General features: G+C 42.7%; 126 protein-coding genes, 1 tRNA gene, 1 other RNA gene, 4 pseudogenes, 1 riboswitch and 1 other annotated feature (1 of these 134 running past the window's edge). Of the genes and pseudogenes, 18 read left to right on the plus strand and 114 right to left on the minus strand.

Annotated elements, in window-relative coordinates:
- The 6 genes from G4407_RS04370 to G4407_RS04395 form a co-directional block, all read right to left on the minus strand.
- Positions 1-295, minus strand: a 295-nt coding sequence (locus G4407_RS04370) for a DNA cytosine methyltransferase (protein WP_243868764.1), incomplete at its 3' end; no start/stop codon positions are given.
- A 46-nt stretch (positions 296-341) separates the two neighbouring features.
- Entirely contained in the window at positions 342-893 is a 552-nt protein-coding gene (locus G4407_RS04375) for a hypothetical protein (protein WP_007884604.1), read from the minus strand.
- A gap of 154 nt (positions 894-1,047) precedes the next feature.
- Positions 1,048-1,338, minus strand: a complete 291-nt coding sequence (locus tag G4407_RS04380) for a hypothetical protein (RefSeq protein ID WP_007884594.1) — start codon at positions 1,336-1,338, stop codon at positions 1,048-1,050.
- Entirely contained in the window at positions 1,335-2,243 is a 909-nt protein-coding gene (locus tag G4407_RS04385) for a ParM/StbA family protein (RefSeq protein ID WP_044912250.1), read from the minus strand. The genes G4407_RS04380 and G4407_RS04385 overlap by 4 nt, the downstream gene beginning before the upstream one ends.
- 186 nt (positions 2,244-2,429) lie before the next feature.
- The gene (locus tag G4407_RS04390; RefSeq protein ID WP_118305907.1) at positions 2,430-2,762 is read right to left on the minus strand and encodes a DUF5720 family protein; all 333 of its coding nucleotides are present in this window, start codon (positions 2,760-2,762) and stop codon (positions 2,430-2,432) included.
- Positions 2,763-2,802: 40 nt separating this feature from the next.
- Positions 2,803-3,114, minus strand: coding sequence for a hypothetical protein (locus G4407_RS04395; RefSeq protein WP_215727210.1), 312 nt, complete (start codon positions 3,112-3,114; stop codon positions 2,803-2,805).
- A 210-nt stretch (positions 3,115-3,324) separates the two neighbouring features.
- On the opposite strand from G4407_RS04395, the gene G4407_RS04400 reads away from it, so the two are divergent.
- Positions 3,325-3,561 (plus strand): helix-turn-helix domain-containing protein, encoded by a 237-nt coding sequence (locus G4407_RS04400; RefSeq protein WP_005341369.1) that lies wholly within the window; start codon positions 3,325-3,327, stop codon positions 3,559-3,561.
- 328 nt (positions 3,562-3,889) lie between these two features.
- Here G4407_RS04400 and G4407_RS04405 read toward each other — a convergent pair.
- From G4407_RS04405 to G4407_RS04420, 5 genes and pseudogenes are all read right to left on the minus strand, one after another.
- Positions 3,890-4,141: pseudogene (locus G4407_RS04405) on the minus strand (flavodoxin); the annotation flags it as partial.
- 126 nt (positions 4,142-4,267) lie between these two features.
- A pseudogene (locus tag G4407_RS04410) lies at positions 4,268-4,471 on the minus strand (hypothetical protein); the annotation flags it as partial.
- 17 nt (positions 4,472-4,488) lie between these two features.
- Positions 4,489-5,031 (minus strand): flavodoxin family protein, encoded by a 543-nt coding sequence (locus G4407_RS04415; protein ID WP_173687904.1) that lies wholly within the window; start codon positions 5,029-5,031, stop codon positions 4,489-4,491.
- A 2-nt stretch (positions 5,032-5,033) separates the two neighbouring features.
- Positions 5,034-5,168, minus strand: coding sequence for a hypothetical protein (locus tag G4407_RS16700; protein ID WP_274597642.1), 135 nt, complete (start codon positions 5,166-5,168; stop codon positions 5,034-5,036).
- 20 nt (positions 5,169-5,188) lie between these two features.
- The gene (locus G4407_RS04420; protein ID WP_173687905.1) at positions 5,189-6,187 is read right to left on the minus strand and encodes an alpha/beta hydrolase; all 999 of its coding nucleotides are present in this window, start codon (positions 6,185-6,187) and stop codon (positions 5,189-5,191) included.
- A gap of 119 nt (positions 6,188-6,306) precedes the next feature.
- Between G4407_RS04420 and G4407_RS04425 the strand changes: the two genes are divergently transcribed.
- On the plus strand, positions 6,307-6,744 hold the full coding sequence (locus G4407_RS04425) for a MerR family transcriptional regulator (protein ID WP_173687906.1): 438 nt from the start codon (positions 6,307-6,309) through the stop codon (positions 6,742-6,744).
- A gap of 30 nt (positions 6,745-6,774) precedes the next feature.
- Here G4407_RS04425 and G4407_RS04430 read toward each other — a convergent pair whose 3' ends face one another.
- Together G4407_RS04430 and G4407_RS04435 are read right to left on the minus strand one after the other, a co-directional pair.
- Complete coding sequence (locus G4407_RS04430; RefSeq protein WP_173687907.1) at positions 6,775-7,305, minus strand: GNAT family N-acetyltransferase; 531 nt, start codon at positions 7,303-7,305, stop codon at positions 6,775-6,777.
- 27 nt (positions 7,306-7,332) lie between these two features.
- A complete protein-coding gene (locus tag G4407_RS04435) occupies positions 7,333-7,818 on the minus strand; it encodes a GNAT family N-acetyltransferase (protein WP_173687908.1) in 486 nt (161 codons plus the stop codon).
- A 349-nt stretch (positions 7,819-8,167) separates the two neighbouring features.
- On the opposite strand from G4407_RS04435, the gene G4407_RS04440 reads away from it, so the two are divergent.
- Positions 8,168-8,362 (plus strand): DUF6061 family protein, encoded by a 195-nt coding sequence (locus tag G4407_RS04440; RefSeq protein ID WP_330585980.1) that lies wholly within the window; start codon positions 8,168-8,170, stop codon positions 8,360-8,362.
- Positions 8,363-8,432: 70 nt separating this feature from the next.
- On the opposite strand, the gene G4407_RS04445 is transcribed toward G4407_RS04440, so the two are convergent.
- From G4407_RS04445 to G4407_RS04455, 3 genes are all read right to left on the minus strand, one after another.
- Positions 8,433-8,600: a hypothetical protein gene (locus G4407_RS04445; protein ID WP_019162966.1), complete on the minus strand. Its 168-nt coding sequence runs from the start codon at positions 8,598-8,600 to the stop codon at positions 8,433-8,435.
- The gene (locus G4407_RS04450; protein ID WP_330585969.1) at positions 8,600-9,313 is read right to left on the minus strand and encodes an HAD-IC family P-type ATPase; all 714 of its coding nucleotides are present in this window, start codon (positions 9,311-9,313) and stop codon (positions 8,600-8,602) included. Before G4407_RS04450 ends, G4407_RS04445 begins: the two co-directional genes overlap by 1 nt.
- Positions 9,314-9,376: 63 nt before the next feature.
- Positions 9,377-9,652: a metal-sensing transcriptional repressor gene (locus tag G4407_RS04455; RefSeq protein WP_173687909.1), complete on the minus strand. Its 276-nt coding sequence runs from the start codon at positions 9,650-9,652 to the stop codon at positions 9,377-9,379.
- Between the two features lie 213 nt (positions 9,653-9,865).
- Here G4407_RS04455 and G4407_RS04460 point away from each other — a divergent pair, with 213 nt between their 5' ends.
- Positions 9,866-10,969, plus strand: coding sequence for a uroporphyrinogen decarboxylase/cobalamine-independent methonine synthase family protein (locus G4407_RS04460; protein WP_173687910.1), 1,104 nt, complete (start codon positions 9,866-9,868; stop codon positions 10,967-10,969).
- 136 nt (positions 10,970-11,105) lie between these two features.
- Here the strand turns inward: G4407_RS04460 and G4407_RS16520 are convergent, their stop codons facing one another.
- The 13 genes from G4407_RS16520 to acgA form a co-directional block, all read right to left on the minus strand.
- Entirely contained in the window at positions 11,106-11,522 is a 417-nt protein-coding gene (locus tag G4407_RS16520; protein WP_243868758.1) for a hypothetical protein, read from the minus strand.
- 517 nt (positions 11,523-12,039) lie between these two features.
- Positions 12,040-12,110: transfer RNA gene (locus G4407_RS04470), tRNA-Ser, on the minus strand.
- A 100-nt stretch (positions 12,111-12,210) separates the two neighbouring features.
- Positions 12,211-12,873 carry a hypothetical protein gene (locus tag G4407_RS04475; RefSeq protein ID WP_173687911.1) on the minus strand — a complete coding sequence of 221 codons (663 nt, stop codon included), beginning with the start codon at positions 12,871-12,873 and terminating at the stop codon, positions 12,211-12,213.
- Between the two features lie 100 nt (positions 12,874-12,973).
- Entirely contained in the window at positions 12,974-13,282 is a 309-nt protein-coding gene (locus tag G4407_RS04480) for a helix-turn-helix domain-containing protein (protein WP_173687912.1), read from the minus strand.
- A 39-nt stretch (positions 13,283-13,321) separates the two neighbouring features.
- Positions 13,322-14,188 (minus strand): TrmH family RNA methyltransferase, encoded by an 867-nt coding sequence (locus G4407_RS04485; protein WP_173687913.1) that lies wholly within the window; start codon positions 14,186-14,188, stop codon positions 13,322-13,324.
- 44 nt (positions 14,189-14,232) lie between these two features.
- Complete coding sequence (locus G4407_RS04490; protein ID WP_173687914.1) at positions 14,233-14,505, minus strand: hypothetical protein; 273 nt, start codon at positions 14,503-14,505, stop codon at positions 14,233-14,235.
- A 153-nt stretch (positions 14,506-14,658) separates the two neighbouring features.
- A complete protein-coding gene (locus G4407_RS04495; protein ID WP_173687915.1) occupies positions 14,659-15,171 on the minus strand; it encodes an HD domain-containing protein in 513 nt (170 codons plus the stop codon).
- A gap of 238 nt (positions 15,172-15,409) precedes the next feature.
- Positions 15,410-16,345, minus strand: coding sequence for a DUF1848 domain-containing protein (locus G4407_RS04500; RefSeq protein WP_173687916.1), 936 nt, complete (start codon positions 16,343-16,345; stop codon positions 15,410-15,412).
- 58 nt (positions 16,346-16,403) lie between these two features.
- Entirely contained in the window at positions 16,404-17,318 is a 915-nt protein-coding gene (locus G4407_RS04505) for an SIR2 family NAD-dependent protein deacylase (protein WP_173687917.1), read from the minus strand.
- On the minus strand, positions 17,269-18,042 hold the full coding sequence (locus G4407_RS04510; protein WP_173687918.1) for a protein-ADP-ribose hydrolase: 774 nt from the start codon (positions 18,040-18,042) through the stop codon (positions 17,269-17,271). The genes G4407_RS04505 and G4407_RS04510 overlap by 50 nt, the downstream gene beginning before the upstream one ends.
- Complete coding sequence (locus G4407_RS04515) at positions 18,039-18,650, minus strand: 4Fe-4S binding protein (RefSeq protein WP_173687919.1); 612 nt, start codon at positions 18,648-18,650, stop codon at positions 18,039-18,041. The genes G4407_RS04510 and G4407_RS04515 overlap by 4 nt, the downstream gene beginning before the upstream one ends.
- A 1-nt stretch (position 18,651) precedes the next feature.
- Positions 18,652-19,716 (minus strand): radical SAM/SPASM domain protein, ACGX system, encoded by a 1,065-nt coding sequence (gene acgM, locus G4407_RS04520; protein ID WP_173687920.1) that lies wholly within the window; start codon positions 19,714-19,716, stop codon positions 18,652-18,654.
- A gap of 27 nt (positions 19,717-19,743) precedes the next feature.
- The gene (gene acgA / locus G4407_RS04525; RefSeq protein WP_173687921.1) at positions 19,744-19,989 is read right to left on the minus strand and encodes an ACGX-repeat peptide; all 246 of its coding nucleotides are present in this window, start codon (positions 19,987-19,989) and stop codon (positions 19,744-19,746) included.
- Positions 19,990-20,201: 212 nt separating this feature from the next.
- On the opposite strand from acgA, the gene G4407_RS04530 reads away from it, so the two are divergent.
- Positions 20,202-20,522: a winged helix-turn-helix transcriptional regulator gene (locus G4407_RS04530; protein ID WP_173687922.1), complete on the plus strand. Its 321-nt coding sequence runs from the start codon at positions 20,202-20,204 to the stop codon at positions 20,520-20,522.
- A gap of 243 nt (positions 20,523-20,765) precedes the next feature.
- Here G4407_RS04530 and G4407_RS17145 read toward each other — a convergent pair whose 3' ends face one another.
- From G4407_RS17145 to G4407_RS04610, 16 genes are all read right to left on the minus strand, one after another.
- Positions 20,766-21,002 carry a winged helix-turn-helix transcriptional regulator gene (locus tag G4407_RS17145; protein ID WP_173687923.1) on the minus strand — a complete coding sequence of 79 codons (237 nt, stop codon included), beginning with the start codon at positions 21,000-21,002 and terminating at the stop codon, positions 20,766-20,768.
- Between the two features lie 48 nt (positions 21,003-21,050).
- A complete protein-coding gene (locus G4407_RS04540) occupies positions 21,051-22,013 on the minus strand; it encodes a translation initiation factor 2 (protein WP_173687924.1) in 963 nt (320 codons plus the stop codon).
- 10 nt (positions 22,014-22,023) lie between these two features.
- The gene (locus G4407_RS04545) at positions 22,024-22,464 is read right to left on the minus strand and encodes a DUF4869 domain-containing protein (protein ID WP_173687925.1); all 441 of its coding nucleotides are present in this window, start codon (positions 22,462-22,464) and stop codon (positions 22,024-22,026) included.
- Between the two features lie 106 nt (positions 22,465-22,570).
- Entirely contained in the window at positions 22,571-24,502 is a 1,932-nt protein-coding gene (gene lysS / locus G4407_RS04550) for a lysine--tRNA ligase (protein ID WP_173687926.1), read from the minus strand.
- A gap of 33 nt (positions 24,503-24,535) precedes the next feature.
- Positions 24,536-25,018 (minus strand): transcription elongation factor GreA, encoded by a 483-nt coding sequence (gene greA, locus G4407_RS04555; RefSeq protein ID WP_173687927.1) that lies wholly within the window; start codon positions 25,016-25,018, stop codon positions 24,536-24,538.
- A 186-nt stretch (positions 25,019-25,204) separates the two neighbouring features.
- Positions 25,205-26,173, minus strand: a complete 969-nt coding sequence (dusB, locus tag G4407_RS04560; protein WP_173687928.1) for a tRNA dihydrouridine synthase DusB — start codon at positions 26,171-26,173, stop codon at positions 25,205-25,207.
- Positions 26,170-26,508: a DUF6145 family protein gene (locus G4407_RS04565; protein WP_173687929.1), complete on the minus strand. Its 339-nt coding sequence runs from the start codon at positions 26,506-26,508 to the stop codon at positions 26,170-26,172. The genes dusB and G4407_RS04565 overlap by 4 nt, the downstream gene beginning before the upstream one ends.
- Before the next feature lie 11 nt (positions 26,509-26,519).
- Entirely contained in the window at positions 26,520-27,500 is a 981-nt protein-coding gene (locus tag G4407_RS04570) for a biotin--[acetyl-CoA-carboxylase] ligase (protein WP_173687930.1), read from the minus strand.
- A 5-nt stretch (positions 27,501-27,505) separates the two neighbouring features.
- A complete protein-coding gene (gene argF / locus G4407_RS17005) occupies positions 27,506-29,554 on the minus strand; it encodes an ornithine carbamoyltransferase (RefSeq protein WP_173687931.1) in 2,049 nt (682 codons plus the stop codon).
- Positions 29,555-29,593: 39 nt separating this feature from the next.
- On the minus strand, positions 29,594-30,385 hold the full coding sequence (locus tag G4407_RS04580; RefSeq protein ID WP_173687932.1) for a TrmH family RNA methyltransferase: 792 nt from the start codon (positions 30,383-30,385) through the stop codon (positions 29,594-29,596).
- Positions 30,386-30,485: 100 nt separating this feature from the next.
- Positions 30,486-31,175 carry a response regulator transcription factor gene (locus G4407_RS04585; RefSeq protein WP_173687933.1) on the minus strand — a complete coding sequence of 230 codons (690 nt, stop codon included), beginning with the start codon at positions 31,173-31,175 and terminating at the stop codon, positions 30,486-30,488.
- Positions 31,168-32,325: a sensor histidine kinase gene (locus G4407_RS04590; protein WP_173687934.1), complete on the minus strand. Its 1,158-nt coding sequence runs from the start codon at positions 32,323-32,325 to the stop codon at positions 31,168-31,170. The genes G4407_RS04585 and G4407_RS04590 overlap by 8 nt, the downstream gene beginning before the upstream one ends.
- 170 nt (positions 32,326-32,495) lie before the next feature.
- Positions 32,496-33,683 carry a methionine adenosyltransferase gene (gene metK / locus G4407_RS04595; RefSeq protein WP_173687935.1) on the minus strand — a complete coding sequence of 396 codons (1,188 nt, stop codon included), beginning with the start codon at positions 33,681-33,683 and terminating at the stop codon, positions 32,496-32,498.
- Positions 33,684-33,822: 139 nt separating this feature from the next.
- Positions 33,823-33,922, minus strand: a riboswitch (SAM riboswitch).
- Positions 33,923-34,024: 102 nt separating this feature from the next.
- On the minus strand, positions 34,025-35,317 hold the full coding sequence (locus G4407_RS04600; RefSeq protein WP_008370094.1) for a UDP-N-acetylglucosamine 1-carboxyvinyltransferase: 1,293 nt from the start codon (positions 35,315-35,317) through the stop codon (positions 34,025-34,027).
- 268 nt (positions 35,318-35,585) lie between these two features.
- The gene (locus G4407_RS04605) at positions 35,586-36,086 is read right to left on the minus strand and encodes a shikimate kinase (protein ID WP_173687936.1); all 501 of its coding nucleotides are present in this window, start codon (positions 36,084-36,086) and stop codon (positions 35,586-35,588) included.
- Between the two features lie 66 nt (positions 36,087-36,152).
- The gene (locus G4407_RS04610) at positions 36,153-36,548 is read right to left on the minus strand and encodes a hypothetical protein (RefSeq protein WP_173687937.1); all 396 of its coding nucleotides are present in this window, start codon (positions 36,546-36,548) and stop codon (positions 36,153-36,155) included.
- A gap of 577 nt (positions 36,549-37,125) precedes the next feature.
- On the opposite strand from G4407_RS04610, the gene G4407_RS04615 reads away from it, so the two are divergent.
- The gene (locus G4407_RS04615; RefSeq protein ID WP_173687938.1) at positions 37,126-37,785 is read left to right on the plus strand and encodes a DUF2185 domain-containing protein; all 660 of its coding nucleotides are present in this window, start codon (positions 37,126-37,128) and stop codon (positions 37,783-37,785) included.
- Between the two features lie 312 nt (positions 37,786-38,097).
- Here G4407_RS04615 and G4407_RS04620 read toward each other — a convergent pair whose 3' ends face one another.
- From G4407_RS04620 to G4407_RS04695, 16 genes are all read right to left on the minus strand, one after another.
- A complete protein-coding gene (locus tag G4407_RS04620) occupies positions 38,098-40,299 on the minus strand; it encodes a DNA topoisomerase III (RefSeq protein WP_173687939.1) in 2,202 nt (733 codons plus the stop codon).
- Positions 40,296-42,275, minus strand: coding sequence for a diguanylate cyclase (locus G4407_RS04625; RefSeq protein WP_173687940.1), 1,980 nt, complete (start codon positions 42,273-42,275; stop codon positions 40,296-40,298). Before G4407_RS04625 ends, G4407_RS04620 begins: the two co-directional genes overlap by 4 nt.
- Before the next feature lie 273 nt (positions 42,276-42,548).
- On the minus strand, positions 42,549-42,950 hold the full coding sequence (gene atpC / locus G4407_RS04630; RefSeq protein ID WP_173687941.1) for an ATP synthase F1 subunit epsilon: 402 nt from the start codon (positions 42,948-42,950) through the stop codon (positions 42,549-42,551).
- Between the two features lie 12 nt (positions 42,951-42,962).
- Positions 42,963-44,354 carry a F0F1 ATP synthase subunit beta gene (gene atpD, locus G4407_RS04635; protein WP_173687942.1) on the minus strand — a complete coding sequence of 464 codons (1,392 nt, stop codon included), beginning with the start codon at positions 44,352-44,354 and terminating at the stop codon, positions 42,963-42,965.
- A gap of 30 nt (positions 44,355-44,384) precedes the next feature.
- Positions 44,385-45,251, minus strand: a complete 867-nt coding sequence (gene atpG, locus G4407_RS04640; RefSeq protein ID WP_173687943.1) for an ATP synthase F1 subunit gamma — start codon at positions 45,249-45,251, stop codon at positions 44,385-44,387.
- Between the two features lie 10 nt (positions 45,252-45,261).
- Entirely contained in the window at positions 45,262-46,773 is a 1,512-nt protein-coding gene (gene atpA / locus G4407_RS04645) for a F0F1 ATP synthase subunit alpha (RefSeq protein WP_173687944.1), read from the minus strand.
- Between the two features lie 36 nt (positions 46,774-46,809).
- Positions 46,810-47,355: an ATP synthase F1 subunit delta gene (gene atpH / locus G4407_RS04650; protein WP_008370066.1), complete on the minus strand. Its 546-nt coding sequence runs from the start codon at positions 47,353-47,355 to the stop codon at positions 46,810-46,812.
- Positions 47,343-47,858 (minus strand): F0F1 ATP synthase subunit B, encoded by a 516-nt coding sequence (atpF, locus tag G4407_RS04655; RefSeq protein ID WP_173687945.1) that lies wholly within the window; start codon positions 47,856-47,858, stop codon positions 47,343-47,345. The genes atpH and atpF overlap by 13 nt, the downstream gene beginning before the upstream one ends.
- A gap of 41 nt (positions 47,859-47,899) precedes the next feature.
- A complete protein-coding gene (gene atpE, locus G4407_RS04660) occupies positions 47,900-48,166 on the minus strand; it encodes an ATP synthase F0 subunit C (protein WP_117557506.1) in 267 nt (88 codons plus the stop codon).
- Between the two features lie 64 nt (positions 48,167-48,230).
- Complete coding sequence (gene atpB, locus G4407_RS04665) at positions 48,231-48,950, minus strand: F0F1 ATP synthase subunit A (RefSeq protein ID WP_022220233.1); 720 nt, start codon at positions 48,948-48,950, stop codon at positions 48,231-48,233.
- 14 nt (positions 48,951-48,964) lie between these two features.
- Positions 48,965-49,360 carry an ATP synthase subunit I gene (locus G4407_RS04670; RefSeq protein ID WP_173687946.1) on the minus strand — a complete coding sequence of 132 codons (396 nt, stop codon included), beginning with the start codon at positions 49,358-49,360 and terminating at the stop codon, positions 48,965-48,967.
- 20 nt (positions 49,361-49,380) lie between these two features.
- A complete protein-coding gene (locus tag G4407_RS04675) occupies positions 49,381-49,611 on the minus strand; it encodes an AtpZ/AtpI family protein (RefSeq protein WP_173687947.1) in 231 nt (76 codons plus the stop codon).
- Positions 49,612-49,841: 230 nt separating this feature from the next.
- On the minus strand, positions 49,842-50,339 hold the full coding sequence (locus tag G4407_RS04680) for a tRNA (cytidine(34)-2'-O)-methyltransferase (protein WP_117557510.1): 498 nt from the start codon (positions 50,337-50,339) through the stop codon (positions 49,842-49,844).
- Positions 50,332-51,342: an AIR synthase-related protein gene (locus tag G4407_RS04685; protein ID WP_173687948.1), complete on the minus strand. Its 1,011-nt coding sequence runs from the start codon at positions 51,340-51,342 to the stop codon at positions 50,332-50,334. Before G4407_RS04685 ends, G4407_RS04680 begins: the two co-directional genes overlap by 8 nt.
- A 53-nt stretch (positions 51,343-51,395) precedes the next feature.
- Complete coding sequence (locus G4407_RS04690) at positions 51,396-52,904, minus strand: VanW family protein (RefSeq protein ID WP_173687949.1); 1,509 nt, start codon at positions 52,902-52,904, stop codon at positions 51,396-51,398.
- A gap of 226 nt (positions 52,905-53,130) precedes the next feature.
- A complete protein-coding gene (locus G4407_RS04695; RefSeq protein WP_173687950.1) occupies positions 53,131-54,903 on the minus strand; it encodes a B12-binding domain-containing radical SAM protein in 1,773 nt (590 codons plus the stop codon).
- A gap of 136 nt (positions 54,904-55,039) precedes the next feature.
- Between G4407_RS04695 and ffs the strand changes: the two genes are divergently transcribed.
- Positions 55,040-55,303, plus strand: an RNA gene (ffs, locus tag G4407_RS04700) — signal recognition particle sRNA large type.
- Between the two features lie 84 nt (positions 55,304-55,387).
- On the opposite strand, the gene tadA is transcribed toward ffs, so the two are convergent.
- The 3 genes from tadA to G4407_RS04715 form a co-directional block, all read right to left on the minus strand.
- Positions 55,388-55,909, minus strand: coding sequence for a tRNA adenosine(34) deaminase TadA (tadA, locus tag G4407_RS04705; protein WP_173687951.1), 522 nt, complete (start codon positions 55,907-55,909; stop codon positions 55,388-55,390).
- Positions 55,833-56,735 (minus strand): hypothetical protein, encoded by a 903-nt coding sequence (locus G4407_RS04710; protein ID WP_173687952.1) that lies wholly within the window; start codon positions 56,733-56,735, stop codon positions 55,833-55,835. The genes tadA and G4407_RS04710 overlap by 77 nt, the downstream gene beginning before the upstream one ends.
- A gap of 120 nt (positions 56,736-56,855) precedes the next feature.
- Positions 56,856-58,010, minus strand: a complete 1,155-nt coding sequence (locus G4407_RS04715; protein WP_173687953.1) for a hypothetical protein — start codon at positions 58,008-58,010, stop codon at positions 56,856-56,858.
- A 303-nt stretch (positions 58,011-58,313) separates the two neighbouring features.
- On the opposite strand from G4407_RS04715, the gene G4407_RS04720 reads away from it, so the two are divergent.
- On the plus strand, positions 58,314-58,652 hold the full coding sequence (locus G4407_RS04720; protein ID WP_173687954.1) for a P-II family nitrogen regulator: 339 nt from the start codon (positions 58,314-58,316) through the stop codon (positions 58,650-58,652).
- 124 nt (positions 58,653-58,776) lie between these two features.
- Complete coding sequence (locus tag G4407_RS04725; RefSeq protein ID WP_173687955.1) at positions 58,777-60,027, plus strand: ammonium transporter; 1,251 nt, start codon at positions 58,777-58,779, stop codon at positions 60,025-60,027.
- Between the two features lie 284 nt (positions 60,028-60,311).
- Here the strand turns inward: G4407_RS04725 and G4407_RS04730 are convergent, their stop codons facing one another.
- The 13 genes from G4407_RS04730 to proS form a co-directional block, all read right to left on the minus strand.
- Positions 60,312-62,354 carry a glycoside hydrolase family 13 protein gene (locus G4407_RS04730; protein WP_173687956.1) on the minus strand — a complete coding sequence of 681 codons (2,043 nt, stop codon included), beginning with the start codon at positions 62,352-62,354 and terminating at the stop codon, positions 60,312-60,314.
- Between the two features lie 10 nt (positions 62,355-62,364).
- Positions 62,365-64,182 carry an ATP-dependent zinc metalloprotease FtsH gene (gene ftsH / locus G4407_RS04735; protein ID WP_173687957.1) on the minus strand — a complete coding sequence of 606 codons (1,818 nt, stop codon included), beginning with the start codon at positions 64,180-64,182 and terminating at the stop codon, positions 62,365-62,367.
- A gap of 19 nt (positions 64,183-64,201) precedes the next feature.
- Positions 64,202-64,723: a hypoxanthine phosphoribosyltransferase gene (gene hpt, locus G4407_RS04740; RefSeq protein ID WP_117557526.1), complete on the minus strand. Its 522-nt coding sequence runs from the start codon at positions 64,721-64,723 to the stop codon at positions 64,202-64,204.
- Complete coding sequence (gene tilS / locus G4407_RS04745) at positions 64,668-66,116, minus strand: tRNA lysidine(34) synthetase TilS (RefSeq protein ID WP_173687958.1); 1,449 nt, start codon at positions 66,114-66,116, stop codon at positions 64,668-64,670. The genes hpt and tilS overlap by 56 nt, the downstream gene beginning before the upstream one ends.
- Before the next feature lie 19 nt (positions 66,117-66,135).
- Complete coding sequence (locus G4407_RS04750; protein WP_173687959.1) at positions 66,136-67,554, minus strand: SpoIIE family protein phosphatase; 1,419 nt, start codon at positions 67,552-67,554, stop codon at positions 66,136-66,138.
- Positions 67,555-67,626: 72 nt separating this feature from the next.
- Positions 67,627-67,950, minus strand: a complete 324-nt coding sequence (locus G4407_RS04755; protein WP_008370019.1) for an FtsB family cell division protein — start codon at positions 67,948-67,950, stop codon at positions 67,627-67,629.
- Positions 67,951-68,034: 84 nt separating this feature from the next.
- Positions 68,035-68,379: a spore cortex biosynthesis protein YabQ gene (gene yabQ, locus G4407_RS04760; RefSeq protein WP_173687960.1), complete on the minus strand. Its 345-nt coding sequence runs from the start codon at positions 68,377-68,379 to the stop codon at positions 68,035-68,037.
- Positions 68,380-68,389: 10 nt separating this feature from the next.
- Positions 68,390-68,680: a sporulation protein YabP gene (gene yabP, locus G4407_RS04765; RefSeq protein ID WP_008370015.1), complete on the minus strand. Its 291-nt coding sequence runs from the start codon at positions 68,678-68,680 to the stop codon at positions 68,390-68,392.
- A gap of 121 nt (positions 68,681-68,801) precedes the next feature.
- On the minus strand, positions 68,802-69,041 hold the full coding sequence (locus tag G4407_RS04770; protein ID WP_022220222.1) for an RNA-binding S4 domain-containing protein: 240 nt from the start codon (positions 69,039-69,041) through the stop codon (positions 68,802-68,804).
- 78 nt (positions 69,042-69,119) lie between these two features.
- Complete coding sequence (locus G4407_RS04775) at positions 69,120-69,395, minus strand: HU family DNA-binding protein (RefSeq protein WP_117557536.1); 276 nt, start codon at positions 69,393-69,395, stop codon at positions 69,120-69,122.
- Positions 69,396-69,567: 172 nt separating this feature from the next.
- Positions 69,568-70,563, minus strand: coding sequence for a CotS family spore coat protein (locus G4407_RS04780; protein WP_173687961.1), 996 nt, complete (start codon positions 70,561-70,563; stop codon positions 69,568-69,570).
- A 77-nt stretch (positions 70,564-70,640) separates the two neighbouring features.
- Positions 70,641-71,969 carry a CCA tRNA nucleotidyltransferase gene (locus G4407_RS04785; RefSeq protein ID WP_173687962.1) on the minus strand — a complete coding sequence of 443 codons (1,329 nt, stop codon included), beginning with the start codon at positions 71,967-71,969 and terminating at the stop codon, positions 70,641-70,643.
- Positions 71,970-71,981: 12 nt separating this feature from the next.
- Complete coding sequence (proS, locus tag G4407_RS04790) at positions 71,982-73,427, minus strand: proline--tRNA ligase (protein ID WP_173687963.1); 1,446 nt, start codon at positions 73,425-73,427, stop codon at positions 71,982-71,984.
- Positions 73,428-73,517: 90 nt separating this feature from the next.
- Positions 73,518-73,719 (minus strand) — a binding site (T-box leader).
- Positions 73,720-73,837: 118 nt separating this feature from the next.
- On the opposite strand from proS, the gene G4407_RS04795 reads away from it, so the two are divergent.
- Complete coding sequence (locus tag G4407_RS04795) at positions 73,838-74,530, plus strand: RluA family pseudouridine synthase (RefSeq protein ID WP_179963100.1); 693 nt, start codon at positions 73,838-73,840, stop codon at positions 74,528-74,530.
- 18 nt (positions 74,531-74,548) lie between these two features.
- Positions 74,549-74,884, plus strand: coding sequence for a hypothetical protein (locus G4407_RS04800; protein ID WP_173687964.1), 336 nt, complete (start codon positions 74,549-74,551; stop codon positions 74,882-74,884).
- Here the strand turns inward: G4407_RS04800 and G4407_RS04805 are convergent.
- The gene (locus G4407_RS04805; RefSeq protein ID WP_173687965.1) at positions 74,844-75,515 is read right to left on the minus strand and encodes an HAD family hydrolase; all 672 of its coding nucleotides are present in this window, start codon (positions 75,513-75,515) and stop codon (positions 74,844-74,846) included. The two genes, G4407_RS04800 and G4407_RS04805, sit on opposite strands and share 41 nt — an antisense overlap.
- Positions 75,515-75,676, minus strand: coding sequence for a hypothetical protein (locus G4407_RS04810; protein ID WP_173687966.1), 162 nt, complete (start codon positions 75,674-75,676; stop codon positions 75,515-75,517). Before G4407_RS04810 ends, G4407_RS04805 begins: the two co-directional genes overlap by 1 nt.
- 224 nt (positions 75,677-75,900) lie before the next feature.
- Here G4407_RS04810 and G4407_RS04815 point away from each other — a divergent pair, with 224 nt between their 5' ends.
- Positions 75,901-76,461: a hypothetical protein gene (locus tag G4407_RS04815; RefSeq protein WP_022220216.1), complete on the plus strand. Its 561-nt coding sequence runs from the start codon at positions 75,901-75,903 to the stop codon at positions 76,459-76,461.
- A gap of 200 nt (positions 76,462-76,661) precedes the next feature.
- Here G4407_RS04815 and G4407_RS04820 read toward each other — a convergent pair whose 3' ends face one another.
- From G4407_RS04820 to G4407_RS04835, 4 genes are all read right to left on the minus strand, one after another.
- Positions 76,662-77,522, minus strand: a complete 861-nt coding sequence (locus G4407_RS04820; RefSeq protein ID WP_173687967.1) for a deoxyribonuclease IV — start codon at positions 77,520-77,522, stop codon at positions 76,662-76,664.
- Positions 77,492-79,282, minus strand: coding sequence for an aminopeptidase P family N-terminal domain-containing protein (locus G4407_RS04825; RefSeq protein WP_173687968.1), 1,791 nt, complete (start codon positions 79,280-79,282; stop codon positions 77,492-77,494). The genes G4407_RS04820 and G4407_RS04825 overlap by 31 nt, the downstream gene beginning before the upstream one ends.
- 238 nt (positions 79,283-79,520) lie before the next feature.
- Positions 79,521-79,898 (minus strand): DUF3783 domain-containing protein, encoded by a 378-nt coding sequence (locus G4407_RS04830; RefSeq protein WP_173687969.1) that lies wholly within the window; start codon positions 79,896-79,898, stop codon positions 79,521-79,523.
- Positions 79,899-79,910: 12 nt separating this feature from the next.
- The gene (locus tag G4407_RS04835; RefSeq protein WP_173687970.1) at positions 79,911-80,795 is read right to left on the minus strand and encodes a YitT family protein; all 885 of its coding nucleotides are present in this window, start codon (positions 80,793-80,795) and stop codon (positions 79,911-79,913) included.
- A gap of 218 nt (positions 80,796-81,013) precedes the next feature.
- Between G4407_RS04835 and G4407_RS04840 the strand changes: the two genes are divergently transcribed.
- Positions 81,014-82,462: a 4Fe-4S dicluster domain-containing protein gene (locus G4407_RS04840; RefSeq protein ID WP_118217412.1), complete on the plus strand. Its 1,449-nt coding sequence runs from the start codon at positions 81,014-81,016 to the stop codon at positions 82,460-82,462.
- A gap of 248 nt (positions 82,463-82,710) precedes the next feature.
- Here G4407_RS04840 and fliB read toward each other — a convergent pair whose 3' ends face one another.
- From fliB to G4407_RS04855, 3 genes are read right to left on the minus strand one after another with little or no spacing between them, the layout of a single operon-like run.
- Positions 82,711-83,847, minus strand: a complete 1,137-nt coding sequence (gene fliB / locus G4407_RS04845; RefSeq protein WP_173687971.1) for a flagellin lysine-N-methylase — start codon at positions 83,845-83,847, stop codon at positions 82,711-82,713.
- Positions 83,848-84,489 (minus strand): endonuclease III domain-containing protein, encoded by a 642-nt coding sequence (locus tag G4407_RS04850; RefSeq protein ID WP_117557555.1) that lies wholly within the window; start codon positions 84,487-84,489, stop codon positions 83,848-83,850.
- Between the two features lie 15 nt (positions 84,490-84,504).
- A complete protein-coding gene (locus tag G4407_RS04855; RefSeq protein ID WP_055297659.1) occupies positions 84,505-85,206 on the minus strand; it encodes a helix-turn-helix domain-containing protein in 702 nt (233 codons plus the stop codon).
- An 833-nt stretch (positions 85,207-86,039) separates the two neighbouring features.
- Here G4407_RS04855 and G4407_RS04860 point away from each other — a divergent pair.
- Positions 86,040-87,524, plus strand: a complete 1,485-nt coding sequence (locus tag G4407_RS04860) for a sensor domain-containing diguanylate cyclase (protein ID WP_173687972.1) — start codon at positions 86,040-86,042, stop codon at positions 87,522-87,524.
- 140 nt (positions 87,525-87,664) lie between these two features.
- Here the strand turns inward: G4407_RS04860 and G4407_RS04865 are convergent, their stop codons facing one another.
- The 12 genes from G4407_RS04865 to G4407_RS04920 all read right to left on the minus strand — a co-directional run bounded on the left by G4407_RS04865 (position 87,665) and on the right by G4407_RS04920 (position 99,326).
- Complete coding sequence (locus G4407_RS04865; RefSeq protein ID WP_173685319.1) at positions 87,665-88,798, minus strand: ATP-binding protein; 1,134 nt, start codon at positions 88,796-88,798, stop codon at positions 87,665-87,667.
- Between the two features lie 212 nt (positions 88,799-89,010).
- Positions 89,011-89,334: a branched-chain amino acid transporter permease gene (locus G4407_RS04870; RefSeq protein WP_173685318.1), complete on the minus strand. Its 324-nt coding sequence runs from the start codon at positions 89,332-89,334 to the stop codon at positions 89,011-89,013.
- Complete coding sequence (locus tag G4407_RS04875; protein WP_173685317.1) at positions 89,331-90,014, minus strand: AzlC family ABC transporter permease; 684 nt, start codon at positions 90,012-90,014, stop codon at positions 89,331-89,333. The genes G4407_RS04870 and G4407_RS04875 overlap by 4 nt, the downstream gene beginning before the upstream one ends.
- Before the next feature lie 87 nt (positions 90,015-90,101).
- Positions 90,102-91,391 carry an O-acetylhomoserine aminocarboxypropyltransferase/cysteine synthase family protein gene (locus G4407_RS04880; protein ID WP_008369949.1) on the minus strand — a complete coding sequence of 430 codons (1,290 nt, stop codon included), beginning with the start codon at positions 91,389-91,391 and terminating at the stop codon, positions 90,102-90,104.
- A 401-nt stretch (positions 91,392-91,792) separates the two neighbouring features.
- The gene (locus G4407_RS04885; RefSeq protein WP_330583874.1) at positions 91,793-93,001 is read right to left on the minus strand and encodes a M20/M25/M40 family metallo-hydrolase; all 1,209 of its coding nucleotides are present in this window, start codon (positions 92,999-93,001) and stop codon (positions 91,793-91,795) included.
- Between the two features lie 4 nt (positions 93,002-93,005).
- A complete protein-coding gene (locus tag G4407_RS04890; RefSeq protein WP_173687973.1) occupies positions 93,006-94,145 on the minus strand; it encodes a trans-sulfuration enzyme family protein in 1,140 nt (379 codons plus the stop codon).
- Between the two features lie 177 nt (positions 94,146-94,322).
- Positions 94,323-94,757, minus strand: coding sequence for a GNAT family N-acetyltransferase (locus G4407_RS04895; protein ID WP_173685315.1), 435 nt, complete (start codon positions 94,755-94,757; stop codon positions 94,323-94,325).
- Between the two features lie 89 nt (positions 94,758-94,846).
- Entirely contained in the window at positions 94,847-95,605 is a 759-nt protein-coding gene (locus tag G4407_RS04900) for an amino acid ABC transporter ATP-binding protein (RefSeq protein WP_173687974.1), read from the minus strand.
- Between the two features lie 3 nt (positions 95,606-95,608).
- Positions 95,609-96,352 (minus strand): amino acid ABC transporter permease, encoded by a 744-nt coding sequence (locus G4407_RS04905; protein WP_173685313.1) that lies wholly within the window; start codon positions 96,350-96,352, stop codon positions 95,609-95,611.
- Complete coding sequence (locus G4407_RS04910; RefSeq protein WP_173685312.1) at positions 96,352-97,215, minus strand: transporter substrate-binding domain-containing protein; 864 nt, start codon at positions 97,213-97,215, stop codon at positions 96,352-96,354. Before G4407_RS04910 ends, G4407_RS04905 begins: the two co-directional genes overlap by 1 nt.
- A 26-nt stretch (positions 97,216-97,241) precedes the next feature.
- The gene (locus G4407_RS04915) at positions 97,242-98,279 is read right to left on the minus strand and encodes a glutathione S-transferase C-terminal domain-containing protein (RefSeq protein WP_008369934.1); all 1,038 of its coding nucleotides are present in this window, start codon (positions 98,277-98,279) and stop codon (positions 97,242-97,244) included.
- 12 nt (positions 98,280-98,291) lie between these two features.
- Entirely contained in the window at positions 98,292-99,326 is a 1,035-nt protein-coding gene (locus G4407_RS04920; protein ID WP_173687975.1) for a glutathione S-transferase C-terminal domain-containing protein, read from the minus strand.
- Between the two features lie 373 nt (positions 99,327-99,699).
- Here G4407_RS04920 and G4407_RS04925 point away from each other — a divergent pair, with 373 nt between their 5' ends.
- Entirely contained in the window at positions 99,700-100,107 is a 408-nt protein-coding gene (locus G4407_RS04925; RefSeq protein ID WP_173687976.1) for an RrF2 family transcriptional regulator, read from the plus strand.
- 10 nt (positions 100,108-100,117) lie between these two features.
- Positions 100,118-100,606 carry a GAF domain-containing protein gene (locus tag G4407_RS04930; RefSeq protein ID WP_173685309.1) on the plus strand — a complete coding sequence of 163 codons (489 nt, stop codon included), beginning with the start codon at positions 100,118-100,120 and terminating at the stop codon, positions 100,604-100,606.
- Here the strand turns inward: G4407_RS04930 and G4407_RS04935 are convergent.
- Positions 100,596-101,720 carry an SGNH/GDSL hydrolase family protein gene (locus tag G4407_RS04935; RefSeq protein ID WP_173685308.1) on the minus strand — a complete coding sequence of 375 codons (1,125 nt, stop codon included), beginning with the start codon at positions 101,718-101,720 and terminating at the stop codon, positions 100,596-100,598. The genes G4407_RS04930 and G4407_RS04935 overlap by 11 nt on opposite strands.
- 197 nt (positions 101,721-101,917) lie before the next feature.
- Between G4407_RS04935 and G4407_RS04940 the strand changes: the two genes are divergently transcribed.
- On the plus strand, positions 101,918-103,126 hold the full coding sequence (locus G4407_RS04940) for an MYG1 family protein (protein ID WP_173687977.1): 1,209 nt from the start codon (positions 101,918-101,920) through the stop codon (positions 103,124-103,126).
- Between the two features lie 87 nt (positions 103,127-103,213).
- Here the strand turns inward: G4407_RS04940 and G4407_RS04945 are convergent, their stop codons facing one another.
- From G4407_RS04945 to G4407_RS05000, 12 genes and pseudogenes are all read right to left on the minus strand, one after another.
- Complete coding sequence (locus tag G4407_RS04945; protein ID WP_173685306.1) at positions 103,214-103,489, minus strand: metal-sensing transcriptional repressor; 276 nt, start codon at positions 103,487-103,489, stop codon at positions 103,214-103,216.
- A 60-nt stretch (positions 103,490-103,549) separates the two neighbouring features.
- A complete protein-coding gene (locus G4407_RS04950; protein ID WP_243259061.1) occupies positions 103,550-104,548 on the minus strand; it encodes an aromatic acid exporter family protein in 999 nt (332 codons plus the stop codon).
- 176 nt (positions 104,549-104,724) lie between these two features.
- Positions 104,725-105,126: pseudogene (locus G4407_RS04955) on the minus strand (HAD-IC family P-type ATPase); the annotation flags it as partial.
- A 27-nt stretch (positions 105,127-105,153) separates the two neighbouring features.
- Positions 105,154-105,600, minus strand: coding sequence for a GNAT family N-acetyltransferase (locus G4407_RS04960; protein WP_173685304.1), 447 nt, complete (start codon positions 105,598-105,600; stop codon positions 105,154-105,156).
- On the minus strand, positions 105,597-106,031 hold the full coding sequence (locus G4407_RS04965) for an SseB family protein (protein WP_173685303.1): 435 nt from the start codon (positions 106,029-106,031) through the stop codon (positions 105,597-105,599). The genes G4407_RS04960 and G4407_RS04965 overlap by 4 nt, the downstream gene beginning before the upstream one ends.
- 76 nt (positions 106,032-106,107) lie before the next feature.
- Entirely contained in the window at positions 106,108-106,581 is a 474-nt protein-coding gene (locus G4407_RS04970) for a YbaK/EbsC family protein (RefSeq protein WP_173685302.1), read from the minus strand.
- Positions 106,582-106,656: 75 nt separating this feature from the next.
- A complete protein-coding gene (locus G4407_RS04975; protein WP_173685301.1) occupies positions 106,657-107,244 on the minus strand; it encodes a nitroreductase family protein in 588 nt (195 codons plus the stop codon).
- Between the two features lie 152 nt (positions 107,245-107,396).
- Positions 107,397-107,855: a ferritin-like domain-containing protein gene (locus tag G4407_RS04980; RefSeq protein WP_173685300.1), complete on the minus strand. Its 459-nt coding sequence runs from the start codon at positions 107,853-107,855 to the stop codon at positions 107,397-107,399.
- Positions 107,856-108,002: 147 nt separating this feature from the next.
- Positions 108,003-108,386, minus strand: a complete 384-nt coding sequence (locus G4407_RS04985; protein WP_173685299.1) for a DUF6483 family protein — start codon at positions 108,384-108,386, stop codon at positions 108,003-108,005.
- A gap of 17 nt (positions 108,387-108,403) precedes the next feature.
- Positions 108,404-109,192: a DUF3169 family protein gene (locus G4407_RS04990; RefSeq protein ID WP_173687979.1), complete on the minus strand. Its 789-nt coding sequence runs from the start codon at positions 109,190-109,192 to the stop codon at positions 108,404-108,406.
- Positions 109,182-109,400 (minus strand): helix-turn-helix transcriptional regulator, encoded by a 219-nt coding sequence (locus tag G4407_RS04995; RefSeq protein WP_173688002.1) that lies wholly within the window; start codon positions 109,398-109,400, stop codon positions 109,182-109,184. The genes G4407_RS04990 and G4407_RS04995 overlap by 11 nt, the downstream gene beginning before the upstream one ends.
- 277 nt (positions 109,401-109,677) lie before the next feature.
- Positions 109,678-110,480 (minus strand): annotated as a pseudogene (locus G4407_RS05000) (alanine:cation symporter family protein); the annotation flags it as partial.
- Positions 110,481-110,486: 6 nt separating this feature from the next.
- Here G4407_RS05000 and G4407_RS16525 point away from each other — a divergent pair.
- Positions 110,487-111,134 (plus strand): hypothetical protein, encoded by a 648-nt coding sequence (locus G4407_RS16525; RefSeq protein WP_243868768.1) that lies wholly within the window; start codon positions 110,487-110,489, stop codon positions 111,132-111,134.
- Positions 111,135-111,259: 125 nt separating this feature from the next.
- On the opposite strand, the gene G4407_RS05010 is transcribed toward G4407_RS16525, so the two are convergent.
- The 3 genes from G4407_RS05010 to G4407_RS05020 form a co-directional block, all read right to left on the minus strand.
- Entirely contained in the window at positions 111,260-112,258 is a 999-nt protein-coding gene (locus G4407_RS05010) for an aromatic acid exporter family protein (RefSeq protein ID WP_173687980.1), read from the minus strand.
- A gap of 213 nt (positions 112,259-112,471) precedes the next feature.
- Complete coding sequence (locus G4407_RS05015; RefSeq protein WP_173687981.1) at positions 112,472-113,950, minus strand: NHL repeat-containing protein; 1,479 nt, start codon at positions 113,948-113,950, stop codon at positions 112,472-112,474.
- Between the two features lie 40 nt (positions 113,951-113,990).
- Positions 113,991-114,530, minus strand: the 3' portion of a protein-coding gene (locus G4407_RS05020; protein WP_173687982.1) for a hypothetical protein. 201 nt of this gene lie beyond the right edge of the window; only the last 540 of its 741 coding nucleotides appear in the window; the start codon falls outside the window, past its right edge; the stop codon is at positions 113,991-113,993.

Below are 114,530 nucleotides of genomic sequence, written 5' to 3' on the forward strand. Positions count from 1 at the left end.
ATCCTTCTCGCTTTCCGGCGATAGAGAATGCCTGGCAAGGAAATCCTGCACAGAGTAAATCAAAATCTGGCATTCGTTCTGGTTCGATTGTTCTTGCGTCATTACAATACCACTCCCCTTCCGTATCAAACAGCAATCGGTAGTTCTTATCCGCATAAGTATCCACCTCGCAATGTCCGACACAGACAAAGTTTCCTGCCCGTCTTAAGCCTTCACGAAATCCCCCGATTCCGCTAAAGAGATCAAAAAATTGAATGGTTGCGGCTATCAACCTCCTTTTTGCTGATAAAAACAGGCGGCATGATCTCTCATACCGCCCTTCGTTATTCTGTATCAATTGGTTACCATTCTGTTGGTTCTTCTGCTTTAGATTCTTCCGGATCAGTCTCTCCTTCTGGTTCAGTTTCCTCTTCCGGTTCACTTTCCCCTTCTGGTTTGTTTTCCTCTTTCGGTTCACTTTCTCCATCCGGTTCGGCTTCCTCTTCTGGTTCACTTTCCCTTTCCGGCTCAGTTCTTTCTTCCGGTTGAGTTTCTTCTGTTCCCAATTCTCCAGTTGTCTGTTCGGATTCTTCAGGCTGCTCTTTGCTTTGCCATTCGACCTCTACCTTTTCCAGTGCTTCTTCTATAATCTGAATTAAGAAGTCTTTCTGTTTCATGTGTTTCTTTCCGATGACTACTTTTAATCTCTGGAATAATTCCTCTGATACCTGTACTGCTACTGTTCTTACTGCTCCCATGCTTATTTCTCCTTTTCCTTCCACTCTGTTGAAATGTTCTTCAATGACCTGTTGTAAAAATTTTTGTGTGCTGCTTTCTGTGAGTTCAATCTCTTCTCTTACTTTCTCATGTAAGTCCATCGGGATCTTTCCGCAGATATTTTTCATCTCTGCCATAACCTTTCTCCTTTCACTTTTGCTACACACAACATACTCCAAAGCCGCATGGAAAGCTATTCACAATACCCACCAAAGATATCGATGCATTTCTTGCCTTACCCCTAGCAGATCCAACAATGTATGTATCGTGCAATCATAGGCCTCACCCCCTTTACAAATTTTCCATTTGAGATAGAAAATCCATCATCTGATCTGGTATTTCTTCCGATGATAGTTTCGTTGTCGATTGTTCCGTAGTGCCACATATTCCTAATTCCCGAACACTTTCTTTTATCGTCTTTTGAATGACTTCTTCCATCCATTTCCGATCCTCTTTTTCCAGAATTGCCTGAACCAGATACTGGCTTTTCTGCCCTTCTGGAACACTTTGAAATTTCTCCCATGCCCTCTGGTGTTCTGGATTTTTCAGGTTCGGGCGGAACGAATATACCGGGCGTGTCATCTCGTCCACATCTGCTCTACAATCCGTTCATACCCTGTTGCGTTGGCATGGACGTCCTCTATAAAAACGGGGCGGCAAATCGCGTCCTGTGCGGTCACGTGGCGTTTTAAAATTGCGGAGCCTCCCCCCATAAATACGGTGGGTACTGCCCGGAGATCAAACCCGGATTCTGTCACCGCAGACAGTATTCTTTCTATATATTTCCGTCCGTTTTCCTGTATGATCCGTCTGGCCTCCTCTGCCATACTGCAAGATTCCCTCCGAAGCACACGCTCAATTTGAGTTTCTGTCACAGACAGTCCGGTATTTCTACGCACTTGTTCTGCTGTCTCATCAATACATCGGATTACTCCAAGTTCCAGACTTCTGCACGTTGCTGCATTCGGAACAGCATTGTCCAGCCTCATAAGGTCAACGGTCCAGCCACCAATATCAACAAGCAGAACAGACGGTTCATTCTTCAGATACTCTGGATGCAGAGCAAGCGCAGAGTATCCCTGTGGGAACAGTTTCACATCTTTTATTGTTATCTCATATAACTCACTTTCATATAAAAATCGCACTGGCTGCTCTTTCCGCAACAGATACTCCCTGAATCCCTGTTTCTCTCTTCCAAAACTTGAAAGCGGAAGTCCGACAGCCAGAATTACCTCTGTCTTTCGTTCCGCTTTCCGATGCTTGATTTCTTCTGCAATGGCTGCCAACGTCAGCAGATAATAATTATCATTTGACGTTTTATTTTTTACCAGCGTCTGTCTTCCCGTACCGCAGACATAATACTTTCCTTGATATTGCAGAACATTCTGCATGGTATACGGCTCGTAATCATACCCAATAATTCCACTTGGGAAAGACACTTGTCTTGTTTTAATGGCATAATAGCCATGATCAATTCCTATGATTATCACAATCACACCCTTTCATTTTTCTGTTTAACGTAAGGTCAAAAATGCTTTCACTGCTGCAACGGATTGTTGCAAAAGTGCCATTCGTGAACACTTTTCCATGTTCCAGCGTCCCAAAACCTGCGGAAAATCTGGCTTTTTTATACCACTATCGCCAGAGGAACACTACTGTTCCTTCGCAGCCGGTTATAAAATATCCCTCTCCCGTCGGCGGTCCAGCCTGTCCGGGGGAGGGATATATCGCAAGTTTCCTTTTTGAACAATCGCCTGTCTTTTTATTTTTATGAGGTGTTTTTCCTGCTTTTGTAAAATGGGAAGATACTCCGGTTCTGTCAGAAACTTTCGTATGTAATTCCCCTTTTCTCCCAGCTTGTTATCATTTCCTAACAGCTCCATTTCTACCATGTAATGGGTATCTGGATGAAATCTCTTCTCACACAAAATGCTGTCCCCTTTTATATAATCAGATTTAGCCGATTCTCTTGCTGCCGCCAAGAGTTCATAAATACTTACTTCCACCTCTTATCACCTCCCAAAAGACCAGAAAAAAGCAGACCTCTTAATCGAAGTCTGCTCCTGTCGGATATGGTAATCCTCTTTCTTCATATTTTTTATCGATATAATTTCGAATCCATTCCCTGTATTCTTCCGTTAATGCCAGTTCCTGAAATTCTAACAACCACTTTTCCCCTTTTGCTTCGTCATCAAGCCATCGATCTTCTATGCACTCCGGCTCATCTAACATTTTCATCATCGCTTCAAATGGCTCTTTTACATCATCACCAAATTCTTTCCATAAGGCGATTCCATAGTTCTCCAGTTCAAAAAATTCTGTCAGATATGTCAATCGTTCCATATCCCCCAATGTCATTCTTTTTTCACCTGACAATAATGCTCGATCTCTTTTGCCACATAGATTTAAAAATTTTCTCTTTTCCATCTCCACATCCATTATACTTTTACCTCTTCCTGTTAAAAATAATTCCTTATTACGAAACATTATAAAATTTAAATTCTTTAGAATCAATATATATGTTTCTGTATTACGAATCTTTTTATTTTATAAGGGGAGTTCATCATTATGCAAAAGATTAGACCAGATATGGATATTGGTAAAAATATCCAAGCAATTCGATATAAAAACAATATGACTCAAGACCAAGTAGTTGCAAAATTAAATCTTATGGGTATCTCCATCACCAAAAGTACCTATGCCAAACTGGAAACAAATCGCATGAACATTAAGGCATCTGAATTAGTTGCACTTGCAAAACTCTTTCATACCGATATCAATGCTTTCTTTTCCGGCTTGCTATAGTTCGACATTCCCCGACTCCCTGTGTATATAATAGCATATTAAAAATAAGAACCAGTCTATATTCTTATCGGATATAAACCAGTTCTTTTTTCTTATCAAATAATATAAAAGTGACAGGGAATTCAGATTCTTATCTTCTGTCACTCATGTAATTATTATTCTATTTTAAATTTAATGAATTTACCCATTCTTGAATTTCTTTTTCAATGTTATTTTCTATATAAACGTCATACACATTTTTCCACATTATCTGTGTATACTGTTATTTTCAACCCCATAATTATAACTTGGTACACGCTATACACTACTATAAACTGTACTCCATTTTAGGGAATCCTAAAAGAATCTCGTCATAAGAACTCATATCCATCTCTTTTTTCATAATCTCCGGTCTGTATTTCTTATCACTCATTTCCACACTGCTGCGGGATTTTTTATCCATCCAATTCAGATCAGTTTTTGTATATGGAACTTTCGGTTCAATCTCAAATAAATCAGCTTTTACTTCCTCTGCAATCATCTCTGCTACTTTTTTTGTTGTTCCGCTTGCGCTGAAAAATGCAACTAATTTTTTACTCATAATAAAAAGCCCCTTTCTTTGCGAATTTCTCGCATAAAAATAGATGTATAAGATTTGATTTTCTCTTATACATCTATTTTATACCCAATTATTTTATTATGTCTAATGCTTATATTGAATTCTCTTCTATGCCTGAAAAGCATTTATTTCTTCTATCATTTTACTGACTGCCAGAGAATATGGAATATTTCGTCTCCAGGCAATCACAGTACTTGTCGTGATTTCAGGAGAAATTCTTCGCTGTACAAGAATATCCTCTCGCCAATATTTTGCAGCACCTTCGATGGATACCGGATACCCCAGTCCATTTGCTGCCATAACTCCGGCATTGGGTACTCTTTTCAAACTTATAATTTTTTTCCAAGTTCATATGCTTTCTTCATTACATCTACATGGCTTGCAGCTGTATTTGCATCATTAATCCCACCGCCACCGATCATGCCTTTCAAGGAAGCCTTTTCAAAACAGTCTACCCAGCCTTGCAGACCATTATAGGCTTTTTCAAATGCACTTTCATCATTTTCAGCGGCAGTTGCAATCATATAAATATCTCTGAATGAATAATCTGTCGAATATAAAGGATTCAATCTATCAAGAAGTGTTTTCATCTGACCGCACATCTCATAGTAATAAATTGGTGTTGCATAGACAATGACCTCCGCATCCTTTACCTTTGCCATAATATCAGCAACATCATCCTTCAGTACACACATCCCAGTCTTCTGGCAGGAAAGACAACCGATACAATATTTTATATCTTTTCCTTTCAAAGAAAGAAGTTCCACATCATGCCCGGCTTCTTTTGCTCCCTTTGCACACTCTTTTGCGAGTATATCAGAATTGCTTCCTCCTCGAAGACTTGTCGATATGATCAATACTTTTTTTGCCATGATTAAATTTCTCCTTTTGTATGATATTTGTTATTCAGCTCCATTGTTATTTTTAATGCTCTTTGAGACAACTCGTGCATAACCAGATGCTCTTCACTTCCACCATCTACAGTATATCCGGGCTTTATATTACTCAAATATTCCTCACATGTCATGACTAACCAACCCCATTTTCTTCAAAAAATTTCTGGATTTTATCAAATGGAATTACATCCAGATTATCGTAAAGATCTGTATGAACAGCCCCTGGAATTGTTAGCAGTTCTTTATTGGATGTGTACTTGCTGTCCTTGATCATATTCTCATAAGCATCTTTTCCAAAATAATAGCTGTGCGCTTTTTCTCCGTGAACGATAAGAACTGCATTTCTGATTTCATTACTGTACTTTAATATTGGCTGATTCATAAATGACATACATCCAATACTGTTCCAGCCATCATTGGAATTCAGGCTCCTTTTATGATAACATCTGCCTTTATAATACTCACTGTAATCTTTAACGAAGAAAGGCGCATCTTCCGGAACCGGAAGAGGAACACAACCACCGCCTCTGGAATATTCGCCTTTACGGTATTCTTGTGTTCTAAGGGTATTCAGCGACTGTTTCTTCGCATAACGTGCTTCTTCACTGTCCTCAGAATCAAAGTACCCATTCGCATTTACCCTTGTCATATCATACATAGTAGATGCAACAGTTACCTTTATTCTTGTATCCAATGCAGCTGCGTTAAGTGCCATTCCACCCCATCCACAGATTCCAATGATTCCTATTTTATCCCGATCCACATCTTCTCGAACAGAAAGGAAATCTACAGCAGCCATAAAATCTTCTGTATTAATATCCGGTGAAGCCATGTATCTTGGATTGCCTCCACTTTCCCCCGTAAAAGAAGGATCAAATGCAATGGTAAGATATCCTTTTTCAGTCATCGTCTGCGCATATAATCCGGAACACTGTTCTTTGACTGCGCCAAATGGTCCACTTACGGCAATCGCAGGATATTTCCCAGATGTATTTTTCGGCTTATACAGATCTGCAGCAAGTGTGATTCCATAACGATTTACAAATGTTACTTTCTGATGATCTACTTTTTCACTCTGTGGAAAAGTTTTATCCCATTCAGATACCAGCTTTAATTCTTCTGTTTTTAACATATTTATCATCCTTCCATATGCAAAATTTCTTGTAAATACACTAACAATAGTATATGATATAAATATCATATAACCTGAAGTTAACTTTAGGTCAAGCACTTTTTGAAAGAAGGTTTATTATGTATACAATCGGTCAGGTCTCTGCAATGTTTGGTATTCCTGTTTCTACCTTAAGATATTATGACAAGGAAGGCTTTTTCCCTAATCTGGAACGTAAGGGAAACATCCGTTATTTCAGCGATAATGAACTGGAAGCTCTTCGTATTATTGAATGTCTGAAGAAATCCGGTCTTGAGATCAAAGATATAAAGCAATTTTTCATCTGGGTATCTGAAGGCAGCTCCAGCTATGAAAAAAGGAAAGAATTATTTGAATCCAGAAAATCAGCTGTTGAAACTGAAATCCGGGAACTTCAAAAAACTCTTTCCCTCTTAAAATTTAAGTGCTGGTATTATGAAACAGCAATGAAAGATGGTAACGAAGATACTATAAATGCCATGTTGCCTGACAAACTTCCAGAAAATATACAGAAACTGTATGACAAAGGACATGAGTGATTTTTGTTTTCTTCAGCAAACTTGAATTTGTCAAAAACAAAGTTCGCAATACTTGCAGATGTGTTTTCTCCCGTGATATTCTTCTTCCTCGGTTTCGTCCGTCTGCCGCATCCCGTACTTTTCCATCACGCGAAGGCTCGCAGTATTCTCCGCAAAATAGCCTGCGGTAATCTTTCGGAATCCCATTTCACGTAACTCTGTAATCACTGCATGCACCGCTTCTGTTGCATACCCACACCCCTGGTAGCGTGGGTGGACAACATATCCGATTTCTATCTCATCATCTTCAATTCCACAGTCATTGATAAAGCCAATGATTTTTCCATTCAAATAAATGCCATATTCCAGATGTTTATCATCTTCCACCTGGCTGAAAGAGATCAACTTCTGTACCAATTCTTCCAGACAACGCCGAGATTCCATTTTCGGTACCATAAAGGTGTCTGTAACTTCCGGCATTGTAAGAATGTCCAGCAGTTCATCGGCATCCTGCGCAGAATACGGCTTTAACGTGAGCCGTTCCGTTTGAATCATTGCTTTTTTCTTGATGGGTCTTGCCATGTGCATATCCTCCACAACTTTTGATTGTTATCCATTCGTATATCTTAAATAATAGTAGTCGTTTCCTTCCATAACAGCTGTTTTTCGAAACCCATGCCGTAAATAAAAACGTTCTGCCTGAATATTATCCTTATGGCATCCTAACGCAATGGGACGTTTGCCAAAGTCACGATAAACAAGCTGTATCGTCTGTTCCAATATTTCTCCGCCAATCCCACAACCACGAAATTCTTTATCAACTACAAATCCCATCAAACGGTAAAAAGGCTCGTTACTCATTTCCGGCGGATCTGTTTTCCAGGGAATTGCCTCTCCCAGAAGAATGAGCCCTATCGGCTTTTCATGATACTTTACAACGAAGGTATGCCCAATACAATGATGATTAACACCGTAATCCGTAAGATTCATTATAGTTGAAGCCGTATCAACAAAACCCTCGGGTATATCGTCTCTATCAATATTACAAGCATCCGAAAAATTCTGGTGTGTTAATTCCTCAAATTCTATATTCATAATTACCCCCACACAAATCCCGATTGAGATTTCACCTGTTTTAAGAAATTTAAATAACTGTTATATTTTGTTATTAAATTCTCCGCAAGTCCTTGAAAACACTGGATTTATCGCAGGTGAGCTTTCCCTTATTGTTTCCCTTGTGTTATATCGTCCCACCATTGTTTACGAACTCTGATAAGGACAAATACAAGGGCAAGAAAAATCTATAAAACAGTATAACACAAAATAAAGGTGACAAGGTGAACTGATTGAAATGCTTCTGATTTTTGTAACTGATGATTGAATGATAAGGAGATTCGATACGATGAGAACGATATTTGCAGAATACAATCCATAACTCAATAGTATTGATGTTTATACCAGCGCAGGTTACATGCTTCGCATTGACTGCTGGAAAGCTGAAAAGAATTTAAAAACCACACCCGGATCAGATTATGCATTGACCTCACTTGCAGTCGATGAACCACTTGAATGTGCGAGATTATATCTTGCTGGAAATTTGCAGATGTGGGTAGATGCAGAAGATTCACTTGAATTGTAAGCAGAATAACAGCGTGGATATTCAGTTTTATGAATTCCCACGCTGTTACTATTCCTAAAAATTATCTTTTTTACAAAATCAAAAGAACCAAACATATAGTGAAAATTATTATTCCAAGTGCACTAGCAATTGAATATATCTTTTTTGATTCTGAATCATTTTTTTCTTTTACTAAATAATAAATACCAAAACATGAAATAAGAATTCCAATAATCAAACCAATAACCTTAACTGTCATTATTTTTTACTCCCCCATTTTAATAAGAATGCTGAATTTATAATCACAAATATTGAACCCGCATTATGCACGAGTGCGCCAACAACAGGATTTAAGATTCCCAAAATTGCCAATGTAATTGCTATGAAATTCAGAGTCATTGAAAAAGTCATATTCAGTTTGATCGTAACCATCATATGCTTGGACAATGCTACCAGATGTGGCAGTTCTTTCACCTCATCATCCACTAATGCTATGTCAGCAGCATCTACTGCTATATCGCTTCCAACACCACCCATAGCAATTCCAACATCAGCTTTTTTTAATGCCGGAGCATCATTGACACCATCGCCAATCATGCATACTGGCATTCCGTTTTTTTGATATTGTTCAATGTATGCAAGCTTATTCTCTGGCATACAGTTTGCTTTTACATCTTCAATATGTAGTAAAGACGCTATCGTATTTGCAGCATTTTCATGATCTCCGGTCAAAAGGACTGGACATATACCAAGTTTTAAAAGTTCATCTATCATGTTTTCACTTTCCTTGCGTACAGTGTCTGATAATGCAAGAAAACCGGCAAAAGTATTATTTACAGATACATAAATGATGGTACATCCCTGTCTGATATAGTCTTTCGTATCTTCCAGAGCCGGTATCTCCACATGATACGCTGTTAATAACTCCGTATTACCCGCAAGCACCCTTTTTCCCTCTATCTCTGCACACACGCCTCTTCCCGGGATCATCTGAAAATTTTCTGGCTCATCCACTTTTTTACTTGTATCTGACAATTATTTCATATTTGAAAATCGTTCTACCGCTTTTGTAAATTGTTCAATTGTTTTATCCGCATCACCATGCTCAATACCATCTCTGACACAATGTTTGATATGTCCCTCTAAAACAACCTTTCCACACCCATGAAGAGCTGATTTAGCAGCATTAATCTGAGAAAGAATATCTTCACATGGAACATCCTCGTCAACCATGCGATCAATTGCCTGTACCTGACCAATTATTTTTTTTAAACGACGATGTAAATTATCTGCATCCATACATTGCTTCATATTAAGTTCCTCCATACTATAAGGGGTATATGTTTATTGTACTATACTGGTTAAATAAAGTCAATTTGGCATTTGATTTTAATAGCAACCAGGTATCCATAGTTTAAAGCTATATCAAACACTACTTTTTTCGTATTATACAAACACACTATTTTTTGACATAATACAGATAAATCAAACACAACTTGTACAATATCAGGGAGGAATTTTATTATGATAAATCTCACATATGACATCGTAGGTTCATTTCTCAGACCTGCCGAAATTAAAGAAGCACGTAAAGCCTACAAAGAAGGTACTCTTTCCAGAGAAGACCTGACAAAGATCGAAGATCAGACAATTGCTGATCTGGTAGAGAAAGAAGTTTCTCACGGCTTGAAATATGTTACAGATGGAGAATTCCGCCGCAGATGGTGGCATTTGGACTGGTTAAAAGAATTTGACGGATTTGATACCATTCATTTTACAAAAGAGATCAACGGAACCCTCAATGAAATTGAACTCGGAACAGTAACCGGTAAATTCTTCTACGACAAAAACAAAGCACACCCTGAACTTCGCGCCTGGGACTATCTCCACTCACTTGCACAGAAGTATGATGGCATTACCGCAAAAAAATGTATTTCCGGACCAAATATGATCCTGATCGATCATTTTCTTCAGCTTGGTAACAAAGAAACTCCTTACTACGGAACCGATATCAATGCTTTGATCGATGATATTGCCAAAGCTTATCAGGATGCCATTCAGGATTTTTATGTCCACGGCTGTCGTTATCTGCAGATTGACGATACGTCCTGGACTTATCTCATTGATGAGAACTTCTTAAAGAAAGTAACAGCTCTCGGGTATACACAGGAACAGATTTTAAGCTGGTTCCAGCTGGTATCAACCAAAGCTCTGGAAAACAAACCAGAAGATTTCTTTATTGCAACTCATTTCTGCAAGGGTAACTTTAAAGGAAATCCTCTTTTCCACGGTTTTTATGATTCCGTTGCACCGGTGATTACTGAAATTCCGTATAATGCATTTTTTGTAGAATATGATGATGCCCGCTCCGGTTCTTTTGATCCATGGAGTGTTTTAAAAGACAAGGATGCGATCTTTGTTGCCGGTCTGATTTCTACCAAGAATCCAGTTCTGGAAGATCATGATCTTCTGAAAAAACGCTACACCGAAGCACGTCTGGTTGTCGGTGATCAGATTGCACTTTCGCCACAGTGCGGATTTGCTTCTGTCGAAGAAGGAAACTGTATTGATGAAGAAACACAGTGGAAGAAGATTGATTTGCTGGTATCTTGTCAGGATTTTTTATAAGTTTGAAACGCCGTACTACTTAGTTAGTGCGGCGGACAAACAACTCTTTTCTGCTTTAAATTCTACATTTTTTCTATAGCAATTTTTTCCCTTACTTAACCTAAAACTATCTATAACTTCCTCGATAATTCATTTTTTAGTCCCAAAGTGCAAAAAAGTGTTCCTTCAGCAAATCCATCGCTTCATTTTTGCACTGTTCTCTATACTTTTCCAATTCTTTATCTTCAGCAAAATATTTTTCCGATATTTCTTTAAATTCCGATATCTCATCCATAAAATGCATTGTTCTGCTTCCATGTTTCTGACTTTCTTTCAATTCTTCTTCTGTCTGCAATTTTTCTCCAAATAAACCGTATCTCTTCACAAATTCTTTATACGCTTTACCATACTCTTCATCATATGGGTTCTTTCTCTTGCATGTTTCTTCATTAGACTCTCGCCAAAGAAAAATCATATGATCCAGAATTTTATTCCATTCTGCATGGCAAGTATCATTTACCAGAATTCCTTCTTTGTTTGTATAATTTTCTCCAAGATATCCTGGTGATCCCATCCGGTTATCTCGCAAATCCTGTAACATTTCTGGAATAAGATTTTGCAAATGTACATACATATTCCATTTATCACATTCCGCATATCCTCTTATGACACGCTGCCAACTCCAATACATACACCTTTTAAAATGTTTTATTTTAGCTGCAAACTTACTTTTTTTACCAAGCCCACATATTTGAAAATCTTCTTTTTTCCAAATATTATTCACTGATTTTCCTTTTCTCCCATTCATAAATCTACTCTCTCTATTCATTTTCTAATAAAGCCGCAGCTTTTACGCTGCGACTTCTATCTCTACATGCCTGCATTGCAGCCATGCGGATTATCCCTGGTCAATTGGTTTAACACCTTAACCTGCTTCATGGATTTCAGCACATTGTTATGCCTAAATGAAAGTTTTCTATTTACACAAAACCATTTAAGAACAAAATAGTTAACACTTCATGATTAAACATTCAAACAAAACCTAAAATGATTAACGTTTGTAGATGTATATACCATCCAATATCAGCTCTTTAAAGGCAGGATTTGAACCCGCGACATCATGATTAGCAATCATGTACGCTACCAACTGCGCCACTTTTTACTGAGCATCCAGTTAATCAAAACCGGTATTACCTTCTTGTAACCTAACCCTGTTACAGGGAAACCAAGTTCGGGATTTTCGCAATACAGGCAATGATACATCAGGCAATTTCTATAAATGTAGTTGCATTTGACACTTTAATCTGTGTATCCAGTTCTTTCAAAAGAATATTCCGTTTTTCATCCAATGCTTCCAGCTTTTTCTTTACATCCAAAGGATCTATAAGTTCTGTTGTATTTTCCTTGACATAAGCATCAACTACACCAAGCGGCTTGTCATCTTTTACTTTCGTGTCACGCCCAAGAATACTTAAACGCATATTCTCCGCCGTTGCCTGAAGCTGACTGTTCTTCATATCACAAAACCGTACTCGCTCATTATATTCATCACTCAGCTTTTCTCGAAGTTTCCCTTCAAAATCTGCTTCTCCTTCATAGGAATCTATACCTCTAAGTCTGCTTCTGAGAGAAATAGCTCCTGCAACGGTAAATGTTCCATAAGATGTCTTGATTTTTGTCTTAGCATTCGACTCTACGATTGCTGCATCAATCTTCTGAAAACGTTCTATCAGATCTCCAATCTGCTGATATGCGGCCTCTGCTTCCTTTACATATTCTGTCTTCTCGATCCTTTTTGCAAACACTTTATCTTCATTCAGCTTAATCGTATCTACAAAGCTTGCCTTTGCAATTTTATCCGTAATTTTCTTTACTAACAGATCTCTTTCATCCAGTGCCTGTGTAACTAACATCTTCTCACTCATAAAAAAATCCTCCTGTAAAATCATTTCCAACTTCTGATAGAAATAATTTTACCGAAGGATTCCTCATTTGTCATTGAACTTGTAGTATAATAGCACTCTGTTATGCTACTTTTCTTTCACTAAGTCTGTCATAATATGCATGCAAATGTCTGCGCTGTAAGAATTTCTTATCCGATTCAATAAATTTTCTATTACCACACAGCAGCTCATCTACCGGCAGCTGAAATAATTCGCTGAGTGCATATAAATTGTCAATCGTAGGAAGACTGCTTCCATTCAACCAGTGGTAAACGCTCTGAACACTTCCGAGTCCCAAATACTGCTGCACATCTTTCACAGAAAAACCATGCATCTTCATAATTCTTTTCAATCTGATTCCTGTTGCCTTCATATCAATTGTTGGGATCATCGTTCTTCTCCTTCATTTCATCTTAAATGTACTGAATAATTACACCTTTATTTTCCCAAGCTGCCAGAATGCCACCGCACTCGCCGCTGCCACATTCAGCGAATCAACGCCATGTGTCATCGGAATTTTAACCGTATAATCACATAGCGCTATTGTCTCGTTTTCCAGTCCTTCACCTTCATTTCCAAGAATAACTGCCAACTTTTCTTCCTTCATCAGTTCCGGATCATCGATGCTGACCGAATCATCAGTCAGCGCAAGTGCTGCCGTCTTATAGCCAAGCTTTTTCAATTCTGCAATCACCTGTTTTGGCCAGATTACTTCCCGCTTGCACCGCATTTCATTGCTATCCCGGATAAATGTCCACGGAATCTGAAATACGGTTCCCATACTCACCCTGGAAGCCCGTCTGTAAAGCGGGTCACTGCATCCCGGACTCAGAAGTACCGCCTCCATATTAAGAGCCGCTGCAGACCGGAAAATTGCTCCTACATTTGTCGGATTCTGCACATTTTCAAGAATCGCGATTCTGTTTATCCCATCACACAGATCCTGAAATTTTCGAAGCGGTTTCCGTCTCATTGCACAAAGCATTCCTCTGGTCAGTTTGAAGCCTGTCAATTTAGTCAGCACCTCAAAATCCGCTGTAAAAATCGATACTTTCGTATCATCAAATCTGTTCATAATCTGGCTTGTTTCTTCATTCTCTTCCATCTGCTTCTTTTCAACAAGAACAGACAATGGCTCATAACCTGCATCCAACGCTCTGCCGATCACCTTCGGACTTTCTGCAATGAACATTCCCTCTTCTGGGTGATCTTTATTCAGAAGCCGTGCTTCTGTGCACCTGGCATAAATATCCAATTCCGGCGCATTAAAGTCTTTGATTTCTATTACGTTCATCATTCCTTTTCCCCTGTTTTCATCCGTATATTTAATCTGATCACCTTTTACAGACCTTCGCGATACACCTTATTGATCGTTGTCTGCGCATGTTCCAATTCTTTTTTCTGGATAATTGCGTTCCGGTCGCTTAGAATTGCCAGCATCTCATCCACCACGTCTTCCGGTCTCGGATCCGATATCCGGTACAGATATCCAAGCATTCTTGTTGCTGTGTAATCTGTATTCATCTGTTTATATGCGATTTCCCGGCAGAGGCTGTCCGGGTAACCTTTCTGCTGCAGTGCTTTGTAAAGTTCATCTTGTTTTGATTGTGTCATAAATACTACTCCAAATTTATTTTCTTTCCATTGTTCTTTCTACATTATACTGAGAACAACTTTTGAAATCAATCCGTTTTCTATGACTACAAACCAAAAAGCAGCCAATCCTGTTTCGATCAGCCGCTTCTCCTGTTATCCGTTATTTTTTTATTATTCTTCTCTTAAAAATATGGATTCCAACAACCTACATCCCACTGCCGTCTTAAAAATACAGGATTTCGCATTTTCAATCGACACTTTTGAAAAATTACTCTCACTTGCATTTACAAGAAAATCTGCCTCTATTAAAATCTGATAATCCATCCCATCTATATTAGTGTATGTATGATGATGTGTGACCAGCCAGATAATACGCTCCACTTTCTGTTCTGATACAGACATTCCTTCAAAAAACTCCTTTACCAGCGGTTCACTTTCAAGTTCCTGATTTTTACCATTTGTGTTCCCATATTTTTCACGGCAAAGTGGACAGGATATGTCATGCACAACCGCTGCAAGTTCCAGAACTTCCTGTGTGTTTTCATCCACACTTTCCTGCTCCCCTATCGTCTTTGCATATGCCCATACTTTCAGGAAATGCTCGATATCTCTCAAATTCCCCTGATAAAAACCAATCATTTTTTCAATGGCAACTGCTATAATTTTAGATTTTTCGTCTTTCATTGCGTGGTTCCTCCTGCCTTTTCTGATTTATCTTTTATAACTATAGCATATTCTATAATTTTCTACCAAACTTATTTACATGCCACACTTCCAGAGCAGAAATTCGAATATTTTTTATGTATAACTTTTATTCCGTTTGAAAACATAATATCAATATCATTTGCCGAACCATATCTGACTATTTGTGCACTCATCCCATTTCTCATTATATTTTTCTTCCCAAAACGTCCTCTAATTACTAAAACTCCAATCGAATCTGTCCGTCAATCCAGCTTTTCTGTATTGCCTCACGAATAATATCACCTGGCATATATCCACCAATTAAAAACGGGGAATCAGGATTATGCTTTCTCATATTTTCTTTGACCAAAACCGGATTTACATTCGCATAACAGTATTTACACAAATGTCCGCAAGTATCATAGGCACCTATATCTGTCCCCAATAGACATGCACATTCCCCATTTCTCTGATTTTTCTTTCTCTTTGGAACTTCCAGCCTGCTATGAAGAGCTGTCTCAAATGTATGAACAGTCATACATCCGGAGCAATCTGCACCATATTTGGCAAGCTCTTCTCCTTCCGCACAAGGCTTCAAAACCATTCCGTACTTTGACGCTATGTTGACAAATGCTTTTCCTATCATAGCCCTGTCTTCTGCCCGCACTGATTTTGCTTCTGGAAAATTGCGTTCCACCTTTTTATAAATATCTATAAAGCTGATTACACATGTCTTTGTGTATCCGCTTAATGTAGCTGCTATTTTTTCAAATTCAGAGATATGCCATTCCACCGAATGTTCCACGTCTACGAAAATCGGATCATATCTCCATCCCACACTGTCTATACCTACAACATCCGACAATGCTTTAAAACCTTCCATCACAGTTTCTTTATCCGGAACGTTTGGCTCAATATCTCTTCCGTAAGGTGTAATTGTTACAAACCAGTATTGACCATACGGTTTTAACTCATCAAGAAACGGCAGCATTGGAAGAGGGTTTTTCGTGCAGAATGCGATCAGATCCACAACTTCCGGTGAAAGGCTGTATTTCGTCACCTGTTTTGGATTATAGGGATTCCTCACGCATACATATCCTTCTTTTATCCGATTCAAAAACCATTTTGAATAAAATGCAGGTATATCTGTTCTCATTCCTGTTTGTATTATCATTTTATCACACCCTCTTTGTCACTATTCGCTCCATTCACAGCCGTTCTTTATCACAAGTCTACAGTTCTTTCAGGACTTCTCCGATATCTTCATTCACGCAGACAGATTTTTTCCTTATTTCTTCCGGTGCATAGGCTTCACCTTGATTCAGACACACATAAAATGCTTGTGGAAATGTGTTTGTCATCTGCCAGAACGGATATTTTATAATCCCGGGAGTATTATATCCTACACCAAGTTCAAGGAACACTATTTTCTGCTTTTTATGATCCTGTATAAATTGCTCGTACCGTTCTGCTGCCTGGTGCCATCCCTCATCTTCAACAAATGTCTGATCCGATCTTAAGTTCATACTCATTGGCTTACCACAGTGCGGACAATATGGAATCAGACTCGTCGGAATCGTAAGCTTTATTTCTCCGTCTTCCGGTTTTTGCATTTCCCCGTCTTTTATCTGAAATCCCTGACTCAGCACCATTTTCTTTATGATTTCTTCATTGTCATAGGTTTCCTTATGGCAAGGCTCACTACATTGAAACAGACCATAATCTCCCTGTGTATAAAAGATTCTGTTTTTATCAAAGCCGGCTTTTTGGAAGCAATGATCCACATTTGTCGTCAGTACAAAATAATCCTTCTCTTTCACCAGATCATACAAGTTCTGATATACCGGTTTTGGCGCATACATATATCGATTAATATAGATATATCTGCACCAGTATCCCCAGTGTTTTTCCAATGTTTTGTATGGATAGAAGCCTCCTGCATACATATCGGAAAATCCATATTTCTTTCTGAAATCCGAAAAATATTTTTCAAATCTTTCACCGTTATACACAAAACCGGCTGATGTGGAAAATCCCGCACCAGCTCCGATTATAATAGCATCTGCTTCTTGAATCTTTTCTTTTATCTGTAACATCTTATCCGAGTAACTGTTTGTAGAGTCGTTCATCTTCCTCTTTAAAAACATTAAATATCACCTTTATCTTTGATTTTGTCTTTTCTTTATATTGCTTTACTGTCTGTACTGCAAGTTCAGCAGCTCTTTTATTTGGAAACATGAATACACCAGTTGAAATACAACAAAAAGCAATACTCTTTACCTCATTCTCATCTGCTATCCTAAGACACGATTCATAGCAGGATATCAGTAAACGTTCATGTCCCTTTGTCAGCCTTCCCTGTACGATCGGACCAACTGTATGAATCACATGATCACAGGGCAAATTAAACGCCGGGGTGATCTTTGCATGCCCTGTCGGTTCTTCATGTCTCTGTTTTATCATCATATCATTGCAATAATTTCGCAGCTGAATTCCTGCATAGGTATGAATGCAATTATCAATACAGTTATGACAAGGCTGATAGCAGCCTGTCATACCACTGTTGGCTGCATTTACGATTGCTCCCACCTTAAGTCTTGTAATATCGCCCTTCCAGATAGAAAGATCAGGTTGTACCTCCCTGATATCTTCCAATGTGACAATCCCTTTCTTCTCATTTTCTTCTGAAAGGTACGCATCCTGAATCTGCAAAAATGCGTGGTCCATTTTTCTCGGCATTCTTATATTCATAAGTGACCGAAGCAGCATTTTCTGCTCGCCTGCATCTGAAGGGATCTGCATATTCTCATATTCTGGTCGCTCTTTCAACAATCCTTCAATTAAATATTTTCTTCTGTCATCCTGATTCATTTCCTGATCACCGCTTTCACCGGACAGTGTTCATAACAGTTTCCACAGTGCAGACAGTGATTCTGTCGGATGACAAAAGATGTTCCCTTCTCAATACATTTCTGTGGACAATGTTTCATACATGTCCCGCAGCCGATACAGGATTCTGTTATGTAATATCCCTTTTCTTTTACACTTACATTTCCAAGAATATATGTCTCCCGGAAAATCGGATTCACTCCAAGGTTAAAATATTCCACTTCCGCCTTATCAATGCAGAAAATAATACCGATTTCTCTTGTATACCCCGGATATACATTTGCAAGATATGGCTGTTCTTCAAAAATGATATCCATCCATTTTTTCTGTTCATTCTCTGCCACTGCGTAAGCCTTTCCTGACAAACGAATCATTTCTTTGTATTTTGTATAAGCAAGAACCTGAACCCTGCCATCTTCCATTAATTCTTTACAAAAATTTTTACCTCTGGCGGTGAAAAAATAGAGTGCATCCGGCTCATAATGAATCGCACTGATATTCCGTATCTGTGGTGCTCCTTCACTGTCCACCGTTGCGAATGCAAGCACTCCCACCAGCTGCATCTTCTTTAAACATGTTTGTAAATCCATTCTATTGCTCCTCCAATAATTCCCCGGTAATCTCATTTCTTGACTTCCAGCACTGCGGATCTGCCCCATAAAAGTTACCGCTTGTTCCATTGGCAACTGCCGGACATCCACGGCACCATGCCTTAAGTTCACACTTACTGCATTTTACAAATTTATCGTAATCTCTGTATTTTTCCATCTGACAGATCCAGACGTCTGCCAGTCGGTCTTCAAAAATATTGGCCACTTTACTGTCTGTCACCCTTCTGCATGCCATAATATCTCCGTTGGAAGATATGGTAATATGACAATTTCCACAGTTACAGCCGCCATAGATCATTCCTGCCTCTGTACTCTCAGGAAGCTTAAACTCTCCTGTTTCATATTCATACAGCGTCCACAAATGATCCTTTTTATTAAAATAGGTCTCACATCCTGTCTTTTCATATGCCTTATACTTTGCATCACAAACTTCCAGAAGTTTTCTGTATTCTTCCGGTGTCATGCTTGTATCAACTTCACCACCTGTAGGCACATAGCGCGAAAATGCAAAAACCTTTACTTTCGCTTTTACAACTTCATCAATAATATCCGGTATCTCTTCCATATTTGTTTTGGATACCGTGCTCATAATTACACTTTTTATTCCTGCTCTGTTCAGACATCCGATCTTCTCAATCGTCAGATCAAAGCTTCCCGGCTTTCTGAACCAGTCATGTGTTTCTCGCATTCCATCAAGGGACATCTGATACTTCTCACAACCACAAACCTTTAACATTCTGCAAATTTCGTCGTTCAAATGAAATGGATTCCCCATTAAGGTAAAAGGTATCTTTTTCGATTTCAGTAATATCATTAATTTCCAAAAATCCGGATGAAGGATAGGATCTCCGCCAGTAATATAGAAATATGGTACTCTGCCATATACTTTGCAGAAATCCTCACAGTTTTCCACTACCTCTGTCATCTGCTTCCAGGTCATGGACTTTAATTCCTTACAGCCTTCGCCTGAGAAAATATAACAATGCTTACACCGCTGATCACATTCATCTGTAATATGCCACTGAAAAGAAAAATACTGACTCATCCTATCCAACTCCTTCCTTAAATCATTCTACTTGTCAGATGCTCCACATGCTGTTCCGCATGCTGTCGGTTTCTCTGCTGGTTTGTCTGCTGCTCCACACGCTGTTCCGCATGCTGCCGGTTTCTCTTCCGGTTTGTCTGCTGCTCCACATGCTGTTCCGCATGCTGCCGGTTTCTCCTCTGGTTTACCTGCTGCTCCACACGCTGTTCCGCATGCTGCACTGGTTTCTGTTTCTGCTTTCTTTTTCCATCCGAAAAGATTTGATAATGCCATTTTGTTACCTCCTGATATTTTTGTTTGTTGTTATCTTTGTTGCAAGATTATAATATCAAGAGTTCTTAACTGACAAAAGTACGCACTTTTTTATTACATAGGCATAAAAAGGTGACCCTGGTTACTTTTTTATAACCTATTGCTTCTTTTGGTCTGTTACATTAAAATTAAATATAACAATAAAAAAGGATGTTATACAAGGAGGCGATCATATGTTAACAAAAGAAGAATTGCCGGAATGTCCGGTTGCAACCACAGTTTCGCTCATCGGCAGTAAATGGAAACTACTGATTATCCGAAATCTGTTAGACCGCCCTTGGCGATTCAATGAATTAAAGAAAAATCTTGAGGGAATCAGTCAGAAAGTTCTCACCGATAGTTTGCGCTCCATGGAAAATGATGGTCTCATAGTTCGCACAGTTTACCCGGAGGTTCCACCAAGAGTTGAGTACAGCCTCAGCGAACTTGGACTTACTCTGAAACCTATTCTCGACTCAATGGTCGAATGGGGTAACGCCTATAAAAAAATGTAGGGGAATTTTTAATGGGTCGAATTAAAAAGAGCTGAAGAGGTCATCTGACCTTTTCGGCTCTTTTTTGAATTCATTTATAAAGTCTACTGATTGACGAATCCTCTATTGGCTTTATGTAATCCCATGCACCGTCCTTACTCACAAGAGCCGAAATTGCAAATCTGGATTGCCGATCCATTCTCCATAACCGAAAACCCATATTTTGTGTAAAATGGCACATTATTTTTATCTTCAGGCATTCCTTCAATATGCATAAAATTTTCTGTCAATAATTCCATCTTCTATCAAGTCTTTCAATGTCGCAGCCAATACAGCATCCGTGATATTGTACATTTCTTTGCGAAGTTCGCTATATCGCAATTTTTCATTAGCAGATAGCACACATATAATGCGCGACTTCCATTTGCCGCCAAATATTGCCAGTCCATATTCAAGAGGACACCGTATATCATCCTCTAATTTTTTCTTGTATCTCACCATATAAAAATTATTCCCTTCTGAGCCTGCACACTTACTTTATTAGTAAACTTATTTCCCCAATTTCACCCCTTCCATCCCATCTACTATCTGCTTTTTATTTTTCTCATGCAAATACACTGGATTCAGTCTGCTTTTCTGATATTTAAAGTATGTTCCTTCCGTCAACTGAATTAACAAATGCGTAAAATATCTTTCCCAGCTAAAATATTCTCTGCTATCTATATAATTTTCCGGTTCCTCTAAAATCTTTTCAATCTCTTTTGACGCAATCAAACCTGATTTTAGAATAATCCATTCAAATGATTCTGGTAAATATAATTTCACATTTACATTCTCCTGTGCCAGTCCATAAAGTTTCTCCATTTCAGCCCCTATTGCAGCTCCGTCCGCAATCACACAGACTTCACCCTGCTTCTCCTTTAAAACAGAATACAACTTTGTTTTTCCACCGGCACTTTCACATTCCATATCATTTTCATCTGCTACAAACTTGAAAAATTCATATCCCGAATTGGAATCCTCAACAACTATTTTCTCCGGTTGTACCGAGAGCCTGTCCATTCCGGAATAAATTCTGTACATCTGCTGATAAACACGGCGTGTATTCTGATATTTCCCAGATGAGTAAAGACCGTAAATTTCTTCAACACTGTATGGAAGATTATATAAATTTTCTCTTGTAATAATCACGAAATAATTATCCGATTTCTGAATCGCTGATGCAAATTCTTCCGAACGTATAAATGCATTTTCTTCATCTATAAAAACAATATTTCCCGAAATATTCTGCAAAATCAGTTTCCAGTCTATTCCCTCAAGCACCCTGCATGGAACATCACAGATCACATCGATCCCACTCGAATTACCCATGTTCGCAAATTGCCGGATCATATTAATCAGAGTTGTCTTTCCCGTCGCACTATCTCCTTTTATGATCGTGATATTCCTTTTAATTTCAAATTCATAATGCAGTTTATTATTTTTTACAATTACCCGGTGTCTACCCTTCATTCATTATCACCTATACATACTCTCCGGCAATCTCCACAAATTCTTTCATATTATGGACGGTCTGCCCTGTATTCAAAATTTTCGCTTCAAATGCATCTTTCCCAAAATTCATGATATGACGCAGATTGATCGTCAGTTCTTTTGCTTCTCCAATTTGTAAAATCCATTTTGAACAATTATCACCACATGCAGAAGCATTAAACACTCTCTCATTTTCATCAAACGCCATCAGCATCAGCGTCTTTACTCCCCCAGATAATTCCTTTGGTGAAATAGGACCAAGTATCGGACTCTCAATTAAATGTGTACCAATTACATCTGATTTGTCTACATCTTTTATCATTTTCACTGATAAGGAATTTGTAATCCATTCATCCTCATATGTGTTATCGAAATATGTCGGAGGATGATAAATTGCTTCCGGCATATCACCTAAATATATATTCAGCATTTTACTCCTCCCAGACTGGGCTTCTTATTTGATACTATTTGCAAAAAAGAGCCACTGCAAATCGTATGCTATGACTCTTTTTTCTATCTCATCTTCTATTTATCTCTTAGTACAGCTTTGCACCAGCCGGGATTCTGTCATTTACCATCAGAAGGTTCAGTCCTTCGTGACCGTCTTCCTCATGTACTGCTGAGATCAGCATACCTTCGGAATCAATTCCCATCATCTTTCTCGGTGGCAGGTTCACGATAGCGATTGCTGTCTTACCAACCAGTTCTTCCGGCTCGTAATACTCGTGGATACCGCTTAAAATCACGCGATCCTTGCGTTCTCCGTCATCTAATGTAAACTTCAGAAGCTTCTTTGACTTCGGTACTGCTTCACAAGCTAAAATCTTAACTGCACGGAAATCAGATTTTGCAAATGTCTCAAAATCAACCATTTCTTCAAAGATTGGCTCGATCTTTACGTTAGAGAAATCAACCTTCTCTGCAACTTTTTCTGCAGCTGCAGGAGCTGCTTCGGAAGTCTTATTCACCTTCTTGTCAGCGTCCAGGGACTTCATTGTTGGGAACAGCAACACATCTCTGATTGCCTCAGCCCCTGTCAGAAGCATACACATACGGTCGATACCAAATCCGATACCACCTGTAGGCGGCATACCGATTTCCAGTGCGTTCATAAAGTCTTCATCTGTTGTGTTGGCTTCATCATCACCCTGTGCAAGCAGTTCTTCCTGTGCTTTGAAACGTTCTCTCTGATCGATCGGGTCATTCAGCTCTGAGTAAGCATTTGCCATTTCCCAGCCGTTCATGAAGAACTCGAAACGTTCTACATAGTCCGGATTTTCCGGTTTCTTCTTTGTAAGTGGTGAGATCTCAACCGGATGATCCATAACAAATGTCGGCTGAAGAAGGTGCTCTTCTACATATTCTTCGAAGAACAGATTCAGAATATCACCCTTTTTATGTCTTTCTTCAAATTCAAGATTGTGTGCTTTCGCAAGCTCTCTTGCCTGTTCCAGTGTCTCTACTTCATTCCAGTCAACACCTGCATATTTCTTAACTGCATCAACCATTGTGATACGCTCGAACGGCTTTCCGAGATCCATCTCGATTCCTTTATATACAATCTGAGTAGTTCCAAGAACTTCCTGTGCAACGAAACGATACAGGTTTTCTGTCAGATCCATCATGCCATGATAGTCTGTGTATGCCTGGTAAAGTTCCATCAGAGTGAATTCTGGGTTATGTCTTGTATCAAGACCTTCGTTACGGAATACTCGTCCGATCTCATATACTCTTTCCAGACCACCAACGATCAGTCTCTTCAGGTAAAGTTCCAGAGAGATACGGAGCTTCAGATCTTCGTTCAGGGCGTTGAAATGTGTCTCGAACGGTCTTGCAGCTGCTCCTCCGGCATTCTGTACAAGCATCGGAGTCTCTACTTCCATAAAGCCTTCATTTCCAAGATATTTACGGATTGCAGTAAGGATCTTGGAACGTTTAATAAAGGTATCCTTTACTTCCGGGTTCATGATCAGATCCACATATCTCTGACGATAACGAGTATCTGTGTTTGTCAGTCCATGGAACTTCTCCGGAAGGATCTGCAGACTCTTTGAGAGGAGCTTTACAGCAGATGCATGAATGGAGATCTCTCCTGTCTTTGTCTTGAATACTTCCCCTTCAAGTCCTACGATATCACCGATATCCATCTTCTTGAATGCTTTGTATTCTTCTTCCCCGATACTGTCTCTTGCTACATAAGACTGGATATTTCCCTGTAAATCCTGCACATTACAGAAAGATGCTTTTCCCATCACACGTTTGGACATCATACGTCCTGCGAGTACAACATGCTTTCCTTCCAGTTCATCAAAGTTGTCTTTGACTTCCTGGCTGTGATGTGTTACGTCATATTTTGTGATCTCAAAAGGATTCTGTCCGTTTGCCTGCAGTTCTGCAAGTTTCTCACGGCGCACCTTTCTTAAATGATTCAAATCCTGTTCCTGTCCATTGTTCTGCTGTGTTGCCACTTTTTTCACTCCTTCTCTCTGCTGTATATCGTCTTATACTGAACGGTTGATTTTCAGTACTTCGTACTCAATAACTCCTGCCTGTGTCTCAACTGATACTACGTCTCCGACTTTCTTACCGATCAGGGCTTTTCCTACCGGAGATTCATTGGAAATCTTACCTTCTAGGCTGTTTGCTTCTGTAGAACCTACCAGCTGGAATACGATTTCCTCTTCAAATTCTTTATCATATACATCTACTGTACATCCGATGTTGATGGTATCAAGATCCACGTCATCTTCTACTACAACTTCTGCATTCTTGAGGATTTTCTCAAGTTCTTCGATACGTGCTTCGATATCACGCTGCTCGTCCTTTGCTGCATCGTACTCAGCGTTCTCTGAAAGGTCTCCCTGTTCTCTGGCTTCTTTGATCTTTCCTGCCACTTCTTTTCTTTTCACAACTTTTAAATTTTCAAGCTCATCTTCCAGTTTCTTAAGTCCTGTATAGGTGAGTAATGTTTTCTTTGCTTCCATTATAATTCTCCTTACTTACTGACAAATCATTTTCTATTCAAGCCGCAGATACTGATTTTATCCGCATTTAAAGCTACTTTCACAATTTCATTATTATACATATTTCCGGCGGCTGTGTCAACAATTCTTTGCTGGTTTAATATATGCAAAAACGCATTCTCTCATGCGAAAGAACACGTTTTATGTCTATCCGATTTTTTCCATTAAAAGGTTCTCCAGTTCTTCATAACTTTCCACCTGATTGATCTCATCTCTGAGCTTCGCAGAACCCTGCATTCCCTTGGTATACCATGCCACATGCTTGCGCATTTCACGGATTCCGATATAATCTCCCTTGAACTCGATCTGCAGTCTTGCATGACGCAGCATTGTTTCCCGGATCTGCTCTGCACTCGGTCTTTCCGGCAAGAAACCGGTCTCTTCATACGCCAGCAGTTCCCGGAAAATCCATGGATTTCCCTGGCAGCCTCTTCCGATCATCACACCATCACAGCCGGTCTGCTCAAACATATCCAGTGCCTTCTGTCCGTTTGTCACATCTCCATTCCCGATTACAGGAATCTTCACTGCTTCTTTCACCTTACGGATAATCTCCCAGTCTGCATTTCCGGAGTAATACTGTTCTCTGGTCCTTCCGTGTACTGCAATCGCCGCTGCACCTGCTTCTTCTGCGATCTTCGCAACCTCCGGTGCATTGATACAGGTATCGTCAAATCCTTTGCGGATCTTTATCGTCACCGGTTTCCTGATCGCTCTCGCTGTCTTATATACAATATCATAGATCCGCTTCGGATCCTTCAGTAGCGCCGAACCTTCTCCATTGCGCACGACCTTTGGAACCGGACAGCCCATATTGATATCCAGGATCTGAAATGGAAGTTCTTCGATCCGCTTTGCCTGCTCGGAAATGATGTCCGGATCTTCCCCGAAAAGCTGAAGTGATACCGGGTATTCTCTTGGATCAATCGCAAGCAGCGCCTTGGTATTCTTATTCTTATACTGGAGTGCCTTTGCACTGATCATTTCCATACACAGCAGTCCTGCTCCCTGTTCCTTGCATAACAGACGAAATGGCAGGTCTGTTACCCCTGCCATCGGTGCCAGCACATAACGGTTCGGAAGCTCTACATTTCCTATCGTCAGTGTCTTTATCATTCGATCTCTTCCCCCAGGAAAAATACTTTGTAGTAAAGCTGAAGCTGTGTCAGAAGCTCCTGCTTTTTCTCGTCCGTCTGGATCTCTTTGATCTTCAGTCGGCTTCCGATCTCGTCAAACATCGGATCGCCTTCTGCTGCTGTGACTTCAAATTCCAGCTCTCCATTCTCTTCAAATACAAGCGTCAGGATTCCTCCCACGTCATGTACATACAGCACACACATGATCTTCAGTTCATCCTTGATGTGCTGCGGCAGATTATCAAAATCCGGATTCATATAAAATTTTTCTTCGTAAGAGTTTGCTCCGCATAATACGATCTTATCCTGATACATAAATACTCCTTCTATACATACCCATAAATTCCACGTACCGAAACTTCTCCGGCAAAAACAGACTTTCTGCTTCCGTCTTCACATTCTACCTGTAATTCCCCGGTCTTGTCAATTCCAAGTGCCAGTGCATCGTATTCGTGTTCCGGTTCCAGCACCCGTACCCGACGTCCACAGTTCACCAGCAGACGGTTATAGTCTTCCATGATCGGCTTCAGACTTCCCGCCTCGCAGACCGCTTCGTAAGCTTTTTCAAAATGCTCCATGATCGCAGCGATCAGCTCAAACCGGCGGAATTCTTTTCCGGCTTCGATCCGCAGCGAAGTCGCCGTCTTTGCGATATCTTCCGGAAAGGACTCCATATTGACATTGATTCCGATTCCGATCACCACATGATTGATGTAATCGATCTCTGCACTCATCTCTGTCAGGATTCCGCTGATCTTCTTTCCATTCACGACCAGGTCATTCGGCCATTTGATCCCGATATCCAGCCCGGTCTTTTCACGCAGGGCTATCGTCGATGCATATGCCATGACAAGCGTCAGCATCGGTGCATCTGATGGATTCATCTTTGGTCGTAACAGAATCGACATGGAAATACTACTGCCTGCCGGTGACTGCCAGCATCTGCCGCGCCTTCCTTTTCCCGCCGTCTGCGTCTCCGCAACAAAAAGAGTTCCATCCGCACCTCCGGCCTCGCCAAGTGCTTTGGCCCGGTTATTGGTCGAATCGATCTCGTCATAATACTCCAGATTTTTCGCCATCCATTTTGTCTCCAGACAACTTTTTATCGCATCTGCGGTAATCCGATCCGGAATATCCACAATGCGATAACCTTTGTTTCTCACGGCTTCGATCTCATAGCCTTCTTCTTTTAACTGATTGATTGCTTTCCACACAGCAGTCCTGGACACCTGGAAGTGGTCACAGAGCTGCTGCCCCGACAGATACCCATCGCTCTGCCGGAGCATCTTTAATATCTCTGCTTTCATGCTTATTATTCGTTCTCTCCTAAAGTTGCAACCATAACTGCCTTGATTGTATGCAGACGGTTCTCAGCTTCATCAAATACTCTTGACTGTGGTCCTTCAAATACTTCCTCGGTAACTTCTTTTTCTTTGATCGCCGGCAGGCAATGTGAGAAGATTGTAGTATCTTTTCCCGTACGTTCCATCAGAGCTGTATTTACCTGATATGGCTTTCCGAGACGCTCTCTTTCCTGTTCTTTCTTTTCTTCACCCATGGAAATCCATACATCTGTGTAAATAACATCTGCTCCCTTTACACCGTCAAGATCTTCTGTGATCTCAATCTTAGCTCCGGATTCTTTTGCATATTCTTCACATCTCTTCCACAGGGATTCCGAAGTCCAGAGCGCTTTTGGTGCAACGATCGCTACATCTACACCAACCTTTGCGCATCCTACCAGAAGGCTGTTGGCAACATTGTTACGTCCGTCTCCAAGGTATGCCACTTTCAGTCCTTTGAGATGACCGAATTCTTCTTTCATGGTAAGGAACATGGCAAGGCACTGTGTCGGATGTGTTGCATCTGTCAGACCATTCCATACCGGAACTCCGCTGTACTCTGCAAGTACATCTGCGTATCTCTGTTCAAATCCACGGAATTCGATTCCATCGAACATTCTTCCAAGCACACGTGCTGTATCTTCGATACTCTCTTTATCACCTAACTGGATCTCGTTACCTGCAAGGTATGTCGGGATTCCACCTTCATCCTGTGCACCTACGGTAAATGCACATCTGGTTCTTGTAGACGGTTTTTCAAAAATAAGGGCAATGTTCTTTCCTTCCAGGCTGTGTCCCTTAATTCCTGCTTTCTTCTTTGCCTTTAACTCACCTGCCAGGTCAACGAGATATTCAATCTCTGCCGGTGTATAATCTTCCAGTTTCAAAAAACTTCTTCCTTTTAAATTCATCTTGTAGTCCTTTCTCAGCTTTGCAATCGCATGGACGAATTTCGGCAGTTTTTCTTTTCCCTCATCTGTAAGAGTCTCGTACTTTCTGCTTGTCTCATTCCACAGTTCATCTGCTGTATAAATATTGTATTTTGGAATTCTCATGAGCTTTGCACTTGCCTCCAGCATTCCATAGAACAGTTCTCTGTCTGCGCAGCCGATCGGCAGCTTTAATTTAAAACGATATTCCGTCTTTTCAAGTTCGCTCAAAAGCTTCATTATTTCTACATAATAACACTCTTCTCGCGTTTCTTCAATATAGTAAATCGATCCAGTGAGCCCGTAGAGTGCCCTTTTTGCATCATAATAACCGATTTTAAGGTTCTGGCGGCTCCGCTTTGATGAAAATTCAAGAATACTGCCAAGTCCGACTCTCGGTTCGATCTCCAGCAGGGAACCATCCTCCGGGATCGTTGTCCTCGGCACTCTTCCCGGTCCGAAGATCCTCACCTGGATCAGATCCTTATAGCCTCTTTTTAAGAGAGACCCGGTCGGCACGTTATTGACCGCCCCGCCATCGATATAGGTCTTCCCATGCAGAGGTTCATTTTTAAAGCCAAGCAGATAAGCACTGGCAAGCAGGAAATCCTCCAGAAGTCCTTCCGGTATATCCTCAATACTCAGATCCAGCTCTTTCATATCTGATACAGAAAATGTCAGAAGACAGAATTCTTTTCCGCATTTCCTGATCTTTTCTTCGTCTACAACCTCATGGATCAATTCCTTAAGCGGTGTAATATCAATTCCACCATCTGCAAGTTTCTTCCAGAGACCTTTCAAAATCTCTCTTATGGATGCCTCTCCATCAAAGAACTGTTCCATCAACTCCTCATCCACATCCATAACACGGGAAAATGCCATCTCTTTCCAGATATGTTCTGCTTTCTCCAGATCTCCCATACAAACAAGGGCGCCATTCAGGGCGCCCACAGAAGTACCCGCTACTGCACTGATCTTCACACCAGCTTCCGAGAGAGCCCGCCACGCACCAATCTGATACGCACCTCTGGCTCCTCCTCCATCGAATACCAATCCATATTCTTTATTTAAATCGATTATTGGTTTCATCAAATCACACTCTCCTTTGCGCTTGATTTCCCCTCATCACTACCGGCGCTGTCTTGCCGCCTCGAACATCAATACCGAAGATGCCACTGCCGCATTCAGCGATTCTACCTCTCCGCACATCGGAATTTTGATATAACACTCTGCTGCATCTGCCACTTCATCCCGAAGTCCGTTACCCTCATTTCCAATTAAAAATGCTGTCCCTCTTGTGTAATCCTCCTGATCGTAGCTGTTCTTTCCTTTCAGATGTGCCGCATAGGAATGAATCCCGGCTTCTGCAAGTACTTCCAGAGTTTCCGGTAAATGCTCTACATACACAAACGGCATCCGGTAAACCGATCCCATCGTTGAACGGATCACCTTGGGATTGTAAATATCCACACAGTCGTAACTCATGATCACGCCGGTTACGCCTGCCGCTTCCCCTGCACGGAGAATGGTTCCCAGGTTTCCCGGATCCTGCAGGTTATCCAGCACCATCAGAAGCGGTTTCCTTCCCTGCGCATCCAGATCCAGCATCTCACGTATCTCACAGCTTCTCTGCTCCATCACAAGCAGGATCCCCTGTGGTGTCTTTGTATCTGACACGTGGGAAAATACATGATCTGACAGGATTTCCATCTGTCTTCCCCATGCCGAAAGTCCCAGTTCTTCTCCATATCGGCTGTAAAACTGCTCCGATACATAAACCTCTCTCACCTGCGCACGCGGAGCTTCCCGGTACATCCGGATCCCCTCTACGATATAGATGCCTTCTTCATCACGCGCCTTTCTCTTTTTCTGCCATGTAACAAGCTGTTTTACCCTGGCATTTCCTGTACTGGTTATCATACTGTAATCTCTTTCCTTTTATTCTTCTACTCGATCATTCTGTCCCAATATCAAAGTGCCCGAACGATTGCAAGTTCAGGCGTTTGACACGGGATCCGTTTTACATCTTAAATCGATATCCCACACCCCATATTGTCTCAATATACTGTGGGTTTGAGGTATCATATTCAATTTTTTCACGGATTTTCTTGATGTGTACAGTTACCGTTGCGATATCTCCGATGGATTCCATATCCCAGATTTCGCTGAAAAGTTCATCCTTGGTGTATACATGGTTCGGATGGCTGGCAAGGAAGGTCAGAAGATCAAACTCTTTTGTTGTAAAATTCTTCTCCACTCCGTTTACCCACACCCGGCGTGCAGTGGTATCAATCTTAAGTCCGCGGATCTCGATCACCTTATTCTCTTCCACGGCACTTCCGATCAGCCGCTCATAACGTGCCAGATGTGCTTTTACCCTTGCCACCAGCTCGCTCGGACTAAACGGCTTGGTCATATAGTCATCAGCCCCAAGTCCAAGTCCTCTGATCTTGTCGATATCATCTTTTTTCGCAGATACCATGATGATCGGTGTATTCTTTTCCGCACGAACTTTACGACAGATCTCAAAGCCATCCACGCCCGGAAGCATCAGATCCAGGATCACCAGATCAAAGTCACCGGAAAGTGCTTTTTCTAGCCCTGTCTGTCCATCATTTGCAACCTCTACTTCAAATCCACTCAGCTCCAGATAATCTTTCTCCAGATCTGCAATACTCTCTTCGTCTTCTACAATTAAAATCTTACTCATTTATCGGTACCTCCTGATATTTTCTGATTACAAAATACATCACTATGCCAACACCTTCCCGGCTGGTCGCCCAGATTTTACCACCATGATCTTCAATGATCTTCTTCACGATTGAAAGACCAATTCCGCTTCCGCCCTTGGATGAATTTCTTGAAGCATCCGTCCGGTAGAACCGGTCAAATATATTCGGCAGATCCTTCGCTGCGATTCCTTTTCCATTATCCTCAAGCTCTACCTGGATAAAATCACCCACGTCTTTTACCCGCAGGTTGATCAGCCCGTGCTCTCGTTCCATGTATTTCAGAGAATTGCTGACAATGTTGTTGATCACTCTCTTTAACTGCTCCGGATCTGCAATGATCTTCTGATCTCCTTCGACATAATTGAAATAACCAAACTCTACATTCTTGGAATCCAGCTCCATCTCAATATCTTCCGCACAGTCATTAAAATAATCATTCACTGAAAGCGGTGCAAAATTATACGGAATCCGGTTCGTATCGATCTTCGCATATAAGGTCAGTTCATTGATCAGCGTATCCATCTCATTCGCCTTATTGTAAATGGTTCCGATATATTTATCCATCTTCTCCGGCGTATCTGCAACCCCGTCACGAATTCCTTCTACATAACCTTTAATCGCTGTGATCGGCGTCTTAAGGTCATGGGAAATATTGCTGATCAGTTCTTTACTTTCCCGGTCACTCTTCAGCTTCTCCTCTGCATTGTCTCTCAGACGAATCCGCATCTTTTCAAATGCCTGCATCAGTTCGCCGAGTTCGTCATCTTTTTCCGGTTTGATTTCAAAATTCAGGTTGCCTTCCTCTACATTCTTGGCGGCTTCCTGCATCTTGTGGATCGGACTGATGATACTTCCGTAAATCCACACCACCATGATCATCGCGGTAAGTGCCAGGATCAGGACTACCGCAACGCATGCACTGATAATAAACTGCTGGATCTCCGGCATATCACCAAGTACTTTCATAGAATTGGCAAAATCCTTGTATTCTTCGCCGGTAATTCCGTAAGTATGCTCAATGACCCCGATCTGATAGCGCGCAATTCCAAAAATAAATGCCGCCGTCAGTATGGTCGGTATCGTGATCATCGTCACAAAGGAAATGACCAGCCTTGTCCTTAGTTTCATGCTATATTCATCCTCCATTCATCGCGGGCGCCATCTGAGGTTCGTCCGTCTGGCGCTCACGTAAATCTCTCTGATAACTAATAGCATATCATAAAAACGGGTGCTTCACATCAAAGCACCCGTAAAATTTTCTAAATTTTTTCTAAAACGATCAAATCCAGAACTTGTTATTAAAGATATTTTTTCAGAGTATCCACTTTGTCCAGCTTCTCCCATGGAAGATCCAGGTCGTTGCGTCCAAAGTGACCGTAAGCTGCTGTCTGTTTGTAGATCGGACGTCTCAGGTCAAGCATCTTGATGATTCCTGCCGGACGAAGGTCGAAGTTCTCACGGATGATCTCTACAAGCTTATCATCTGCGATCTTTCCTGTTCCGAAAGTATCTACCATGACAGAGGTCGGCTGTGCAACACCGATTGCGTAAGAAAGCTGGATCTCACACTTTTTAGCGATTCCTGCTGCTACGATGTTCTTTGCAACGTATCTTGCTGCGTAAGCTGCGGAACGGTCTACCTTTGTGCAGTCCTTTCCAGAGAAAGCTCCACCGCCATGACGGGCCATTCCACCGTAGGTATCTACGATGATCTTACGTCCTGTAAGTCCGCTGTCACCGTGTGGTCCACCGATCACAAAACGTCCGGTCGGATTGATGAAGAATTTTGTATTCTCATCTACCATATCTGCCGGAAGGATTTCATCAAAAATGTATTTTTTCACGTCTTCATGGATCTGTTCCTGTGAAACATCCGGATCATGCTGTGTAGAAAGTACTACTGCATCAAGGCGGGCCGGAGCTCCATTTTCATCATATTCTACAGTTACCTGTGATTTTCCATCCGGACGAAGGTAAGGAAGTGTTCCGTTCTTTCTTACTTCTGTAAGACGCTTTGCAAGCTTATGTGCAAGTGAAATCGGATAAGGCATATATTCTTCTGTCTCATCAGAAGCATATCCAAACATCATTCCCTGGTCTCCTGCACCGATTGCTTCCAGTTCTTCATCTGACATCTTGTGTTCCTTTGCTTCAAGTGCTTTATCAACACCCATGGCAATATCGCTTGACTGTTCGTCAATTGCTGTCAGAACGCCACATGTGTCAGCATCAAATCCGTACTTTCCTCTTGTATAACCAATTTCGCGAACAGTATCACGAACGATTTTCTGAATATCTACATATGCATTTGTAGTAATTTCTCCCATTACCATAACAATTCCTGTAGTCGCGCATGTCTCGCATGCCACACGGCTCATTGGGTCCTGCTCCATAAGTGCATCCAGAATCGCATCGGAAATCTGGTCGCACATCTTATCCGGATGTCCTTCAGTTACTGATTCAGAAGTAAATAATAATCTCTCCATCTTTTTTCCTTTCTTTTCTTCTTTGTATCTGCCTCTCTTATCTCTGGAATAATGAAAATCGACAAACAGAATTTCTCTTCTGTCTATGCAAATTTAAAGGTCAGCCCCAAAGGACTGACCTGATATCTCATCATCAATCCTCTTATTGTTCGATTGCTCGCTCAGGTTGGCACCTTCCGGCTTACCGGGGTTGCCGTGGCTTCGCAGGTCCTTTGTACCTCCACCACTCTGAATAAGAGAAAGCGTATTTAATTGTTACCGCTACACATCATAACACTGTCCATACCTTCCGTCAATATACATTTTGGGAAATATGTTCTATCAAAACAGGAATTCCTGTCTTAACCTACTTTTAACTTGAATTTCTGGATCTCACGTTCTGTAGAAACTCTCTCGATCACTGCACCGAGACTTCTGAGCTTCTCTTCAAAACGTTCGTATCCTCTCTGGATATATACGATGTCATCTACGATCGTAATGCCATCTGCGGCCATTCCTGCAATCACAAGTGCTGCTCCTGCACGAAGGTCCGGTGCACTGACTCTTGCTCCCGAGAATTTATCTACGCCTTCGATAGTCGCTGCATTGCCTTCAACCTTGACATTTGCACCCATTCTTGCAAGTTCTGAAAGATATTTGAAACGATTCTCGAAAATACTTTCTGTAATCGTGCTTGTCCCTTTACAAAGAGCAAGTGTAACACCGATCTGCGGCTGCATATCTGTCGGAAATCCCGGATATGGAAGGGTCTTCACCTGTGTATTGTGAAGGTCTCCCTTGGATACAACACGTACTGCATCGTCAAATTCTTCTACTTCACAGCCAATCTCAACAAGCTTTGCGATCGTAGCTTCCAGATGCTTCGGGATAACGTTCATAACGGTTACATCCCCTCTGGTTGCTGCTGCTGCGAACATAAATGTTCCGGCTTCGATCTGATCCGGAATAATGGAATAATCTGTCTTATGCAGACGGGATACACCGCGGATCTTGATCACATCTGTACCTGCACCACGGATATTTGCTCCCATGCTGTTCAGGAAGTTTGCCACATCAACAACGTGTGGTTCTTTTGCCACGTTCTCAAGGATCGTAAGTCCCTCTGCCATAGAAGCTGCCATCATTACATTGATCGTAGCCCCTACACTTACTACATCAAAATAAATGTGCTTTCCGATCAGACGCTCTGCCTCTGCGATAATCTTGCCATGCTCGATATCCACATAAGCACCAAGCGCACGAAAACCTTTCAGATGCTGGTCGATCGGACGGCTTCCGATATTGCATCCTCCCGGAAGAGCAACTTCTGCTCTCTTATACTTGCCAAGAAGTGCTCCGAGCAGATAATAAGATGCACGGATCTTCTTGATGTAATCATATTCTATATCAAAATTCTCAATATTGCTTCCGTTGATTCTGACTGTGTGCCGGTCAATACGGTCAACCTCGGCACCAATTCCGCTGATTGCTTCCAGCAGAACGTTGATATCGTTGACATCCGGAAGGTTATCGATAGTAACTGTCTCATCTGTCATAATCGCAGCTGCCAGAATTGCCAGTGCTGCATTCTTTGCTCCACCGATCTCGACTTCGCCGACCAGCGGATTGCCACCCTTAATAATATACTGTTCCATTTCGCACCTCAATTAACGATTTCTTTCCCTCTGAAATATATCCTGTTCTATGCTTCTGTCAAACACTCTATTTATACTCTTTATTATTTCATGAATAAAAAACCTCATACTTTCTATTCTTTCCAGATCTCTCAGGATTTGTATGAAGCTTTTCGTAATAATTCTCTATATCATTTATCAGTATAGCATAATTCTATATGCATTGCAAAATTATTTATCTTGCTTTCTTCATTTTCGTAAAACTTTTGTAATATTTTCTTTAAAAAATTTATTGATTTTCCAGAATTTCCATTACATTTTCAATGGTTTCTTCCAGCTCCAATCCATCTTCCGAAACAGTAATATCTGCATATTTTTCAAATAATACTACTCTTTCGTCATATAAATCTTTCAGTGTCTGTCCGTCCCGAAGTGCAACTCCCCTTTTCTTTGCATTCTTCAGTCTGGAATTGATGACTTCAAATGACGCGTGCAGATAGACAATGGTTCCAATCTCTTTGTAGTGCTTCATCGCTTCCTCACAGTAAACAACACTTCCTCCCGGGGAAATCACCGCATGTTCTGCTTCTACATCCCGATTGACCTGATTCTCAATACTTAAGAATCCGTCCAGACCTTCTTCTGCGATAATCTCCCGCAAAAGTCTGTTCTCCTTTTTCTGAATCAGCAGATCCGTATCAATAAATTCGTATCCAAGCCGCTTCGCGACTACAACTCCGACGGTACTTTTTCCGACTGCCGGCATTCCGATAAATATAATATTCTTCATATGTATCCTGGTTCTCTCCTTACCGAAACTCTGTTTCAGATGCTGTCATTTTTATATCGGACGATATTATAGCACAAGTCCTGTGCATGAAGCAACTGTTTTTTCTTTTTGCCTTCTGTCTTTTCCTCTTCTTTCCATCAGTTCCTGGTACATCAGGATTTCTACTATTTCCCGGATTTGCTCCGGGGTATAGGTTTCTTTTTCCCATGTTTCCTGTTTCATAACCTGGTCATATGCTCTGCGGCACATCAGACGGAGCTGGAGTTTATCCGGGTACTCATCGTAGATCATACTTCCTTCGTATTCCTGACGGTCACATTCTTCCTGGATATATGTGTAAATCTTTTTGGCTGTTGCTGGATACATGCTTCGGAGGTATTCCCCGTCGCGCTGCTGGATTTTGTCTTCATCGAATGCGTATGGGATGGGATACATCATATAATAAGGCAATCTCAGGTCCATGTCTGGCACTTCCACTTCTTTTTTCTATGCTTTAGTGTATGCGGTATGGGGGAGTGGGGTTCCTGGGGTTGGGTGTGGAAGGGGGGACGATTTTCGGGCAATCCTGTTTCCGGGGCGGATTCGGAATGTAACAGGGAGATAACGGGGAAGGAAGCGGCAAGTGGCGGCTCAGGCTGTCCTCACCAGTCGTGCGGGAGGCACGGCTGGTGTCCACCTCTTGCCGCTTTCTTCCCCTAACTCCCTGTAACGTTCCTGCATATGCCCCGGAAACAGGATTGCCCGAAAATCTGCGCGCTTCAAGACGGGAGGAGCGCCCCGGAACTCTACTCGCGAAGTTGAGTGTTGTTCAGAACGGGCGCCAGGCGGACATTCGTCCTGTGGCTTGGGATATTGTGTGGGGATTTATTTTACTGGATTTTGGTTGTAAAAAGAACATATTTTATATTGAAATAATTGGGTTTATGGTATACTGAATTATAGGTGTATATTTTTCAGACTTTGCATGTGAACTGGCGGTCTGATATTTACAAAAAAGTCAATCAACATGGAATTATTATAAATAGTGAGGTGCCAAGTTATGAATAATGAAATTGCGAATGCTATGAAGGAACTTGAAAACTGGTTGGCTGATCCGGCTGAGCTGGGGCGGAAACCGGCGAAGATTGAGTATACGGCTTCTTTTGAGGATGAGGATGGGATCAAATGTATGATCTTTAAATTCAAGAAATCTTTCTTTGGGAAATGGCTTCTTGGGATCGTCAGTGAATCTGGAACCTTCAGTGAGATGAAGGAATTCAATTCTGCCACAGAAACAGAAGATGCAAAAGCGTTACTTCATATATTAAAAGAATACTGGAAAAAAATGGCAGAAAAAGAACAGGGATTTATCGAAATCCCGATTGAAAATCTGATCGAATGGGACGAGCCGAATGGGGAAGGTTGTATCGTTTCCGATAAGATAACAAAAGAAGGCTACAAAGTCGGCTACATGCTCCGCGAAGAGCCAACAGAAGGAAATCCGGACAGTGGCTGGAGATTCATGGCTGGCAATGAAGATGACGAATATATGGACAATCCGGATAATCATCATGTCTTTGCACTCAACACCATCTGCAATTACGACAGCGATATTATCCCTTATCTTCATGCCAAAATCGGATCTGCTTTCATACGTGTAGATGAATCTCATTTTGAAAAATATCATGAGTTCAAACCGATGTTCATTCAAAAACAGTAAATTTTTCCAGGGGAGTGTAAAATGACTTTTCAAATAATTGCAATCAGCTCCCTGCTTGCATCTTACGGATGCTATCTCGGTAAAATGTTGCTACAAAAAAAGCAGGGAATCCAGACCGACCAGCAGGCACCAACGGTGCCTGATCGCTGCGCCCCACCACAACGTTCTGTCTGGCAATGGGACGGCGTGTGGAAGGGTTGGCTTTCTGGTGCATTCGAATCGGCTTTGACTGGATGTTGGACAAAACGGAACCATCAAGCCGATGAGACACACCAGAAAGCCAAAACTTCCACACGCCGTCCCAACCCAGCCCTACAACTTAATCTTCGCCAGCGCATCCGCAAACGGATTATTCACCGGCTCATCCTTCTGCTGTCTTAAATATTTCTGCACATCCTTCTTACTGACTCCCGCACCTTCCTTTTTCCTGCGCTCCTGGAAGGACGTCAGCTTCTCCTTATGCCCGCACACGCACACAAAAATCTGCCCGTCCCCTTTTCCGCGAAGCTGCATCTTCTTGTGACATACCGGACACCTCGCATTCGTTGTCCGTGATACCGTCTCACGATATCCACATTCTCTGTCCTGGCAGACCAGCATTTCACTGTTCTTGCCCTTCACAGCAAGCATCCGTTTTCCACATCGCGGGCACGTACTGTTCGTCAGATTATCATGACGGAACGTACCATCCCCTGTCTTAATCTCAGCGACCAACTGATCTGTATACTGATCAATATCCTTCATAAAGACTTTCCGCGAAAGTTTTCCCTTCGCGATCTGCGACAGACGCATTTCCCAATCCGCCGTAAGCTCCGGCTGCTTCAGTTCTTCCGGTACAAGCTCCAGAAGCTGTTTTGCTTTCGAGGTAAGATAAATATCCTTGCCTCTCTTTTCCAATAAAAAGCTCTTGAACAGCTTTTCAATAATATCCGCTCTTGTCGCAACCGTTCCAAGTCCACCGGTCTCACCAAGCGTCTTCGCCATCGCTTTATCATGGCTTTCCATATAGGCAGTCGGATTCTCCATTGCCGAAAGCAGCGTTGCTTCATTAAAATGTGCCGGCGGCTTCGTCTTACCTTCTGTCAGTGACAGCGTAAGTCCTGCAATCTCCTGCCCTTTTTCCAGTTCCGGAAGTGTCTGTCCTTTTAATCCTTTTCCAGACTCATAAGCTGCTGCCTCTTCCTCATCTTCATACGAATAGACTTCCTCTTCGTATGCTGCCCGCCACCCCTGTGCTTTCACGATCTTTCCTGATGCAAGTAAAGTCTCACTGCCGATCTTTACTGTCACCTGTGTCTGCTCATACTCGAACGGCGGATAAAGTACTGCAAGAAAACGCCGCACGACCAGATCATAAATCTTGCGTTCTTCATTTGTCATATGACTCAGATCCACATACTGTTCCGTTGGGATGATCGCATGGTGATCCGATACCTTTGCATCATTTACAAAAGCAAGCTTTCCGCTCAGATTCTTTTTCTGTGCTGTCATCGCAAGTTTGCGGTACGGTCCTGTACCACACGCCTCCAGGCGGTCCTTGATCGTCGGAACAATGTCTTTGCTCAGATATCTGGAATCCGTTCTCGGATAGGTCAGTACTTTATGGTTCTCATACAGTCTCTGCATGATGTTCAGCGTTTCTTTTGCAGAAAATCCAAATCTCTGGTTTGCTTCTCTTTGCAGCTCTGTCAGATCATATAGAAGCGGCGCATAAGTCTTTTTAGGCGTCTTTTTTACTTCTTCTACCACAGCCTTCTGACCATCCAGCTTTTTCACCAGTCCAACCATCTTTTCTTTATCAAAAGACCGGTAACTCTTTGATTTCTGATCCTGCCATGTAAGCGTGATCTGTTTTCCTTTTGCCGCAATCCCGTAATAACTTTTCGGAATGAAACTACGGATCTGTTCTTCTCTTTTTGCAATCATCGCAAGCGTTGGTGTCTGTACACGTCCACAGGAAAGTTGCGCATTATATTTACAGGTCAGTGCCCTTGTTGCATTGATTCCAACCAGCCAGTCTGCCTCGGCACGGCACATTGCAGCATCGTAAAGCGCATCATACTCATGCCCGTTCTTCAACTTTGCAAAACCTTCCCTGATTGCTTTATCCGTTACAGATGAGATCCACAGCCTCTTGATCGGCTTTTTGCTTCCTGCTTTTTCCAGAATCAGCCTTGCTACCAGTTCTCCTTCTCGTCCTGCATCCGTAGCAATGATAATCTCATTCACATCCTTGCGGTGAATCTGTGTTTTCACCGCTGCGAACTGTTTTCCGGTCTGCTTTATTACTTCAAGCTTAAATGGAGCCGGCTTCATCGGAAGCACATCCATTTTCCACTCTTTATATTTTTTATCGTAATCTTCCGGATCTGCCAGGGTAACCAGATGACCAAGTCCCCAGGTTACAATATAACGCTCTCCTTCAATTGCTCCATTTATCTTTTTCCCACATTTAAGTACGCGCGCAATATCACGCGCAACGGAAGGTTTTTCTGCAATTACAAGTGCCTTCATTCTGTCTTTTCTACTCCTTTTAATTCATTTTCTGCCACTTCCATCATTGTCTTTAATTTATCCTGTGCTTCGGTCATACACTGAAGTAACAGTGGGTTAAATGTACCGCATTCACCATTCTGGATCATTTCCAGTGCTTTTTCATGTGAAAATGCCTTCTTGTAAACCCGTTCACTCACCAGGGCGTCATACACATCCGCCAGCGATACTACTTGTGCCGAAATCGGAATTTCTTCTCCGACAAGTCCGTCCGGATATCCCTTTCCATCATATCTTTCATGATGCCAGCGGCAAATCTCATATGCAAGCTTGAGCAGCTTTTCATTCCGGTACATATCCAGATTATCCAGCATTTGTGCACCGATCAAGGTATGTGTCTTCATAATCTCAAATTCCTCTTTGGTAAGCTTTCCCGGTTTGTTCAGAATTTTCTCGTCAATTCCAACCTTTCCGATATCATGCAAAGCCGATGCTGTTGCAATCAATAATCTTTCTTCCCATGAGAGCTGATATTTTCCTGTCTTCTTCACCAGTTGTTCCAGTAAAAGCTGTGTGATCAGATTGATATGGATCACATGACGACCACTTTCTCCGTTTCTGAACTCAACAATCTGGCTCAGGATACCGATCAGCATCCGGTTATTTCTCTCTTTTTCGTAAATCTGCCTGGTCACCAGCCGGATCAGTCTCCTCTGTTTTGCATATAGCTTGATCATGTTCAGGACACGTTGATATACAATTTTCGCATCAAACGGGCGGCTGATGTAATCTGAGACGCCCATCTCATATGCCCGTCTGATATAGCTATCTGAATCTTCACTGGAAATCATGATTACCGGAATATCTTCAATCCAATGATTCTGGTTCATTGCAGCAAGGACTTCAAATCCATCCATTTCCGGCATCACAATATCGAGCAGCACCAGAGAAATCCCTGTTCCATACCGTTCCAGTTGTTCCAGACATTCTTCTCCATTAGCCGCCTCCAGGATCCGGTAGTCCTCTTTCAGGATCTCTTTCAGAATCTCGCGGTTTATTTCCGAATCATCCACGATAAGGATCTGCTGTTTCAGTTTTTCTGATGCAGAATTTTCTTCCTTTTTCTTTCCATTTTCATCCCATTCTGTGACAACCATATTTTTATAATTTTTAGCTATATACATCTGTCTGTCAGCACTGGCAACAGCATCTTCAATATTGCCTTCGCGGAATATAGCTCCGCCGATGCTGACCGAAAGCTGCATTTTCTCATAATTCGGCACAACCGCATCGTGGATCTTTTCCCGGATCAGTTTCAGCTTGTCCTCAAAAATATGCTTCTTGATCGAAGGCAGGATCAGTAAAAATTCATCTCCACCATACCGGATCAGAATATCCGTCTTCCGAATATATTTTTTGATAATGTTCGCCGTCGTTATAAGTGCCGCATCTCCCGCACTATGTCCATAAGTATCGTTATGGAGCTTAAAATCATCCAGATCGATCACTGCAATTCCGGCTTCATCCTCCATGTTCTTGATCTTTTCTTCAAAAAAACGCCGATTATATATCCCGGTCAGTACATCCGTATATAACTTTTCATTATATCCTGACAGTTTACTGATCAGCCTCTCATACCCCTCCTGATCAATCTGAATACTCTCATCAAGATTCTGAATCATTTCCATAACATAAGGTCTGCCATCAATCTCAACATAACGCGAGATCACCTGAAATACCTGCAAATCCAGAAATTCAAATTTTATCTTCTGCGTCTGTTCTTTCAGTGCCAGAAGAGAGCTGCAGTTCTCGCATTCCTTGTCTTTTTTCCAGAAAGTGTAACACTGACACGTTTCAGATAAATCTCCTGCATTTATCCGTTTTTCCCGATCCATCAGCATTTTCCCGTCTACCAGTCTGACAACCTGAAACACTTCCCTCAAAGATTCCATCTTTCTTTCCGCTTCCTGCATTGTCATTTGGTCCTGTTTGTTCATCCCTTTATCCTCTCAATTTTATCCTGCCATCCATACTCTTTTTTACGTTATGTAATGATGTGATGTTGGGGTCAAAAGGTATTTTGACCCCTTTGATACCAGATTGCTACGTGCTTTGGCACTCTCGCAAGCAAGCTTGCATCGGCTTTCTGACCTTTTGACCCTGGTATCATCATATAATAAAATTATTATAGGCAAATTCCCCCTTATTGTCCAGTTTTCCTTCATTAAAAAAACCGAAAATCCAGCAAAGGATTCTCGGTTTTTAATACTTTATGACTGAGTTGCTCCAATTCGGGCAACTGCTCTTTTCAGCGCTGCCTCTGCACGGCGCATATCTGTGCCTTCCTGCTTCGCAGCAATTCTGTCCTCAGCGCGCTTCTTCGCCGCTTCGGCACGTGCCACATCAATTTCATCCGGCCACTGTGCATCTTCCGCAAGCACCGTTACCTTCTCCTGCAGGATTTCTACAAATCCTCCGAGAATTGCCGCTTTCTTAATCTCCCCGTCATTGTGGATTCGCATCACACATGGTTCAAGAATCGTCGTCAGCGGAATATGCTTTGCATAGACACCAAGTTCTCCTTCAGTACTTACAAATTCAAGGAATTCGCAGTCACCCTCCAGAAACTTCTTTTCCGGCGAAATAATGTTAAGTTTAAATTTATCTGCCATAGGACGTCCCTCCTATTTCACACGGGCAAGCACGTCATCGATATTACCTGCATTCAGGAAATATCCCTCCGGAATATCATCATGCTTTCCTTCGAGGATCTCTTTAAATCCCTGAATTGTCTCGCTGATTGGAACATAACGTCCTTCCAGACCTGTAAACTGTGTCGCAACATGGAATGGCTGGGAAAGGAATCTCTGGATCTTTCTTGCTCTGGATACGACCAGCTTATCTTCCTCGGAAAGTTCATCCATACCAAGAATTGCAATGATATCCTGCAGTTCTTTGTATTTCTGAAGAATCTCCTGTACTCCACGGGCCACTTTATAGTGTTCTTCTCCGACAATGTGTGGATCCAGAATACGTGAAGTAGATTCCAGCGGATCTACAGCCGGGTAAATACCAAGCTCTGTGATCGCACGGGAAAGTACGGTCGTTGCATCCAGATGGGCAAATGTTGTTGCCGGAGCCGGGTCAGTAAGGTCATCGGCTGGCACATATACTGCCTGCACGGATGTGATAGATCCGTTCTTCGTGGATGTGATACGCTCCTGCAGCGCACCCATTTCTGTCTGCAGTGTCGGCTGATAACCTACCGCTGAAGGCATACGTCCAAGAAGCGCTGATACTTCGGAACCTGCCTGTGTAAAACGGAAAATGTTATCAATGAAAAGAAGTACATCCTTTCCACCTTTATCACGGAAATATTCTGCAAGAGTCAGTCCTGTAAGTCCGACTCTCATACGTGCTCCAGGTGGTTCATTCATCTGACCGAATACCATCGCTGTCTTTTTGATAACTCCAGATTCTGTCATCTCATAGTAAAGGTCATTTCCTTCACGGGTACGTTCTCCTACACCGGTGAATACAGAATATCCACCATGCTCCGTTGCGATATTGGTAATCAGTTCCTGGATAAGAACGGTCTTTCCTACACCGGCTCCACCGAACAGACCGATTTTTCCACCTTTCTGATACGGGCACAGAAGGTCAACAACCTTGATACCTGTCTCCAGCATCTCTGTCTGTGTTGCCTGCTCTTCAAAGCTTGGAGCTTTTCTGTGAATCGGTGCGTATTCAACATCTTTCGGAGCCTCTTTTTCATCAATCGGCTCACCCAGTACGTTGAAGATACGTCCGAGTGTTGCTTCGCCAACCGGAACTGAAATCGGTCCCCCGGTTGCTACGGCGTCCATGCCTCGCACCAGTCCGTCTGTCGGTCCCATGGCGATACATCTTACGATATCATCACCCAGATGCTGTGCAACTTCTACCACAAGTTTTCCTCCATCCTTGCGTGTGATCTCAACTGCATCGTTGATCTCCGGCAAGTATCCTTCCGAAAACTTAAGGTCAAGAACGGCACCGATAACCTGGGTAATCTTCCCTATATTTTTATCTGCCATTTTCTCCTCCTTACATACAGAAACCTGTATTTATCCGATTGCCTCTGCTCCGGCAATGATCTCGGTAAGTTCCTGTGTGATCGCACCCTGACGTGCTCTGTTATATTTCAATTCCAAATCATCTATCATCTCTTCCGCATTGCTGGTTGCCGAATCCATCGCCTGCATACGTGCACCGTTCTCACTGGCAACTGCTTCCACAAATGCGCCATACAGAATGCTGCTGATATATTTCGGAACAAGAAGGCTGATTGCCTCTTCCGCTTCCGGTTCAAAGTTCATCGGTGTAAGCTGCGCCTTTGCATCCTCTTCTCCCGCTTCTTCCTGCACCTCTGCCGGAAGGACTTTGATCATCGTCGGAATGTGACTTACCGTATTTTTGAAAAATGTGTAGATCAGATAGATCTCACCAATCTCACCATTTTCAAAATCTGTCAGAAGTCTTTTTGTGATACTCTTCGCATCATCATAGGACGGTTCTTCGATCATCTCTGAATAATCAGCGACAATATCATATCCTTTGTGTTTCAGAAGTTCCAGTCCTTTTCCTCCAACTGCATAGATCCGGATATTCTCCTTCGTAAAGGCTTCATTTTCAGTCACCATCTTCACTACATTGGAGTTATATCCACCTGCCAGTCCACGATTAGATGTTACAACAATGACTGCTTTCTTCTTCGAATCATCTGCTTTCAGATATGGATGATTGATATTCCCTGCCTTTGCAAGCAGAGAGGTCATTGTTGCATACATACAGTCAAAATACGGCTTTGATTCTTCTGCCCGGGTTCTTGCTTTCTGCAGCTTTACGGTAGAGACAAGTTTCATGGCTTTTGTAATCTGCTGCGTGCTCTGTACACTGGTACGGCGACGCTTGATATCTCTCATAGATGCCACTTTGTATCACCTACCTTGCCTGAAATTGTTCTTTATATTCTCCGATTGCTTTTCTGAGAGCTTCTTCTACTTCTTCTTTCAGCACTTTGTCATTCTTGATAGATTCCGGAATTTCCGGATATTTTGTCTTAATATAATCAAAAAGTCCGCTTTCAAAAGTCAGAATATCTTCTACCGCAATATCAAGAAGAAGCTTCTTAACTGCTGCATAAATGATAATAATCTGGTATTCTACCGGCATCGGCTGGTACTGCGGCTGTTTCAGGATCTCTTTGATCCGGACTCCCTGTGCCAGACGTTCGGAAGTCTCTGCATCCAGTTCCGATCCGAACTGTGCAAAGGATGCCAGCTCACGATACTGTGCCAGATCGATACGGATTGTACCAGCGATCTTCTTCATCGCCTTGATCTGTGCCGATCCACCTACACGGGATACAGAAAGTCCGGCATTAACGGCCGGTCTGAAACCAGAGTTGAACATCTCTGTTTCCAGATAAATCTGTCCGTCTGTGATGGAAATAACGTTGGTAGGAATGTATGCTGATACGTCACCTGCCTGTGTCTCGATAATCGGAAGTGCAGTAAGTGAACCTCCGCCAAGTTCATCCGAAAGACGGGCTGCTCTTTCAAGAAGTCTTGAATGCAGATAGAATACATCTCCCGGATAAGCCTCACGTCCAGGTGGACGTTTCAGAAGTAAGGAAAGGGTACGGTATGCAGTTGCATGTTTGGACAGATCATCATAAACGATCAGTACGTCATCTCCGTTCTCCATCCATTCTTCTCCCATCGCACATCCTGAATACGGTGCGATGTACTGCAGTGGTGCAAGCTCACTGGCTGTTGACACAACTACAGTTGTATAATCCATTGCCCCAAAGGTCTCCAGAGTCTTAACAAGGGAAGCTACGGTCGAAGCTTTCTGACCGATTGCTACATAAATACACTTTACGCCCTGCCCTTTCTGGTTGATGATCGTATCGATTGCGATCGCTGTCTTACCGGTCTGTCTGTCACCGATGATCAGCTCTCTCTGTCCACGGCCGATCGGAACCATGGAGTCGATCGCTTTAATACCTGTCTGAAGCGGTGTATCTACTGACTTACGGGAAATAACACCCGGTGCCACACGCTCGATCTGACGATGCCTGGTTGCCTGGATCGGTCCTTTTCCATCGATTGGCTGTCCAAGTGCATTAACTACACGGCCAAGCATACAGTCGCCTACCGGAACCTCTACAACTCGTCCGGTTGTCTTTACAGTATCACCTTCATTGATATTCTTATGATCTCCAAGAAGAACAGCACCTACGTTGTCCTCTTCCAGGTTCAGAACCATTCCGTATACTTCTGAAGGGAACTCCAAAAGTTCACCCTGCATTGCATTTTCAAGGCCGTGGACACGCGCAATACCATCTGCCACCTGAATAACCGTTCCGACATCCGATACGTTCAGCTCAGAGGAATATCTTTCAATCTGTTCTTTTATTACAGAACTTATTTCTTCTGGTCTTAAATTCATGGAGCGAATCCACCTTCTTTCTACTAATTCTAACTGCTATACCTGAATTTTCTTCAGGCTCTTTGACAGTTCATACAGCTTTGTCTTAATACTTGTATCCACAACTCTGTCACCGATACGGATCACCATTCCGCCGATCAGAGAAGCATCTACCTGATAATTCATCTCAAAGGATTCATATTTTGTCGTCTGAAGAAGCCGCTGCATGACTGCTTCTTTCTGTGCCTCGCTCAGTTCTACTGCTGTAGCGATATATGCAATCCCGATTTTCTTTTCTTCTTTTACAAGTCCGATAAAATATTCAAATACAGAATCAATCTTGCTGTAGCGCCCTTTTTCGATCATCAGCTTCATCAGCTCTACAATCTCATTTGAAACACGTCCGCGGAAAATCGTCTCGATCATCTGCTCTTTGTCTTCACGCATAACTCTCGGATTTCCGAGAATCTTCTGAAGCTCTGCATTTTCTTCGAGGATCACTCCGATACTCTGTACTTCCTCGAATATCTCATCCATTTTTCCGCAGTCACGGGCAGCTTCAAACAGGGCGTCACCATATACCTTTGATACTAGCTTAGCCATGTCTGTTCTCCCATTTCTTTTAATGTCTCTTCGATCAATTCATCCTGTACACTGGTATCGATCGAAGCTGCTACTACTTTACCTGCCATTGCTGATGCAATGGAGATCATCTCCTGCTTCATATCATCAAGCGCACGCTTCCGTTCCAGTTCGATCTCATTATTGGCACGTGTGATGATCCTTGCTGCTTCTTCTTTTGCTTCTGCAACAATTTCATTTTCGGTCTTCATCGCTTTTTTCCGTGCTTCACTGAGAATAACCTGCGCCTCTTTATCGATTTCTTTTAATTTCTGTTCGTATTCTTCTTTGTAAACGGCTGCCTCTTTCCGGTCATTCTTTGCTGACTCCTGTTCATCAGCAACTCTCTGCTTTCTGTCTTCCAGAAGTTTTCTTACCGGTTTGAAAAGCAGATATGACAGAAACGTGAACATGACAAGCATACTGAGTGCCATGACACAGGCATCAAAAAGAAGCTGCGCATCCAGATTAAACAAACGTTCCAAGGCGTTGCCTCCTTTCTCTTATTTTACAGGCAAAACCCTTTTTACAGCTTTCCAAGAAGCGGGTTTGCGAACAAGAGAATAAGTGCAATAACCAAACTGTACAGACCTGTTGTCTCTGCTACTGCCTGTCCTAAAAGCATTGTAGACGTGATGTCTGATCTTGCTCCCGGGTTACGTCCTACTGCAGATGCACCATGACCTGCTGCAATACCCTGTCCTACACCAGGACCAATACCTGCGATCATCGCAAGTCCTGCGCCGATTGCTGAACACGCTAAAACTAAAGCTTCATTTGAAATATTACCCATAATAATTTTCCTCCTTAATCACTGCAAACCTGATACTGTCTGAACTTAGATCCCAGTTTGCTTTTTACTCCGCTGACGGCATCTTGTCATTGATATATACCATCGTCAGCATACAGAATACATATGCCTGAATTGCTCCCGAGAACACATCGAAATAGATGTGTAAAAATCCCGGCCATGCCCATGCGATCTTATACAGAAGACCGTAGATAAGTCCCATGATTACAGTACCGGACAACACATTTCCAAACAGACGAAGTGAGATGGAAAATGGTGCTGCGATCTCCCCGATCAGATTGATTGGGAACAAGAACGGCAGTGGTTTGAACAGGCCTGTAAATGCCTCAATTTTGTTGTATTTGATGTTATTGAACTGAATCAGCACAAATGTGATAAGTCCAAGTGGAAGTGTTACACCATAATCTGCAGTTGGTGGCCTAAGCCCCAAAAGTCCCGATAGGTTTGCCACAATCAAAAACAAAAACAAAGACCCGATATAATTCCGGAACGCCAGTCCGTTTTTCCCCATGCTTCCTTTTACCATATTGTCAAGCATCTCAACAATAAGCTCGGCAATATTCTGCAGGGTTCCGGGTTTGCCTTCGGCATCGCTCAGCTTAGCTCGGACAACCAACGCAAAAATCAGCAGTAATAACGCTACGATCAATATGCTGACATGTGTAGTGGTGAGCCATAACTCCTGCCCAAATAACTGGAATTTAACGAGACCGTGAATTTGAAAATCCGGCTCCTTAGCTGCCAGCATTCCTAAGCTGTTCCCCACGCGCTCTACCTCCTTTACTTAGTTTTTTTGAATTTAGCGAAAAGCTTATGCATAATTGGCTGCAAATATGCCGCAAGCTTTAAACTCATAATTCCTGCAAACAGTGTAAGTACATTCGCAATCCGAAGCCAGCTGACGGCTATAAATACTACAACTACAACCAGATATCTTATCGCGTAAGATTTCTGCATGTATCTCTGTGCTTCCTGTTCTCCATAAAGTACCGCCTCATCCAACGAGTTTTTCATATGGATTACCATGAAAACACCTGCAGCCACCCCGATCCAAAGCCCTGCTGTCATTCTCAGATGATCCCCTGGGATAATCAGACATACAATCTGTGCGATTATTCCATACAGAAGCATAATGATGATCATATCCTTCAGTACGGTATTGTCTGTCTTACTCATGTTGTTTCATTCCTCCCTGCTCAATTTTTGTTTTTGTCTTCCGGATCTTCATTCGCATGTCTGGCAAGTACCCATGCATTGCGCAGACCTGCCAATACACCCATTATCACCAAAGGGATAAAAACTGGAAAAGAAACCTTCTTTTCCAGCCATGTACCAAAAAAAGTGCATAGCAAAATGGGAATCAGTATACTGATGCCTAACTGACTGATGAGTGCAAAGGTTTTAAATACGCTTTGTTTATATTTCATGATACTTATCTCCATTCTCTATATCACTTTCCATTTATTATATCCTTTTTTATGAAATATGTCCACCGTTTTACATGCGATTGTATTTTTTCTTATACAATTTCCAAATATTGTCATCACTTTTACCAATAAATGTCAATAAATGCGTTGATTATTTAAAATATTTTATATAGTCATTTTTTCACAATAGTAAAAGTGCTGCAAAACGTTTTTAGCCTTGCAGCACTTTTTTATTCATCCCATTCCAGTCTGTGGAGATGTCCTTCTGTATTCATTCCGGCAAACCCATTCTGCCGGAGTGCTTCATATAACACGATCGCAACCGAATTTCCAAGATTCAGCGAACGGATATCTCCGATCATCGGAATCCGGATGCTGTCTTCCTTGTGGTGGCAGAGGATTTCTTCCGGAATCCCTGCACTTTCTTTTCCGAACATGATATAGCAGTCCGGTTCATATTTAACATCCGTATAAAGATTCGGTGATTTTGTAGTTGCCATGTAAATCTTCGCTCCCGGATTCTTTTCCATAAAATCCCGGTAATCAATATAAGTTGTCACATCCAGATGTTCCCAGTAATCCATCCCTGCCCGTTTCAGGTTCTTTTCATTTAACCGGAAACCAAGTGGCTCGATCAGATGAAGTCGGGTATTCGTCGCCACACAGGTCCTTCCGATATTTCCGGTATTTGCCGGGATTTCCGGTTCAAAAAGTACAATATTAAGCATTTGCATTCTCCTTCATTTCGTAAATTCGTGCCAATTCGTCCGGTGCCGGTCTGTCGAGAAATCTTTTTTCTCCCCCACCCCAGATGATCCGCTCGTTTCCTTCTGTCGTGTGTCCGATGATCTCTGCCGGAATACCTTCCCTTTTCAGTCTTTCCTTTAGTTCTTCACCCTTCGGTGTCACCATAAGAACCGCTCCTGTACTGGTAAGCTGATAAGGATTCAGATGAAATACTTCACAGACTTCTATCGTTTCCTGACGTACCGTCATTTTCTTCATCTCTACTGAAAGTCCAATTCCTGCACCTTCTGCCATATCCCAAAGTGCTGCAAGAATCCCTCCTTCTCCGATCGGATGCATCGCTGACACCCCGTTCCGACCGGCAATCTCCATTGCCCTGTCACTGAAAATTTCATCTCTCATATCTTCCAGCTTATTTAAGAATCCCGGCGCAAACCGCTCTGCCAGAGCCGCCCCTTCTTCCCGCATGATCCGTAAGGTTCCTTCCATACCAACCCATTTAACCAGGACTATCTCTTCTCCTGCTTTTGCCGATCTGCTCGCAAGCAGCTGTTCTTTTTTTGCCTCACCGTGTGCTGTTACATGAACAATACTCGTCTGGATCCCATTTACACTTTGCGCATCCGCAAAGAAAATCCTGAGACTTTTTTCTTTACATATCTCCGAAATCTCCATCATCATCGCTTTTAATCTGGACTCATAGGCAAACGTCGGAAGCATGATCCGTACACTGATTCCATATGCCCTCGCCCCTCTTGAAGCCAGCTGATTCACCACCTGCGCTATGGCAAATACACCAAGATCTTTTTCATTTCCGGCTAACGAAACATCTGTTGCGATCGTAAGCCGCTCTTCATTTTCATCTGCCACATAACAGGTTTCTTCCTGTGATGGTTTTAAAAGAGCTGTATCTTCTATATTATCCTGTATCTGTTTTAAAACTGAACGCCGATAGACAGTCTGTGACACTCTTCCTGCTTTCATATCTTTATCCTCTTTCTCTCCTGCCATTTTTTGTGGCAGATTCCTGCTTTTTATTACTTCAGAGTAGATGCCTTGCTGATCGCCGCATCGATCTTCTCCTGATCCTGTGTTGCAATTGCTTCTTTCACCAGTTTCGTTGCCTCTGCATTATCTGATTTTGTACCGACTTTCACAGTAACATCTGAAGTCTGATAAGTACTGTTATTGATTACTTCCCGACTGACTTCTTCTCCGTTTTCATAAGTAACTTTCCAGAGTCTTGCTGTACTTCCGTCCATTCCGGTTCCTTCTGTTTCCTGTGAGCCGACTGCGCTTTCCGTATCTTCTACATATTTTGTCGTATACTTTGTCGTTTCCAGTGTCTCACTCTCAAATTCTACAGAATGTCCCGCATCTCTGGTATCTTTTCCGTAAATATAAAAGCCAAGCTGGTTGTTACCGTCAATATAACCTTCAATCAGAATTGGTGTATCATAATTATTAACAAATTTAAAATCACTGATTCCTTCCGCTATCATTGCATCCCTTGATGGTTCTACATAGCTGACACTCATGGAATGCGGTGCGCGCTGGGTGACCTCCAGTTCCGCATAAAGAACCGCATTATAAAGCGTCGTCGATACCTGACACAGTCCGCCTCCGATACTTTCTACAATCTGTCCGTTCTCATAGGCACTTCCTGCCACATAGCCATTCTCTTCTGTGTAAGGAAGTGTGGCCTGTTCCACCGAAAATTCTTCTCCCGGCATAACAACAGTTCCGTTGATCAGTTCTGCTGCACGTCTCAGGTTCTGCACACGATCTCCCCATCCGGCGTTTGTTGTATAAGAGCCAAGCTCATCCTGCAGAGACTCCAGATCTGTCTTTTTAATCGTCGGCTTTTCCGTATCCAGCTTTAACTCGACTTCTGCGTCCTCGTAATTCCATTTTTTATTCATGAAGTTCTTAATCTTCTTCACAGATTTATCTACATCAACCGTATAACCTTCTGCTTCATCTGTCAGATTAAATCCGCTTCCATTATAGGATGCCGATGCATTGACCGCTTTCTGTTCCAGCGGAACCGCACGTTCCTGGATCAGCTCTCTGAGTTTTGCTTCATCAACTTTAAAGCTTTCATCTATAACATATTTCTTCTTATTCAAATTATGTATCTTCCGATAGCGGTTCCAGATGCTTCCATTTTTTCCGTATCCGACCGCCTTTTCTGCAAGCTTATCAATATTTTCTACTTCCGCTCCCATTTCCTCGATTGACACATCTGCGCCCTGATCTTTTACCTTCAGTACAAGCTGCTTATTCCGATAATCTCCAAGTGTATTGTTTACCGCTTTCACTGCCTCTTCCTTGGTCATCCCGGATACATCTGTCTTCCCAATAAAAACATTTTTGCAGATATGCTCCTCATCCACCTTGCTCACATACCGCCATAATGTGAACTGAATCACGGAGAAAATAATTACGATGGCTGCAATAACCGTAATCCCTACATGCAGATTTCTCTGCCGGATACGCTTTTGTGCCTTTTTACTTAACTGTCTCTTTTTCTTTTGTGCCGCCATCAAAAAATCCTCCTGATGTTATATGATATATGGAATAATTGATGTTGCTACCATTGCAACAATCACAACAAGAATAATCACTGCCGCTATCTTACGTGTCTGTTTTGGATTAAACACTTTTTTCACCTCAAATCACACATTTGTTTTCATTCTATACTTTTTCATTTCTTTTTTCAAGATATCCCTTGGTACTGTCAGTTGCCTTTGCTGCCGAATCACTGTTCCTCTACCGGGATCCCTCCTGTTTACATAATTCCCGGATTTCCTCTGTAACACGAAACACCTTTGCCTGATGATCCAGCGGGTTCCGGTTCTGGTAGTCAAACAGAAGCACACATTCTTCCTCTTTCATATCCCCCAGAACATCATAAGAAAACCTCTCGATATGCGTCATTTTTCTAAGCTGCCGCTTCTCCATATTTTCATAATTTTCCAAATAACGCCTCTCTTCATCCTCACGGTCATAGAACAGACGGAACTCTTCTTTGGAAATCCGCTCATCGCCTGCAAATAACGGACGGCTCTTTGCATTCTCTCTCAGATAAAAGTCCAGTGTCAGAAGCTGCTTATACGCCTCACATCTTTCTGCATCATAAAACCTTGCAAAATCATACAGGATCTCATATCTTGCCGTGCGTGCATGACTTAAGGTATCCAGCCCATTTTCTTCATAATACTCTGCCAGCTTTTCAAAAAGCGTAAATGGTCTTTTAAATTGTCGGATCAGATAAGGAAGCGTGTAACAGAACTGCCTGCTGTTATAGTAAGTCTCCACCATTTCCTCGATCCCTTTCAGGCGCAGGGTATCCTCATATGGAAGCCACTTTGTATACAAAACTTCATACGGTGGCATTCCTTTATAAACCAGTCCGTAGTCGTCTTTCTTCTCTTCCATATAAGAACCCTTCAGCACTTTCAGAAAACCAAGCTGCAGCTGCTCCGGTTCCAGTGCATAAACATCATCAAAGGATTTTCCAAAGCTTTCATAATCTTCATACGGCAGTCCTGCGATCAGATCCAGGTGCTGATGTACATTACCATAAGAATTGATTCTCCTTACCACTTCTGCAACCTGTTCAAATTTCATTGTCCGGTGAATCTCACGTATCGTATCCAGGTTGGTAGACTGCACACCGATTTCCAGCTGGATCAGCCCTGGCCGCATGGTTTTTATCAATTCCATTTCTTCTTCATTCAAAAGGTCTGCCGCAACCTCAAAATGGAAATTGGTAATGCCGTTATCATGCTCTTTGATATAACGCCAGACTGTCATGGCGTGACCATGTTTGCAGTTAAATGTACGGTCTACAAATTTAACCTGAGGTACTTTATGATCGATAAAAAACTGCAGTTCTTTTTTTACCAGTTCCAGATCACGGAACCGCAGACACTTATCTATAGAAGAAAGACAATAACTGCACGAAAACGGACATCCGCGGCTTGTCTCATAATAAATAATCTTATGTTCAAAAAGCTCCATATTCTCATATACAAACGGAACCTTACTCAGATCCATGGTCTTGCGCCATTCATTTTCCACAATCTGCCCGGTCTGTTCCCGGTAAACGATTCCTTTCATATTCTGAAGTCCGTCCGCTGTCTTGTTCTGGTAAAAGTGTAAAAGATCGCAGAAAGTCTGCTCCCCTTCTCCTTTCATGACGCCATCCACTTCTGGCAGACGCTCCAGCACCTTTACTCCATCATAAGACACCTCCGGTCCGCCTATCCAGATGATGATCTGCGGCATCACCTTCTTGATCTCCCTGCAGATTTCTTCAATATAAGTAAGATTCCAGATATAGCAGGACAGACAGAGCATGTCTGGCTTCCTTTTGTAAATATCCCGCAGAATCTCATCGAGCTGCTGATTGATCGTATATTCCCCAATACTGATCTCATCTGACGTATCACCATACTTTTCTGCATATGCTTTCAGACAATAGACTGCCAGATTGGAATGTATATATTTCGCATTGACTGCACCTAAAAGTACTTTCATATCGTTTCCTTTCCGTTTCCAAAAAGTTTTATCTTTAGTATCATACTCCATTTTCAGATTGGCGTAAACTAAAATGATAAAATAAAATCTCCTCAGATACATTGACATTTTCACAAAAACACGGTAAAATAATGTTCTGTGCAGCCGGGGTGCTAGCGGTACCCTGTACCTACAATCCGCTATAGTGGGGGTGATGCTGTGCCGAGGGCTTTACTTGTCAAAGCTGCCTCTGGTTTGTGGCGTTGAGATTTGGGTCTTACGCGGCGAGACTCTGTGAACCGTGTCAGGTCGGGAACGAAGCAGCACTAAGCAGAACCTCTCGGGTGCCGTAAGGTAGCCTGGGTTGAGTTTACAGCCAGAGTAACGTTTGGTAGGCTTTAGTTCGACGCACAGCGCACAGAAAAAAGGAAATTACAAAAGCTACGGATTTTGCTTCCGTAGCTTTTTTTCACGCAAGAGAGCCTGCCTTTGACAGGTTCTTCGATTAATGGTTTTCTTCCGGCATATTTGTTGATTCCTGTTCTTTCTTTTTCATCTTCTGCTTCTTGCGCAGTTCCTTGAAAAAGCTCTTCATCATCTGTGAGCATTCTTCTTCCAGAACTCCTGTCGTAAGCTCTGCCTGATGATTAAACGCTTCCACCTGTAGAAGATTCAGGATAGAACCGGCACATCCCGCTTTCGGATTCATACATCCAACAACCACTCGTGGAATCCTTGCCTGTACAATGGCTCCGGAGCACATCTGACATGGTTCCAGCGTCACATACAAGGTGCATTCTTCCAGACGCCAGTCGCCCATTACCTTACTTGCCTTTTTGATCGCAGTAATTTCTGCATGTGCAAGGGGATTCTTATCTGTTGTCCGCCTGTTGTATCCTCGTCCGATAATTTTTCCCTGATATACGATCACACAACCAATCGGCACTTCCTCAATCTTCCATGCTTTTTTCGCCTGACGGATCGCTTCCTTCATGTATTTTTCGTCTTCGGTCAATATCTGCCGCATCTTCCTTCTCCTTTATTTCTTTTCGAATCACTGCCCCTACCGGTCTGCACCAGTAACCGAAATGTTCTTCATCTTCAATTTCATATTCTTCCAGATCCAGTTCACCATCAGACGGCTTCATGAACTGATTGAATCCGAATGCTCCTGCCGCCCGCTGCTCACCCGGAAAATAAAGTCCCGGAACCCCAATCCAGCATTTCCCTTCTTTTTCAAATGATACCAGATGATGGTAATTATAATATCCATGGAGAAGAAAATGATTATTCGCAAGCTTCCATTCCTTTCGCGGAAGTCCGGCAATCTCCTGTCGGGTGATCTTATAGATGATATCCTTTGTGGTTTTTGGTGGTAAATCTGAATTTGCGTTCTGAGAGTTTCTTTCTTCCGGCACATTTGGATTGCTTTTCGATTTCCTAACTGCATCTGTGTTTTTATCTTCCGTAATCATCCTGCTAACATCTACCGGTCTCGCCTCATCCCAGACTGCTCCGTAATATCCTGCATCCGCTCCGTTTCCAGTCCGAAGGATCATTCCACCAATCTTGCCAAACTGTCCATCTCCTCCCACATCGTCTGTCGTATAAATCAGCTTGTAGCCAAATGCCGCCTGTGCGCCTCTGATCTCTCCCATCCGGATTCCAATACACTTGCCATCCTCTTCATAAAAGAGATATATTTCCAGTGTACGTCCTCCTGCCACCGGAAATCCTCTCCCATAAATCTGGATTTCCGCTGTATCTGTCTGTTCAAGAACCTTCACAAATCCTGTATTTCTTGTCCTTTTTCCATTCTGATATTCATATAAGTACCGGATAAATCTTTTCATAATCTAGCACCTGCACCTTCCTTCTAACTGCCTGTTCTAAACTATTCTGACTTTCCGGTAAAAATTACCATTTTTAAAAAATCAGAGCGGAATCTTCCGCTCTGACAAATAACTCGGTGATTAATCCAGATAAATCGGTGGCTCGTAGTCTTTTCCCATCGTAGCTTTCTTTCGCTCTTCTACCCCAAGGAACGCCCACTCTGTCATATCTGTCCACTTGTGATCTTTCCGGTCATATACCTGTACATAACCGATTCTGTGTGGATGCATACGCACACTGTTTGTCCGATACTCATGTCCGGTATATGGGTTCACATCTCCATTTACCAGATCTTCATCAATATCCTCCCGACGCTTGATCGGCTGGAAATCCTGCGGCCATCCGGAAGATTTCTTTTCCTTTTTCGGAGTGATCAGCTTTGTGAGCTTTGAAAACGGAGAATGCTTCTCCTCGTGAACCTCTTCCGCTGCCGGTTCTTCTGTCTGGTCAGCTTCTGCCTGGTTCTCTTCATCAGCCGGCTGCTCCTGATATGCTGCTTCCGCATCCACTGGCTGTTCTGTACAAGCTGGCTGTTCCTCATATACAGTATCGTCTGCCTGCACTTCCGCTATATCTGCAGTTTCTTCCGTATAAACTGGTTCGGAAACCTCTTCTGGAATTACTTCTTCAGCTGCTTCAAGAACTTCTTCCGGTTCTGTGTATGGCTCTGCTTCTTCTGTCGGAACCTCCTCTTCCAAAGCTTCTGTCGCCACAGTATCTTCTGAATCTGCAGCATCTTCTGCCTCTTCAGATTCTTCATATACTTCCTGAGTCTCTGCTTCTTCTGCAACCGGCTCTGCCGCATCCAGTTCCAGTTCCATCTGTACCGCTTCTTCCTCTGGTTCCGCACCGGTCTCCTCGAGCATATCTACAAACTCGCCAACCGTAATATCACGTTCTACACTCTTCTTTGCCTCTTCTTTCGCAGCTTTTCTTTCCTTTTTCGCTGCAAGCTTCTCAAGCTCTCTTCCGGTCGCCATCTCATCTTCATCAGAATCTGCTTTCTCTGAATCCGCATTTCCCAGAATACTGAGCTGGAACGGGCATCCAAGAATGTCTGCGATCATACGCATATCCTGCTCCTGAAAATTATCTCTGCCAAGCCGCTGTGTCAGATTCTGACGGGACATCTTTTTCCCGGTTCTTGCTTCGATTTCTTCCGCAAGCTCTTTAATCGTCATATCTTTTCTGCTTAAAACAATTTTTACCTGCTCCCCGAATGTGAGACTAATCATGTATTTTTCCTCCTTTTCTCCCCGTATAAATATATCTTCTTTCTAAATACAGACTTATTGCTTTGTTAACTTAAATCTTTCTTGATAAAGGAATCTTTTTCACTTATCTTTTATTCTAGCAAATGACATTTTATCCGTCAACACCTAATAAATGCGCCATTTTTTTTGTATTTTTTCAAAAAATAATTTGACAAATCAAAATCAGTCGCTATAATAAAGCGTATCAAGAACGAAGGCGTTCCCACTTATGAAGGGAGCGCCTTTTTTGTTCTTTCTTTTAGAATGAGAAGGAGGGAATCAGTTATGAAAAAACTAGAAATCGTTATCCAGCCGGAAAAACTGGAAGCCCTGAAGGCAATCCTGGACGCTTCCAATGCCAGCGGTGTTATGATCAGTAACATTATGGGATATGGTAATCAGAAAGGACACAAGAAAATTTACCGCGGTGCTGAGTACAGCGTAAATCTTCTTCCTAAGATTAAAGTAGAAACTGTTGTTGATCCGGAGGTTGCAGAACCTCTGATCCAGAAGATTGTCGAAGAGATCAAAACCGGCGCTTACGGCGATGGTAAGATTTTCGTTTATGAAGTACAGGATGCAGTAAGAATCCGTACAGGCGAACGTGGATCTGCTGCTCTTTAGCCAAAAAATATATGTGAATCAAAATAGTGTTGAATATTGTTATCAAAGAGGATAACTGCAAATGAACTGCCTGTAGATCATTCATTGCAGCTATCCTTTTTATTTGAAATGGAGGATGTTAAATATGGGATTATCTGATTTAATTGCAGGCGGAATGGATGCAACCGCCGCCACTGAACTACTGTTAAATGTCGTCTGGACAATTGTCGGCGCAACGCTTGTTTACTTTATGCAGGCTGGTTTCGCAATGTGTGAAGCCGGTTTCACACGCGCCAAAAATACTGGAAACATTCTTATGAAAAATATGATGGACTTCGTACTTGGAAGTTTGTTCTTCTTTATCTTCGGATTTGCCATCATGCACGGAACAGACTGGAACGGAATCATCGGTGTCAAAGGATTTTTTAATCCGACAACACTTGCCGATGCCGACGGACTCTTTAACGGACTTCCGATCGGAGTCTTCCTCATTTTCCATACTGTATTCTGTGCTACAGCCGCTACCATCGTATCCGGTTCCATGGCAGAACGTACAAAGTTCCTTGCTTACTTATTATATAGTGCAGCGATCAGTATTTTCATCTACCCGGTAACAGGTCACTGGATCTGGGGCGGTGGCTGGCTCTCCCAGATGGGATTCCACGATTTTGCCGGTTCCACAGCAGTCCACATGGTTGGTGGTATCTGCGCACTTGTAGGTGCCAAAATCCTTGGACCTCGTATCGGAAAATATGATAAAGAAGGAAATGTCCGTGCAATTCCGGGACACAACCTTTCTATTGCCGCACTCGGTGTATTTATCCTCTGGTTCTGCTGGTTCGGTTTCAACTGCGGCTCTACCACAGCAGCTTCCACAAACCTTGGTGATATCGCAATGACAACCAACCTTGCCGCTGCTGCCGCAACACTTGCAACACTCGTTGTAACCTGGATCCGCTACGGAAAACCAGATGTGTCCATGACATTCAACGGTTCCCTCGCTGGACTTGTAGCAATCACCGCCGGATGCGACACCGTCAGCAACTACTCCGCAATCATCATCGGACTCATCGCCGGCGTTCTCGTCGTATTCTCCGTAGAATTCTTCGACAAAGTAGCCAAGATCGATGACCCGGTAGGTGCGATCAGTGTCCACGGCGTATGCGGTTTCACAGGAAGTATCCTCGTCGGAGTCTTCTCCCCGGAATACACCTTCAAAACCCAGGTAATCGGTGTCCTTTCAACCGTAGCCTACGTCCTCGTAATGGCAATCATCGTATTCACCATCATCGATAAAACCGTAGGTCTCCGCGTCACCAAAGAAGAAGAACTCGACGGCCTCGATATCCACGAACACGGCTGCTCAGCTTATGCAGACTTTAACTTTCGTTTATAGCCGGGCGAAGTAAGAAAAAAAGATATAGCCACTGGAATGCTCGCATTTCAGTGGCTATATCTTTTTTTCTTAGTGAGCGGCTACGCGACTGAGGAAAGTCGTCAGACTTTCCGAGGTCTCGCCCGGCGGATGTCTTGAACTACCTTCATTATTCAACAGCCACTGAAACTCTTCCATTTCAGTGGCTATATCTTTTTTTCTTAGTGAGCGGCTACGCGACTGAGGAAAGTCGCCAGACTTTCCGAGGTCTCGCCCGGCGGATGTCTTAAACTGCCTTCATCATTCTACCACTTCTTATTCTTCAACACGATTGCTGATTTCTTACCCATCATCAGTGATATATTTCCATCTTTCACAATATACTCTTCAAACTCACCAATATATCCATCTTCATAAGAATACATCACTCGCGCCATATTATGCCCTTCGGCAACTTCTGCCTGCCATACCGGAACTCTTACTTCCTTCAGATGATCTGAATTATTGATAATAACCACGATCTGCTCATTCCCCCAGAATCTTCCGTAAGCCAGAAGATCCGGCTCCGCTTTCAGCATCTTGATCGAACCCTTTCTGAGAGCCAGAGACTTTCTGTGGATCTGGATCATCTCACGGTAGAAATTGATCAGATCCCGTTTTTCTCTTCCCCACGGATAAGTTCTCCGGTTATCCGGATCCGTGAAACCACAAAGCCCTGCTTCATCTCCATAATAAAGGGTCGGTGCTCCCGGCCAGGTCATCTGCATGATGATCGCTTCCCGCATAACTGCAAGGCTTACCCCTTCTTCTGCCGCACGCGATCCAAGCTGTCCCACACGGCCAACCTTGTGGTTGGTACGCGTCAGGAAACGGGAATGGTCATGGTTTGACAACTGATTCATCGCCGTCTGAAGTGACGGTGTCATCATATTTGCCATATGATGCTTCATCGCATTCACAAAATTGTCTGCATTTCCGAGAAGATCACCGCGATATTCATCACTGTGCTTCTCCATCCCGGTCAGGAACCAGGTGACCGGCTCCATAAATGCATCGTAATTCATAACGCTGTCCCATTCATCGCCCTGCAGCCAGTCACTTGGATCTCCATAGTGCTCGGCAAGGATCAGTGCATGTGGATTTGCTTCTTTTACTGCCTTACGGAATTTCTTCCAGAATTCATGATTATACTCATTGCTTCTTCCAAGGTCTGCTGCAACATCCAGTCTCCATCCGTCTACATTATACGGCGGTGAAACCCATTTCTTTGCGATACCAAGAACATACTCTTCCAGCTCTTTTGAATCTTCATAATTCAGCTTTGGCAGCGTATCGTGTCCCCACCAGCCGTCATAGCTTCCATTGCCCGGCCATTCATTCTCCCCGGTGCGGTGGAATAGGAAATAATTCCGGTACGGACTCTTTGGTGACACAAAAGCACCTACTTCGTAACCATCGGCGCTCTCGTAGATCAGCTCTCTGTCCAACCATTTATTGAAAGAACCACAATGGTTGAATACGCCGTCAATAATGATTCGCATTCCCCTCTTATGGAGTTCTTCTACCAGCTTGATGAACAGCCGGTTACTTGCTTCCAGATTCTCTTTTCTGGTGGTTCTTGTCCGGTAACGGTCCGCATGGATATTGTTATTTTCTCCCGGAGCCAGGAGCCTTCCTTCATCGACTTTAATTTTACCGACATGCGGATCAATATAATCGTAATCCTGTGTGTCATATTTATGATTAGATGGTGATACAAATAGTGGATTACAATAGACAACTTCTACTCCAAGTCCATGCAGGTAATCCAGTTTATCAATGATCCCCTGGATATCTCCTCCGTAAAATTCCCGTACATCCATCGGCTGCGGATCCCGGTACCAGTCATCTACATGATGAACCTGCTCTCCAATATAAAAGTACTCTCCCGTCTGTACATCATTATCCGGGTCGCCGTTACAGAAGCGGTCTGTATAAATCTGATACATGACCGCTCCTTTTGCCCAATCCGGTGCCGTAAAGCCCGGCACGATTTTAAAATCATAATAATCCACAAGTTTGCTCTCTGCTCCCCACTTATTATAGTAGCAGATCTCATTTCCTGATCTGATCTTAAAATGATACCGGAATGGTTTATCTTCTAATTTGTATTTCACTTCATAAAAGTCAAACGCCTTATTTGAGATTACTTTGTTCATTGGAATGCATAGTTCGCGGTTTTCCAGATAGACTTCATCTACATCGTGAGCTGCTGTACGGAACCACAACTGAAGTTCATCTCCTGCCTCCGGTTCCGGCGGACTCACATACGCCTCTGTTCCATCACAAAACAATGCTTCTTTTTTCATAATCTAGCCTCTATTCTTCAAATAATGCTTCAAATTCTTCTCTTGTAATCTTCTCTTTTTCAAGAAGCAGATCTGCGCATTTATAAAGAACATCTTCGTGCTCTTTAATAATAGTCTTTGCACGGTCATAACATTCATCAATGATCCGCTTCACTTCACTGTCGATCGTTGTGGCAACCTGTTCACCATAACCTCTGGATGTATGACCAAAATCTCTTCCGATAAATACTTCATCATTATCATCCCCATAGCTTACAAGACCAAGTGCTTCCGACATACCGAACTTCGTTACCATGGATTTGGCGTATGCTGTTGCCTGCTTGATATCCTGGGATGCCCCGGTTGTAATATCATCAAAGATCAGCTCTTCTGCCACACGTCCACCGAGTGATACGGTAATATCCTGCAACATCTTTCCTTTAGTATTGAACATCTCATCCTTTTCAGGAAGCGGCATCGTATATCCGGCTGCCCCGACACCGGTAGGAATGATCGACACGCTGTACACCGGCCCTACATCCGGAAGTACATGGAATAAGATGGCATGTCCTGCTTCATGGAATGCAGTGATCTTCTTCTCTTTATCCGAGATCACACGGCTCTTCTTCTCTGCACCGATTCCGACTTTTACAAATGCTCTGCGGATATCATCCTGCTGCAGATACACTCTTCCATCCTTTGCTGCAAGGATCGCAGCCTCATTCAGAAGATTTTCCAGATCAGCTCCGGTAAATCCTGCCGTTGTTCTCGCAACCTGTTCCAGATCCACATCATCTCCGAGCGGTTTGCCCTTGGCATGAACCTGAAGGATTTCCAGACGTCCCTTCACATCCGGTCTGCCGACCATGACTTTACGGTCAAAACGTCCCGGTCTTAAGATCGCCGGATCAAGAATATCGACACGGTTGGTTGCTGCAAGCACGATGATTCCTTCGTTCGCGCCAAAACCATCCATCTCTACGAGGAGCTGGTTCAGCGTCTGCTCTCTCTCATCATGTCCGCCGCCCATACCGGTTCCACGACGTCTTGCCACGGCATCGATCTCATCGATAAAAATAATACAAGGTGCATTTTTCTTGGCATCCTCGAAAAGATCTCTTACACGGGATGCTCCGACACCGACAAACATCTCCACAAAATCAGAACCTGAAATGGTAAAGAACGGGACACCTGCTTCTCCCGCAATTGCTCTTGCAAGAAGTGTCTTACCTGTTCCCGGAGGTCCTTCAAGAAGGACACCTTTCGGGATTCTGGCTCCTACCTGCGTATATTTTCCAGGGCTCTTGAGGAAATCCACGATCTCTGCAAGCTCTTCCTTTTCTTCCTGCAGTCCGGCAACCTGTGCAAACGTCACATGGTTTTCTTCCTGCGTGCTCATCTTCGCTCTGCTCTTTCCGAAATTCATCGCTTTTGCATTTGATCCGCCCTGACGATTCATCATCATCACAACAAATACCATGATGCCTGCCATCAATATGATCGGAACCAGTGTTGTTGACATCCAGCTGTCCTGCGGGACATTGTCCACACTGTAGGAAATGTCATAAGATTCAAGCAGATCCTCTGCACTGTTCACATCGGATACATGAAGCTGTTCGATGTCATCATTCTTCAGCCGGATCTTCAGTGTCCCGGTCGGTGCGACTTTGTTCTGCTTGATCTCTACACTTTCTACCTTCTCTTTTTTCAGATCTTTCTGAAAATCCTGATACGTGTATGCTGTCTGCTGCACACCCGACTGGCTCATAAACCAGTACACACCTGCCAGCACTAGAACACAGAGCAGAATCGAAAGTCCACTGATTCCTCTTGTCTTATTATTATTCAAAACCTGCTCCTTCCACCTGTTACATCTCTACAATTCCGATGTACGGTAAGTTTCTATATTTTTGTGCATAGTCCAGACCGAATCCTACCACAAATTCGTCCGGAATATTAAATCCGACATAATCTACATGTACGTCGCGCACACGACGATCCGGTTTGTCAAGAAGTGTACAAAGCTTCATGCTCTTCGGTCCTCTCTTCCGAAGGATGTCAAGCAGATAATAAAGAGTACGTCCTGAATCTACGATATCCTCAACAACAATTACGTCTTTTCCTTCCAGAGACTCATCCAGATCTTTTGCGATCTTAACAATTCCACTGGACTGGGTTCCGTCACCATAGCTGCTGACACTCATAAAGTCCATTGTTACCGGCACCGTAATCCTTTTTGCCAGTTCACACATAAAAAACACTCCACCCTTTAAAACACAGATCAGATGAACCTGCTTTCCCGCATATTCTTCACTGATCTTTTTCCCAAGTTCTTCAATTCTGGCATTTACTTCTTCTTCCGGAATTAACATTTTCACTTTCTCGGCCATTTAAAGTACCTCCATTTATCGTAATTTCTAATATTTTTGTTGTCTGCTCTGTCACCTGGTATGCCTTGCTCTGCCGGCAGCCCACAATCCATAAAATCTCGTTTCCCTCTGCGATCAGAGGAATTCCGGCACGTTCTGCCGCTGGTATTTTTTTATTGATAAAATAGGATTTCAGCTTCTGCCTTCCTCCGCTTTCATCAATTACAATAAAATCGCCAGCCCTTCTGGTGCGTACAGCGACACTCTGTTTTATTATACCATAATCAAACCATTTCGTGTACGTTTTTTTCGGGATCTGGCATCTGCATTCTTCTTTTCCAAAAATACGGTAAGAAATTTCCCATTTCCCGTAAGTTATCTTTCCCGAAACCTGCTGCAGATCCAGAGTTTTCTCTTCTTCTGCCAATTCCGGACTCTTCTTTTTCCGCTTCAGTTCAATCCCTTCATAGGTTCTGCATGCGCAGACCTCATAAGGAAGATCCAGTCTTTTTCCTACCTGCTTTTCAAACAATCCCTCCAGTTTTTCTATATGAACCTGCTCCAGATCTTTTTCATGTCCTGCCACCAGTGCCAATGCTTTCCGGAGAATCATTTTCCGGATCAGCCGTTCCTGTCTGTGATATGCCTCTGCATGGATGCAGATCTTTTCTCCATTTCGGGCAGTACATATCTGATATGCACTTTCCGTCTGCCGTTCCATATAATCCCAGATCTCCCTGAGCTGATCCATAGACCGGTTCATATGCTCCACAGTTTTTTCATTGATATTTTCTTTAAAATACGGAATCACATGGTTACGGATGCGGTTTCGCATATATGCATCTTCCATATTTGTCGCATCAATGCAGTAAGGCATCTCCCGTCCCTTCAGATAATCCTCGATCTCTTTTCTCCCCACGCAAAGAAGCGGCCGTATATACATCCCGTTTACCGGATATATACCGCCGAGCCCCCGAAGTCCGCTGCCGCGGGCAAGATGCAGGAAAAATGTCTCTGCATTGTCATCCTGATGATGTGCCAGTGCGATTCTGGTTCCTCCCCATTCTTCCGCTGCCTGCTCAAATATTTTCCTTCGTGCAGTCCTTCCCGCCTCTTCTTCTGACATCCTGTATTCCACTGCCATTTTCGGAATATCCACCGATACACTTCTGCATGGGATTTCTTTTTTCTCACACAGTGTCTTTACAAATTCTTCATCAGCTTTTGCCTCTTCCCCACGGATCCCGTGATTCACGTGTACCGCAAGGATCTCAAATCCGATCTTTTTTCGCAGCTCTTCCAGTATCAGAAAAAGGCATACAGAATCTGCCCCTCCGGAAAGGCCAACAACAACTTTATCTCCTTTTTCAAGCATCTTCCACTGCCTGATATAGTTCTCTACTTTTTCTAACATGGTAAATTCCTCTCATCTTTTATCTACTGTAACACATCTTCCAGATTCCCGCTACAAGGACTGTCATATCATCTCCTGCTTTTCCGGCCGCCAGCTCCAGCACCTTATCCAGAATATAATTCGCCAGTTCCTCCGGATTCTCCAGCGGACTTCCCCCAATCATCAGATCCAGCAAATGCTCCTGCTCTCCTGCCGGAAGCGCATCCAGGATCCCGTCCGATACCATGACCACCACATCTCCGGATTCCAACTGTCTGGTTTCCTTTTCGCTTTGCTGTCTCTGGATCACACCCAGCGGAAGACTTTCCGAACGGATATGCTCCATCCCTTCTTTAGTTCGCAAAAATGTCTCTGCCGCTCCTGCTTTTACAAACTCACATTTTCCATTATAGAGATCAAAAATACTCATATCAACTGTAGAAAAGCGAACCTCTTCCCGTCCCATAACAAGAGCTGTATTGATCATGGAAAGTGCAGTTTCCACAGGAAATCCTGCTCCAAGAAGCTCTTCCAGCATTTCTACCAGCATCCCGCTTTCCTGTAGCGCCCTCTCACCAGATCCCATTCCGTCCGACAAAATTGCCGCCTCTTTTCCACCCGGAAGTGTCTTCATAAGAAAGCTGTCACCAGATATCTTTTGTCCGTTTTTTCCCATTTTTGCCACACCCTGCAGCACATAATATCCCGGTCCTTCCACACATACAATAGTTTCATACTCCTGTCCCAGAACCTGCCTCTCATTCTGAGCCGGGCACATCCTTCTCTTAGTACAGACTGATAAAAGCTCTGCCGCTTTTCTGGTTGGGATACAATTCCCCTTCTCACTTTTTACCGTTACATGAATCTCATATCTGCCATGCTCATCCACAAAAAAAACGGAACTCAGCATCCGGATCCCTGCCTTTTTGAAATGCTGTGCAACCTTTTTTGCAAGCGGCGGATCCGTAAAAATACTCGCATCCAGATCTCTCGTCACATGGCAGAGCATGTCCGCAAAAGAATCCAGCTGTGCCGCACATCCCTCACGGCTCTGTACCATCTTATTATTCCACACCAGAATCCTTTTTGCCTCCTGGAAAGTCTCCAGTGATTCTCGTAAAAACCGTGGTGCCTGAATGCACTCCCTCTGAAGATGCTGTTTCATCTCTTTATTCAGTTCTGCACCATATCCTTCAATCGTACACAAAAGATCATAAAAAAGCTGCCAGTGTTCTGCCTTCTTTCTCTCCAGACACTCTGATTTCCTGCTGCATCCTCTGCACACCTTTTCCGTAATCCGATCATACATTTCTGTCATTTCGTCGGGTGTAAAACACTGCTTTTTCGGCTCCATTTTCAGGAATCTGTCTGCCAGATGCCGAAGCGATACTGCCATCTTATCTGCCTGCGTTACATATGGACTTGTGATCACTTGCTCCTCTCTGTATTTAACCTCCATTTGCCACCACCCTCTAAATTTCTATGAACGAAAAAAGCTTCGGGATATTTTCTTCCCAAAGCTTTTCTTACGTTACTGCTGTGCGCGGAACAGAATCTCATTCTCCTTTACAAGTCCCAGCTTCTCTCTGGCAACTTCTTCGATGTATTCATCTGTTCCTACATATTTTTTCAGTTTATTAATTTCTTCTGAGCGTTCTTTTTCCGCATCGATCTGTGTCTGCAGTTCTTCTTCCTGCACCTTATATGCATCATTGCTCTTTTTGAGCGCCATCCCATGTACAATAACCATGCCGCATAATAATATAATAACTGCGGTAATCGCAACAATACTTCTTTTGTGCTTCTGAAGCCCGCTCCCCGGACGCTTTTTCCGGTTCTTCTTTAAGCTTCCCATCTAATCTATTCACCTTTCGCTATCAGTTGATCTTGTATAGCTTCTTACTACTAAACCCATTTATTCTTCTACAGTGTACCGTTTTTAACCAGATTTATCAACTCTTTTTACTTTTTTTTCACAAATTCGTGTAGAAATCTTCTTATAAGCTCTTACAAAGACAGCTGAAAGCAGCGCCATCCAGATTGCTCCGAGCGCAATCCCCAGTCCGATATACCACCGCAGAACACCATCACTCGTATGATAGATCTGCACAAAGGTATAAACAGAAATTCCTGCCCAGTAACAGGCATCCTCCAGATTGATCAGCCACAATCTGTGAGCAACCAGTCTGCGCAAAACCCTGATCCACAGATAGACTGCCACGATCAGGACACCGGTCAGGATTGCATAGCAGAAAACCCTGATCTCCGTTCCGATACCAGACATTTTTCTCCTCCTACCGAAACAGTTTTGACAACAGATTTTCTCCGGCTTTTGCTCCCGAATGGATATCCGAATAAGAAATATTGTCAATATTGCCTGCCAGGTCGACCTCCCCTTTTTCAAGATTCAGCCGGTTTACATGCATGTCCGTACCTTTTACCATCAGCATTCCCTGCTCTGTCTCAAGCAGAATCTCATTTAAATCAAAAGAAAGAACGTCCAGCACTCCCGTTACTGTACCTGTCTTCCGGTTATTGATAACCAGCCTGTGATTCTGAGGTTTTACCAGCTGTCTCTCTTCCATACAAATCCCAACCTTTCCTATACTGTCTTTCTAGTTATTGTATGAATAACATCCGGTAAATATGCCTCGGATCCGCTGTCGGAATGATCTCAAACCACATCTTTTCTGATGTTCCGGAGCATTAAAGATAACGGAATAAATCTGCCGCCTCTTCTTTTTTAGTCGTATCTCGCAGATCCAGAACCTCTGCCTTTACAGTCTTGGTTCCAAACTGGATCTCAATGATATCACCTTTTTTTACTTTCGTGGAAGCCTTCGCCACCGCCCCGTTGATCAGGACTCTTCCTGCATCACAGGCTTCATTTGCAACGGTGCGCCGTTTGATCAGGCGGGACACCTTTAAAAATTTATCAAGTCTCATTTTGATTTTCCCTTCCCGTAATACGAATAAAGCGCAGCCCTTTTCAGACTGCGCCATTTTTCAAAAATGTTTTACAAATTATGCATTAACAGCATCTTTTAAAGCTTTTCCTGCTTTGAATTTCGGAGCCTTGCAAGCTTCGATCTTCATAGTTTTTCCAGTCTGTGGATTTCTTCCTTCTCTTGCAGCTCTTTCGCTTACTTCGAAAGTTCCGAATCCTACTAACTGAACTTTTTCACCTTTTTTCATTTCTTCTGTAACAACATCAACAAATGCTTTTAATGCTTTTTCTGCATCTTTCTTTGAAATATCTGCCTGTTCTGCAACTGCAGCTACTAATTCTGTCTTGTTCATGACCTACGTCCTCCTGTAAAATATACTCCCGGAACACCCCGGCATTTTGTCTTTTTGCTAGGTTTATTCTGCGTATCCATGCGGTCTGACACGCCCCTTACCCTACATATGTTATATAGGTTTTTACCTTCTTTGTCAAGTCTAAACCCTTAAAATCTAAGAAAACTGAACGCTATATCTGAAACGCAAACAGATTCCGCAAAAACCGCTTTTTTTCTTCTGTCTGTGCGACAGAAAGTGAAAGTTTTTCGACATTTTTTGCAGGGATCCATGCCTTTCCTGAGTGGTAATAAGAATTGGTGATCTTCCAGAATTTTTCCGGATAAGCAAGACGGATTGCAAGGTAATCCCGTTCTTTTTTTCCAAGCTTATTCACCGAATCATACGCTCTCATCATCCGATATCCAAGCCGTTCATCATAATGATGCTTTTCCATACATTTGCGCAGGAAATAATACAGATCTTCCATCTGAACATCCCGGTGTGCATGTTCAAATCCCGTCACCGCCATGCCCTCCTGACAGACCAGAAGATTATGATAATTATAGTCTCCGTGGACCATATGATTTTCTGCCTCCGCTTCTTTAAAAACACTGTCCAGATCCATATTTTCCAGTATTTCCAGCACTCTGTCTGCCCAGAAATACATCTGGTCATATCCCTTTAAAAATGCAATCTCAAACGGGCTTTTCACACTTCTTCTGCAGACAAATTCCCGAACCTTTCTGAGTTCTCTGTTATGCCTTGCATACTCCTTGATCACCGGATTTTCTTCTCTTCCTGCAGATCCGTTTTCTTCCCCGGCCAGACGCATGCGCAGATGGATCCGGGCAAGATTTTCCGCACCGGCGATCAACTCATTTTCACGTCTGACATCACACTCACGTCCCTGAAACCATTTCTTTAAGATATAGCCTGTTCCGTCCTCGGCTTTACTGACATAAACATCCTCTTTATTAAGCAGAGGCGTATCCACGCACTCAAATCCATCCGCATTTAACTGCTCATATATTTTTGCAAGCGCGCAGATCCGACTCTCCTCCATGCGCGTCTCCTTCAAGAGGAGCAGCCCCTTATCTGTATCGCATAAAATAGCACCCCTTACTTTGTGGGTGCCGAATACTTCCATCTGATATTGTGTCAATACACTGATTCCATAATCTTTCATGGCTTCCCCCTGCCGCTTTGTTTTACCGGTCTTTCTAATGTATGCAGGGGGAGACTTAAGTCATGCATGATTTTTGATTATTCCAGCTCTTTTATTCTGGCAAGTAAATATTCCCGTGTATTTTTCTCCGGTTCCTCGATCACTTCCTGTAAAAGTGTCTGGAGTGTCTGACCAATTTTCGGTCCTTTTTCAATACCTGCCGCGATCAGATCCTGACCGTTTACCTTCAGTTCTTTTAAAGAAACACATTGCTTTTTCTTCAGAATCTCCTGGTAGCACTTCTCGATACCAGCCAGGTTTTCCAGCTTCTTATCACGCTGATAATCACTCTGCGCCAACGTATCAGCCATCCGTACCTTCATGTAATACGGGAACAGTTCCTCACTGATCCGGTTCATTGCACGGCGTACATGCTTCATCGTTGCAGGCATCCGGTCATCATGATACAGCACCAGCTTTGACACCTTACGCAGCGTATCATTATCGAATTTCAAACGATGCATGATCGACCTTGTGAGTTCTTCACTGACGTATGCATGCCCTTTAAAATGTGCCGTTCCGTCCGGATCGACCGTCTTTCGTGCCGGTTTCCCCGTATCGTGAAACAGCATTGTAAGACGCAGCACTTTATCTGCCGGAATGTTCATCAGCGCATGGATCGTATGCTCACCTACATTATAACAGTGATGCAAAGTTTCCTGTGTTGTTTCCATCATTGCATCGAATTCCGGGAGGATCACCTTTGTGATTCCAAGCTCATATGCATCCCGGATCTTTTCCGGATGATCGGAAACCAGAAGCTTTACAAGCTCTGTCTGGATACGTTCTGCACTGATATAGGAAAGATTTGGTGCAAGTTTTCTGATCGCCTGTCTGGTCTCTTCCTCGATCTCAAATCCAAGCTGTGCCGAAAAACGGATCGCCCTCAAAATCCGCAGGGCATCCTCCGAAAAACGTGCCTCAGCATTTCCCACACAGCGGATCACACCTTTTTTCAGATCCTCCATCCCATGAAACAGATCCACCAGTCCGTCCTGTTCATTGTACGCCATCGCATTGATCGTAAAATCCCTGCGCAGCAGATCCTCTGACAGGCTTCTGGTAAACTGCACTTTACTCGGATGCCGGTTGTCTTCGTATTTCCCGTCAATCCGGTATGTCGTCACTTCAAATCCTTCTCCATTTAAAAGCACCGTAATCGTTCCATGCTCGATTCCGGTGTCAAAAGTTCTGGCAAATAATGACTTTGTCTCTTCCGGTGCTGCCGATGTTGTGATATCCCAGTCACCCGGCACACGTCCGAGAAAAGAATCCCGGACGCAGCCGCCGACTGCATATGCCTCAAAGCCATGTTTTTGTAATGTAGTTATAATTCGATTCACCTTTTCAGGTAACTGAATTTTCATATACATTCGCTCCTAGTATGCTTTTCCAAAATAAACAACGTGTTTAGCCTGTTTGCCACAGAAAATACAGGTATCTCCATCTTTTACCTGATCCTCTTTGCAGATACAGCGAGTGGTTGCTCCACCTGTTGCTGCCTTGATCTCATCTTCACATTCTGCGCTTCCACACCATTTTGCTTTGATGAATCCACGTTTGGTGTTGAATTTTTCATTCATTTCATCCATGGTTTCAGCAAAATCAATGTGGCTGTCAAGGAATGCTTTTGCGCGGTCATACATATCCTTCTGGATTGTTTCAAGGATCTCGCCAAGTTTTGTCTCGATCTCATCTAAAGAAACAACGATCTTTTCTCTTGTATCACGACGCACAACAACAACCTGGTTCTGTTCGATATCTTTTGGTCCGATCTCGATACGTGTCGGGATACCAAGCATTTCCTGTTCGCTGAATTTCCATCCCGGGCTCTTCTCAGAATCATCAATCTTCACGCTGTAGCCAGCTTTTTTCAGCTTATCGGTCAGTTCATTTGCTTTTTCAAGAACGCCTTCCTTATGCTGTGCGATCGGAATGACTCTTGTCTGAACCGGTGCGATTCTCGGTGGAAGAACAAGTCCGCTGTCATCACCGTGAACCATGATCAGAGCTCCGATGATACGTGTAGAAAGTCCCCATGAAGTCTCATATACACTGTGAAGTTCATTGTTCTTATCCAGATATTTGATATCAAATGCATCCGGGAACGCATTTCCAAAGAAATGGCTGGTTGCAGACTGAAGTGCTTTTCCGTCATGCATCAGCGCTTCTACGGTGTAAGTATCCTGTGCACCGGCGAACTTCTCACTCTCTGTCTTCGGTCCTGATACGAACGGGATTGCAAGGGAATCACGAATCAGTTCCTGATAGACACGAAGCATGGTCAGTGTTCTCTGTTCTGCTTCTTCATAAGTTGCATGGATGGTGTGTCCTTCCTGCCATAAGAATTCTCTGGAACGGAGGAATGGTCTGGTTGTCTTCTCCCAGCGAAGTACAGAGCACCACTGATTCCATACCTTCGGAAGGTCACGGTAAGACTGTACGGTTCTTGCCCACAGGTCGCAGAACAGTGTCTCAGATGTCGGACGGATGCACATTGGTTCCTGAAGAGTTTCAAGACCACCCTTTGTTACCCATGCTACTTCCGGTGCGAATCCTTCAATATGATCGCTTTCCTTCTGAAGAAGGTTCTCCGGAATCAGCATTGGCAGGTATACATTTTCAACACCTGTCTCTTTAAATCTCTTATCGAGGTCTGCCTGGATCTTCTCCCAGATTGCATATCCGTTCGGAAGATAGTTCAGACATCCTTTTACACTTGAATAATCACAAAGCTTTGCTTCTCTTACAACGTCGGTATACCACTGTGCGAAATCTTCATCACGAGAGGTAATCGCCTGTACAAATTTCTTTTCCTTAGCCATTGATAAGTTCTCCTTCTCTTCATTTTTGATTTTATAAATAAGGTTATCATAACAGGGGAACACAAAAACCGCCGAATCTTTGCGCCCCTGACAAGGGACCGAAAATTCGGCGGTACCACCCTAATTAATCGTATTACGATTCACTTCATTACCCGTTAACGCCAGGCATACGCCACACTTTTCATGCGGAACTCCAAGGTCGGTTCTATAATTTCCATGCAGCTTCCTCCCACCAGCCGGAAGCCTCTCTGTGCCACTTTCATCATATACTAGTCCTCTTCATCGTCAAATCTCTTCGATTTACTATAGAGTTTAATTGAGATTTTCGGATTTGTCAACCCAATTGACAAGCCCTTTCCGTTATGTTTTAATCAAAGAAACAAAATTTTCGCATATGGGGAGGAATTATTTTGCAAACACCTGAAATTCTATATGAAGACGACCAGATTCTGGTCTGCCACAAACCTGCCGGTGTTCCCGTGCAGACAAAAAAGATCGGTACACAGGACATGGAGAGCATTCTGAAAAATTATCTGTTCATCCATTCTTCACATCATGCCGAACATAAGCCACCTTATCTTGCCGTGATCCACAGACTGGATCAACCGGTTTCCGGCATCCTGGTTTTTGCCCGCACACCTGCGGCTGCGAAAAATCTGAACCAGCAGTTACAGAACGATCGATTTGAAAAATACTACCAGGCTGTAGTATGTGGATCCCTTCCGGACTCCGGCACTCTGACTGATTATCTGGTAAAGGACGGCCGCACCAACACCTCCCGCATCTGCAGTAAAAATACACCCGGTGCCAAAAAAGCTGTCCTTTCGTATGAAATACTGGAAACTTCCGAAGTAACTGGCTTATCCGTTGTTCAGATCCATCTCGGAACCGGACGCCATCACCAGATCCGTGTCCAGATGGCAGGTGCAGGCGCACCACTCTGGGGTGACAACAAATATAACCCGGAATTTGTAAATAAAAGAGGATATTTCCCGATTGCACTGCGGGCTTTCCGGCTTTCTTTCTGCCATCCGACCACCGGAAAACGCATGGAATTTGAAGTCCCATGTAACTGGGAACAGTTGGAAACAAAAGCAGATTAGAATGGAGAATACAAAAAAATGAACTTATTAGAAGAATTCAAAAAAAATCCCGGATTCGTCTACCGAATCGGGACTGATTACTATTATATAGGAAAATGGATCTGCAAGCCATGCACAGACGAAGCCGTTACAGACTGCCATGCCATGTATGAAATGTGCATCCAGGCAAAAGAACAGGCAAACACAGCCCTTTATTTTCAGAAGCTGCGTGCCTACAGTGAATTTGCCCTGGACATTCCATACAATCCGGCGAAAATCCTTCAGGACCAGACCGCTCTTGTCGAAGCACTTTCCGATGCTGATATCCAGTCTCTTACCGACCAGCTTCGACATTTTCACGATCAAGCAGCTTAATCACATCCAGAAGTGTAGGATACACATACCGGCATAATCCTCTCTCTTCTTCATCCGGCTGTGCAAGATCCGGGATCATCACCGGGATCATGCCCGCAGCCGAAGCCGAGCGGATTCCTGCCGGTGCATCTTCAAGCGCAATACTATGTATCGGCTCGGCTCCGATCGCCTCGCACGCTTTGAGGTAAATTTCCGGATCCGGCTTTGCATGTTTCACCGAATCACCAAAAACCCCGCCATCAAAATATTTCCACAACCCCACTTTCTCAAGAGATGCCTTTGCATGGATCTCTCTGGATGACGTCGCAAGTCCGACCTTGTATCCGTGTTCCTTCGCATAGATAAGCAGCTCTCCTGCCCCTTCTTTTACGCCTATCCCTTCTTCGTCACAGATACCGTAATACTTCTCCCGCGTCAGTTCATTGAACTTGTCCATCGGAAAATCTTCGCCATATACACTTTTAAAATACTGCTCTCTGCGGACCACATTAAATCCAAGCGTATGATAAATATGCTCCCCGATCCGTCCGTATCCGAGCTTCTCTCCTGCATAATTCCAGGATCTCTGCACAACACGTTCCGAATCAAGGAGCAGTCCGTCCATATCAAATACCAGTGCTTCTACCTTCATCAGAATTCAATTCCCTTTCCGAGGGCATCTTTTAAATACGTGGTCACGTCTTCCAGTTTTTCCAGAATCTCATCACGTTCTTCCCACTCTTCACCGGTCATATCTTTGCTGACCAGTGCCTGCTTGACATCTTTTAATTTTTTGATCAAATCTTCTGTCATAATAAATCCCCCTTTTCTTATCAATTACTGTTTTTCTATAAATTTATTTTACCGATATTGTCAGCAAATTACAACAGTTCATCCGAAAATGTAAACAAATCTTAACATTCACCGCTATAAAAAACTCTTAGCTAACTTCCATTTTTCTACTTCCATTATATAACAAATGTGCTATAATAATTCAGTATGTAAAAAAGTGTTATATTCATAAGGGGATTAAGAAATTGGATGACAACAAATTAGAAGCAAAACTGCTGAAGATTAAAGCGCTTGCCGAACGGGGAGAAGGTGGCGAGAAAGAGGCCGCCATCAAAATGTATCATAAGCTTCTGAAGAAGTATGATATTGATGAAAAAGCATTACAAAAAGACAAGCTCAGCAAGCACTGGTTTACATATGAGACAGATATCGAGGAAAATCTTCTGGTCCAGATTTTTTACATGGTGACCGGAGATCCCGAATATTTCCGCCGGACAAGCCGTACACGCGGAACCCAGTGCGGATGCATATGTACCGATTTTGAGAAAACTGAAATTCGTTTTTATTTTGAATTTTACAAAGATGCACTCAATCAGGAACTGGAAGCCTTTTTGATGGCTTTCAAATTAAAAAATCATCTGTTTCCGGATGAAAGTGCAAGATGCTTTGTTCCTGAGGAAGAGGAAGAGATATCAGAAATGCTGTTAAAAGCGCAGAAATTTGCAGAAGATATTGATAAGTCCAACCCGGTCCGCCGGATCGCATCTGCCGATCTTTCTGCTGATCCGGATGCACTGGAATCATAGGTATATACGCCGTTCTTTTGCGATACGCATTACAGCCAAAAAGAAGATATTCTTAAAACAGGAGGGTATGACTCATATTGAATCATACCCTCCTGTTTTGATTTCTCGAGCTGTATCTGTGATAAAACTTATCCTCTGTACAATCAATCTATAGCCTGCAGATACCGCCCTTAATAACTCTTTTCCATCTGTCTGACCGCTTATGCAAGATCCCGAAGCCTTGCGATTTCTTCTTTATGTCCCGCATCATCCAGTGGCGTTTCCAGATAAAACGGCAGATCTTTTAACTTCGGGTGACGCATGACATTTAAAAGTGCCTCCATCCCGATCTCTCCGCCGCCGATCACCGCATGCCGGTCTTTTCTTGAACCAAATGGCATCATACTGTCATTTAAATGAATCGCTCTCAAAAGCTCAAGTCCAAGTACTTTGTCAAACTCTTCCAGCACCCCGTCCAGATCATTTACAATATCATATCCTGCTGCAAACACATGACAGGTATCCAGACAGATTCCGATCCGCTCCGGATGGGATACCCCATCGCGGATTGCTTTCAGCTCTTCAAATCTCCAGCCAATCTCTGTCCCTTTTCCGCTCATTGTCTCAAGCAGAACCGTAATATTCTCTTTCCCGGTAATCGCCTGGTCAAGCCCCGCAATGATATTCTGAATCCCTGCTTCTGCGCCAATTCCGGTATGGCTTCCCGGATGAAACACCAGATTCTCGATCCCCAGTCTGTCCATCCGCGCCACATCCTCCCGAATCACCGTACAGGCAAATTCATACACCTCCGGCTTCGCACTCGCCAGATTCATCGTATAAGGTGCATGCGCCAGAATCGCTCCAAAACCGGCCTCTCTTCTGATCCTCTGAAACTCCTCCGCTTCCTTCACTGTCGGATCCTTATAATTCGATCCCCGCGGATTCCTGCTGAAAATCTGCATCGTATCCGCATGCATCTTCACCACGTTCTCTGCAGTCTTCACAATCCCTTTCGCAATCGACATATGTGTTCCTATTACCATATTTATTAGATCGCTCTCGTATACTTCTTCAGCCATTCTTTCTCTTCATCATTCAGATAAGGAGATACCTTGTCATATACAGTTGCATGATAAGTATTCAGACGTTCCTTATCTTCTGCATTCATGATATCCGGATTGATCGCATCCAGGTCAAACGGCACATAAGTAATCGGTTCAAAATACAGGAATTCTCCATACTCATTCTTCTCGCCTTCACAAACAAGCAGTTCATTTTCCAGACGCACACCGTGAGATCCTTCGATGTAGATTCCCGGTTCATCTGTAATGACCATACCTGGCTGAAATGCATCAGACTCACCTGCTCTGTAAGTATAACGGAAGCCTGCCGGTCCCTCGTGGATGTTCAGAAGATATCCAACCCCATGTCCTGTTCCGTGATTGAAGTCCAGTCCTCTGTCCCAGAACGGCTTTCTTGCCAGATAATCAAAGTTCATTCCGCAGCAACCCTTCTTGAAGATCGGACTTGCAAGGTTCAGGTTACTGATCGCAACCAGTGTAAAATGATCTTTCATGATCTGTGAAACTTCTCCAAATGCATACGTTCTGGTGATATCAGTAGATCCTTCGTAGAATCCTGCTCCTGTATCCGTCATCAGGAAAGTTCCCTCATGAAGCTCTACATTGGTCTCCGGTGAAGAAGAATAATGTACGATCGCACTGTGCTCTCCGAACGCGGAGATCGGTCCGAAGCTTGGACGGATAAATCCACCCATCTCGGCACGGAACTCGTCCAGTTTGTCAGAAGCACTCATCTCTGTGATCGTCTCTTTGCCAACATTTTCTTTCAGCCATTTCATAAATCTGACATGAGCTACGCTGTCCTTGATCTCAGCGATACGGATATTTTCAACCTCTGTCGGATTCTTTACACATTTGAATAAGATCGCCGGATTTCTCTCTTCCACTTTCTTCACATTCTCCGGAATGTTCTTGTAAAGTGCAAAGTTCAGTCTTCCCGGATCTACCATCAGGACTTCTTCTGCTGCAACCTTCTTGATGTCCTCATAAATATCATTGTATGGGTGCAGAATAACCCCGTCTGCTGCAAGATGTGCTTTGATCTCATCGCTTAATTTTTTCTCATTTACAAAAAGATCCACCTTGTCCATTCTGATCACTGCATAGGTCAGAACCAACGGAAAATATTCCACGTCATTCCCACGAATGTTCAGTGTCCAGCAGATGTCATCCAGTGTGGTAAGAACGTGTGCTGTCGCACCTGCTTCTTTCATTGCTGCACGTGTTCGTGCAAGCTTGCTCTCCACAGTCTCTCCTGTGTATTTCTGTTCCAGTTCAAATACCGGCTCTTCTGAAAGAATCGGACGGTCTTCCCATACTTCATCGATCAGATCATATGCATAAACGACCTTTCCGTTCTTCTCAGATGCGATCTTCTCGTATTCTTCTCCTTCTGTTACAGAAACAACACGTCCATCAAATCCAACATTTTCGCCTTCTGCCAGAGCTGTTTCCAAATATTCCCCAATCTTCGGAACGCCCGGCTGTCCCATCTTCATCAGTTCTACTGTTGTTCCCTCCAGCTGCTTTGCCGCCTGGATAAAGTATCTTCCGTCTGTCCACAGACGTGCTTCTGTCTTTGAAACCACTGCTGTTCCTGCAGATCCCGTAAATCCGGTAATATACTCTCTTGCTTTAAAATGCTCCCCCACATATTCGCTCTGATGAAAATCTGCAGTTGGAATAATATAAATATCTATTCCCTTTTCCTGCATTTTTTCACGCAATTTTTCAAGTCTTTCCGGTATTGTAGACATTTTAAAAAACCTCCTTTATTGTTTTCATTCTCTGACCATTATAACCCGTAAACTTTTGAAAAGCAACCTAAGAAAAGGAGCTGACTTCGGCAAAACCAACATGCCTGTTCCAGCTCCTTTTTACTGCCTGCATTTTCTGTCACAGACAGCTTTCATCACCTTTCGCAAACTTTCACGGACACTAGCTTACTAGAAAAATTTGTTCTGTCTATGGGAAAATGGTGTTTTTTCTGTGAAATTAAAGCTGATGCATCGCCGCATGCTCCTTTTCCAGCTCTTTAAAAAGTTCCGGCACAGTCCACTGACTGTTTGTATCTGTCAGAACCGCTTTATAATCAATGCCTTTCATACCTTTCTTTCGCATCATAAATAAAATCTGATCCAGATGGCTGCCTGTCACTCCGGCAAATACCATCATCTCATCTGCCAGCTCTTCACCCTCATAAATCCCGTCTGTCTCTGACGCTTCTTTCATTCCGGCAAGTACACCAACCGGCTGAAAATACTCTTCTTTTTTTATCAACCGCACCCGGATCCTGAGTGACATACAGATCATCTGCAGCTCCTGTGCACGCTTCTTATCTTTTATATTAAATAATAATACTGTTTCTCTCATGAATTTCCTCGATTACTCCGCTTTTCTCAAACGGTTCTTTTTATGTTTATTCCACTCCCCGATTACCTCACTGACAGTTGATACCGTAACGAATGCACTCTGATCTGTCTCATGGATAAATGCAAGAAGCTTTGCATATTCACTCTTTTCCAGAATTGTAACCACTTCTGTCTGTTCCTGATTATCCAGTCCTCCGGCTGCCGGATATAGAGTCGCCCCTCTGTGCAGCTCATGTACAACAAACTGCTGGATCTCCGGATATTTCTTTGACAGGATACACACCCTCTTACGGATACTGAAACCGTCAACAAAATTATCCAGAACAATCCCATAAAGATAGGTTCCCAGAAGGCTCACTACCAGTGTCTTTCTGTCGTAGACAAGGATAGACGTCGCAGCGGTCACAAATCCTGCGATCGTAAGACTCTTTCCGATTTCAAAATGCAAATATTTATTTAAAACCTTTGCAACAACATCAAGCCCACCAGAAGATGCATTGACATTAAACAAAATCGCCTGTCCGATGCTGATCACCAGAATATGGCACAGCATATTGATAAACATATCATCCGTGAGTGGCGGAACATCTGGTGTCACTGTTTCAAAAATACGCAGATAAACCGGGAGCATTAAAGAGGTAATGACCGTCTTACCCCCGAATTCTTTTCCGACAAACACAATTCCTATGATCAGAAGTGCTACATTTAAAATCATAGTCATCGTCGAAGCCTTCAGCGGAATAAAGTTTGCCAGAACCATGACAAGTCCCGAAATACTTCCCACAACAAAGGAATTCGGCATCATCAGATAATACACTGATGCCGATACAATAAACATTCCTACCGTGATCGTTGCATACTCTTTCAATATGTTTTTTGCTTTGTTCTTCTCTTTCAATTTTCTTTCCTCTCTTTCATACCGGTGCCTCTTATTTCCCCAAATATGCGGCACACTATATTTCCCAACATTGCACGTTCATCATAACATACTTCTCCACAAACTTCTACGCTATGTTTCTCATTAAAAACATGAAATCTTCTTTCCATTTATAGTAGTTTCAATTATAATAAAGGAAGAGTGAATTTTTTAACAATTTAGAGAAGAGAGGGTTAATTATGAATGCTGATGGAAACGTAATCAAAATCAAACATGACGTACTGTTCGAAATAGCAAAGCTTGCTTTTGCAGGTGAACTTGAAGAACAGCGTGATCACCTCCCGCTGAAGCTTATTCCGGGACCGACACCGCAGTTCCGCTGCTGTATCTACAAAGAGCGTGAGATCATCCGCCAGAGAATCCGCCTCGCAGAAGGCAAAGCTCCGGGACCGGAAGATGATGGCAATATCATCCAGGTTATTTCTTCTGCCTGCGAAGACTGTCCGATCTCCAGCTACACAGTAACAGAGAACTGTCAGAACTGTCTTGGAAAGGCATGTATCAATGCCTGTAAGTTTGGGGCAATTGAACCGGGACATTACCGTTCCCACATTGACGCATCCAAGTGTAAAGAATGTGGTCAGTGCGCCAAAGCCTGTCCGTACAATGCCATTGCACATTTAAAACGTCCGTGTAAATTCAGTTGTCCGGTTGATGCGATCACTTACGACGAGCATGGCATTTCCGTAATCGACAAAAACAAATGTATCCGCTGCGGTAAATGTATCCACAGCTGTCCATTTGGTGCAATTGCTTCCAAAACATTTATTGTTCCGGTAATCAATGCTTTAAGAGAAGGCAAACACATCTACGCAATGGCTGCTCCTGCCACAGAAGGTCAGTTTGGTGCTGACATTACCATGGAAAGCTGGCGCAAAGCAATGAAAGAGCTCGGATTCGTAGATTTCTACGATGTAGGACTCGGTGGAGATATGACTGCTGCTTACGAAGCTGAAGAATGGGCTGAAGCTTACAAAGAAGGACAGAAAAAAGTAACCTCCTGCTGCCCTGCATTTGTAAATATGGTTCGCCTGCATTACCCACAGCTTGCTGACAATATCTCAACAACTGTTTCTCCGATGTGTGCAATTTCCCGTATGATCAAAGCACAGGATCCGGAAGCGATCACTGTATTTATCGGACCTTGCCTTGCTAAGAAATCCGAAGTTGTCGATCAGCAGATTGAAGGAAATGCAGATTATGTTCTTACATACAGCGAGATCCGTGCGATCATGAAAGCAAAAGATGTTGAGCTCGAGGCCTGTCCGAATGACAACCAGACCGCTTCTACCTTCGGAAAACGCTTTGCAAATTCCGGCGGTGTAACAGCAGCTGTTCTGGAAAGTCTGAAAGAATCTGACAACTGCATCGATGCGAAAGTCTGTCGTGCAAATGGTTCTCAGGAATGTAAGAAAGCCCTCCTTCTCATGAAGGTTGGACGTCTTCCGGAAGACTTCATCGAAGGTATGGCATGTGACGGCGGATGTGTCGGCGGTCCAAGTTCATTCAATGACCAGATGGCTTCCAAGAAGAACCGTGATGCCTTGATTTCTCAGGCTGATGACCGTGGAATTCTTGATAACCTGAAGAATTATGATATGGATAAGTTCTCTATGCATAGAGACTAAAATTAAAAGGGCGTGTGAAAAATGAGAAATCATTTTTCACACGCCCTTTTTAACAAAAAATTCTTATTCAAATGCATCAAAAATCGTGCAGGCATTTTCAAATGATGAATAACCGGAAAGATTAATTGTGCAAACATACTAATCGCTTGCATATTAAGGCAAAAATAAGGGAGTTTTGCTCTATCATTGAAATAAGTTATAAAGTAAAACTCCCCTTATTTTAATTATACACACCACGCATCTATTTATTATCCCTTATACCACGGCAGCCTATCCCGCAGCATCATCTTTTCCATCCGCTCCAGATTCTTATCCGAATGCTCAATCTCCCGCGAATACCGGTACACCAGCTCCACAATCTCTTCCTGCGCAAGCGTCCCTTCATTCTCAATCCACCGTGCTTTCCACAGCTCATAAATATGGTAGGTACTTATCACCGCCATCTGCACCTTCGCATAAATCCTTCCATCATAAACCGCACCGCAGAAATAAGTGAAAATAAAATATACCAGAAGCTGCTCTGCCTGGATCTGGATATCACTCTCTTCCTTCACCCACTTCTTAAAGTCAGACGAGATTCCTTTATACGCATCTGCTCCCTGCGCATACAGAAGTTCTTCGCTCTCCATCAAAAGCATATCCCAGTCCTCGCGCAGAAGTTCCAATTCATAAAGTTCCCGGAACATCTTATGCGCCATCTCCCATCTTTCCTGCACAGACAGCTTTTCCTCTTTCCAAAGTTTCCGTACAAACTTTCGGGCACTCTTTGTCTGATAACGGTCAATGACTTCCTCGCAGGAAAATAACTGTTCCCGGTTAAATCTGACCTGCAGGTCATGTGCCATCCCAAGGACCAGACCGGCTCTTACTTTTAAGGAATGCTCCCGGTCCTGCAGGATTGCAAGCATTGCATCTCTCGCATCTACAAGCATAGAATACAGAAACGGATCAAATTCCTCGTATTCCTCTTCTCCTTCTTTTTCATAAGTAAGAAAACGTACCGGCTTCTTCTTCTCCATCAGGATCCTTGCCACCTCCGGACAGGATACAGACAGGGTAATCTCCCGGACATCCTCAAACTCCTCGACATGTCTTGGGTACAGACGACAGGTTTTACACAGACTTTTCTCTCCGAGATTCGCATACATCTCACACAGATTGCAGTCATTTAAAAATGCACATCGCTTTTCTTTATCCTGCCTGAAAATACCACGGATCCAATCTATAGACTTCAACATTGTAAAACGGAATTTCCCTTTTACATGCTTATATTTGTTCAATGATTTTTTGTCAATAACGATCTGCCATCCCGCACAGCAGGTATCCTCGCATTTGTCTGCGATGCAGGTGAACTCTTTATAATAATCCGGAATTGTATATTGCATTTATTTTTCTACCCCTACCTTCTTACAGATATCCGCCAGACAGCATCTGTCGCAGTGCGGCTTCGTCCTTGCCGTACAGACTTCTCTTCCGTGGTACACCAGTCTGTGACAGAAGTCACTTCCTTCCTCCGGCGGAACCAGCTTCCAGAGTTCCATCTCTACTTTCTTCGGATCCTTAATCCCGTCTACCAGTCCAATGCGATTTACCAGACGAATACAATGCGTATCTGTAACGATCGCAGGCTCTCCAAATACATCTCCCATGATCAGGTTCGCGCTCTTTCTCCCAACACCGGGCAGCTTTAAGATCGCATTAAAATCCTTCGGAATCTTACCGCCATATTCATCCCGGAGCATCTTCATACAGGCACTGATATCCCGTGCCTTACTTTTCCCAAGCCCGCAAGGACGGACGATTTCCTCAATATCATTGACATCTGCTTCTGCAAGAGCCTCTACTGTCGGATATTTTGCAAATAAGCCTTCTACAACTACATTTACCCGTGCATCGGTACACTGCGCCGCAAGACGCACACTGACCAGAAGCTTCCATGCCTGATCATAATCCAGGGTACAGTCTGCATCCGGATATTCCTTTCTCAAGCGTTCTATTACTTCCAGTGTTCTCTGTTTCTTTGTCATCTTTTTTATCCTTCTTTATCTCATATTTTGTATGGTAAGATAATTCATCTGCTTCATAAGTTTAAAATCTTCTTTGTTGAATGTAAGAAGATTCATAAGCTTTTCTTTATTTACAATTTCTTTTTCCGAAATCACTGCTTTAAAGGTCACCGGAAGCATCGTATAATTGGAGAGACCGGACACCAGTGCCAGCTGCTGTCCCGGATTCACCAGATTATTTACACAGGAGATCATGATGTGTTCTGATTTCAGCGCCTGGTTATGAAGCATATAGGTTCCGATAAATCCTTCCTTTTCATACTCACCAGCATAAAGTCCTCCACATTCCCCCGGTTCTTTGACCTCACTTACGTCATTAAACAAATGCACTTTATATTTGTTATTCTTTCCTTCCACCGCCTGCTGTTCAATCACACTTTTGACAATTACTTTTCCAATCCCGTCATAGCTGTACATATACAATTTTTCAATCGTCTCCGCATAAGTATATTCTTCCTCTTCCTCGGCAATCTCATCTCCGATAATCGCAAGAGGTGACACCTTAAAAATCTTAGACAATTCAAGAAATGTCGAAATGTCCAATGAAATATCCCCTTTTTCGTATTTAGAAACTGTCGACACACTCTTATGCAGTCTTACGGCAAGTTCTTTCAGTGTCATATTATATGCCATTCGGTATTTTCTAATATTACGCCCTACCTTCTCATCTGCATTCATACCAATTTCCTTTCCTTTAAATCAATTTTTTTATGACATGTGCATAAATTTTAATACATTTCCCCAATTTTCTAACATGCACCATGCTTTTTCTCTTCTTTCAATAATAACACGTCTGATTTTTTCGTGTCAATAAAACGCACCCCTTTTGTCTTTTCTGATTTACCCGGATAAAATCTTTTCCTTCTGCTCTTACTATATTATTTATCGTCCTTATTTTCGCTACACTCGTATCCACTTATGCCTCTAATGGGTATGATAACCGTATTCAGTGCCATCATACTAATCATTCAGTTATATGTATAATCAACTGGCATAAAAAGAAAAACTCTTATGAATTTTGAAAAAGAAGACTGCGAAAGTCTGATCCAGGATATTATAAGTCTGGTATTCATAAACATTGTGGAAGATGCACCAGTCAAATGATTTACAATTAGAGATAGGATAACGTAATGTTTTTGTTAATTTTCACGTTATTCTCTCTTTTTCTGTTCATTTTTTGTTTATTATGCATAGTTTCTATCCATTTCACATACAAATTCGATGACATTCCAGAACATTTATGATATAATTTAGAAAATCTAATTACTTATTTGTTAAGATACCGGGGCAAAAGGTCAGAAAGCCGATGCAGCTTGCTTGCAAGAGGATTTTTGACCTCTTGACCCGACAAAAACATGAGTAAGTAGCCATTTTTCAAAGAAAAATGAGTGGATTACGAATGTTTTTGAGGATTGCGAGAGTGCAAAGCACGTAGCAATCTGGTATCAAAGGGGGCAAAATACCTTTTGACCCCAACATCTTGTTAACGTACAATATGAGGGGGATCTTACATGAAAAAAATATCACGTCATGAACTGATGCAATACGGAACGGCTGTCATTTCGTTCCTGATTGTAATGACGTTCACACTTCTGATTTTTTTCTGGTTTGTACAACAGAGCGTTGATAAGAGTGTACAGAACGTTATTCAAAAAAACACACTGCAGCAAAAGGATCACCTGGAACTGGTTCTGGAAAAAGAATATGAATTCCTGGAGAGTCCTGCTGCATACTTCGGAACAACTTCCGATCTGTTCAGCAACGATAATCTTCAGCTTCTTGCTGAACTGGCTTCTTCCAGCTCCTATCATCGGCTTATGCTTTTTTCTACAGACGGTATCGGGCACTCCAGCGATGGGAAAAAAATCGATGCAAATTCACGGGACTATTTTCAAAAGACATTGGAAGGCAGACGCGTCCTTAGTTCTCCTCTGTCAAGCAGAATAGACAACGAAACCCTTGTTGTCCTCACAGTTCCTGTTTATGACAAAGATCAGAATATTATCGGTGTCCTTGGAGGCTCCATCGATGTCACGGAACTGACTACCATGCTCTTTGAGGATCTTTATTCCGATTCCGGCTACTCATTTATCACAGACTCGGACGGCAACATCATTTCCATTGAATCTACGCACAACGAAATCCGGGAGAACTTTTTTACTTCTTCCTCTGACTGGGTATTTCAGACCTCGGAAGATGGTGCTACCCTTCAGGAAGATTTTAAGCAAGGACACGCAAACTGCCGCAAGATTACAGCAGATTTATCACATGCACGCTACATTTCCTACCAGCCACTAAAGTACAACGGCTGGATGCTCTGCTATATCGTTCCTGCAGTCGATGCCCGTCAGCCCTTTGCTTTTATCAACAACTTTGAAATCATTCTGTTCGCCTTTTTTATCTGCATTGTGCTGATCCTGATCTTCGCACTCTGGAAGATCAACCGGAAGAATCAGACTTCGCTTCTTCGCCAGGCGCATACAGATGCTCTGACCGGACTTCTGAACAAAGTTTATACAGAACACACGATTTCCGAATGGCTGCGCGAAAAAGATTTTGAAGATTTTCAGGCTTTAATGATGATCGATATGGATTATTTCAAGCAGATCAATGATACTTATGGACATGCAACCGGTGACCAGGTACTGAAAATATTTGCCGGATTTCTGAAAGAACAATTCCGGACAACCGATATCATCGGTCGTGTCGGTGGTGACGAATTTATGATCCTGATGAAAAATGTACGTCTGGATTACAGTATCCATCTGCACTTGCAAAAGCTCTATACAAATCTTCAAAATATAGATATCCCGGAACTAAATGGTCGGAAACTTTCCTGCAGTATCGGCTGTGCTGTTGCTCCAACGGATGCTGAATCTTTCAGCCAGTTATACCGCCTTGCTGATCATGCTCTGTATACAGCTAAGCACAACGGACGTGGACGTTTTGTTATTTACCACGATATCAAAAACCAGCAGAAAACCGTTTTATCCTGATCCACGCCAGGAATTCTGGTACAGATCAATATTCCTGTCATTTAATCTCAAAATTCCCGCCGGGCAGATCCTGTACCTGCCCGGCGGGAATTTCATTCTTCTTTATATCTCAGATACGCCTCCGGCATATCCAGTCATTTTTAATCATCGTAAGTATCCAGGAAATTATGTCTTACACCTTTTGCCTTGTAGCCGACAACCGTATCCAGATTGACATTTTCCACACTCTTGAAAATATTGCCCTCCACAAACGGGTTCGTCTTCTTAAGCTCTGCAATCAGCTTTTTGATTTCCATACGCTTTGACTGATTTTCTTCATTGTTGCAGGTTGTACAGGTATCGGTAAACTTACATGCACACTGGATAAAATGCAGATCATTGTAATCTCTCCATGCCTTGATGTCATCCTCACGGATCAGATACATCGGGCGGATCAGTTCCATCCCTTCAAAATTTGTACTGTGAAGCTTCGGCATCATAGTCTGCACCTGCGCACTGTAGAGCATTCCCATCAGGATCGTCTCGATCACATCATCATAATGATGTCCCAGTGCGATTTTGTTACAGCCCATCTGCTGTGCAAAATTATAAAGATATCCCCGCCTCATCCTTGCACAGATATAACACGGTGATTTTTCAATCTCAAATACCGATTCAAAAATATTGGATTCAAAGATCTGGATCGGAATCTTCATCTTCCTTGCATTTTCTTCAATGACCTTCCGGTTCTCCGGACTGTATCCCGGATCCATCACCAGGAACTTTACTTCAAAGTTAAACTTGTTGTGACGCTTTAATTCCTGGAAAAGCTTTGCCATCAGCATTGAATCTTTTCCACCGGAAATACATACTGCGATCCGGTCACCTTCTTTGACCAGTTCATATTCTCTGACAGCTTTTGTAAATTTAGACCAGATCTTCTTTTTGAACTTCTTGCGGATACTAAGTTCCACATGTTCACAGACATCATCTGCTTCCTTTTTCTTCATATCTGCCATCAGCCATCCAACATAACCGCCCTTCAGGCTGTATGCTTCATATCCCTGATCCTGCAGTTCTTCTGCGATATCCCTGCTGATCTGTCCTCTGCTGCAGCAGATAATGATCTTCTTTTCCTTATCTTCCGGCGGATTCTCCATCAGTGCATCTGCTGAGCTTGCCGTCGAATTCGGCAGGATTCCATGGGCGCGCTCGATCTCGCCACGGATATCAAAAAGCTCATAGGACTCTGCAGGAAGCGCTTCCATTTCCTCGATCGTAATATCTATACTCATTGATTTTCTCCTTATAAAAAGAATGTACCCTGACACATAATCCTCTTTATTGAACAGAAAGTTCCATCTGGATTGTTGTCAAATAAAAAATACGCGTGTATCGGTACATATCATAGCATAATCTGTGCATCTGGTCAAAGGGAGATCCATCCGAAAATACCGGATCTCCGCTTATCCCACAGCATTTTTAACACTCCTGACTGTTGCAACTCTTACAATACTCTTAACAGCACCATATGCAGGATCGTTCCCGCTGCAATACTTATGAGTGTGTTGTGTTTCCATTTGTAGGTAACTGCAACAGCAGCCACCGCAATTCCTTTTGGAAATGCGATTCCTCTCAGATCACTTCCCACATCTTTCAGACAGTAAACGATCAGAACTGCCATGATCGCCGCCGGAAGTACCTGCCCCAGCCTATCCAGCCACAGCGGCATCCGTCGCTCTCCGCTAAATGCCAGAAACGGCAATGCCCGAAGCGCGAACGTGCAAACTGCCGATACCAGAACTGCCAGTAAAATTCCGCCCGTCGTCATACACTTTTTCCTCCTTTTTCCGTAATGACCAGAATTCCGGATGTAATAAGAAGTGCCGGAAGCATAAAGCTTTTCTGCCCGAAGATCACCAGGCACAAAATCCCGATCCCAAGTCCGGTCATTGCCGGAATGTGTTTTCTGGTCTTTTCCCACTGATCGATGAAAATGATCACAAACAGTGCCGTCATACAAAAATCGATTCCTTCCATATCAAACGGAAGCAGCTGCCCTATGACTCCACCTAAAACTGCCCCTGCCATCCAGTAACACCGGCTGAAAAATGCAACCAGGAACATCGTATCCTCCTTCTCTTTTTCCGGGAGGTCGAGCGTACAGTTTACCGCATAGGTTTCATCCGTCATCGTGTGGATCATATAGAGCTTACGCCTGCCCATCTTCTGAAAATCCTTCAGAAAAGTAAGGCTGTAAAAAGTCTGTCTGCTGTTCATCAGAAACGCTGTCAGTGCGATCGTCACGATCGAGGCTCCACTGGATAAAAATGTGATCAGGACAAACTGGAATGCCCCGGTATATACGGTAAGACTGACAAACAGTGAATAATACCAGCCAAATCCGGCATTTTCCATCATAATCCCATATGCCATGCTTACGAAAATGTAGCTGCACATGATCGGAATGGATTTCAGAAAAGCATTTTTTCTGATCTGTGCCTTTGTCATAATGTTTTCTCCTTAAATTTTCTGTACAAATCGAAAAAGACGAAGGTTCCGAAAAACCTCCGTCCAAAATTTCTGTGTGTATAATATTTATTTGCCCTGAACCGCTGCAAATCCACCTTCAAGATCTGCGATGATATCATCGATATGTTCGGTACCGATAGAAAGACGGATTGTGTTCGGTTTGATTCCCTGATCAAGCAGTTCTTCTTCTGTCAGCTGAGAATGTGTTGTTGTTGCCGGATGGATAACAAGACTCTTAACATCCGCAACATTTGCAAGCAGTGAAAAGATCTTCAGGTTGTCGATGAACTTGTGAGCTTCTTCCTGTCCGCCTTTGATCTCGAATGTGAAGATGGATGCTCCACCATTCGGGAAATATTTTTCATAAAGTGCATGATCCGGATGATTCGGCAGTGACGGATGGTTCACATGCTCTACCATTGGATGATTAGAGAGATATTCTACTACTTTCTTTGTATTTTCTACATGACGGTCAATTCTAAGTGACAGTGTCTCTGTTCCCTGCAGAAGAAGGAATGCGTTAAATGGAGAGATGGTTGCTCCCATGTCACGAAGAAGGATTGCACGGATGTAAGTTACAAATGCTGCCGGACCTGCTGCATCTACGAAAGATACTCCGTGGTAGCTTGGGTTTGCATCTGCGATTGCCGGGTATTTTCCACTTGCTTTCCAGTCAAATTTGCCGGAATCTACGATGATTCCACCAAGAGTTGTTCCGTGTCCACCGATGAATTTGGTAGCAGAATGTACAACGATGTCTGCTCCGTGTTCGATCGGCCGGATCAGATACGGTGTTCCGAATGTGTTGTCGATCACAAGCGGAAGTCCATGCTTGTGTGCGATTTCAGCGATCGCATCGATATCCGGGATATCACTGTTCGGGTTACCAAGAGTTTCAAGATAGATGGCTCTTGTGTTATCCTGAATTGCATCTTCTACTTCTTTCAGGTTATGTGCATCTACAAATGTAGTGGTGATTCCGTAATGTGTCAGTGTGTGCTCAAGAAGGTTGAAGCTTCCACCATAGATTGTCTTCTGCGCTACGATATGTCCGCCATCTGCTGCAAGTGCTTCGATGGTATATGTAATTGCAGCTGCTCCGGATGCTGTTGCAAGAGCTGCCACACCACCTTCAAGTGCTGCGATTCTCTTTTCAAATACATCCTGTGTAGAGTTTGTCAGACGTCCGTAAATGTTACCTGCATCTGCAAGTCCGAATCTTGCTGCTGCATGTGCAGAGTTCTTAAATACATAAGATGTTGTCTGGTAAATCGGTACTGCTCTGGCATCAGATGCCGGATCTGGTTCTTCCTGTCCTACGTGAAGCTGAAGTGTTTCAAATTTATAATCGCTCATATTTTTCTACCTCTCTTTTCTGATTGTCTGATGTATCGTGATCTCTATAGTGATCTTTCAAATTTGATAGTTGCATTATATCTACTTTTACCTACTTTGTCAATAGGTTAATAGGGAATTATTTTAAAAACCTTTAATTTCAATATGTTTTATCTGTTTTTTCTCCTGTAAATGCAAGAAAGAATGTGCCTCGGCACATTCTCGCGCCGAGCGCGTTGCTGAGCGCCAGTGACGCTCGTTAAGCAACGACCGAAGCGGAGCGTAGACCGCTTGCGACATTCTTCATCTTCGTGCAAGTGCGCATCTCCGGCACGCAGTGCCTTTTATTTCATAGGAAGTTCCTTTGGAATTTCCTATGAAATAAAGACGCTTTGGGCGTCTTTTCTGTATAATAACAGACACTACTGCTCATCGGTGATCAGCCCGGCGATCAGTTCTGCTCCTGTCACAAGATCTTTGATTGTCGTATATTCATTTACCGAATGTGCCTGGTACATTCCATTTGACAGCACCAGTCCCGGAATCCCGTTCTTCGCAAAGCTGTTGTTATCACTTCCTCCAAATGTCTCCACCAGGTCTCCTGCAAGTCCCAGCTCTTTGCTTACTCTTTCAAACCGTTTTACCGGCACACTGTCTTTTGCAGTCTCATAAGCGATCAGATGAACTTCGTAGGCGAGTTCTGACTCAGCTCCGTATTTTTCAGCCACCTTTTTGAAAGTATTTCCCACTTTTTCTACACAACAGATTGTTTTTTCATGGGAATAGCTCCGGATTTCTCCCTTTACGGTACATTTTTCCGGAACAATATTCGTTCCGCTCCCACCTTCGATCAATCCGATATTGCAGGTTGTCTCTTCGTCCACATGTCCCTGACTGATCTGTGAGATCGCTTCGGATGCAATAGCGATCGCATGAATGCCGTGCTCCGGATCAAATCCGGCGTGGGATGCTTTCCCAGTTACCGTCACCTGATAAGAGATCAGGGACGGTGCTTTATATGCCGCGCTTCCAACCGGTCCGCTGATATCCAGTACATAAGCTTCTTTTGCACGGACCTTTGAAAAATCAAATACACTGCTGCCCTTGATATAAAGTTCTTCTGCAATTGCAAAAAGAATCTCGATATCCCGGTGTGGTACTCCCGCTTCTTTTACACTGCGGATTCCTTCCAGGATCTCCACAAGTCCTGCCACATCATCAGCTCCAAGAACTGCCTTTCCTGCGGAACGGATCACACCGTCTTCTCCGATGATCCCTTTCTTGCCTTTGGAAGGCTCAACCGTATCCATATGACCGGACAGAAGGATCGGATCTCCCGGAAGGTCTCCCGGAAGATATGCATATAAGTTTCCGGCGTTTCCTCCGAAATGTTCTCCGGCATTGTCTTCCTCCACCTCAAAACCAAGTTCTTTTAACTTCGGGATCAGCCGGTCTGCCATCTCACGCTCTCCAAAGCTTGGTGCATCGATTGCGGTCAGCTCCTGAAATTCGTCAACTACTCTTTTTTCATTTACTTCTATTTTGCTCATTTCTGCCACTTCCTTATCTGCACGGTCATCGTCCGTCTGTCCTGTACACCTTCCATCACAGATGTCTGCTGCTTGACTCACACTTCTACTTTAATACAGCTTCCAGGTCTGCGATCAGATCCTCTGCGCCTTCGATTCCAACGGAAAGTCTTAAAATCCGGTCTGTGATTCCGTTCCGGTCAAGCTCTTCTTTGGAAAGATCCGCATGTGTCTGTGTGATCGGATAGGTGATCAAAGTCTCTGTCCCTCCAAGACTTTCCGCAAACTGAATCAGTTTTACATTTTCCAGAATGTGATATGCTCTCTCTTGGGAATCTACTTCAAAGGTCAGGATCGAACCAAATCCTCTTGCCTGCTTTTTCATCAATTCGTAGCCCGGATGTGATTCAAGCCCCGGATAAAGTACCCTTGTCACATGCTCCTGCTTTTCCAGAAAATGTGCGATCCTCAGTGCATTTTCCTGCGCCCTGTCCATACGGACTCCAAGCGTCTTGATCCCTCTGAGGATCAGCCAGCTGTCCATCGGTGCAAGGGTTGCCCCTGTCGTCTTGATGATAAAACGAAGCTGTTCCTGAATGTCCTCGCGGTTTGTTATCAGGAAACCTGCAAGTGTGTCATTATGTCCACCCAGATATTTTGTCCCGCTATGCACAACAATGTCAGCACCAAGTTTCAGCGGATTCTGGAAATATGGTGATAAAAAGGTATTGTCCACGATCAGAAGAAGATCATGTTTTTTTGCTTTCTTTAAAAGTTCTTCCAGATCGGATACACGCATCATCGGATTGGTCGGTGTCTCTGCATAAATTGCTTTTGTGTTATCCTGGATATAATCCTCTACATCCACACTGCTTAAATCCACGCTGGTAAATGTCAGTCCATTTTTCACATTGATGCTGTGGAACAGACGGACGCTTCCTCCGTAAAGATCCTCATCAATGATGATGTGATCGCCCGGTTTGAAAATCTCCATCAGAGCAGTGATCGCTGCCATTCCTGTCGAAAATGCCAGTGCATCGATTCCTTCTTCCAGTGATGCTACGATCTTCTCAAGATGTTCTCTCGTCGGATTCTGTAATCTGGAATAGTCATAACCACTGCCTCCACCTACTCTGTCTCTCGCAAATGTTGCAGACTGATAGATTGGATAACTGATCGCCCCATATATTTCATCCTTATTATCGTCAGCCAGATGCTGACATCGTGTATCGATTCCATACTTCATGTTTGTCTACTTCTCCTGTCTCTTGTAATCCGTAATATGAAAGCTCAAAATTATATTGACCTCTCTGATACCAGCTTTCTCTCCTGATATCAGTCAATTTCGCTATTTACTTTACAATATCTTTCCATCGAAATCCAGTTTTCTTTTTTATTTTTCAAAAAATTCTTTTCCGGGCATTTACGCAAGTTCTTTCTCAGTCATCACACATTCAAACTCTCCGGAGCCGCTTACCTGTGAATAATCCGGTGTATAGCCAAGCTTTTCATAAAATCCAAGGGCTGCCTTTCTGGAATTGATATAGATTTTTGTCACACCTTTTTCGCGCATCCAGTTTTCCGCCTCAATGATCCCTGCCTGTCCGTAATGCTTTCCCCTGTAGGATTCCAGTGTTGCCACGCGCTCAATTTTTCCGGTATGTTCATCCAGATAATGCAGCCTGCAGGTGGATACCGGATAAATTCCGTCCATAACCAGAATATATTCATCCTCCGGTGTGTCATCTGAAAATTCTCCCTCAAGCGGGATCTTAAATCCCAGGCACATTGCCTGTGTCCGCACATAATGTACGCCGGCTCTCTGCCATTCTTCTGTTACTCTGACTGCTTTCATCATTCATTCCCCACTTTCTTTATTTTCCGGATAATTTTTCTTTTATCCTGTTGGAAAAATCGACTGATCCCTCAGCCGATTTTGTTTTTCTCTTAAATTGAATAATCCGGTTCTTCCATCCGGTTGATCTTTGTAAAGAACTCTTTGACACGTTCGTTCTTCGGATTTCCAAACACTTCTCTCGGCGTTCCGTCTTCCAGGATCTTTCCTCCGTCCAGGAAGATCACTCTGGTTGCAACGTTTCGTACAAAACTCATCTCATGGGACACCAGAAGCATTGTATATCCTTCATTTGCCGCTTTTTTGATCGTATCCAGAACTTCTCCGACAAGCTCCGGATCCAGTGCAGATGTCGGCTCATCCAGAAGTAAAAGCTTTGGCTCCATTGCAAGTGCTCTTGCGATTGCAACTCTCTGCTGCTGGCCACCTGACATATGTCTCGGATAATGGTTTGCGTGATCCAGAAGACCTACATTTTTAAGCTGCTCTCTCGCAATCCTTTCCGCTTCCTCTTTTTTCATCTTCTTTACCACGATCAGCCCCTCCATTACATTCTGAAGTGCTGTCTTCTTTGAAAAAAGATTGAAATTCTGGAACACCATGCTGGTCTTTTTCCGGAGCTCTGTCAGATCTTTTCCGTGAATATGTGCCAGATCCTGTGTTTCACCGTCAATCGTTATAGTTCCGGTTTCCGGTTTTTCCAGTCTGTCCACACATCTTAAAAATGTGGATTTCCCCGTTCCTGAAGGTCCGATGATCGCCACAACATCTCCCTGATTGATGGTAAGATCGATCCCATCAAGAACCTTATTGTTTTTAAATGTTTTTGATATATTTTTGATTTCGATCATACCTTATTCCACCTCTGTATCTCTGATATCTAAAAGTGCCGGTGCATCTTCCGGTACGCGGAGTTTCTTCTCCAGATAGCTGATCACTCTCTCCAGTACGAAAGTAATTACCCAGTAAATAATTGCCAGTGAAATATACACTTCAAAGTAACGGTAATTTCTTCCCGCAAGGATCTTTCCTTCTGCGGTCATCTCCACTACAGAACAGACAAATGCAAGAGAAGTTCCTTTGATCAGTCCGATAAATGCATTTCCCAGGGATGGGAGTGCTACCACGATTGCCTCCGGAAGGATGATCCTTATCAATGCCTGGAAATAATTCATTCCCAAAGCGCTTGCTGCCTCAACCTGTCCTTTATCTACTGATTCGAGAGAAGCACGGATGATTTCTGCGTTGAATGCGGATTCATTGAGTGCCAGCGCAACGAATGCATATACGATCGGTGCGACTCCATTGACATTGTAGTTGGTTCCACATTTAAAGTTGATATATTTCAGAATCATCGGAATACCGAAATAGGTCACATATAACTGAACCAGGATCGGCGTTCCGCGGATAACCGAGATATAGATACTTACCAGCTGTTTCAGTACCGGTACCTTTTTAATCTTCACAAGTGCAAGGAGCAGTCCCAGGATGAGACTGGCGATCATTGCTGTGACAGCCAGTTCCATTGTAACCGGAAGATATTTTAAAAGTAGCGGTATCTGTGTAAATACCAGTTTTCCATCAAATAATTTACCCATTAGTTAATCGTCTCCTCGAACTTATCATCCTCCGGTGCGGCATCCTGACCATACCATTTCTTACTGATCTCAGTCAGCGTTCCGTCTTCCTTCAGCTCCTTCAGTGCTTTGTCTACCTGTTCTCTTAAATCTTTCTGGTCCTGTGGGAAAATAAAGTATGCATAAGAGTTTTCGGCAATCATTTTTGCTTCATCTTCCGGAATATCATTTTTCTGCACTTCATAGTTAAATTCTTCCATGTAAGAGTTATACATTGCAAGATCGATGATCGTAAAATCCTGTGATCCGTCTGCTACATGCTGTAAAAATACAGATGTATCTGCATCCGAGTAAGTAATATTGATCGCTTTATCCGGATTCTTTTCATTCCATGCTTCTACTGCATTGGATACGCTGATTCCTGTACCACCTTCAAAAGAAAGTCCGGCTGCATCTTCAAATGATTTGATCTCTTTTCCACCTTTCTTTGTTACGAATACATAGCTGATCTTGTCATATGGATAAGAGTAAAGATAACTTGCCCCACGTTCTTCGTTGTAAGAGAAGTTGTTGACTCCGATCTGATAATTTCCACTGTTCAGTCCGGAAAGTACAGATCCAAAATCAGTCACTTCGTATTCCAGTTCATAATCCGGGAGCTTATCAAAAACTGCATTCAGTACATCCACATCGTATCCTGCCGGCTTGTCATCATCGCCTACATAGACATATGGTTTTGCGTTTGCTCCGGTTGCTGCTTTGATCACTGTCTTTCCACTGTCTGAAGAGCTGTCCTTTGAAGCGCTTCCGGAAGAAGATCCGCATCCTGTAGCCAGAACTCCTGCTGCCAGTGTAACTGCTAAAATGCTTGCCAACTTTTTCATAATATTTTTCCCTCGTCTTTCGTCTGTTATTTTTCTGCTTTAAATTTGTGTGCCGGATCTTTACTGAGTGATTCTCTTCCTGTCGGTGTCTTCCAGATAGTATCCCAGTCCGTTTCCTGCACCACGATATCATAATATGTATTTTCCCAATACTCTTCATCTGCTTCATTCAGATCGACAGATGCCGCAAAATCCTTAAAATATGTGTTATGTCTGAATGCAGGGATCTGATACAGATCTCTTGCATATCCCCACAGATTCGGGTAATCTACCAGACGATGCTTGCAAGGTCCGATATTTCTTGAATAAGACACATCCAGTCTTGCGATGGTTGTATAAAGACGGATATCACTGTCTGTCACATAATCTCCAAATAAGAATCTCTTGTCTGCAAGTCTTTCCTCCATTGCATCAAGCCCTGCGAAAAATGTCTCATATCCATCGGCAAATGCCTGTAAGGATTCAGCAAACTGCGCACGATAAACAGCATTGTTCACATTTTCAAAGAGCCATTTGTTCAGCTTATCAATCTCCGGTCTTAATTCTTCAGGGTAAAGATCCGGTGCTCCCTTTTTATGGAACGGCCTGAACGCTGTTTCCAGATGATTTGTAAGCCAGTGGTAATCATTATTTACCACTTTTTTTGTCTTATAATCTACAAATGCCGGAACAGTTGTACGTCCGGTGTATTCTTCATCCGCATTGTAGTAAAGCTCACTTAAGAACTGTGCGCCCGTTTCCGGATTGATATGATCCGGAGAATTTACAAATTCCCATCCAAGATTTTCTTCCCGGTCTGTCCAGTCTACGATCTCAACCTTCACTGCATCCTCAAGTCCGAGAAGTTCTCTTGCGATCGCTGCTCGATTGGACCAGTTGCATCCTTTTGCCCAGAAAAGAATATATCTGTCTTTTTCTACCGGATTTTTCCCTTCTCCAAACCCTTCTGTGAAGCGGTTTGGCTGACGATGGAAATTTCCATATTCATCAATTTCCTGTGCGGTCTCTCTCGGTCTTACTCTGATCTGTCTTCCATTTACATCTACATATTCAAAATCTGCCATGATTCGTTCCTCCTACTGTTCTTCTGCCTTAAATTTATTGCCCGGATCGCTGCTCAAATGTGCACGGTCATGCGGTGCACCCCAGTATGCATCAAAATTGATCTCATCCAGAAATCTTGCATTGAAAGATTCAAAAAATAATGCGCCGACCTTCTTGTTGTTGGGATTTGCAAAATCCTTAAAGTAGGTGTTGTTTCTGAATGCCGGAATCTGATACAGGTCTCTTGCATATCCCCACAGATTCGGATAATCGATCAGGCGGTGTTTGGTATGTCCAAGCTGCCAGGTATAACGGATATCCAGTCTTGCCAGTGTTACATAAAGCCTTACATCACTGTCTGTCACATAATCCCCAAAAAGAAATCTTTTATCTTCCAGACGTTTTTCCAGAATATCCATTGCTGCGTAGAAGGAATTGTATGCATCCCAGTAAGCTTCCTTTGATCTTGCAAATGTTGCTTTATAGACACCGTTGTTGATGTTGTCAAAGAGCCAGTCATTCATCTCATCGATGTCTTTTCTGAGCTCTTCCGGATAAAGATCCGGTGCTCCTTTTTTGTGGAACGGTTTAAAATCTACTTCAAAATAATGGGTAAGCCAGGTGTAATCGTTATTTATAACTTTTCCTGTCTTGGTATCGATCAGAGCCGGTACCGTTGTTCTTCCTGTATAATCATCATCTGCTTTGTAATATGCTTCACTTAAAAACTGGATTCCAAGGACCGGATCAATATGATCTTTGTCGTATACAAATTCCCATCCAAGATTCTTCTCATGCTTTTCATGATCAACCATGTTGACACTGATCGCATCTTCCAGTCCAAGAAGTTCTCTTACGATCGATGCTCTGTTGGACCAGTGGCAAAGCTTTGCCCATACCAGATGGTATCTTCCTTTTTCTACCGGATTCCTTCCTTCTCCAAATCCTTCTGTAAAATGATTTGGCTGACGGACAAAATATCCGTTCTCATCTATCTCCGATACAACTTCCTGCGGACGTACACGGATCTTTCTTCCATTTACTACTTCATAATCAAATTCTGCCATTACTTCTTCCTCCGTTCATATTTATCAGTACTGGTTATTTTGTATAACCTTTATTTCCTATCAACTTAGTTGGTATAATATCATCTATTACCTACTAAGTCAATAGGTTATTTTGTTTTTTTGTTTTTTCCTTGAAACACATATAACCCTACGGTATAATAGGTAAAAAAGAATGTGCCTCGGCACATTCTCGCGCCGAGCGCGGTCGCTTGCGACATTCTTCATCTTCGTGCGAGTGCGCATCTCCGGCACGCAGTGCCTTTTATTTCATAGGAAGTTCCTTTGGAATTTCCTATGAAATAAAAAAACACCAGGGTTTATAAACTCTCTGGTGCTGCTATTATACATATAAAAATATGGGGGAAAACTAATTATGATTTCTACAAAAGGACGTTACGCACTCCGCGTGATGATTGATCTCGCCCAGCATAAGGACGAAGAATATGTTCCGCTTAACGAGATCGCAATCCGCCAGGAAATTTCCGAAAAATACCTGGAAATTGTCCTGAAAATTCTTGTAAAGAAGAAACTCTTAAAAGGACGCCGTGGCAAAGGGGGCGGATACCAGCTTACCAGGAAACCTTCTGAATACACTGTCGGCGAGATTCTTGAACTTGCGGAGGGCAATCTTGCTACAGTCGCCTGTCTGATTCCAGGTGCCGAGACCTGCAGCCGTGAAGAGCAGTGCATTACGCTCCCTTTGTGGAAGAAATTTGATGGAATGGTACATGATTTCTTCTACGGAATTACATTGGAAGATGTGTTAAACGGAAATATTTAAGGAGATTTTTATGAATGCTTCAAATTTTGAATGGCCAGTTGATAAAAAGCCACTGTATTCCCTGCTTTCCATCCGCCTCCGCGGTCTGATCGACGGGATTCCTCACCAGATCTCCAATCTGGCAAATGCATCTGCCCTTCTCGGGGATGCGCTTCGGAATATCAACTGGGTTGGTTTTTATCTAATGAAAGAAGGCAGACTCGTCCTTGGTCCTTTCCAGGGCAAACCTGCCTGTATTGAAATTGAAATCGGAAAAGGTGTCTGCGGAACCGCTGTCTTAAAAGACCAGGTCATGCTGGTAAAGGATGTCCACCAATTCCCGGGACATATCGCCTGCGACAGTGCCTCCAATTCCGAGATTGTAATCCCACTTCATAAAGGCGATGAGATCGTCGGGGTTCTGGATATCGACAGTCCCCTCCTTGCCCGCTTTGATGAAGATGATGCAGCGGGACTTACTCGTTTCGCACAGATTCTGGAAACAGTTTTTAACAACTAAGCTGTTTTTTCAGATAACCTGCAATCACCCGAGTTGCACATTCATGTGACTTTTTCCCCGGATGCTGAAGGGATCCCATTTGTTCTTCTGATGTGTCCGGGAGTTCCAGAAAACTTACATTCAGATCTTTTGATTCTTTCTTATAATTTTCCACTGCTTCTTTTATGATCGGCGAAAGCTCATGTCCAATCATCCCATATGCCCATAAAATGTGTGCTGTCGGATTATCTTTTCTTACCATGGTAAGGAAGTCTGTCATTGCCTTTTCCAGTCGCAGAACATCTTTTCTCATATAACTTCCATCCGCATTCTTATGCTGTTTAAATGTTCTTCCACTATAACTATCTCTCCACATTGGCTCCTTAAATGCACTCGCATCATTGGTTCCCAGATTGATGATCACGGCGTCCGGAATCCATTCAGAAAAATCATATGGCTTATCTGCACCGGATTCTCCCGCCGTCTTTCCTTCTTCAAATCCACAAATTTTCTCATAACGTGATGGCACATTGTGATCCGGATTATTATCCCATCCGGTCAGCACGCCCCAGCCACTCTGTGAAATAGCACGGAACTCCGCATGCATTTCCTTTGACACCAGATATGGAAAACTGTGACTGCAACTTTTGAACATGGAGATCCAGTCCTCTTCTGTCTGTGCACCATAAGTTCCCTCACCTGATGTAATGCTGTCTCCTACAAATTCCAGCTTATACGCTTTTTCCTCTACCGGCAGAAACTCCCCGTCACTTTCCATTCCCCAGATTAAAAGCTGGTGATCCCTCTCTTCCGTCATTGCCTGCAGTTCGCGGAACAGATAGACATTCTTCACCGTATCCGGGCTCATATTCCGGAACAGGCAGATCTTTGTGCGTCCGTAAGGAAGCATCTGTCTGCCTATCAGTTCTCCATTTATCTCATAGGCAATCCACATCTCATGCACCTTGTATACTGATTCTATGTCTATCCAGAGCTCTTTTCCTGTCACGCTTACCTCAATTCCTCCGCCGTTGAAAAATACCGGGAGCGGATATTTTGTCTCATCGGTTCTTCCGTGGATTTTATAGTTTGGGATTTCCTTTAAGCTATATGATTTTAAGTGTCTGTTTTCCATCTGTCTCTTCCTTTCCGGTCTGTATTCTCCGTTCATTGTAACAGATTTTTCGGCAAATGTTAGCTTTTTCCTGCCAGATACTTTTTCTGCCCGATTTGTTTTCAAATTAGCAGGCATTCTTTTTCTGCTCTTGACATTTTTCGCATCAGTTTATATGATGTTTGGGGCAAAATCTTTTGTGATTCAGGAGAACTCATATGAACCAACTATTAGAAATGATCCGGCAGAAAGACGCTTCTGCCTTTACACACAGTGGAAAATTCCACGCAGATGATGTCTTTTCATCTGCCCTTTTACTCTATCTGAACCCGGAAATCACAATCACCCGCGGAAACAAAGTCCCGGATGATTTTGACGGTATCGTATTTGATATCGGACGCGGCAGATATGACCACCACCAGAAGGACAGCCGTATCCGCGAAAATGGAATCTCTTATGCAGCTTTCGGACTTTTATGGGAAGATCTTGGGTGTGAAATCTTAGGTGACGAGCTTGCTGAAAAATTCGACGAGGCATTCGTCCAGCCACTTGATAACAATGACAATACCGGTGAGAAAAATGAACTTGCTTCTCTGATCGGCAGCTTCAATCCTTCCTGGGATGAGAACGGCGGGACGGATGAAGCCTTTTTCCGCGCTGTCAGTGTTGCCGGTATGATATTAGAAAATAAATTCGCCCGCTATCTTGGAAATGAACGTGCAGACAAACGAATTGAAGAGGTTCTTGAAACCCGTGACCAGACCGGCGATTCCCGTATTCTTGTTCTCCCGGAATTTATTCCATGTCAGAAGCGTCTTTCCGAAACAGAAGTTGCTTTCGTCATCTTCCCGTCCAACCGCGGCGGCTACTGTATCCAGCCACAGAAAAAGGAATATTCTCTGAACTACAAATGCAGCTTCCCATCCGAATGGCTTGGTCTGGAAAATGAAGAACTCCAGAAAGAAACCGGTCTTTCCAGTGCCACTTTTTGTCATAAGGGTGGCTTTCTGATGTCCGTTGGAGATCTGTCAGATGCTATCCGGGCATGCCAGATCAGTCTGGATGCATTTACCGAAGAGATCACTCTGGTAAATCTCGGTGATGATACTTCCGCCGATACACTCCTTGCACAGCTTCCGGGACTTGCACATGCAAAGATTATTCATAAATCCCTTCCAGAGTTCCCGGAACTTACCCTGGATGGAATCTATGGGGAAGTTACTATGGAAAAGCCAGAATGGAAAACGTATGTGAAGGATCAGGTAAAAGAATTATTGAAGACGAAACCTGAGGCAGTCTATGTAAATGGGAATCTGTTTTCTCTTTATCCGATCGTTCATCAGCTTCGTAAAAAACACATTCCGGTCCTCACCTCTTCAATGAAGGATGGGGAAAAAATTATTATCCGTATTCCTTCCGGTTCATAAGTAAAAAAATGGCGTCCAGTCCACTCTCGACTGGCGCCATTTTCTGTTATTATCGCTGTCAGAAAAACATCATTCTATGCTCCCTGACTATCCCATGTTTGCAAATCTCTCGACTGCTTTTGTAAAATCTTCTATCGTCTTATCTGCATCCCCATGCTCAATTCCATCTTTTACACAATGCTTGATGTGTCCTTCCAGAACAACCTGACCACACTTGTGAAGTGCTGATTTTGCTGCATTGATCTGCGATAAAATATCTTCACACGGAATATCTTCATCGATCATCCGGTCGATTGCCTGTACCTGTCCGATAATCTTTTTCAATCTGCGATGCAGATTGTCCGAATCCATACACTGCTTCATCTGTCAAAACCTCCTGCTCTTTCAAGTATAGCAGACCTTTCCTTTTTTACAAGTAATAGCTTAATTATCCCAGTACAATTTTCGCTTTGTGTCATCCAGTCCGTCCACAAATCTTCGCTTGAATACCAGAAACTCTTCCAGATCCATCAGAATATGATACAGCATCGCACGGCTTTCGAATTCTTCCCGGGTCTTCGGAAGAGGATTCTTCCTTATAATGTCAAAAAGTTCATGAAGCTCGTCCAGCTGCGCAGTCGGAACGGTATGCTCTTTCACACAGACCAGCATGTCCAGCACATAAGCGGATATGATCATTGCTTCCTCCGGCATCTTTCGAATCTTTTTCATCTCATAGTGAAGGTTATGGATCACGTTGCACTGCTTCATACGCATTTCAAAATAATCAATATAATATCCCGGATGTGACTGGAACGTATTATCCTGATATTCATATGCATCCTGAATGAATCCCTGTACCTCTTCCTCCAGTTCGCAGATATCTGACCATACACTTCTCTGCATCTCTTTGTTCGCCAGATATGCAGAAATCTCACCAAGGATCATTTGCAGACGCTCTTCTGTGTAACGCATATTTTCCACCAGTGCCTTGCGCTGACTTCCATAGTCATAAAAAAGATTCAGGATCAATGCCATCGTAATGCCGATCAGCACCAGCATAAATTCATTGACAATGAAATCTACTTCAAAATCCCGGATTTCCAGAAAATGCATTCCGATCAGCGCATTTACCGATATTGTCGCTCCCCATCCGATCATCTCAGCAATAATAACAACAAAAAATGCATATACACCATACGCAATCCATTCTGATTTTACGATAGAGAATATAATCATCGCCATCAGTACCGATATCACAAACGTCACTACCCTGGCGATCGATAACTTCACCGTCTTCCATTTCGTAGTTACCATTGTAAGAAGCGCAACACTTCCCGCCGCCAGTGAATATTTGAGTCCTATCAGATTCGCAATATAAATCGCCAGACTACTCCCTAAGGCAATTTTCAATGCCTGCATCCCGATCTTTTTACTTTTCATTTTTCCTCCCGTAATCTCATGCCCCAATCCCCATGGATTCTGTGCACTTGATTTTGTATCCATATTTATGATACCGAGAGAACGGATACTGTGTCAAATATTTTCTCTATAATCTGCTTATTTACCAAATTACACTGGTAAATTTTAGGCAAATTGCTGTTGATATTTTTAATCATTTACTCCTTTTTCCAGTTTAAAAGGAGTGCGGAATTGATAATGACCAGAACCGATCCCGCGTTATGCACAAGCGCACCTACAACCGGGTTCAAAATTCCAAGTATAGCAAGTACAATCGCCAGAAAATTCAGTCCCATTGAAAAGCTCATATTGCATTTGATCGTGAACATCATTCTCCTGGACAGTGCCAGCAGATGTGGAAGTTCTTTTACCTCATCATCTACCAGTGTAATATCTGCCGCATCTACTGCGATATCACTCCCAACACCGCCCATGGCAATTCCGACATCCGCTTTCTTAAGTGCCGGTGCATCGTTGATTCCATCTCCGATCATACACACCTGTTCTGCCTTTTTCTGATAGCTGTCGATCCAGTTTAATTTGTCTTCCGGCAGACACTGCGCATGTACTTCCTTGTTCCCTTTATTTTATAATTGCTGTTTCTTTCTGTTCTCTACGGCATCCTGTACCATAAAATAATATTCTCCTTCTTCACACATTCCACTCTCCCGGATTTTCCATCCGTTTTTCTCATAAAAAGTCAATGCATTTTTATTGTCCTTCATACATTTTAAGGATAATGGACTTCCATATTTTCTATTTGCTTCTGCGATCAATGCTGCTCCTAAACCAGTTCTTCTATATTGCTTACATACAAAAAGATTATGTACAAACAAATCCGGTTCCCACACGGAAATAAACCCGGCTATAGCTCCATCCACAAGACCAGCCAATATTCTTTCGCCTTCTGTACTCTTTTTAAAATCATCCATACATACTTCTTTTTCCCATACAAATTCTTTCAGCCGGATATCATAATATATCTTTGCCAAAGCTGCATTATCCATCTCGTCTGCAACTTTTATTTCTATCATACCTGCTCCTCTCCAAAAATAATTTTAATCAGCGCCTTGCTCAGCATAATGGTCCGGTTCCATGGATTGATGATAATTCCTTCAATTTCCTCCACCTGGAGTGCTGATTCAAAAAGTTTCCGAATATCTGTCATAAATGTAGATTTGACACTTCCACCACCTTTTAACTCTTCCTCAAAACCGGTAAACGCTGCCCACCATTTTTTTCCATCCTCAGTCTGAATTGCCTGAAGCTGAATCTGACCATCACCTTTTGGCGGTTCTACTGCGATAATCAGCTGTCCGTTTTCCTTCATTCTTCTGCGGATCACGGTCAATGTATGTGCCAGCATTTCCTGTGTCGGTTCCTGCTGCAATCCAGCAATCGCAGCTTCCATTTTTTCGTTTCCCTGCAGTCCTGGATCTTTCTTTTCCATTTCATCGTTTCCCATTTTCTTTTCTCTCCAATATCTTTCGCTCTGACTGTCTCTTTCAAAGCTTTTACTTCTCTTTTTATCCCGGTCTGTTTTAAACTTCAATCTCTTTGCAGACATCAATCCATCCTTCAGAATCTACTGCATTTTCCAAATCTTCAATGGTAAGTCTTACGGCACTGTGATCATTTCCGGCTGCCGGATAGACCGTATCGAACCGTTTCAGGCTCTCATCAAGATAGACCTTGATCCCTTCTTTCACACCAAACGGACAGACTCCGCCCGGAGCATGTCCGATGATCTCTTCTACCTCTTCAAATGGAATCATTTTTGCTTTGATATGAAAGGTATCCTTGTATTTCCGATTGTCAATCCGCGCTGTTCCTTCTGTCAGAATCAGTACCGGCTGTTCTCCCTGGAGAAATGACATGGTCTTTGCGATCATTCCAGGTTCAACGCCAAGTGCCTCTGCTGCAAGCTGCACCGTTGCACTTGATTCCTCCAGCTCAATAATCCTGTCTGCATAACCTTTTTCTGTTAAATATTTCTTCGCCTGTTCTAATGCCATCTTGGTGTCCTCTTTTCTCTTGTTTCATTGCCTTATTTCTAATCTGTTTAATTTTCTGTATTTTGTCAATTCTGTCTATCGATATTCAAGTACATTTTCCAGCTGCTTTCTTGGCCGCGATGCCGGTTCCTCATCCGGCACACCAAGTGCAACTGCACCTACAAGCTGGTTTTCTGTACCAATATATTCTACCAGTTCATCATATGCGAAGCAGGTATTGGCAATCCACAAAGTTCCAAGCCCCAGCTCTGTTGCACGGAGCAACATATTTTCTACCGATGCTCCAATAGATAAAGAATCGCAGATTTCTGAAACCCTCTTATCTGTATCAATATTCTCGTACGGTGTGCGTCCATTCTCATTTAAGATTATAATCGTCACCGGAGCCTCTCGCATAATCTGTAACGTATGAAATGCATCCGGCAATCCAAACGCTGACTCTGGTAATAAAGCCTTGCCGGACTTTTCTCGGACAAGCCCTCTCTCCATGGCATCAAGCAGATGCTCTTTTGAGGCTCCTGTATACACAATGTATTTCCATGGCTGCCGGTTCTTCGCAGACGGTGCCAGAATACCAGCTTTTACAATCTCTTCAATCACTGATTTTTCTATTTTATCCGGTTTGTATTTACGGATACTTCTTCTTTTCTCTATACTGTCCATTTTTTGTTCCTGTCATTTTTTGCTGTTGATTCGTATACATCCGTATTTTATCATATCTTTCTGAAATGTAAAAAGATTTTCTTCCTAAAAAATCACTAAAAAAATCCCGGAAGCCCAACATCTGAACTCCCGGAATTTTTTCTTCTTTTCCTCTAAACCATCCCGTTTACCATCTTATATTTATACAGCATCTCAGCATGGTTCTGTTCTTCTACCTGGATATCCGCCAGTAATTTTCTCAGCTTCGTATCGCCAAATGCAAATACGTCGGAGTTATATTCTCCGGATACCAGCTTTTCCGTCGCTATACAGTCTGTTGCAAGAAATGCATCCTGCATCTTGTCTTCAGGAGAACTCATAGCTGTATAAGTAGCTTTCGGCTCATAATCCCGTCCGTCAGTGTCATTACAATTGCACTCCGGCACTGTACCGTTCAATACTTTTTCCAACGATTCATAGTGTTCTTTTTCCTTGTTCTGCAATGTCTGGAATAAGCTTTTCAGCTCCGGATCCTTTGCCTGACCGGCATACATTCCGTATTTTTCCACACAACTTTTCTCCTGTGTCTGCAAATCTTCAATCGTTGCTCGTTCCTTCTCATTTAATACCATGATTTTCAGCTTCCTCTCTTCGTTTTTCAATGGTATTATCTGTCTGGATCTGCGGATTTATTCATCTTCCCTGAAAAAACTATCCGGAAAATATATTTCTCAACTTTTACCTGAATTTATAATATTCAGTTTTTCACTTTCCCCCATCTACAATAATCCGATCAGCTCTTCATATCCGCTTCTCTTTGCCAGCATTTGCAGCCCATCGAAGACCTCTTCTTCCGAATAATCATGCTCTTTCAGAAAAGCTTCTCCTTTTTCACTGACATAGCCATAGAACCAGATTGCTTCCTCTACCGCTTCTCTGCTTGTATAGTCCATCTCATCAAGAAGCAGATTCTCCGCCTCGTTGATTTCTCCGTTATCAATCATTTTTTTCCACTGATTCACATTGTCACCGGAAACTTCGTACTTATTCTCTGCATCAAGCTCTACCTGTTTGTAAGTTTTTCCAAGTGCAACTGTAACCAGAACCCGGATGACTTCTTTGATCATCCGCATGATATAATCTTGCTCATCCTGAAATCCCATCTGTCATTCCTCCTGTTCTATGAAATCTTTCTTTTTCTAAGCTGTACGCAGGAATGTGTATAAGAAAACGTACTGACCAGATAAATAACGCCTACTACTATTACAGCCAGAAGCCCTGTATTAAAGAACAGATGCAGAAGCATTGTAATAACTAACAATATTCCAATCGTTCTTTGCATCATTACATACGTATGATAAGCACTTTTATAAATTACCTCCTTTTCTGCTTCATCACAACTCCCCAGGAATTCCTTCTGGAATCCCTTTGAAAATGGATCTCCCTGCTTTTCCGGATGGATTTTCTGTACCAGTTTTACATACCGGGTCTGCGCAATCGCATTATAAAAATAACAAATGATAAATATAATGCAAGAAACTAAGAACTGCCCTCTTCTCTGATCCGATACTTCCTGAATATAGCGGATAGAATAACCGGTAGACAAGATAACAAAACACAGAACCTGTGATACGACACCTAAATTAACCAGAATGCCGCCCCATCTCTCTTCTTCATATTCCCACTTATCACATTCTTCATCTTCTGTTTCCAGAATTTTAACTCCAATCTTCTTTAATCTGTTATAACAATATTCTCCTCCAAGCACTGTAATAACAGTTATCAGACTCAGCAGCGGCAACATTATCTTCGTGATCACAACCAGAAAACTGCCTGTTACACCTGTCATATTTTCGCCAAATGTAAAATATAATTTGCCCGTTACGCCTCCAATAACCATACCAATTATCACCAGTAAAAACATTTTTATAACTCCATTTTTATAACTTGCCCTCTTTTTACTCTTCATCGTCCTCATCCTCTTCATACTCAAATATATCTTCTACTGTTACCCTGCAGATCTTTGCCAGCTTCAGTGCCAGTGTCACCGATGGTGAATAATCGCCTCTCTCGATCAGGCTGATCGTCTGCCTAGACACCCCGGCAAGCTTTCCCATCTCCGTCTGGTTAATCCCAAGATCAGATCTGTACTCCTTTAATTTATTTAATAACGGCACTTTTTCCATTCACCCCTTTCTGTTTTGACAACTTTCCTTGTCACATTTACTATATCATTGACAACTTTTTTTGTCAATTCATTTTATTTAAAATAATAAATCACTTTTTACTAACAAATTTCCTCTTCCTCAAAAAACAAAACGCCATTCCTGGCAAATGCTATACCGTCTTCCAGATCAATTACTTTTTAATCTTTCCTGTCTGAAAAAAGCCAGCATTTTGCCAGAATTGGCGTTTCTCTATCACGAGATGTATTTTACATCTCCACTATTCCAACTATTTATTTTTTTCGTACTTCCTCAATTCTTCCAGTGCCTCTCCTCCCATAAGATACAAGGTCACAATATTAAAAATCGTCATAAGTCCGATTCCCACATCGCCAAGATCCCATACAATGTGATAAGCCGCAATTCCTCCGACAAAGAGCATCACAAGTGCAAGAACTTTATATGCTGTCTGCCAACACCATTTATCCCCGAAAAGATATGCCACATTTCCTCTTGCATAAAACAGGATTCCAAGAAATGTTGAAAAACTGAAAAGGAACAATGTCACTGCAATAAAGATAACACCTGCTTTACCGAGATGATAATTCATTGCTGTCTGCAAAAGTTCCATTCCTTCCAGCCCTGCTATCATCTTTTCCGGAACAAGAAGCATGATCATTGCCGTACAGCTACAGATCACAATCGTATCTATAAATACACCCAGTGCCTGCGTAAGTCCTGCTTTGACCGGCGTATCACATTCTGCTGCTGCAGCCGCACAAGGTGCTGAACCGGATCCTGCTTCGTTAGAAAATAACAGACTGCCATAATCGGAACCAGGATATCCAGAACTTTTACCGTAGCATTTTTCCGAAGTACAATCATTGCTGCAACAACGACCAGAAGAACCGTGGTATAGATTGGCGGAATCCCAAATGCATTTTCAAAAGAAGATGCAACGGAATTACTGATCACCTGACTGATTCCACACCAGCAGATCAGACCTGAAATTGCAAATAATACTGCAATCCACACGTGCTTTTTCTTCTTTCCGGTACGCTGCTCTGCATAACGATGCATATAATATGCCGGACAGGTATGAAACTTTGTATCAATAGTGAGTACGCACCAGAGTATCTGAAGGAAGCTGCTGAACAGTATGCAGAAGTCTGGCAGATTAATGAAGCAATGTTTGTTCATGGCAGGGGACATCGAAAAACTACACAACAACGTCATTATGAGAAACTCAAAGAGTATGCTGCTAAGTTGGAAGAATACGTGGAAAAAATCAAAATCTGTGGAGAAGATCGCAACAGCTACTCGAAAACAGATCATTCAGCCACTTTTATGCGAATCAAGACAGATTACATGGGAAATGACCAGTTGCTTCCAGCTTATAATGTACAGGTCGGTGTTGCAGATGAATATATTGCGGTTGTTGATGTAAATCAGTATCGCTCAGATATGGATTGTTTTATTCCATTAATGAACAAGTTTTATACTACATATGGTTTCTATCCGAAGTACCCAGTAGCAAATGCCGGATATGGTTCTTACAATAATTACATCTTCTGTGAGCAACAGGGAATGGAAAAATATATGAAGTTTCCCATGTTCAAGAAAGAGACTACTGACAAGAAGTATCATGAAGATCCATTTCGTGCAGTAAATTTTCCAATCTGGAAAGACGGAATCATGCGTTGCCCAAACGGGAAAAAGTTGCAACTGCCGCATAGGATTTCATAATAGCATTCTTATTGGGTAAGGGGAGTTATACACTTTTTTATAAAATATAACAACTGTTGCATCCAAAAACAAAAGGACGCATGAAAAAACTTTCGTTTCACACGCCCTTTTTGACAAATGAGAGCTTAATTATCCCAGTATAATTTTCGCTTTTTATCATCCAGCCCATCCACAAACCTTCTTTTGAATACAAGGAATTCTTCCAGATCCATCAGAATATGGTACAGCATCGCACGGCTCTCAAATTCCTCTCTGGTCTTTGGAAGTGGATTTTTCCTGATAATCACAAAAAGTTCATGTAGTTCATCCAACTGAGCCGTCGGAACTGTATGTTCCTTCACACATACCAGCATATCAAACACATAACTCGAAATGATCATTGCCTCATCTGGCATATGTCTGATTTTCTTCATCTCATAATGTAAGTTATGGATCACGTTGCACTGCTTCATCCGCATTTCAAAATAATCGATATAGTATCCCGGATGTGACTGAAATGTATTATCCTGATATTCATAGGCATCCTGGATAAAGCCCTGAACCTCTTTTTCCAGCGCACAGATATCATCCCATACATTTCTCTGCATTTCCTTATTCGCCAGATATGCCGAGATCTCTCCAAGTATCATCTGCAGACGTTCTTCTGTATATCGCATATTTTCAACCAACGCCTTGCGCTGACTTCCATAATCATAAAACAAGTTCAGGACCAGTGCCATCGTAATTCCGATCAATACCAGCATAAATTCATTTGCAATGAAATCAAATTCAAAATCTCTGACTTCCAGAAAATGCATTCCGATCAGTGCATTTACGGAAATCGTCGCTCCCCATCCAAGCATCTCTGCGATAATAACCACAAAAAACACATAAATACCATATGCCATCCATTCTGATTCTACTGCTGAGAATATAATAAGTGCCATAAGTGCTGAAATTATAAATGTCACAACCCTCGCTACCGATAATTTGACAGTTTTCCACTTTGTAGTCACCATCGTAAGAAGCGCAACACTTCCTGCCGCCAGTGAATACTTCAGTCCACACAGATTGGCTATGTAAATCGCCATACTGCTTCCTATCGCAATTTTTAGTGCCTGCATCCCGATCTTTTTACTTTTCATTATTCCTCCCGTGATCTCATGCACATATTCCTATGAATTCTGTGCACTTGATTTTATATCCATATTTATGATACCGAGAACAGGATAACTATGTCAAATATTTTTTTACGTAGTGTTCTTCTGAAAATGCAGGCAACAAAAAACAGGCTTTTCCGACAAAAAATCGCTTGCCGGCAGATAAGTTTCTGCCGGCAAGCGATTTTATTTTTTCAATTAAAATCCTGTCAATCTGAAAAACATTAATTCATTTGCTGATCCGTCGTCTCGTTCCTGTGTCAGCATAATTAACAGAGAGCCGTCATCTAAAAGCTGCATATCTTCCAGCCATGGATAACTGACACCAAATATGTCCTTTGTAGAAATTGCACCTACGTGCGTTCCATCTTTTGCCCAAAATTGTATTTCGCGCATATTTCCATCTGCAGCCACAAAACCATTTTCTGTTTCCGCCATGCCCGTAATGGAACCAAGCTTGTCCGGAGAACTGATATCGTCTCCACCTAATTTCAAAAGCTGATTGCCATCATAATCATAGACAACAATTTTTGTGCCTTCTTCTTCCGCAGCCATGGAACCGGCAACCATAATATGACTATTCGTGATCTGTACGTCATCTATCATGGAAAATAGTCCCTTGCGCTCTTCATCTTTATTTAATCCGGTCAGTATCCACGGTTCTGCTGTCAGGTTACCGCCTTGATTCGCAATCTTCTGAGTATCACTGTTCACCCAGAAACTGATTCCCCATTCTCCGGATGGATGCATATTCAGATCTCCGTCTACTGTTGTCTGAAGTGCCTTTTTCCCATCTTTTACGCCAATTACATCTCCAATTCCAGGCGAAAGATATAACATTCCACTGCTGTCCCCAGACAAATATTCAAAATCATCGTCTAACTCCATCGAAGATACGAATTCGAGTCCACTTTCTGAATATTCATAAGTATCCAGTTTGTTCTCCAGCAAATGGAATACCTGATTGCCCTGTTTTACAAACTGATGATCCATAATCTGCATAACGCCCTGTGCTTCTTTAAATGGGATATATTCCGGAACGATTGTATAAGAACCTACCATCTGCTCTGCCAATACAGGTTCAAAAGGCTCTCCCTCCCATGGCCATGGTGCGTCTTTATTTCCTTCATCCTCTAATTTCAGCACAATTCCTTCTAACAATTCTTTGTCAGAATCATCTATTTCCTGTCCTCTTACTCTGATATCATAGGATGTGCCAGACTGTTCATAACGATACATATACGTTTTTTCTATGGAATTACTTTCCGGCATTGCTGTATATTCTGCATTTCCTATTGTTACAGTGTCCATTTTCCCTTCAGCATATGCCTCTAAATCCACTCCAAAGGCAATTAAACTCTTTCGATATGTATATGCCTCCTCCTTGGTCGCTTCTATAGAAATGACATTCTCGGATCCATCTACTGTATCTCCATCAAAAAATCTAACGTAAGAATATTCTTCATCTTTCTTCATATTCTCTTTATCGTAGTTCCATGCCTTCGGATAATACACTGTAAATAAACTTAATTTAAGACTTTCTCTGTCTTTAAATTCTGTTTCTTCCTGCTCCGCTTTTTCCGATTTTTTCTTCTCCGGATTCTTTTTTTGTCCACATGCCGCTATCATCATCATGCATATCATGATACACAGCACACACCATAGTTTCTTTTTCATGGTGTCTTCCCTCCCTTCATGATTTCCACATCCTTTTCAGTTATTCACTGTCGCTTTTTACACAGTGGAATGTATAGTAGTCATTATCATCACTGTAGTCTACTTTCAAAGTATCATCGTCATTTATCATCACTGTAAGAGATGGATTTTCTGATTCAATCGAACAATATCCCAGTGCAACTGACCATGGGAAAGTCCCAATCTCCTCCCCTTTATAAATAACTGTTACATTACGGTCACTTTTGAAATCAAGACGCAGTGCATCATTGATGTTGTCTACTCCTTCCATAGAAGTCTGAGGTCCGTCTCCTAAAAGTTCTTCCACGCTTTCAGCGGCCCACTTACCTATGACTACACTTTCCTCCTCTGTCAGATAGAGCGAAGGATCCATTGCATCTGTTCCATCCTTTGCAAAAATCACCTTTACTCCCATCTCGAGCATATTATCAAAAGAAATAATATCTTTTCCGATGATTCCCACCATCTCTTCTCCTTCGATGCTCAAGATAAACTGATCATCTTCGACAGACCATTTTCCATTCCCGGTAGTGTCTCCAACTGAAAAGGAAACTTTTCCGTT

Source organism: Allocoprococcus comes, assembly GCF_013300725.1.
Lineage (GTDB): Bacteria > Bacillota > Clostridia > Lachnospirales > Lachnospiraceae > Allocoprococcus > Allocoprococcus comes_A.

What these genes read in the sequence shown, in the direction of transcription:
- G4407_RS04810 (WP_173687966.1), bottom strand. Translation starts at nt 75,676, where the DNA reads ATGACAGAAGATTTGATCAAAAAATTAAAAGATGTCAAGCAGGCACTG.
- atpA (WP_173687944.1), bottom strand. Translation starts at nt 46,773, where the DNA reads ATGAATTTAAGACCAGAAGAAATAAGTTCTGTAATAAAAGAACAGATT.
- G4407_RS04985 (WP_173685299.1), bottom strand. Translation starts at nt 108,386, where the DNA reads ATGGGATTTCAGGATGAGCAAGATTATATCATGCGGATGATCAAAGAA.
- G4407_RS04920 (WP_173687975.1), bottom strand. Translation starts at nt 99,326, where the DNA reads ATGGCAGAATTTGATTATGAAGTAGTAAATGGAAGAAAGATCCGTGTA.
- greA (WP_173687927.1), bottom strand. Translation starts at nt 25,018, where the DNA reads ATGGAAGCAAAGAAAACATTACTCACCTATACAGGACTTAAGAAACTG.
- G4407_RS04970 (WP_173685302.1), bottom strand. Translation starts at nt 106,581, where the DNA reads ATGGCATTAGAACAGGCGAAGAAATATTTAACAGAAAAAGGTTATGCA.
- G4407_RS04935 (WP_173685308.1), bottom strand. Translation starts at nt 101,720, where the DNA reads ATGGAAAACAGACACTTAAAATCATATAGCTTAAAGGAAATCCCAAAC.
- G4407_RS04905 (WP_173685313.1), bottom strand. Translation starts at nt 96,352, where the DNA reads ATGGGTAAATTATTTGATGGAAAACTGGTATTTACACAGATACCGCTA.
- G4407_RS04530 (WP_173687922.1), top strand. Translation starts at nt 20,202, where the DNA reads ATGTTAACAAAAGAAGAATTGCCGGAATGTCCGGTTGCAACCACAGTT.
- G4407_RS04615 (WP_173687938.1), top strand. Translation starts at nt 37,126, where the DNA reads ATGAATAATGAAATTGCGAATGCTATGAAGGAACTTGAAAACTGGTTG.
- G4407_RS04425 (WP_173687906.1), top strand. Translation starts at nt 6,307, where the DNA reads ATGTATACAATCGGTCAGGTCTCTGCAATGTTTGGTATTCCTGTTTCT.
- G4407_RS04820 (WP_173687967.1), bottom strand. Translation starts at nt 77,522, where the DNA reads ATGGCTGAAGAAGTATACGAGAGCGATCTAATAAATATGGTAATAGGA.
- G4407_RS04605 (WP_173687936.1), bottom strand. Translation starts at nt 36,086, where the DNA reads ATGAAGAATATTATATTTATCGGAATGCCGGCAGTCGGAAAAAGTACC.
- G4407_RS04960 (WP_173685304.1), bottom strand. Translation starts at nt 105,600, where the DNA reads ATGATAGAAATAAAAGTTGCAGACGAGATGGATAATGCAGCTTTGGCA.
- argF (WP_173687931.1), bottom strand. Translation starts at nt 29,554, where the DNA reads ATGAAACCAATAATCGATTTAAATAAAGAATATGGATTGGTATTCGAT.
- G4407_RS04785 (WP_173687962.1), bottom strand. Translation starts at nt 71,969, where the DNA reads ATGAAAATTCAGTTACCTGAAAAGGTGAATCGAATTATAACTACATTA.
- G4407_RS04510 (WP_173687918.1), bottom strand. Translation starts at nt 18,042, where the DNA reads ATGAATCAGGATGACAGAAGAAAATATTTAATTGAAGGATTGTTGAAA.
- G4407_RS04980 (WP_173685300.1), bottom strand. Translation starts at nt 107,855, where the DNA reads ATGGTATTAAATGAGAAGGAACGAGCAACGATTGAAGATTTGCAGACA.
- G4407_RS04485 (WP_173687913.1), bottom strand. Translation starts at nt 14,188, where the DNA reads ATGATGAACGTAATAGAAATCAAAGACTTTAATGCGCCGGAATTGGAT.
- G4407_RS04685 (WP_173687948.1), bottom strand. Translation starts at nt 51,342, where the DNA reads ATGAAAGCAGGAAGAGTGTCACAGACTGTCTATCGGCGTTCAGTTTTA.
- G4407_RS04480 (WP_173687912.1), bottom strand. Translation starts at nt 13,282, where the DNA reads ATGATCCCAACAATTGATATGAAGGCAACAGGAATCAGATTGAAAAGA.
- G4407_RS05015 (WP_173687981.1), bottom strand. Translation starts at nt 113,950, where the DNA reads ATGAAAAAGAAACTATGGTGTGTGCTGTGTATCATGATATGCATGATG.
- G4407_RS04910 (WP_173685312.1), bottom strand. Translation starts at nt 97,215, where the DNA reads ATGAAAAAGTTGGCAAGCATTTTAGCAGTTACACTGGCAGCAGGAGTT.
- G4407_RS04725 (WP_173687955.1), top strand. Translation starts at nt 58,777, where the DNA reads ATGGGATTATCTGATTTAATTGCAGGCGGAATGGATGCAACCGCCGCC.
- G4407_RS04580 (WP_173687932.1), bottom strand. Translation starts at nt 30,385, where the DNA reads ATGATAACCAGTACAGGAAATGCCAGGGTAAAACAGCTTGTTACATGG.
- fliB (WP_173687971.1), bottom strand. Translation starts at nt 83,847, where the DNA reads ATGCAATATACAATTCCGGATTATTATAAAGAGTTCACCTGCATCGCA.
- G4407_RS04730 (WP_173687956.1), bottom strand. Translation starts at nt 62,354, where the DNA reads ATGAAAAAAGAAGCATTGTTTTGTGATGGAACAGAGGCGTATGTGAGT.
- G4407_RS04680 (WP_117557510.1), bottom strand. Translation starts at nt 50,339, where the DNA reads ATGCTTAATATTGTACTTTTTGAACCGGAAATCCCGGCAAATACCGGA.
- G4407_RS04915 (WP_008369934.1), bottom strand. Translation starts at nt 98,279, where the DNA reads ATGGCAGATTTTGAATATGTAGATGTAAATGGAAGACAGATCAGAGTA.
- G4407_RS04670 (WP_173687946.1), bottom strand. Translation starts at nt 49,360, where the DNA reads ATGAGTAAGACAGACAATACCGTACTGAAGGATATGATCATCATTATG.
- G4407_RS04565 (WP_173687929.1), bottom strand. Translation starts at nt 26,508, where the DNA reads ATGTATCAGGATAAGATCGTATTATGCGGAGCAAACTCTTACGAAGAA.
- tilS (WP_173687958.1), bottom strand. Translation starts at nt 66,116, where the DNA reads ATGTTAGAAAAAGTAGAGAACTATATCAGGCAGTGGAAGATGCTTGAA.
- G4407_RS04570 (WP_173687930.1), bottom strand. Translation starts at nt 27,500, where the DNA reads ATGAAAGCAGAGATATTAAAGATGCTCCGGCAGAGCGATGGGTATCTG.
- G4407_RS04610 (WP_173687937.1), bottom strand. Translation starts at nt 36,548, where the DNA reads ATGGACCTGAGATTGCCTTATTATATGATGTATCCCATCCCATACGCA.
- G4407_RS04780 (WP_173687961.1), bottom strand. Translation starts at nt 70,563, where the DNA reads ATGAAAGATTATGGAATCAGTGTATTGACACAATATCAGATGGAAGTA.
- G4407_RS04620 (WP_173687939.1), bottom strand. Translation starts at nt 40,299, where the DNA reads ATGAAGGCACTTGTAATTGCAGAAAAACCTTCCGTTGCGCGTGATATT.
- yabQ (WP_173687960.1), bottom strand. Translation starts at nt 68,379, where the DNA reads ATGTCTGGTATCGGAACGGAGATCAGGGTTTTCTGCTATGCAATCCTG.
- G4407_RS04900 (WP_173687974.1), bottom strand. Translation starts at nt 95,605, where the DNA reads ATGATCGAAATCAAAAATATATCAAAAACATTTAAAAACAATAAGGTT.
- G4407_RS04695 (WP_173687950.1), bottom strand. Translation starts at nt 54,903, where the DNA reads ATGAAAGTACTTTTAGGTGCAGTCAATGCGAAATATATACATTCCAAT.
- acgM (WP_173687920.1), bottom strand. Translation starts at nt 19,716, where the DNA reads ATGAGTCAGTATTTTTCTTTTCAGTGGCATATTACAGATGAATGTGAT.
- atpD (WP_173687942.1), bottom strand. Translation starts at nt 44,354, where the DNA reads ATGGCAGATAAAAATATAGGGAAGATTACCCAGGTTATCGGTGCCGTT.
- G4407_RS04435 (WP_173687908.1), bottom strand. Translation starts at nt 7,818, where the DNA reads ATGAATATAGAATTTGAGGAATTAACACACCAGAATTTTTCGGATGCT.
- G4407_RS04625 (WP_173687940.1), bottom strand. Translation starts at nt 42,275, where the DNA reads ATGAACAAACAGGACCAAATGACAATGCAGGAAGCGGAAAGAAAGATG.
- atpE (WP_117557506.1), bottom strand. Translation starts at nt 48,166, where the DNA reads ATGGGTAATATTTCAAATGAAGCTTTAGTTTTAGCGTGTTCAGCAATC.
- G4407_RS04600 (WP_008370094.1), bottom strand. Translation starts at nt 35,317, where the DNA reads ATGGAACAGTATATTATTAAGGGTGGCAATCCGCTGGTCGGCGAAGTC.
- G4407_RS04395 (WP_215727210.1), bottom strand. Translation starts at nt 3,114, where the DNA reads ATGACATTGGGGGATATGGAACGATTGACATATCTGACAGAATTTTTT.
- G4407_RS04505 (WP_173687917.1), bottom strand. Translation starts at nt 17,318, where the DNA reads ATGTTTTTAAAGAGGAAGATGAACGACTCTACAAACAGTTACTCGGAT.
- yabP (WP_008370015.1), bottom strand. Translation starts at nt 68,680, where the DNA reads ATGGAAGAGAGACAGCTGGTAAAACCTCAGAATCACAGGCTGGTTATC.
- G4407_RS04945 (WP_173685306.1), bottom strand. Translation starts at nt 103,489, where the DNA reads ATGAAGCAGTGTATGGATTCGGACAATCTGCATCGCAGATTGAAAAAG.
- G4407_RS16520 (WP_243868758.1), bottom strand. Translation starts at nt 11,522, where the DNA reads ATGGGATCACCAGGATATCTTGGAGAAAATTATACAAACAAAGAAGGA.
- G4407_RS04840 (WP_118217412.1), top strand. Translation starts at nt 81,014, where the DNA reads ATGAATGCTGATGGAAACGTAATCAAAATCAAACATGACGTACTGTTC.
- G4407_RS04755 (WP_008370019.1), bottom strand. Translation starts at nt 67,950, where the DNA reads ATGGGAAGCTTAAAGAAGAACCGGAAAAAGCGTCCGGGGAGCGGGCTT.
- G4407_RS04965 (WP_173685303.1), bottom strand. Translation starts at nt 106,031, where the DNA reads ATGGGAAACGATGAAATGGAAAAGAAAGATCCAGGACTGCAGGGAAAC.
- G4407_RS04380 (WP_007884594.1), bottom strand. Translation starts at nt 1,338, where the DNA reads ATGACACGCCCGGTATATTCGTTCCGCCCGAACCTGAAAAATCCAGAA.
- G4407_RS04925 (WP_173687976.1), top strand. Translation starts at nt 99,700, where the DNA reads ATGATTTCTACAAAAGGACGTTACGCACTCCGCGTGATGATTGATCTC.
- G4407_RS17145 (WP_173687923.1), bottom strand. Translation starts at nt 21,002, where the DNA reads ATGGTGAGATACAAGAAAAAATTAGAGGATGATATACGGTGTCCTCTT.
- G4407_RS04590 (WP_173687934.1), bottom strand. Translation starts at nt 32,325, where the DNA reads ATGAAACTAAGGACAAGGCTGGTCATTTCCTTTGTGACGATGATCACG.
- G4407_RS04495 (WP_173687915.1), bottom strand. Translation starts at nt 15,171, where the DNA reads ATGAAAGACGAAAAATCTAAAATTATAGCAGTTGCCATTGAAAAAATG.
- atpC (WP_173687941.1), bottom strand. Translation starts at nt 42,950, where the DNA reads ATGGCAGATAAATTTAAACTTAACATTATTTCGCCGGAAAAGAAGTTT.
- G4407_RS04375 (WP_007884604.1), bottom strand. Translation starts at nt 893, where the DNA reads ATGGCAGAGATGAAAAATATCTGCGGAAAGATCCCGATGGACTTACAT.
- G4407_RS04540 (WP_173687924.1), bottom strand. Translation starts at nt 22,013, where the DNA reads ATGAAGGGTAGACACCGGGTAATTGTAAAAAATAATAAACTGCATTAT.
- G4407_RS04880 (WP_008369949.1), bottom strand. Translation starts at nt 91,391, where the DNA reads ATGAGCGATTATAAATTTGAAACACTTCAGCTTCACGTAGGACAGGAA.
- G4407_RS04775 (WP_117557536.1), bottom strand. Translation starts at nt 69,395, where the DNA reads ATGAACAAGACAGAATTAGTAGCTGCAGTTGCAGAACAGGCAGATATT.
- G4407_RS04445 (WP_019162966.1), bottom strand. Translation starts at nt 8,600, where the DNA reads ATGACAGTTAAGGTTATTGGTTTGATTATTGGAATTCTTATTTCATGT.
- G4407_RS04770 (WP_022220222.1), bottom strand. Translation starts at nt 69,041, where the DNA reads ATGAGACTTGATAAATTTTTAAAGGTGTCCCGCCTGATCAAACGGCGC.
- G4407_RS04455 (WP_173687909.1), bottom strand. Translation starts at nt 9,652, where the DNA reads ATGAAGCAATGTATGGATGCAGATAATTTACATCGTCGTTTAAAAAAA.
- G4407_RS04825 (WP_173687968.1), bottom strand. Translation starts at nt 79,282, where the DNA reads ATGTCTACAATACCGGAAAGACTTGAAAAATTGCGTGAAAAAATGCAG.
- G4407_RS04875 (WP_173685317.1), bottom strand. Translation starts at nt 90,014, where the DNA reads ATGACAAAGGCACAGATCAGAAAAAATGCTTTTCTGAAATCCATTCCG.
- G4407_RS04870 (WP_173685318.1), bottom strand. Translation starts at nt 89,334, where the DNA reads ATGACGACGGGCGGAATTTTACTGGCAGTTCTGGTATCGGCAGTTTGC.
- G4407_RS04420 (WP_173687905.1), bottom strand. Translation starts at nt 6,187, where the DNA reads ATGTTAAAAACAGAAGAATTAAAGCTGGTATCTGAATGGGATAAAACT.
- G4407_RS04515 (WP_173687919.1), bottom strand. Translation starts at nt 18,650, where the DNA reads ATGGATTTACAAACATGTTTAAAGAAGATGCAGCTGGTGGGAGTGCTT.
- atpH (WP_008370066.1), bottom strand. Translation starts at nt 47,355, where the DNA reads ATGGCTAAGCTAGTATCAAAGGTATATGGTGACGCCCTGTTTGAAGCT.
- G4407_RS04800 (WP_173687964.1), top strand. Translation starts at nt 74,549, where the DNA reads ATGAACTTATTAGAAGAATTCAAAAAAAATCCCGGATTCGTCTACCGA.
- G4407_RS04865 (WP_173685319.1), bottom strand. Translation starts at nt 88,798, where the DNA reads ATGAGTATAGATATTACGATCGAGGAAATGGAAGCGCTTCCTGCAGAG.
- G4407_RS04475 (WP_173687911.1), bottom strand. Translation starts at nt 12,873, where the DNA reads ATGAGTGAGAAGATGTTAGTTACACAGGCACTGGATGAAAGAGATCTG.
- G4407_RS04990 (WP_173687979.1), bottom strand. Translation starts at nt 109,192, where the DNA reads ATGAAGAGTAAAAAGAGGGCAAGTTATAAAAATGGAGTTATAAAAATG.
- G4407_RS04975 (WP_173685301.1), bottom strand. Translation starts at nt 107,244, where the DNA reads ATGGACAGTATAGAGAAAAGAAGAAGTATCCGTAAATACAAACCGGAT.
- G4407_RS04415 (WP_173687904.1), bottom strand. Translation starts at nt 5,031, where the DNA reads ATGGCAAAAAAAGTATTGATCATATCGACAAGTCTTCGAGGAGGAAGC.
- G4407_RS04805 (WP_173687965.1), bottom strand. Translation starts at nt 75,515, where the DNA reads ATGAAGGTAGAAGCACTGGTATTTGATATGGACGGACTGCTCCTTGAT.
- G4407_RS04430 (WP_173687907.1), bottom strand. Translation starts at nt 7,305, where the DNA reads ATGGCAAGACCCATCAAGAAAAAAGCAATGATTCAAACGGAACGGCTC.
- G4407_RS04715 (WP_173687953.1), bottom strand. Translation starts at nt 58,010, where the DNA reads ATGATTAGTCTCACATTCGGGGAGCAGGTAAAAATTGTTTTAAGCAGA.
- hpt (WP_117557526.1), bottom strand. Translation starts at nt 64,723, where the DNA reads ATGGCCGAGAAAGTGAAAATGTTAATTCCGGAAGAAGAAGTAAATGCC.
- G4407_RS04940 (WP_173687977.1), top strand. Translation starts at nt 101,918, where the DNA reads ATGAACCAACTATTAGAAATGATCCGGCAGAAAGACGCTTCTGCCTTT.
- acgA (WP_173687921.1), bottom strand. Translation starts at nt 19,989, where the DNA reads ATGGCATTATCAAATCTTTTCGGATGGAAAAAGAAAGCAGAAACAGAA.
- metK (WP_173687935.1), bottom strand. Translation starts at nt 33,683, where the DNA reads ATGGAGAGATTATTATTTACTTCTGAATCAGTAACTGAAGGACATCCG.
- G4407_RS04860 (WP_173687972.1), top strand. Translation starts at nt 86,040, where the DNA reads ATGAAAAAAATATCACGTCATGAACTGATGCAATACGGAACGGCTGTC.
- G4407_RS04545 (WP_173687925.1), bottom strand. Translation starts at nt 22,464, where the DNA reads ATGCTGAATATATATTTAGGTGATATGCCGGAAGCAATTTATCATCCT.
- G4407_RS04500 (WP_173687916.1), bottom strand. Translation starts at nt 16,345, where the DNA reads ATGATAATACAAACAGGAATGAGAACAGATATACCTGCATTTTATTCA.
- tadA (WP_173687951.1), bottom strand. Translation starts at nt 55,909, where the DNA reads ATGCGGCAGATATTGACCGAAGACGAAAAATACATGAAGGAAGCGATC.
- G4407_RS04830 (WP_173687969.1), bottom strand. Translation starts at nt 79,898, where the DNA reads ATGAGAGAAACAGTATTATTATTTAATATAAAAGATAAGAAGCGTGCA.
- G4407_RS04490 (WP_173687914.1), bottom strand. Translation starts at nt 14,505, where the DNA reads ATGACACAATCAAAACAAGATGAACTTTACAAAGCACTGCAGCAGAAA.
- G4407_RS04890 (WP_173687973.1), bottom strand. Translation starts at nt 94,145, where the DNA reads ATGAAGTATGGAATCGATACACGATGTCAGCATCTGGCTGACGATAAT.
- G4407_RS04750 (WP_173687959.1), bottom strand. Translation starts at nt 67,554, where the DNA reads ATGGAGGTTAAATACAGAGAGGAGCAAGTGATCACAAGTCCATATGTA.
- G4407_RS04950 (WP_243259061.1), bottom strand. Translation starts at nt 104,548, where the DNA reads ATGAAAAGTAAAAAGATCGGGATGCAGGCATTGAAAATTGCCTTAGGG.
- G4407_RS04710 (WP_173687952.1), bottom strand. Translation starts at nt 56,735, where the DNA reads ATGAAAAGATTTATCCGGTACTTATATGAATATCAGAATGGAAAAAGG.
- proS (WP_173687963.1), bottom strand. Translation starts at nt 73,427, where the DNA reads ATGGCTAAGGAAAAGAAATTTGTACAGGCGATTACCTCTCGTGATGAA.
- G4407_RS04460 (WP_173687910.1), top strand. Translation starts at nt 9,866, where the DNA reads ATGATAAATCTCACATATGACATCGTAGGTTCATTTCTCAGACCTGCC.
- G4407_RS05010 (WP_173687980.1), bottom strand. Translation starts at nt 112,258, where the DNA reads ATGAAAAGTAAAAAGATCGGGATGCAGGCACTAAAAATTGCGATAGGA.
- G4407_RS04720 (WP_173687954.1), top strand. Translation starts at nt 58,314, where the DNA reads ATGAAAAAACTAGAAATCGTTATCCAGCCGGAAAAACTGGAAGCCCTG.
- G4407_RS04400 (WP_005341369.1), top strand. Translation starts at nt 3,325, where the DNA reads ATGCAAAAGATTAGACCAGATATGGATATTGGTAAAAATATCCAAGCA.
- G4407_RS04585 (WP_173687933.1), bottom strand. Translation starts at nt 31,175, where the DNA reads ATGAGTAAGATTTTAATTGTAGAAGACGAAGAGAGTATTGCAGATCTG.
- G4407_RS04850 (WP_117557555.1), bottom strand. Translation starts at nt 84,489, where the DNA reads ATGACAAAGAAACAGAGAACACTGGAAGTAATAGAACGCTTGAGAAAG.
- G4407_RS04930 (WP_173685309.1), top strand. Translation starts at nt 100,118, where the DNA reads ATGAATGCTTCAAATTTTGAATGGCCAGTTGATAAAAAGCCACTGTAT.
- G4407_RS04895 (WP_173685315.1), bottom strand. Translation starts at nt 94,757, where the DNA reads ATGATGAAAGCAGTCAGAGTAACAGAAGAATGGCAGAGAGCCGGCGTA.
- G4407_RS04690 (WP_173687949.1), bottom strand. Translation starts at nt 52,904, where the DNA reads ATGGCGGCACAAAAGAAAAAGAGACAGTTAAGTAAAAAGGCACAAAAG.
- G4407_RS04675 (WP_173687947.1), bottom strand. Translation starts at nt 49,611, where the DNA reads ATGAAATATAAACAAAGCGTATTTAAAACCTTTGCACTCATCAGTCAG.
- G4407_RS16525 (WP_243868768.1), top strand. Translation starts at nt 110,487, where the DNA reads ATGAAACTTTGTATCAATAGTGAGTACGCACCAGAGTATCTGAAGGAA.
- dusB (WP_173687928.1), bottom strand. Translation starts at nt 26,173, where the DNA reads ATGATAAAGACACTGACGATAGGAAATGTAGAGCTTCCGAACCGTTAT.
- G4407_RS04855 (WP_055297659.1), bottom strand. Translation starts at nt 85,206, where the DNA reads ATGAATGCAGATGAGAAGGTAGGGCGTAATATTAGAAAATACCGAATG.